Source organism: Pelagibacterium limicola (assembly GCF_015694405.1).
Taxonomy (GTDB): domain Bacteria; phylum Pseudomonadota; class Alphaproteobacteria; order Rhizobiales; family Devosiaceae; genus Pelagibacterium; species Pelagibacterium limicola.
In genome coordinates, this window is sequence record NZ_JADQDB010000002.1 from 170132 (window position 1) to 285474 (window position 115343).

At 60.2% G+C, this 115343-nt stretch carries 104 protein-coding genes, 3 tRNA genes and 1 pseudogene (2 of these 108 running past the window's edge); 47 read left to right on the forward strand and 61 right to left on the reverse strand.

What is annotated here, in order from left to right:
• Positions 1–1866, reverse strand: the 5' portion of a protein-coding gene (gene gyrA, locus I2G20_RS03805) for a DNA gyrase subunit A (protein WP_343070301.1). 876 nt of this gene lie to the left of the window's left edge; 1866 of the gene's 2742 nt are visible here — the first part of the coding sequence; its start codon is at positions 1864–1866; the stop codon falls past the left edge of the window.
• A 208-nt stretch (positions 1867–2074) separates the two neighbouring features.
• Here gyrA and I2G20_RS03810 point away from each other — a divergent pair, with 208 nt between their 5' ends.
• From I2G20_RS03810 to I2G20_RS03835, 6 genes are all read left to right on the forward strand, one after another.
• Entirely contained in the window at positions 2075–3265 is a 1191-nt protein-coding gene (locus tag I2G20_RS03810) for an MFS transporter (protein WP_196258366.1), read from the forward strand.
• Positions 3266–3330: 65 nt separating this feature from the next.
• Positions 3331–3786 (forward strand): host attachment family protein, encoded by a 456-nt coding sequence (locus tag I2G20_RS03815; RefSeq protein ID WP_196258367.1) that lies wholly within the window; start codon positions 3331–3333, stop codon positions 3784–3786.
• A gap of 2 nt (positions 3787–3788) precedes the next feature.
• On the forward strand, positions 3789–4733 hold the full coding sequence (locus I2G20_RS03820; protein ID WP_281389581.1) for a YihY/virulence factor BrkB family protein: 945 nt from the start codon (positions 3789–3791) through the stop codon (positions 4731–4733).
• 83 nt (positions 4734–4816) lie between these two features.
• Entirely contained in the window at positions 4817–7075 is a 2259-nt protein-coding gene (locus I2G20_RS03825; protein WP_196258369.1) for an MMPL family transporter, read from the forward strand.
• Entirely contained in the window at positions 7059–7574 is a 516-nt protein-coding gene (locus I2G20_RS03830) for a hypothetical protein (RefSeq protein WP_196258370.1), read from the forward strand. The genes I2G20_RS03825 and I2G20_RS03830 overlap by 17 nt, the downstream gene beginning before the upstream one ends.
• A gap of 81 nt (positions 7575–7655) precedes the next feature.
• The gene (locus I2G20_RS03835) at positions 7656–7979 is read left to right on the forward strand and encodes a DUF4342 domain-containing protein (protein WP_196258371.1); all 324 of its coding nucleotides are present in this window, start codon (positions 7656–7658) and stop codon (positions 7977–7979) included.
• A 48-nt stretch (positions 7980–8027) separates the two neighbouring features.
• Here I2G20_RS03835 and ssb read toward each other — a convergent pair whose 3' ends face one another.
• Positions 8028–8504 (reverse strand): single-stranded DNA-binding protein, encoded by a 477-nt coding sequence (gene ssb / locus I2G20_RS03840; protein ID WP_196258372.1) that lies wholly within the window; start codon positions 8502–8504, stop codon positions 8028–8030.
• Positions 8505–8838: 334 nt separating this feature from the next.
• On the opposite strand from ssb, the gene uvrA reads away from it, so the two are divergent.
• From uvrA to trmFO, 4 genes are all read left to right on the forward strand, one after another.
• Positions 8839–11733: an excinuclease ABC subunit UvrA gene (gene uvrA / locus I2G20_RS03845; protein ID WP_196258373.1), complete on the forward strand. Its 2895-nt coding sequence runs from the start codon at positions 8839–8841 to the stop codon at positions 11731–11733.
• Between the two features lie 409 nt (positions 11734–12142).
• Positions 12143–12292 carry a DUF1127 domain-containing protein gene (locus I2G20_RS03850; RefSeq protein ID WP_196258374.1) on the forward strand — a complete coding sequence of 50 codons (150 nt, stop codon included), beginning with the start codon at positions 12143–12145 and terminating at the stop codon, positions 12290–12292.
• A 222-nt stretch (positions 12293–12514) separates the two neighbouring features.
• Positions 12515–12664: a DUF1127 domain-containing protein gene (locus I2G20_RS03855; RefSeq protein ID WP_196258375.1), complete on the forward strand. Its 150-nt coding sequence runs from the start codon at positions 12515–12517 to the stop codon at positions 12662–12664.
• Positions 12665–12798: 134 nt separating this feature from the next.
• Positions 12799–14178 (forward strand): methylenetetrahydrofolate--tRNA-(uracil(54)-C(5))-methyltransferase (FADH(2)-oxidizing) TrmFO, encoded by a 1380-nt coding sequence (gene trmFO, locus I2G20_RS03860; RefSeq protein ID WP_196258376.1) that lies wholly within the window; start codon positions 12799–12801, stop codon positions 14176–14178.
• Here the strand turns inward: trmFO and I2G20_RS03865 are convergent.
• From I2G20_RS03865 to yajC, 4 genes are all read right to left on the reverse strand, one after another.
• The gene (locus I2G20_RS03865; protein WP_196258377.1) at positions 14175–15020 is read right to left on the reverse strand and encodes a squalene/phytoene synthase family protein; all 846 of its coding nucleotides are present in this window, start codon (positions 15018–15020) and stop codon (positions 14175–14177) included. The genes trmFO and I2G20_RS03865 overlap by 4 nt on opposite strands.
• A gap of 2 nt (positions 15021–15022) precedes the next feature.
• Positions 15023–15415, reverse strand: a complete 393-nt coding sequence (locus I2G20_RS03870) for an Mth938-like domain-containing protein (RefSeq protein WP_196258378.1) — start codon at positions 15413–15415, stop codon at positions 15023–15025.
• Positions 15416–15418: 3 nt separating this feature from the next.
• Entirely contained in the window at positions 15419–17962 is a 2544-nt protein-coding gene (gene secD, locus I2G20_RS03875; protein WP_425502622.1) for a protein translocase subunit SecD, read from the reverse strand.
• Positions 17963–18056: 94 nt separating this feature from the next.
• Entirely contained in the window at positions 18057–18392 is a 336-nt protein-coding gene (gene yajC, locus I2G20_RS03880) for a preprotein translocase subunit YajC (protein ID WP_196258380.1), read from the reverse strand.
• Between the two features lie 167 nt (positions 18393–18559).
• Here yajC and I2G20_RS03885 point away from each other — a divergent pair, with 167 nt between their 5' ends.
• Positions 18560–19447 carry a DUF815 domain-containing protein gene (locus tag I2G20_RS03885; RefSeq protein ID WP_196258381.1) on the forward strand — a complete coding sequence of 296 codons (888 nt, stop codon included), beginning with the start codon at positions 18560–18562 and terminating at the stop codon, positions 19445–19447.
• 70 nt (positions 19448–19517) lie between these two features.
• On the opposite strand, the gene I2G20_RS03890 is transcribed toward I2G20_RS03885, so the two are convergent.
• The 12 genes from I2G20_RS03890 to I2G20_RS03945 all read right to left on the reverse strand — a co-directional run bounded on the left by I2G20_RS03890 (position 19518) and on the right by I2G20_RS03945 (position 32009).
• Positions 19518–20657: a peptidoglycan DD-metalloendopeptidase family protein gene (locus tag I2G20_RS03890; protein WP_196258382.1), complete on the reverse strand. Its 1140-nt coding sequence runs from the start codon at positions 20655–20657 to the stop codon at positions 19518–19520.
• Between the two features lie 121 nt (positions 20658–20778).
• Positions 20779–21441, reverse strand: a complete 663-nt coding sequence (locus I2G20_RS03895) for a protein-L-isoaspartate(D-aspartate) O-methyltransferase (RefSeq protein ID WP_196258383.1) — start codon at positions 21439–21441, stop codon at positions 20779–20781.
• 5 nt (positions 21442–21446) lie between these two features.
• Positions 21447–22217 carry a 5'/3'-nucleotidase SurE gene (gene surE / locus I2G20_RS03900; protein ID WP_196258384.1) on the reverse strand — a complete coding sequence of 257 codons (771 nt, stop codon included), beginning with the start codon at positions 22215–22217 and terminating at the stop codon, positions 21447–21449.
• Between the two features lie 9 nt (positions 22218–22226).
• The gene (serS, locus tag I2G20_RS03905; RefSeq protein ID WP_196258385.1) at positions 22227–23531 is read right to left on the reverse strand and encodes a serine--tRNA ligase; all 1305 of its coding nucleotides are present in this window, start codon (positions 23529–23531) and stop codon (positions 22227–22229) included.
• A 72-nt stretch (positions 23532–23603) separates the two neighbouring features.
• On the reverse strand, positions 23604–24422 hold the full coding sequence (gene tatC / locus I2G20_RS03910) for a twin-arginine translocase subunit TatC (protein ID WP_196258386.1): 819 nt from the start codon (positions 24420–24422) through the stop codon (positions 23604–23606).
• Between the two features lie 3 nt (positions 24423–24425).
• Positions 24426–24983 (reverse strand): Sec-independent protein translocase protein TatB, encoded by a 558-nt coding sequence (gene tatB / locus I2G20_RS03915; protein WP_196258387.1) that lies wholly within the window; start codon positions 24981–24983, stop codon positions 24426–24428.
• A 36-nt stretch (positions 24984–25019) separates the two neighbouring features.
• Positions 25020–25247, reverse strand: a complete 228-nt coding sequence (tatA, locus tag I2G20_RS03920) for a twin-arginine translocase TatA/TatE family subunit (protein ID WP_196258388.1) — start codon at positions 25245–25247, stop codon at positions 25020–25022.
• A 156-nt stretch (positions 25248–25403) separates the two neighbouring features.
• Complete coding sequence (gene scpB, locus I2G20_RS03925) at positions 25404–26090, reverse strand: SMC-Scp complex subunit ScpB (protein ID WP_196258389.1); 687 nt, start codon at positions 26088–26090, stop codon at positions 25404–25406.
• On the reverse strand, positions 26087–26860 hold the full coding sequence (locus I2G20_RS03930; RefSeq protein ID WP_196258390.1) for a segregation and condensation protein A: 774 nt from the start codon (positions 26858–26860) through the stop codon (positions 26087–26089). Before I2G20_RS03930 ends, scpB begins: the two co-directional genes overlap by 4 nt.
• A gap of 111 nt (positions 26861–26971) precedes the next feature.
• The gene (locus I2G20_RS03935; protein WP_196258391.1) at positions 26972–28912 is read right to left on the reverse strand and encodes an SPOR domain-containing protein; all 1941 of its coding nucleotides are present in this window, start codon (positions 28910–28912) and stop codon (positions 26972–26974) included.
• Between the two features lie 83 nt (positions 28913–28995).
• A complete protein-coding gene (gene argS, locus I2G20_RS03940) occupies positions 28996–30747 on the reverse strand; it encodes an arginine--tRNA ligase (protein WP_196258392.1) in 1752 nt (583 codons plus the stop codon).
• A 41-nt stretch (positions 30748–30788) separates the two neighbouring features.
• A complete protein-coding gene (locus tag I2G20_RS03945) occupies positions 30789–32009 on the reverse strand; it encodes a deoxyguanosinetriphosphate triphosphohydrolase (RefSeq protein ID WP_196258393.1) in 1221 nt (406 codons plus the stop codon).
• 53 nt (positions 32010–32062) lie between these two features.
• Between I2G20_RS03945 and erpA the strand changes: the two genes are divergently transcribed.
• From erpA to xth, 3 genes are all read left to right on the forward strand, one after another.
• The gene (gene erpA / locus I2G20_RS03950) at positions 32063–32413 is read left to right on the forward strand and encodes an iron-sulfur cluster insertion protein ErpA (protein WP_196258394.1); all 351 of its coding nucleotides are present in this window, start codon (positions 32063–32065) and stop codon (positions 32411–32413) included.
• A gap of 77 nt (positions 32414–32490) precedes the next feature.
• Entirely contained in the window at positions 32491–33102 is a 612-nt protein-coding gene (locus I2G20_RS03955; protein ID WP_196258395.1) for a LysE family translocator, read from the forward strand.
• Between the two features lie 11 nt (positions 33103–33113).
• The gene (gene xth / locus I2G20_RS03960; protein WP_196258396.1) at positions 33114–33920 is read left to right on the forward strand and encodes an exodeoxyribonuclease III; all 807 of its coding nucleotides are present in this window, start codon (positions 33114–33116) and stop codon (positions 33918–33920) included.
• A gap of 2 nt (positions 33921–33922) precedes the next feature.
• Here the strand turns inward: xth and I2G20_RS03965 are convergent, their stop codons facing one another.
• The 9 genes from I2G20_RS03965 to I2G20_RS04005 form a co-directional block, all read right to left on the reverse strand.
• Positions 33923–34729, reverse strand: coding sequence for a tetratricopeptide repeat protein (locus tag I2G20_RS03965; protein ID WP_196258397.1), 807 nt, complete (start codon positions 34727–34729; stop codon positions 33923–33925).
• Positions 34730–35316: 587 nt separating this feature from the next.
• Positions 35317–38133, reverse strand: a complete 2817-nt coding sequence (locus I2G20_RS03970) for a valine--tRNA ligase (protein WP_196258792.1) — start codon at positions 38131–38133, stop codon at positions 35317–35319.
• 136 nt (positions 38134–38269) lie between these two features.
• Complete coding sequence (locus tag I2G20_RS03975) at positions 38270–38941, reverse strand: DUF2497 domain-containing protein (RefSeq protein ID WP_196258398.1); 672 nt, start codon at positions 38939–38941, stop codon at positions 38270–38272.
• 173 nt (positions 38942–39114) lie between these two features.
• Positions 39115–40473: a TolC family outer membrane protein gene (locus tag I2G20_RS03980; RefSeq protein WP_196258399.1), complete on the reverse strand. Its 1359-nt coding sequence runs from the start codon at positions 40471–40473 to the stop codon at positions 39115–39117.
• Between the two features lie 121 nt (positions 40474–40594).
• Positions 40595–41248 carry a protein-L-isoaspartate O-methyltransferase family protein gene (locus I2G20_RS03985; RefSeq protein WP_196258400.1) on the reverse strand — a complete coding sequence of 218 codons (654 nt, stop codon included), beginning with the start codon at positions 41246–41248 and terminating at the stop codon, positions 40595–40597.
• Between the two features lie 78 nt (positions 41249–41326).
• Positions 41327–42937, reverse strand: coding sequence for an ABC transporter ATP-binding protein (locus I2G20_RS03990; protein ID WP_196258401.1), 1611 nt, complete (start codon positions 42935–42937; stop codon positions 41327–41329).
• Positions 42934–43755, reverse strand: a complete 822-nt coding sequence (locus I2G20_RS03995) for an ABC transporter permease (protein WP_196258402.1) — start codon at positions 43753–43755, stop codon at positions 42934–42936. Before I2G20_RS03995 ends, I2G20_RS03990 begins: the two co-directional genes overlap by 4 nt.
• The gene (locus tag I2G20_RS04000) at positions 43752–44699 is read right to left on the reverse strand and encodes an ABC transporter permease (RefSeq protein ID WP_196258403.1); all 948 of its coding nucleotides are present in this window, start codon (positions 44697–44699) and stop codon (positions 43752–43754) included. Before I2G20_RS04000 ends, I2G20_RS03995 begins: the two co-directional genes overlap by 4 nt.
• A gap of 9 nt (positions 44700–44708) precedes the next feature.
• The gene (locus I2G20_RS04005; RefSeq protein WP_196258404.1) at positions 44709–46184 is read right to left on the reverse strand and encodes an ABC transporter substrate-binding protein; all 1476 of its coding nucleotides are present in this window, start codon (positions 46182–46184) and stop codon (positions 44709–44711) included.
• A 253-nt stretch (positions 46185–46437) separates the two neighbouring features.
• Between I2G20_RS04005 and I2G20_RS04010 the strand changes: the two genes are divergently transcribed.
• A complete protein-coding gene (locus tag I2G20_RS04010) occupies positions 46438–46641 on the forward strand; it encodes a hypothetical protein (protein ID WP_196258405.1) in 204 nt (67 codons plus the stop codon).
• A 345-nt stretch (positions 46642–46986) separates the two neighbouring features.
• Here I2G20_RS04010 and I2G20_RS04015 read toward each other — a convergent pair.
• A tRNA-Asp gene (locus I2G20_RS04015) sits at positions 46987–47063 on the reverse strand.
• A gap of 236 nt (positions 47064–47299) precedes the next feature.
• Here I2G20_RS04015 and I2G20_RS04020 point away from each other — a divergent pair.
• From I2G20_RS04020 to arfB, 3 genes are read left to right on the forward strand one after another with little or no spacing between them, the layout of a single operon-like run.
• Positions 47300–47509 carry a hypothetical protein gene (locus I2G20_RS04020; protein ID WP_196258406.1) on the forward strand — a complete coding sequence of 70 codons (210 nt, stop codon included), beginning with the start codon at positions 47300–47302 and terminating at the stop codon, positions 47507–47509.
• A gap of 20 nt (positions 47510–47529) precedes the next feature.
• On the forward strand, positions 47530–47844 hold the full coding sequence (locus I2G20_RS04025; protein WP_196258407.1) for a YbjQ family protein: 315 nt from the start codon (positions 47530–47532) through the stop codon (positions 47842–47844).
• Positions 47845–47859: 15 nt separating this feature from the next.
• Positions 47860–48291 (forward strand): alternative ribosome rescue aminoacyl-tRNA hydrolase ArfB, encoded by a 432-nt coding sequence (arfB, locus tag I2G20_RS04030; protein ID WP_343070302.1) that lies wholly within the window; start codon positions 47860–47862, stop codon positions 48289–48291.
• Between the two features lie 3 nt (positions 48292–48294).
• Here the strand turns inward: arfB and I2G20_RS04035 are convergent, their stop codons facing one another.
• From I2G20_RS04035 to I2G20_RS04070, 8 genes are all read right to left on the reverse strand, one after another.
• The gene (locus tag I2G20_RS04035) at positions 48295–48597 is read right to left on the reverse strand and encodes a hypothetical protein (RefSeq protein ID WP_196258408.1); all 303 of its coding nucleotides are present in this window, start codon (positions 48595–48597) and stop codon (positions 48295–48297) included.
• A gap of 140 nt (positions 48598–48737) precedes the next feature.
• Positions 48738–48813: transfer RNA gene (locus I2G20_RS04040), tRNA-Val, on the reverse strand.
• 165 nt (positions 48814–48978) lie between these two features.
• Positions 48979–49251 carry an HU family DNA-binding protein gene (locus tag I2G20_RS04045; protein ID WP_196258409.1) on the reverse strand — a complete coding sequence of 91 codons (273 nt, stop codon included), beginning with the start codon at positions 49249–49251 and terminating at the stop codon, positions 48979–48981.
• A gap of 272 nt (positions 49252–49523) precedes the next feature.
• The gene (lon, locus tag I2G20_RS04050) at positions 49524–51950 is read right to left on the reverse strand and encodes an endopeptidase La (protein WP_196258410.1); all 2427 of its coding nucleotides are present in this window, start codon (positions 51948–51950) and stop codon (positions 49524–49526) included.
• A 205-nt stretch (positions 51951–52155) separates the two neighbouring features.
• The gene (locus tag I2G20_RS04055; protein WP_196258411.1) at positions 52156–52551 is read right to left on the reverse strand and encodes a hypothetical protein; all 396 of its coding nucleotides are present in this window, start codon (positions 52549–52551) and stop codon (positions 52156–52158) included.
• 140 nt (positions 52552–52691) lie between these two features.
• Positions 52692–53969 carry an ATP-dependent Clp protease ATP-binding subunit ClpX gene (gene clpX / locus I2G20_RS04060; protein ID WP_196258412.1) on the reverse strand — a complete coding sequence of 426 codons (1278 nt, stop codon included), beginning with the start codon at positions 53967–53969 and terminating at the stop codon, positions 52692–52694.
• A gap of 175 nt (positions 53970–54144) precedes the next feature.
• Entirely contained in the window at positions 54145–54774 is a 630-nt protein-coding gene (locus I2G20_RS04065; protein ID WP_196258413.1) for an ATP-dependent Clp protease proteolytic subunit, read from the reverse strand.
• 28 nt (positions 54775–54802) lie between these two features.
• Entirely contained in the window at positions 54803–55003 is a 201-nt protein-coding gene (locus tag I2G20_RS04070; protein WP_196258414.1) for a hypothetical protein, read from the reverse strand.
• Here I2G20_RS04070 and I2G20_RS04075 point away from each other — a divergent pair.
• Entirely contained in the window at positions 55002–56246 is a 1245-nt protein-coding gene (locus I2G20_RS04075; protein ID WP_196258415.1) for a cytochrome P450, read from the forward strand. The genes I2G20_RS04070 and I2G20_RS04075 overlap by 2 nt on opposite strands.
• Before the next feature lie 4 nt (positions 56247–56250).
• Here the strand turns inward: I2G20_RS04075 and I2G20_RS04080 are convergent, their stop codons facing one another.
• The 3 genes from I2G20_RS04080 to I2G20_RS04090 all read right to left on the reverse strand — a co-directional run bounded on the left by I2G20_RS04080 (position 56251) and on the right by I2G20_RS04090 (position 59398).
• Positions 56251–57720 (reverse strand): NAD(P)H-hydrate dehydratase, encoded by a 1470-nt coding sequence (locus I2G20_RS04080; protein ID WP_207747530.1) that lies wholly within the window; start codon positions 57718–57720, stop codon positions 56251–56253.
• Positions 57721–57875: 155 nt separating this feature from the next.
• Positions 57876–59264, reverse strand: a complete 1389-nt coding sequence (gene tig, locus I2G20_RS04085) for a trigger factor (protein WP_196258416.1) — start codon at positions 59262–59264, stop codon at positions 57876–57878.
• Positions 59265–59313: 49 nt separating this feature from the next.
• Positions 59314–59398 (reverse strand) — tRNA-Leu (locus I2G20_RS04090).
• A gap of 296 nt (positions 59399–59694) precedes the next feature.
• On the opposite strand from I2G20_RS04090, the gene I2G20_RS04095 reads away from it, so the two are divergent.
• Both I2G20_RS04095 and glnA read left to right on the forward strand, forming a co-directional pair.
• Complete coding sequence (locus I2G20_RS04095) at positions 59695–60033, forward strand: P-II family nitrogen regulator (RefSeq protein WP_196258417.1); 339 nt, start codon at positions 59695–59697, stop codon at positions 60031–60033.
• Between the two features lie 92 nt (positions 60034–60125).
• A complete protein-coding gene (glnA, locus tag I2G20_RS04100) occupies positions 60126–61535 on the forward strand; it encodes a type I glutamate--ammonia ligase (RefSeq protein WP_196258418.1) in 1410 nt (469 codons plus the stop codon).
• Positions 61536–61608: 73 nt separating this feature from the next.
• Here glnA and I2G20_RS04105 read toward each other — a convergent pair whose 3' ends face one another.
• Positions 61609–61926: an ArsR/SmtB family transcription factor gene (locus I2G20_RS04105; protein ID WP_196258419.1), complete on the reverse strand. Its 318-nt coding sequence runs from the start codon at positions 61924–61926 to the stop codon at positions 61609–61611.
• 89 nt (positions 61927–62015) lie between these two features.
• Between I2G20_RS04105 and trxC the strand changes: the two genes are divergently transcribed.
• Genes trxC through I2G20_RS04125 form a run of 4 tightly spaced genes read left to right on the forward strand, consistent with a single transcriptional unit; the run spans position 62016 to position 64577 of the window.
• Positions 62016–62465: a thioredoxin TrxC gene (gene trxC / locus I2G20_RS04110; protein WP_196258420.1), complete on the forward strand. Its 450-nt coding sequence runs from the start codon at positions 62016–62018 to the stop codon at positions 62463–62465.
• Positions 62466–62488: 23 nt separating this feature from the next.
• Positions 62489–63781 carry an NAD(P)/FAD-dependent oxidoreductase gene (locus tag I2G20_RS04115; protein WP_196258421.1) on the forward strand — a complete coding sequence of 431 codons (1293 nt, stop codon included), beginning with the start codon at positions 62489–62491 and terminating at the stop codon, positions 63779–63781.
• 11 nt (positions 63782–63792) lie between these two features.
• Positions 63793–64188: a DUF5368 family protein gene (locus I2G20_RS04120; protein WP_196258422.1), complete on the forward strand. Its 396-nt coding sequence runs from the start codon at positions 63793–63795 to the stop codon at positions 64186–64188.
• A 2-nt stretch (positions 64189–64190) separates the two neighbouring features.
• A complete protein-coding gene (locus I2G20_RS04125) occupies positions 64191–64577 on the forward strand; it encodes a DUF302 domain-containing protein (protein ID WP_196258423.1) in 387 nt (128 codons plus the stop codon).
• On the opposite strand, the gene I2G20_RS04130 is transcribed toward I2G20_RS04125, so the two are convergent.
• Complete coding sequence (locus I2G20_RS04130; RefSeq protein WP_196258424.1) at positions 64574–65464, reverse strand: sulfotransferase domain-containing protein; 891 nt, start codon at positions 65462–65464, stop codon at positions 64574–64576. The genes I2G20_RS04125 and I2G20_RS04130 overlap by 4 nt on opposite strands.
• 501 nt (positions 65465–65965) lie before the next feature.
• Between I2G20_RS04130 and parE the strand changes: the two genes are divergently transcribed.
• From parE to I2G20_RS17445, 3 genes are all read left to right on the forward strand, one after another.
• On the forward strand, positions 65966–67984 hold the full coding sequence (gene parE / locus I2G20_RS04135; protein ID WP_196258425.1) for a DNA topoisomerase IV subunit B: 2019 nt from the start codon (positions 65966–65968) through the stop codon (positions 67982–67984).
• Between the two features lie 248 nt (positions 67985–68232).
• Positions 68233–69573 carry a DEAD/DEAH box helicase gene (locus tag I2G20_RS04140; protein WP_207747531.1) on the forward strand — a complete coding sequence of 447 codons (1341 nt, stop codon included), beginning with the start codon at positions 68233–68235 and terminating at the stop codon, positions 69571–69573.
• A 201-nt stretch (positions 69574–69774) separates the two neighbouring features.
• The gene (locus I2G20_RS17445; RefSeq protein WP_196258426.1) at positions 69775–70836 is read left to right on the forward strand and encodes a diguanylate cyclase; all 1062 of its coding nucleotides are present in this window, start codon (positions 69775–69777) and stop codon (positions 70834–70836) included.
• 36 nt (positions 70837–70872) lie between these two features.
• Here the strand turns inward: I2G20_RS17445 and sufA are convergent, their stop codons facing one another.
• Genes sufA through I2G20_RS04185 form a run of 8 tightly spaced genes read right to left on the reverse strand, consistent with a single transcriptional unit; the run spans position 70873 to position 77771 of the window.
• The gene (gene sufA / locus I2G20_RS04150; RefSeq protein ID WP_196258427.1) at positions 70873–71259 is read right to left on the reverse strand and encodes a Fe-S cluster assembly scaffold SufA; all 387 of its coding nucleotides are present in this window, start codon (positions 71257–71259) and stop codon (positions 70873–70875) included.
• A gap of 2 nt (positions 71260–71261) precedes the next feature.
• Positions 71262–71651, reverse strand: coding sequence for an SUF system Fe-S cluster assembly protein (locus I2G20_RS04155; RefSeq protein ID WP_196258796.1), 390 nt, complete (start codon positions 71649–71651; stop codon positions 71262–71264).
• Positions 71652–71660: 9 nt separating this feature from the next.
• Positions 71661–72878: a cysteine desulfurase gene (locus I2G20_RS04160; RefSeq protein ID WP_196258428.1), complete on the reverse strand. Its 1218-nt coding sequence runs from the start codon at positions 72876–72878 to the stop codon at positions 71661–71663.
• Positions 72878–74089 (reverse strand): Fe-S cluster assembly protein SufD, encoded by a 1212-nt coding sequence (sufD, locus tag I2G20_RS17215; protein WP_196258429.1) that lies wholly within the window; start codon positions 74087–74089, stop codon positions 72878–72880. The genes I2G20_RS04160 and sufD overlap by 1 nt, the downstream gene beginning before the upstream one ends.
• A gap of 10 nt (positions 74090–74099) precedes the next feature.
• Positions 74100–74852 carry a Fe-S cluster assembly ATPase SufC gene (gene sufC, locus I2G20_RS04170; protein WP_196258797.1) on the reverse strand — a complete coding sequence of 251 codons (753 nt, stop codon included), beginning with the start codon at positions 74850–74852 and terminating at the stop codon, positions 74100–74102.
• Positions 74853–74905: 53 nt separating this feature from the next.
• Positions 74906–75076 carry a hypothetical protein gene (locus tag I2G20_RS04175; protein WP_196258430.1) on the reverse strand — a complete coding sequence of 57 codons (171 nt, stop codon included), beginning with the start codon at positions 75074–75076 and terminating at the stop codon, positions 74906–74908.
• Positions 75073–76602 carry a Fe-S cluster assembly protein SufB gene (gene sufB, locus I2G20_RS04180; RefSeq protein ID WP_196258431.1) on the reverse strand — a complete coding sequence of 510 codons (1530 nt, stop codon included), beginning with the start codon at positions 76600–76602 and terminating at the stop codon, positions 75073–75075. Before sufB ends, I2G20_RS04175 begins: the two co-directional genes overlap by 4 nt.
• A gap of 26 nt (positions 76603–76628) precedes the next feature.
• Entirely contained in the window at positions 76629–77771 is a 1143-nt protein-coding gene (locus I2G20_RS04185) for a cysteine desulfurase family protein (RefSeq protein ID WP_246472830.1), read from the reverse strand.
• A 291-nt stretch (positions 77772–78062) separates the two neighbouring features.
• On the opposite strand from I2G20_RS04185, the gene I2G20_RS04190 reads away from it, so the two are divergent.
• Positions 78063–78725, forward strand: coding sequence for an alpha/beta hydrolase (locus I2G20_RS04190; RefSeq protein WP_196258433.1), 663 nt, complete (start codon positions 78063–78065; stop codon positions 78723–78725).
• 43 nt (positions 78726–78768) lie between these two features.
• On the forward strand, positions 78769–80022 hold the full coding sequence (gene tyrS, locus I2G20_RS04195; RefSeq protein WP_196258434.1) for a tyrosine--tRNA ligase: 1254 nt from the start codon (positions 78769–78771) through the stop codon (positions 80020–80022).
• A 45-nt stretch (positions 80023–80067) separates the two neighbouring features.
• Here tyrS and I2G20_RS04200 read toward each other — a convergent pair whose 3' ends face one another.
• The gene (locus I2G20_RS04200; protein ID WP_196258435.1) at positions 80068–83535 is read right to left on the reverse strand and encodes a hypothetical protein; all 3468 of its coding nucleotides are present in this window, start codon (positions 83533–83535) and stop codon (positions 80068–80070) included.
• A 144-nt stretch (positions 83536–83679) separates the two neighbouring features.
• On the opposite strand from I2G20_RS04200, the gene I2G20_RS04205 reads away from it, so the two are divergent.
• Positions 83680–84141 carry a peroxiredoxin gene (locus I2G20_RS04205; RefSeq protein WP_196258436.1) on the forward strand — a complete coding sequence of 154 codons (462 nt, stop codon included), beginning with the start codon at positions 83680–83682 and terminating at the stop codon, positions 84139–84141.
• Between the two features lie 78 nt (positions 84142–84219).
• Positions 84220–85368 carry a peptidoglycan DD-metalloendopeptidase family protein gene (locus I2G20_RS17450; RefSeq protein ID WP_196258437.1) on the forward strand — a complete coding sequence of 383 codons (1149 nt, stop codon included), beginning with the start codon at positions 84220–84222 and terminating at the stop codon, positions 85366–85368.
• On the opposite strand, the gene I2G20_RS04215 is transcribed toward I2G20_RS17450, so the two are convergent.
• Positions 85365–86525 (reverse strand): winged helix-turn-helix domain-containing protein, encoded by a 1161-nt coding sequence (locus tag I2G20_RS04215; RefSeq protein WP_207747533.1) that lies wholly within the window; start codon positions 86523–86525, stop codon positions 85365–85367. The two genes, I2G20_RS17450 and I2G20_RS04215, sit on opposite strands and share 4 nt — an antisense overlap.
• A 186-nt stretch (positions 86526–86711) precedes the next feature.
• Between I2G20_RS04215 and I2G20_RS04220 the strand changes: the two genes are divergently transcribed.
• Positions 86712–87191 carry a VOC family protein gene (locus I2G20_RS04220; RefSeq protein WP_196258439.1) on the forward strand — a complete coding sequence of 160 codons (480 nt, stop codon included), beginning with the start codon at positions 86712–86714 and terminating at the stop codon, positions 87189–87191.
• Here the strand turns inward: I2G20_RS04220 and prfB are convergent.
• The 3 genes from prfB to I2G20_RS04235 form a co-directional block, all read right to left on the reverse strand.
• A protein-coding gene (prfB, locus tag I2G20_RS04225) for a peptide chain release factor 2 (RefSeq protein WP_196258440.1) occupies positions 87188–88307 on the reverse strand; the annotation gives its coding sequence in 2 pieces (ribosomal slippage) (positions 87188–88237 and positions 88239–88307; 1119 coding nt in all). The two genes, I2G20_RS04220 and prfB, sit on opposite strands and share 4 nt — an antisense overlap.
• A gap of 67 nt (positions 88308–88374) precedes the next feature.
• On the reverse strand, positions 88375–90786 hold the full coding sequence (locus tag I2G20_RS04230) for a penicillin-binding protein 1A (RefSeq protein ID WP_196258441.1): 2412 nt from the start codon (positions 90784–90786) through the stop codon (positions 88375–88377).
• A 110-nt stretch (positions 90787–90896) separates the two neighbouring features.
• Complete coding sequence (locus tag I2G20_RS04235) at positions 90897–92129, reverse strand: N-acetylmuramoyl-L-alanine amidase (protein WP_196258442.1); 1233 nt, start codon at positions 92127–92129, stop codon at positions 90897–90899.
• A gap of 600 nt (positions 92130–92729) precedes the next feature.
• Between I2G20_RS04235 and I2G20_RS04240 the strand changes: the two genes are divergently transcribed.
• A complete protein-coding gene (locus I2G20_RS04240; RefSeq protein WP_196258443.1) occupies positions 92730–95264 on the forward strand; it encodes an Rne/Rng family ribonuclease in 2535 nt (844 codons plus the stop codon).
• A 249-nt stretch (positions 95265–95513) separates the two neighbouring features.
• On the opposite strand, the gene I2G20_RS04245 is transcribed toward I2G20_RS04240, so the two are convergent.
• The gene (locus I2G20_RS04245) at positions 95514–96020 is read right to left on the reverse strand and encodes a GNAT family N-acetyltransferase (RefSeq protein ID WP_196258444.1); all 507 of its coding nucleotides are present in this window, start codon (positions 96018–96020) and stop codon (positions 95514–95516) included.
• Entirely contained in the window at positions 96017–97162 is a 1146-nt protein-coding gene (locus I2G20_RS04250; protein ID WP_196258445.1) for a pyridoxal phosphate-dependent aminotransferase, read from the reverse strand. The genes I2G20_RS04245 and I2G20_RS04250 overlap by 4 nt, the downstream gene beginning before the upstream one ends.
• 181 nt (positions 97163–97343) lie before the next feature.
• Here I2G20_RS04250 and I2G20_RS04255 point away from each other — a divergent pair, with 181 nt between their 5' ends.
• The 7 genes and pseudogenes from I2G20_RS04255 to aat all read left to right on the forward strand — a co-directional run bounded on the left by I2G20_RS04255 (position 97344) and on the right by aat (position 103116).
• Positions 97344–98690: a M48 family metalloprotease gene (locus tag I2G20_RS04255; RefSeq protein WP_196258446.1), complete on the forward strand. Its 1347-nt coding sequence runs from the start codon at positions 97344–97346 to the stop codon at positions 98688–98690.
• A gap of 35 nt (positions 98691–98725) precedes the next feature.
• Entirely contained in the window at positions 98726–99592 is an 867-nt protein-coding gene (locus I2G20_RS04260; protein ID WP_196258447.1) for a DsbA family protein, read from the forward strand.
• Positions 99585–99926, forward strand: a complete 342-nt coding sequence (locus tag I2G20_RS04265; protein ID WP_196258448.1) for a DUF2087 domain-containing protein — start codon at positions 99585–99587, stop codon at positions 99924–99926. The genes I2G20_RS04260 and I2G20_RS04265 overlap by 8 nt, the downstream gene beginning before the upstream one ends.
• Positions 99927–100020: 94 nt before the next feature.
• A pseudogene (aroQ, locus tag I2G20_RS04270) lies at positions 100021–100489 on the forward strand (type II 3-dehydroquinate dehydratase); the annotation flags it as partial.
• Between the two features lie 9 nt (positions 100490–100498).
• Complete coding sequence (gene accB / locus I2G20_RS04275; protein ID WP_196258450.1) at positions 100499–100990, forward strand: acetyl-CoA carboxylase biotin carboxyl carrier protein; 492 nt, start codon at positions 100499–100501, stop codon at positions 100988–100990.
• 12 nt (positions 100991–101002) lie between these two features.
• Positions 101003–102349 (forward strand): acetyl-CoA carboxylase biotin carboxylase subunit, encoded by a 1347-nt coding sequence (gene accC, locus I2G20_RS04280; RefSeq protein ID WP_196258451.1) that lies wholly within the window; start codon positions 101003–101005, stop codon positions 102347–102349.
• A 134-nt stretch (positions 102350–102483) separates the two neighbouring features.
• The gene (aat, locus tag I2G20_RS04285) at positions 102484–103116 is read left to right on the forward strand and encodes a leucyl/phenylalanyl-tRNA--protein transferase (protein ID WP_196258452.1); all 633 of its coding nucleotides are present in this window, start codon (positions 102484–102486) and stop codon (positions 103114–103116) included.
• Position 103117: 1 nt separating this feature from the next.
• Here the strand turns inward: aat and I2G20_RS04290 are convergent, their stop codons facing one another.
• The gene (locus I2G20_RS04290) at positions 103118–103495 is read right to left on the reverse strand and encodes a DUF2155 domain-containing protein (protein ID WP_343070303.1); all 378 of its coding nucleotides are present in this window, start codon (positions 103493–103495) and stop codon (positions 103118–103120) included.
• Positions 103496–103550: 55 nt separating this feature from the next.
• Positions 103551–103949 carry an NADH:ubiquinone oxidoreductase subunit NDUFA12 gene (locus I2G20_RS04295; RefSeq protein WP_425502612.1) on the reverse strand — a complete coding sequence of 133 codons (399 nt, stop codon included), beginning with the start codon at positions 103947–103949 and terminating at the stop codon, positions 103551–103553.
• A gap of 584 nt (positions 103950–104533) precedes the next feature.
• Between I2G20_RS04295 and I2G20_RS04300 the strand changes: the two genes are divergently transcribed.
• Both I2G20_RS04300 and I2G20_RS04305 read left to right on the forward strand, forming a co-directional pair.
• Complete coding sequence (locus tag I2G20_RS04300) at positions 104534–108226, forward strand: vitamin B12-dependent ribonucleotide reductase (RefSeq protein WP_196258454.1); 3693 nt, start codon at positions 104534–104536, stop codon at positions 108224–108226.
• Positions 108227–108330: 104 nt separating this feature from the next.
• A complete protein-coding gene (locus tag I2G20_RS04305; RefSeq protein WP_196258455.1) occupies positions 108331–109500 on the forward strand; it encodes an abortive infection family protein in 1170 nt (389 codons plus the stop codon).
• 662 nt (positions 109501–110162) lie between these two features.
• Here the strand turns inward: I2G20_RS04305 and I2G20_RS04310 are convergent.
• A complete protein-coding gene (locus I2G20_RS04310) occupies positions 110163–110396 on the reverse strand; it encodes a hypothetical protein (RefSeq protein ID WP_196258456.1) in 234 nt (77 codons plus the stop codon).
• Positions 110397–110454: 58 nt separating this feature from the next.
• Entirely contained in the window at positions 110455–110913 is a 459-nt protein-coding gene (locus I2G20_RS04315) for a YbaK/EbsC family protein (RefSeq protein WP_196258457.1), read from the reverse strand.
• 131 nt (positions 110914–111044) lie between these two features.
• Between I2G20_RS04315 and I2G20_RS04320 the strand changes: the two genes are divergently transcribed.
• On the forward strand, positions 111045–111437 hold the full coding sequence (locus I2G20_RS04320) for a GFA family protein (RefSeq protein WP_196258458.1): 393 nt from the start codon (positions 111045–111047) through the stop codon (positions 111435–111437).
• Here I2G20_RS04320 and I2G20_RS04325 read toward each other — a convergent pair.
• Positions 111434–112648, reverse strand: a complete 1215-nt coding sequence (locus I2G20_RS04325) for a TIGR03862 family flavoprotein (RefSeq protein ID WP_196258459.1) — start codon at positions 112646–112648, stop codon at positions 111434–111436. The genes I2G20_RS04320 and I2G20_RS04325 overlap by 4 nt on opposite strands.
• Before the next feature lie 95 nt (positions 112649–112743).
• On the opposite strand from I2G20_RS04325, the gene I2G20_RS04330 reads away from it, so the two are divergent.
• The 3 genes from I2G20_RS04330 to I2G20_RS04340 form a co-directional block, all read left to right on the forward strand.
• Positions 112744–113997, forward strand: a complete 1254-nt coding sequence (locus tag I2G20_RS04330; protein WP_196258460.1) for an aminopeptidase — start codon at positions 112744–112746, stop codon at positions 113995–113997.
• Positions 113998–114160: 163 nt separating this feature from the next.
• Positions 114161–114742: a DUF1176 domain-containing protein gene (locus I2G20_RS04335; RefSeq protein ID WP_196258461.1), complete on the forward strand. Its 582-nt coding sequence runs from the start codon at positions 114161–114163 to the stop codon at positions 114740–114742.
• Between the two features lie 352 nt (positions 114743–115094).
• Positions 115095–115343, forward strand: the start of a protein-coding gene (locus I2G20_RS04340) for an AMP nucleosidase (RefSeq protein WP_196258462.1). It continues 1230 nt past the right edge of the window; the window shows 249 of its 1479 coding nt (coding positions 1–249); it begins with the start codon at positions 115095–115097; the stop codon falls past the right edge of the window.

Here is a 115343-nt window from a genome sequence, read left to right on the forward strand (position 1 = left end):
CATGTTGATGAGCGCCTTGCCGCGCGCATTCGGAGCCGCGACCGGCAACCGCCAAACCTTGAGCTTGTAGACGATGCCGCGTGAAGAAAAGAACAGGACGGGTGTATGCGTGTTGGCCACGAACAGCCGTGCGACGAAGTCCTCGTCGCGCGTCGCCATGCCCGAGCGCCCCTTCCCGCCTCTGCGCTGCGCGCGATAGGTCGAAAGCGGCACGCGCTTGATGTAGCCGGCGTGGGAAACGGTGACCACCATGTCCTCGCGCGCGATGAGATCCTCATCATCGAGATCGCCGGCAAATTCATCGATCTGCGTTTTCCGCGGCGTCGCGTATTGCGTTTTGATCTCTTGAAGTTCCTCGCGAATGATATCGAGGACGCGTTGGCGCGAACGCAGGATATCGAGATAGTCCTCAATCTGGCCGCCCAGGCCGTTGAGTTCGTCCCCGATTTCATTGCGGCCTAGTGCTGTAAGGCGAGACAGCGTCAGCGCGAGGATAGCACGCGCCTGTTCATCGGACAGGCGGAACGTGCCGTCCTCGTTAACCCGGTGGCGTGGGTCGTCAATCAGCTTGATGAGATGGGCCACGTCCGCCGCCGGCCAATCCCGATCGAGCAGCTTTTCACGCGCTGTTGCAGGGTCGGGCGACGAGCGGATCAGGCGAATTACCTCATCGACATTGTTGACCGCAACCAGGAGCCCGACCAGCACATGGGCGCGGTCGCGCGCCTTGTTGAGCAGGAAACGGGCCCGCCGCGTCACAACTTCCTCGCGGAAGCGCAGGAAGGCTTCGAGGATAGCCTTAAGCGACATCAACTCCGGCTTGCCGCCGTTAAGCGCCACGAAGTTACAGCCGAATGATGTCTGGAGCATCGAGAAGCGGTAGAGCTGGTTCAGCACGACGTCCGCGACCGCATCCCGCTTGAGTTCAATCACGACCCGCATGCCCTGTCGGTCAGATTCGTCGCGAATGTCGGAAATGCCTTCGATACGCTTGTCACGCACCATCTCGGCGATCTTCTCGATCATCGTCGCCTTGTTCACCTGATAGGGAATCTCGTGAATGACCAGCGCTTCGCGCTCTTTTCGCACCTCCTCAGTGGTGACGCGGCCGCGCATCAGGACAGAGCCGCGCCCCGTCTCGTAGGCCGAGCGAATGCCGGACTTGCCGATAATGATACCGGCCGTCGGGAAATCGGGACCAGGCATGATTTCCATGAGTTCCTCGACCGTGATGTCCGCGTTGTCCATCACGGCCAGAGTGGCGTCGATCACCTCGCCCAGATTATGGCTCGGGATATTGGTCGCCATGCCCACGGCAATGCCACCACCACCATTGACCAGAAGGTTGGGAAACCTAGCGGGTAGAACCGACGGCTCGTGCTCGGAATTGTCGTAGTTGTCGCGGAAATCGACGGTGTCCTTGTCCAGGTCTTCCAGCAAAGTGCCGGTGACCTTTTCCATGCGCACTTCGGTGTACCGCATCGCGGCCGGCATATCGCCGTCGACCGAACCGAAATTGCCCTGCCCGTCGATAAGCGTGACGCGCATGGAAAAATCCTGCGCCATGCGGACGAGGGACATATAGACCGCAGAGTCCCCATGCGGGTGATATTTACCGATCACGTCACCCACGACGCGCGCCGATTTACGGTAGGGCTTGTTGTGTTCGTAGCCCTGTTCATGCATCGAATAAAGAATGCGGCGGTGCACGGGCTTGAGCCCATCCCGCACGTCCGGCAGCGCGCGGGAAACGATCACGCTCATGGCGTAATCGAGATAGGATTTCCGCATTTCGTCGGTGATGGAGATCGGGTTGATATCGGTCGGGCCGATCCCGCCGGCGTCGTTTTCAGGCGTATCTGTCACGATGCTCGTTCTGCACTATTTCTGCTGGGCGCTGGTGTATGCGATTCCGCCCGGGGATACCAGTTATTGCGGGCTCTGTGACGCACTCAAGGCACAGCGTCCACCGAAAATTTAAGCTCGCTCCTATATAGGAACGAACGCCCTTGCTCAAAACGTTTTGGTGGGTTTTATCTTTGCTTCCGTTTCTCTCCATTCGAGTCCCCGAACCATGACCGGCATAGCCGAATCGTCCCCGCTCGTCCGTCTGCCCTTCGGCCTGCGCACAGACCGAATTGCCGTTTCGGTACTGTTCCTTGTCAACGGCTTTCTTATCGGCAGTTGGGCGCCCAAGATTCCGCTGCTGATGCACCGGCTCGAGATCGGCGAAACCATCATGGGCCTGCTGATCCTCGCTTTCGGCGTCGGCTCGGTCACCATGATGCCGGTGATCGGTGCGATGACGGCCAAGTACGGATCAGCGCCGGTACTGCGTGTGGTCTCAGTCGTCGTACTGCCGCTGCTCCTTGTCATCACACTGCTGCCGGAGCTTTGGATGGTGGCGATCATCATCGTTCTGTTCGGCGGTTTTATCGGCGGCATGGACGTCGCCATGAACGCCAACGCCGTCGCCGTGGAAAAGCGTATGGCCAAGCCTATCATGTCTTCATGTCACGGCTTCTGGAGCCTCGGAGGACTGATCGGTGCCGGCTCGGGGGGGCTGCTTATCGGAACCTTCGGAGAGATCGGGCACGCCATAATCTTCACCATCGCCGCGACCCTCGCGATCGTACTGATACTGCCATGGATCGCGCGCGACCATACGACCGCAGCGACGCGGGAGGCCACGCCCCTGCGATTTCCACGCTCGCCACTCCCCTATCTCGTGGGACTTATGGCGCTGTTTTCCATGCTGCCGGAGGGCACGATCCTCGACTGGTCTGCCCACTTCCTGCAAAAAGAACTTGATGCCAGCATCGAAAAGGCGGCCCTTGGCTTTGCCGCCTTTTCCGGCACGATGGCGGTCATGCGTTTCCTGGGCGACGCCATTCGCGAAAGGCTGGGCGCGATACTGACGCTACGCATTTGCACCGGAATAGCTATGATCGGCATGGTGATCGGCTCCCTCGCGCCTACCGCCGACCTGGCAATCGCGGGCTTTGCCTTTGCCGGCCTCGGTATTGCCAACATGGTCCCGATTGCATTTTCGGCAGCCGGCAACCTGCCCGGCGTACCTGCCGGCATCGGATTGTCCATCGTGACCGTCATGGGATATTCGGGCATTCTGGTTGCGCCCTCGGTCATTGGGTTTCTCGCCGAACGCGTGGGTTTTTCGCCCGTCCTTTTGGGGGTTACATCACTGCTGCTCGTTCCGCTTCTCCTGTCGCGCCTTGGGAAGTACGCAGACTTCACCTCGGGTTGAATCAATCCCGGAACACCATGCCCGGCACGCGAGTTTCCCAAGCAAAGCAACAATGGAGCCGCCAAATGCAGGAAATGGATTTCCAGGTCGACAACAAGGTTTGGGTTCTGGTCGCCGACGGGGAAAAAGCCCTGTTCTTCGAGAATGCCGGTACTCGCAAACAACCCGACTTCAAGGTCGTTCGGGAAATGGAACAGGAAAATCCGGCGACCCGCGATCAAGGTACCGACGCGCCCGGCAGGATGTACGACTCAGGACCAAGCCAGAGGAGCGCGATGGAACAAACCGACTGGCATCGGTTGGCCGAGGAGCGTTTCGCTCGCGATGCCGCCGACCTGCTCTATCGGTTCGCAACCCAAAACCGCTTCAAGCAAATCGTCCTGTGTGCAGCCCCGCGCATCCTGGGAGAGTTGCGCAAGGAACTCCATTCCATGGTATCTGACCGTGTGATCGGAGAAGTCCCCAAAACGCTTACCAACCATCCGGTTGATCAGATCGAACGCATACTGAGCGCGGGCTGATTATGAGCTCGGCCGAGGGTCAAAAGGCGAGATCGCCGACCCGGATCGGCTGGCGGGGCTGGACAGCCACCGTTTGGCGGGTGACGCGCGCCATGTCGGACAAAGACACCTCGCTCCGCTGCGCAGGTGTAGCGTTTTTCGGCTTTCTCTCCATCTTTCCCGCCATCGCCATCATGGTGCTTTTGGTCGGAATCTTCGGTGACCACGCCGTGCTGAGATCCGAGATCGAGCGCCTTGGCGCTCTCATGCCGGACATATCGTTTGCGGTGATTGTCAACCAGCTCGATTCGGTGATGCGCCAGCCGCCGGCGGGGTTGGGCATCGGTTTGGCGGTTTCGATCGTCGTGGCCTTATGGAGCGGATCCCGCGGTGTCGACGCTCTGATGTACGCCAGTTCGGTCGCTTATCATGAAAAGGACGAGAGGAGCTTTATGCGCTCCGTCCTGATTTCCTTCGCCGTGACCGTATGCGGCGCTCTGTTCATGATCGTTGCGCTTGCGCTGGTTGCCGCTATCCCGATCATCACCTCCCTCTCCCCTATCCCCGGAACCGGCGAGCGCCTCGCTCTGCTTTTGCGCTGGCCTGCGCTGCTGGCGCTATCTATCGTGGCCTTTTCACTCCTCTACCGCTTTACCGCCAGTCGCAAGGCAGCAAAGTTTCGCTGGATTTGGCCCGGAGCGACGCTGGCATCAGTCCTCTGGCTGGGCGCGTGCCTCTTGTTTTCGTTGTATGTCGAATACTTCGGGGAATTCGAAGCCACATTCGGCTCGCTCGCCGCTGCGGTGGTATTGCTGTTCTGGCTCTATATCTCTGCGCTTATATTCGTCCTCGGCGCAGTCCTGAACGCAGAACTCGAATTGCAGACCTCCGTCGACACAACCGTGGGCCCCGAGAAACCCCTCGGGGATCGCGGGGCTTACGTCGCCGATCATTTTGTTGACCGTTAGGCTCTCAACCGTTCTGGACGGCGGGTTTGCAACTGGTTACCAGTTCTCGACAGGTCGGCTGAGAATCGCGGAGGGGGAGTTTCGTGTCCATCGGCTTTGGTCTGGAGCGTCTGGGGCTGGTCACGTTGCGCTATCCGCGCCTCGTCGCCCTGCTCGTCTTCGTCTTCACCGCGCTGTGCGGTTACCAAGCCAGCAGATTTTCGATCGATGGCGACCTGCTGCGGCTCTATCGCGGATCCGGGGCCGAGTTCGACCGATATATGGAATTGGGCGAAACGTTCGGGACGTTCGAGAACGACGTCTATCTCCTCGTTTCATCCCCCGACCTGACCGATCCCGCCGTGCTCGAGGACCTGCGCTTTCTCGCTTTCGAGCTGGAGCTCGAACCGTTTGCTGCCGGTACGCTTTCGCCCTTCTCGCTGCGCAAGCCCGTGGAACAAGGCGTCACCCTTCCGGCCGTACCCGAGGACCTGGATACTGCCGACGAGGTTGACACCGCACTATCAGTGCTTCGCCAAACCGATCCCTTGATGCGCAATCTCATCATGGAGGGCAACTCCGGGCTCGTAATGATCATGTTCCCTGACCCCGAAATGGTTCGGGCCCACGGCGATACAGCGATGATCGCTTCGCTGCGCGCGTTGGTCTCGACCTACCAGGCGCCCAACATTCGGATCGAGTTGACCGGCCCGCCTGTCTGGAAGGGCGAACTGCTACGCGCCGCTCTCAACGATCAGCTTATGTTCATGGGGATCGGGGTATTGCTAGGGTTCCTAACAGCACTCCTCGCCTTCCGCACCTTCTGGGGCGCGCTTCTGGCGACGCTTGCCCCGGCAATCACGGCACTCTGGGTAACCGGCTGCATTATCCTCATTTTCGGCGCCTTCACGTTCCTCACCAATATAATCTCTGCTCTGGTCCTGGTTATCGCCTTCGCCGAGAGCATGTACTTCTGCTTTTACTGGTTGCGGCTGTGGCAGGCTGGCGCCGATCCGAAAGAAGCGCTTTCGGAAACGGTGAAAAAGGTCAGCCCGGCTTGCGCGCTTACCGCGATCACCACAATTGTCGCCTTCTTGACGCTGGCACTGGCGCCAGGACAGGGTTTGCAGGAATTTGCCATCTCCGGCGCGATCGGCATGGCCATCGCGTTCGTCGCCCTCGTTACCTTCCTGCCGTTGTCTCTTCTGGTGGCACTCTGGTTTGGCTACAGCACGCGCCGGGCGCCTTCGGTAGCGCTTACCGCACCAATTCCCTTGGTTCGTCGCCTTGTCCGCGCGGCGCCGCGGCGCATAGCCATCCTGTCGCTGATTGCGGCAGCCATGCTCCTCGTTCCCCACGTCCTGCTCGAGCCGCGGTTCTCGTTTCAGGATTACCTGCCCCGCGGCAGCGACTCCCTGCAGACCAGCCAGCGGATCGATACCGGCGTCGGCGGTGTCGCCCCCGTCTACATCAGAATCCCCCTTTCAGGCGGAATCGAGGAAATGTCCGATGACGATTTCGCTTTGGTAGAGCTTGTCCACGGGCTTGCCGAGGAGCACTTCGGCAGGGGAAAGGTAATTTCGGCCGCGAGCTTCAGGCACTATTCGGAGTCCGGCTTCTCCCGCCAGCAAATCCTCGGGTCGGTCAGCCCCTTCCTCCAGCGGCGCTTCCTGAGTGAAGACGGTACTGAGGCGATGATAACCGCGTTCTCGCCCACATCCCAGGATGCCAGCCAGACGCAAAGCGTTATCGAGGCCGTTCGCGCCGATCTTGCCCGGGCCGGCTTGACCGATGTCGAAATATCCGGCTTCAGGGTGCTGACGGCCTACGCCACCATCTCCATGATCTCGACACTCCAGCTCAGTCTCGGGCTAGCAGTGCTGGCATCGGTCCTTTTGATCGGCATTGCGTTCCGCTCTTGGAAGATCGCGCTGGTCTCGCTTATTCCAAACGCCCTGCCCATCCTCATCACGGAAGCCATCCTTTATTCATCAGGCATTCAGTTGCAGTTGACCACTGTCATTTCGCTGACGGTCGCTTTCGGTATTGCTGTGGACGACACCATTCATTTTCTCGCCCATTACGTCCGCGCTCGCGAGCGCGGCGCCTCTGTTGCGGATGCTGTCGATTCGACGCTCGATCGCGTGGGACCTGCGCTGATCGCCACCACGCTGATCCTTATTGCGGGCTGCGCGGTATTGATGATATCGGCGCTGCCGCAGGTGGCATTGTTTGGGATGCTGACGGTGATTTCTCTGCTCGCAGCGCTGATCGGAGACCTTGTGGTCCTGCCGGCACTGCTGATTGGCGGGGGACGCCTCTATAAACGCTGGAGCGATAGAACAAATGAAGCGACTGCTTAGCCTTGCCTTGATGGTCCTTGCGGCCCTGCCGATTGCGCTGCCAGCCGGCGCGGCGCAGGCAGACGTAGAACTCTTGAAAAGCTACGTCGGTGAATGGCGCGGCCGTGGAACCGCAATGTTTGCCGCAACTGGCCAGAACGAAACGGTCGTCTGCCGCATGTCGGTGTCCGATTCCGATCTAACTAAGGTTGCCATCGAAGGTCGCTGCACACTGGCCGGCCGCACCCTGGCAATCGCCGGCACGGTTGCCTTCGTCGAGACGGCCAACCGCTACGAAGCCATAATGTCCTCCGTGGCGAGCTTCCAAGGTGTCGCCATCGGCCAACGCCGCGGTAGCGACATCGCTTTCAATCTCGTTGATCGCAACCATGAGCGTGGCGAACACCGTATTGATGCCGATCTGTCCTTACGCGGGAGCGAAATCCATCTCGATTTCAAGATTACCCACGTCGCGTCGGGTGCCAGCACGACCGCACGGATTCCGTTCGTGGCGCAATAGCCGCCTTCCATCTTGATTTGCGTCAACGCGCACATCACTTCAAGGGCAATAGATGCCCTTGCCGCCAGATGGAGTGCGAAGATGGAAGACGATGACAAGAAGTCCCGGACCTTTACCGAAGAAATCGAGATTGCCGGTCACCAGTTGATTGAGCGTCTCAAGGAATTGATCGCAGAAGGTAACGTACGCACGGTGCGCTTGAAAACCGAGAGCGGCGACAGCTTTCTCGAAATTCCGCTGACCGCCGGCGCAATTGCTGGTGGCGTGGTGGTTCTTGCGGCACCCTGGCTTGCTGCGATTGGGGCCATCGCCGCACTGGCTACCCGCGTCAAAATCGAGGTTGTCCGCAATCGTGACGATCTCGATGACGAACCGCCGAGCACCGGGCCGTCAGAAGAACAATAGGCTCTGAACAAAAAAAAGGCGGCACCGAGGCCGCCTTTTCCGTTTCGATTAGAACGGAATGTCGTCGTCCATCCCGCCCGACTCGAACGCCGGGGCGCTTTGCGGCCGGCCGCGGTTCTCCACGGGCCGCCCCCCGCCCTGGTTGTAGCCCCCGCTTGCACCTTCCCCCTCCCCGCGTCCGTCGAGCATGGTGAGCGTGGCGTTGAATCCCTGCAGAACGATTTCAGTCGTATAGCGGTCCTGCCCACCCTGATCCTGCCATTTACGGGTCTGCAGTTGCCCCTCGATGTAAACCTTGGCGCCTTTGCGCAGAAACTGCTCGGCGACACGCACCAGCCCTTCCGAAAAGATCACCACCCGGTGCCATTCGGTGCGCTCGCGCTGTTCCCCGCTGTTGCGGTCCTTCCAACGCTCGGAAGTCGCTATCGAGAGCTGAGCAACCTTGCCGCCATTGGTCAGGCTACGGATTTCAGGATCTGCTCCCAGATTTCCCACCAGAATGACCTTGTTGACGCTACCAGACATCGTAAACCTCTAATGTTTTTCCGATCGGCATTATATGGCCTAACCCTGCTCCAATCCGCCTACCGTTCTGCTTTTACACAGATGATCGGATTGGTGCAAATACACATGTTCCTATTATGTTCGATTTTCAGCGCTTTTAACGGCACGGATCGGGCACCATAAACACCATTGACGGAATCAAATCGTTCTCTTTATGTTCTAGCCGTGTAAATTCAATTCGCCGCATCGCCTTGCGGTGTCTGGTGGTTGTGCTTATGTGAGCCGGGCGCGCCCGTGGCGTCCCGTATCATCTCCCGAATTTATTTCGCTGCTGCTTTTGCCTGGACCGCATATAATGACGGACTTATCCAATCCCAATCGTGACATCGTCATCCGCGGTGCCAAGGAACACAACCTCAAGAATATCGACGTGCGGCTACCGCGCGACAAACTCATCGTGATGACGGGCCTGTCGGGTTCAGGCAAGTCCTCTCTCGCCTTCGACACCATCTACGCGGAGGGGCAGCGCCGCTACGTGGAAAGCCTTTCGGCCTACGCCCGCCAGTTCCTCGAAATGATGCAAAAGCCTGATGTCGAACAGATCGACGGTCTGTCGCCAGCCATCTCGATCGAACAGAAGACGACGTCGCGAAACCCTCGCTCCACGGTGGGTACTGTCACGGAAATTTATGACTATCTGCGCCTGCTCTTCGCGCGGGTGGGTATCCCCTATTCCCCGGCGACAGGCCTGCCCATCGAAAGCCAGACGGTTTCGCAGATGGTCGACAAGGTGCTGGCGCTTGAAGAAGGCACGCGGCTCTACCTCCTTGCCCCCATTGTCCGTGGGCGCAAGGGCGAATATCGCAAGGAACTTGCAGACCTTCTCAAGAAGGGCTTCCAGCGCGTCAAGATCGATGGACAATTCTATGAGATCGAGGAAGCCCCGGCCCTCGACAAGAAACTCAAACACGATATCGAGGTCGTCGTCGATCGCATCGTCGTCAATCCCGATATTTCCAGCCGTCTGGCCGAAAGCTTCGAGACTGCGCTGCGGCTGGCCGATGGCATCTCCATCGCCGAATTCGCCGATCGGACCGTCGAGGATGGTGCCCCTGAACGCCTGACCTTTTCGGAAAAATTCGCCTGCCCGGTTTCCGGCTTCACCATTGCAGAAATCGAGCCGAGGCTTTTCTCTTTCAACAACCCCTTCGGCGCCTGCCCCGTCTGCTCGGGATTGGGCACAGAAGCCAAGATCGATCCCGACCTTGTCGTGCCCGATCCTTCGCTTTCGCTGCGCGATGGCGCGGTCGCGCCGTGGTCGAAAACGTCTTCGCCCTATTATCTGCAGACTCTGCAGGCCGTGACCCGGCACTTCAAGGCTTCGACAGGCACCGCTTGGCAGGATCTTCCCTTTGAAGTGCAGCACGCGGTCCTCTTTGGCACCGACAAGACGTCGATCGAGTTCGTCTATGACGACGGTCTGCGCAAATACACGACCAAAAAGCCCTTCGAAGGCGTGGTGGGCAATCTCGAACGCCGCTATCGCGAGACCGAATCCTCTGCTGCACGCGAGGAAATCGAGCGCTATATGTCCGCCGCTCCCTGCCCTGCTTGCAACGGCTACCGCCTCAAGCCGGAAGCGCTCGCGGTCAAGATCGCCGGACATCATGTCGGTGAGGTCGCCAACCTCTCGATCCGTGCTGCAGCCGACTGGTTCGAGGCCTTGCCCGGCAAGCTCAATGAGACCCAGCGCGCCATTGGCGAGCGGGTCTTGAAGGAGATACGCGAGCGCCTGACGTTTCTGAACGATGTCGGCCTCGAATATCTGACGCTTTCGCGTAATTCCGGCTCGCTCTCGGGCGGTGAAAGCCAGCGTATCCGCCTTGCCAGCCAGATCGGCTCAGGACTGACGGGCGTGCTCTATGTGCTGGATGAACCCTCGATCGGCCTGCATCAGCGCGACAATGCACGCCTCCTCGACACCTTGCGCCGGCTGCGTGACCTCGGCAACACCGTGATCGTCGTCGAGCACGATGAGGACGCCATTCTCACAGCCGACCATGTGCTCGACATCGGCCCGGGCGCCGGCGTTCATGGAGGACAGATCGTTGCGCAGGGCACGCCGGAAGACATTCTCGAGCATCCTGACAGCATCACCGGACAGTATCTCTCCGGCCGCATGGGCATTTCCGTCCCCGCAGACCGCCGCAAGCCCAAGAAGGGTCGGAAGATCAGCCTTGTCGGCGCCGCTGGCAACAACCTCAAGAACGTCTCGGTCGATATCCCGTTGGGGCTTTTCGTGGCTGTTACCGGCGTTTCGGGCGGCGGCAAGTCTACGCTGACCATCGATACACTCTATCAGGCTGTCGCGCGGCGGCTCAACGGCGCGCGCGTTCATCCCGCGCCTCATGAAAGTCTCACCGGCCTCGAATTTCTCGACAAGGTCATCGATATCGACCAGAGCCCTATCGGGCGCACCCCGCGCTCGAACCCAGCAACCTATACCGGCGCCTTCACCCATATTCGCGAGTGGTTCGCCAATATGCCTGAGTCCAAGGCGCGCGGTTATGGCCCGGGGCGGTTCTCGTTCAACGTCAAAGGTGGGCGCTGCGAAGCCTGCCAGGGCGATGGCGTCATCAAGATCGAGATGCACTTCCTCCCCGATGTTTATGTCACCTGTGACGTATGCAAGGGTCACCGATACAACCGGGAGACGCTCGAGGTCCACTTCAAGGGCAAGTCTATCTCGGACGTGCTGGACATGACCGTGGATGAAGGCGCTGAATTCTTCTCGGCTGTTCCCGTCATCCGCGACAAGCTCGTGACGCTCCAGCGCGTCGGGCTCGGCTACGTCAAGATTGGCCAGCAGGCGACGACTCTATCGGGCGGCGAGGCGCAGCGGGTCAAGCTCGCCAAGGAACTTTCCAAGCGCGCCACGGGGCGCACGCTCTACGTGCTCGATGAGCCAACGACTGGCCTGCACTTCCACGACGTAGCAAAGCTGCTCGAAGTGCTGCAGGAACTCGTCGAGACGGGCAACACCGTGATCGTCATCGAGCACAACCTGGAAGTAATAAAGACAGCCGATTGGATCATCGACCTCGGCCCGGAAGGGGGCGATGGCGGCGGCGAGATCGTCGCCGTCGGCACACCCGAGGAAGTTGCAGAGAACCCCCGCTCGCATACCGGCCGGTTTCTCAAGGAAGTCATGAGCCGCAGGCCGCTGCGGATGGGAACGGCCGCGCAATAAGCCGGCCGTCTTCGGCAATATGGCGGAAGCGTAAGGGTTGCATGCGTGCCCCGCATAGGCGCCTTGCGCTGCCTCCGATTCTCATGTCCGCGATTCTCGCCTATCTTTCGATTCTCGAGCCAGCCCCTAAAGGAGGACTCGATGTTCGTAAGAATCGTTTGGAGCGACCGACCTGGCCCCAAGCGGGTCCCACACCATTGGGGCCGCATCCGTCACGTACCGCGAACGGACACCGATGACCTTGGCGTTCCTGCTACCGATTTCCCGCGTATGACCAAGGGCCTATTCGACCGGCCCGAATAGCCCTCCTTTCGGTATGCGGGTGATGCATATCGGCCTTGTCAAAAGACGACTAGATAAGTCGGCTATTGCAGCCTATATCCCGCTCAACAACGAAAGGAGACAAGTAATGGGTATCCGCAAGACGCTTCAGAAGTGGGCCGCCTACAACCAGACCGTGCGTGAACTGAACGCCCTGGGCAACCGCGAACTCACCGACCTCGGCATTTCCCGTGGCGACATCGAACGTATCGCCCGCGACCATGCCAACCGCATCTGACTTCGGTTTAACGACCTCCAATTCCAAAAACTGAAAAAGGCATCCACCCGGATGCCTTTTTTGTTTGTGGCTAGGCCACAGCGCCGCCGCATATATTAACAGAATATGACGCAAACTATTGCCAGACCTGCAGAAATTGCAAACCTGCTCTGAGGAATCTCCCTCTGCTCAATTTCGCTGAAGCGTTCTATCTAGAGGGTGTAAATCGAAAGGAGAAAACCGATGGACATCCGCAAGACCTTCAAGAAGTGGTCGGCCTACAGCCAGACCGTTCGTGAACTCAATGCACTGGGCAACCGTGAACTCAACGATCTCGGTATCAATCGCGCCGACATTCAGCGTATTGCCCGTGAACATGCCAGCTCCCTTTAAGTCGGCACCGTTTGCAAACCAAAGCATCTGAAAGGCACCCTCCAACGGGTGCCTTTCTCGCGTTTGGGCATGGTTGCCCTCGACAGGACGACGGCTTATAGGCAGGGCCTAAGCCAATCAGTCCGGAACCACCAATGAATAAAGTGCATGTCGTCGGCGGAGGCCTCGCCGGATCGGAAGCCGCATGGCAGATCGCCCAAGCCGGCGTCGATGTGGTGCTGCACGAAATGCGCCCCATCCGCTCGACCGATGCGCATCATACCGACGATTTCGCTGAACTCGTCTGCTCGAACAGCTTCCGTTCCGACGACCACGAGCACAATGCCGTGGGCCTGCTGCATGAGGAAATGCGGCGGGCAGGCTCGCTCATCATGCGCTGTGCCGATGCCCATGCGCTCCCGGCGGGTGGAGCGCTGGCCGTCGATCGCGATGGCTTTTCGCGCAGCGTGACCGATGCTCTTTCTTCCCATCCTCAAATCACCATCGAACGCGAGGAAGTGGCGGGGCTACCGCCTGCCGAATGGGACAACGTCATTATCGCCACCGGCCCGCTGACCTCGCCAGCCCTGGCCGACGCCGTCGGCAAACTGACCGGCGAAGACTCCTTGGCATTTTTCGACGCGATTGCCCCCATCGTCCATTATGACAGCATCAATATGGATATCGTTTGGGCGCAATCGCGCTACGACAAGCCAGGTCCGGCGGGCACGGGGGCGGACTACCTCAACTGCCCGATGACGGAAAAGCAGTACAACGCTTTCGTCGATGCGCTGCTCTCGGCACCCCTGCACGAATTCAAGGAATGGGAAAAAGTGCCCTATTTCGACGGCTGCCTGCCCATAGAGGTTATGGCCGAGCGCGGCCGTGAAACTCTCCGACACGGCCCTATGAAGCCTGTCGGTCTCACCAATCCGCGCGATCCCAACAACAAGCCCCATGCGATCGTCCAGCTCCGACAGGACAACGCTCTGGGCACGCTCTGGAACATGGTCGGCTTTCAAACCAAGATGCGGTACGGCGTACAAACGGATATTTTCCGCATGATTCCGGGCCTCGAAAACGCGCAGTTCGCTCGTCTTGGAGGCCTGCACCGCAACACGTTTCTCAATTCTCCGAAGGTGCTAAGGCCCGACCTCAAACTCAAGGCAGATCCGCGGCTACGCTTTGCAGGACAGATTACAGGCGTAGAGGGCTATGTCGAAAGCGCGGCGATGGGCCTTGTTGCAGGCCGCTTCGCCGCTGCCGAAGCAAAAGGCGAACAGATATCCCTGCCACCCGTAACGACCGCGTTCGGTGCGCTGGTCCAGCACATCACGGGCGGACACGTCGAAGCGGAAGCCTATTCCGGTGCGCGCTCTTTCCAGCCCATGAACGTCAATTTCGGTCTCTTCCCTCCTGTGACCATCTCAAAGCCGGACGGACACAAGGGCCGCTGGCGCGGACCAGACAAGGCGATGGCCAAGAAACGAGCATTCACGTCGCGGGCGCTTAATGACCTTGCCGGCTGGCTCTAGCCATTCCGCAGGGCCCACCACATCAGCCTGGTCAACCGTAAGAACGGAACCGGTGCAGCCATGGGTACAAACGGCGCCTCGTGGCGTGCCAGCCGAGCCAGATCGTCCTCCACCAATGCCAGGGACGCAAAAGCGGGCCTTGAGGCCTTTGGCGCTACACCCATGGCCGAACGGACTTTTTGCGCGTGATGATGGGCAAGCTCGCGGAATTGCGTGATAGCATTCCTGAGTTCGGGACTGTCCGTTCCAGCATAAATATCGGCCTCCCTCACGCCGTTGGCCGTGAATACGGAAAGCGGCAGGAAAAGCTGACCGCGCGCGGCATTGTAACCGAACGCGCGCAGATGTCCGGCCAGCGCAACAGCAACGCCAAGATGCCCGGCAGCCTCCGCGGCACTCGTCGCTTCGTCGCCTGACAGGATCATCGCAGCGTATTGGAATAGCACTGAAACCGTTTCGCCTGCATAGCCTTCGAACTGCCCGGCATCGGGCATCGGATCGTTGTAAAGGTCGAACCGCCGCGCCGCGAGAAGCCGCACCAGCGGCCCGACCGGCAGCGCACACCGCTTGATGGTCTTGAGCAGAGCGTCGGCGACCGGGTTGCGCACCACATCGCCATGCCCCTCACCTTCGAGGGCATCGACCCACCATTGGAGCCGGATTTCTCCCGGCGTGGGTTCGGAAACACGCTCGCGAACGGTCGCAACTTCGGCGGCGAACGCAAACAGCGCCTGCACGTCGGCGCGCTTCTCAGCCGGGATGACAAGGCTTGACAGATAACGGTCGGGATCGAGTTCGCGCAGTTGCGCCGCAGCAAGGGCGTGGCTTTCCCCGCCTTCCACTGCTAGCGCGCCTTTTCGACGGCGATGAGCGCTGCGCCGACAGAGCGTTTTTCGGCAAGGAGCACGTTATAGGTCCGCACCGCGCTACCCGTCGACACCGCCTCGACAATGACGCCCTTTTCCTTGAACGCTGCCCGGATCTCCGGCGCGAGAGCAGCGATATCGGGCCCAAGCCCGATCAGCAGCACATCGATCTCGTCTGCCACGGCCAATGCTCGCTGGAGTGCATCAAGCGACACATCGGCGGCCGATTGGGCCGCCCAGGCGTACATCCCACCGGGAAGACAGATTAGCGAGCCTTTGTGCGACATGTCGGCGAACCGGAATCCGCCGTCGCCATAGGCGTCGATCGTCGCCTGGTAGGGATAATGCCCCTGCCCCGCTTCCCATGTCATCGGCTATACCGAAGCGCCGTCCGCACGCCGCTCGGGTTTGGACTTGTCGGCAACGGCATCACCGCGGGTCTTGACCCCGAGATAGAGAAGGATCGGCGCCGACACGAACAGCGAGGAATAGGTGCCTACGAGTACGCCCCAGGCCATCGGGATGGTGAAGTTCCGCACAACCTCACCGCCGAAGACGATCAGCGCCATCATGGCGAGGAACGTCGTAACGCCGGTCAGGACTGTACGCGACAGCGTCTGATTGAGCGATATATCGATCATCTCCGAGAGGCTCAAACTCTTGTATTTGAGCATGTTCTCCCGAATCCGGTCGTAAATCACCACCGTGTCGTTGAGCGAGTAGCCGATCACCGTCAACACCGCCGCAATACTGGCGAGATTGAACTCGAGTTGCAGCAGAGTGAACAGGCCGACGGTCAGGATGACGTCGTGGATCAGCGCGAGCATCGTCCCGACACCGAACTGCCATTCAAACCGAAGCCAGACGTAGATGGTAATGCCGATCATCGCAAAGATGACACCCAACGTCCCGGCAAATGCCAATTCACTCGAAACCGTGCCGCTGACGCTTTCGGTTCTTCGTACTTCGTACTCGTCGCTGACCGCTGCGATTACCTGGTTGACCGCCTGTTGCTGTTCAGCATCCGTGCGATCCTGCGTGCCAAGCCGGATCAGGACGTCTTCCGGTGTGCCGAAGGTCTGCACCTGAACCGGGCCAAGGCCTAGATCCCCCAGTTGGGAGCGCAATGCTGCGATATCAGCCTCGCCTTCCCGCGCCTGCACCTCTATCGCGCTGCCCCCGGTAAAATCGATGCCGAAATTGAAGCCGCGTGTAAATTCGAGCCCGAGCGCACCCAGTGCCAGGACGATGGAAAGTGCAAACCCGACTTTGCGCAGCGACATGAAAGGCAAGCGCACGCCGTCCGGGATTAGCGATATGAGACTGATCTTGACCTGCTTGGGACGCCGCCAGGCGAACCATAGACCAATCAGCGCTTGGGTAACGAGATAGGCGCTGAACATCGTGGTCAGCACACCAAGCGCAAGGGTTACGGCGAAGCCCTGAACCGGGCCGGAACCGAGGAAGAACAACACGACGGCGGCGATCAGCGTCGTCACGTTGGCGTCAATGATGGTCACCATCGCCCTTTTAAATCCGGCCTCGACCGCCTGGTATGGTGATCGGCCAGATTGAAGTTCTTCCTTGATGCGCTCAAATATCAAGACGTTCGAATCCACGGCAAAGCCGATGGTCAGAACGATACCGGCTATCCCCGGCAGCGTGAGCGTGGCCCCCAATACCGACAGGGCCGCAAAAATCATACTGATATTGATGACCAGCGCGATGTTGGCAAAAATACCAAACCGGCCATAAGCCAGCAGCATGAAAACAACGACGGCAATCGTGCCAACGATGCCCGCGACGATGCCGCTCTGAACCGAGTCGGCACCAAGGCTCGCCCCAACGGTGCGTTCTTCGACGACGTCGAGGGTAGCCGGGAGCGCCCCGGCCCTTAGTAACACGGCAAGATCGCTGGCGGATTCGGACGTGAAATTGCCCGAGATCTGGCCGGATCCTCCGGTAATCGGCTGTTGGATCACGGGCGCTGTGATGACCTGTCCGTCGAGCACGATGGCAAAGCGACGCCCCACATTGTGGGAAGTGATTTCCCCGAAAGTGATCGCGCCCTGAGTGTTGAACCGGAAGGTCACGACAGGACGGCCATTCTGGTCGAACGCAGGCTGGGCATCCACGAGCTGTTCGCCCCCGAGAGAAATGTCCTCGTAGAGCAATTCCTCGAACCCGTCAGCGCTCGGCACAATCATCGTTCCTGATGGCTGTCCCTGAGCGCGTGCCTGTTCGGCCGTCATGGAAGGATAGACCATATGGAACGTCAGCCGCGCCGTTTGACTGATCAGGTCCTTCAGGCGCCCCGAATCGTCAAACCCAGGCACCTGGACCAGAACGCGATCCTGTCCCTGACGCTGAATGACCGGCTCGGTCGTACCCACTTCGTCGATGCGCTTGCGAATAACCTCGAGCGATTGGGCGACGAGCGCCGACATACGGTCGGCAATGCCTTCTTCGGTCAACGTAATACGGATTACGTCAGTGCCGACCAGTTCGATCGCGGTTTCGGGCGTCGAAGCGCCGGCAAAAACTCCCGTTTCGACCACGGTCTCGAGAGGCGAGAGGAGCTGGCGTGCCTGATCGCGCTGTGCGGGCTCGGTCAACTGGATGTCGAGCACCGGACCGCGTGTCGTAATGAGGTTGCCGATCCCCTGATTTACAAGGATCGAACGCGCTTCGCGGCGTATGTCGCCAATCCGGCCCTCAACGATATCGTTGCGGTTGACCTGCAGCAGCAGGTGGGCGCCACCCTGAAGATCGAGGCCGAGCACAACACGTTGCTGAGGCAGAAAATCGGGCCACCCGGCCAGCGAGTCGTCGTCAAGAAAGTTCGGCACCACCAGCAACATGCTGAGCAATGAGACGAGAATGATAAATGCTGTCCGGATTGGCGAGGTTTTCATGATTTTCTAGGGTCGTCCCTGATGAACTAAAGCGCCAGCGCTGGCCGCGCTGGCGCAGGATTGTCGCGCCGTATTGGCGAAGGAGGCCGTTCAGGTCTCAGGCGTTGTCGTTGACCGGCTCCGACTTGGTCCGGACATCGGCGATCATCGACCGCACCACCTTGACCTTCACACCTTGGGCAACTTCGAGTTCGAGATCCTCGTTCTCGACCACCTTGGTCACCTTGCCGACGATCCCGCCGCTGGTCACCACCGTATCGCCGCGCTTGATGGCCTCCAGCATGGCCTTGTGCTGTTTCATACGCTTCTGCTGCGGGCGGAATATAAGGAACCAAAAAATGGCAATAAGCAGGATGATCGGGATAAAACTCGAAACAAAATCCATACCCGTAGGCGCGGCACCGGTTTGCGCGAAGGCGGGGGTTACGAACATAGACAGACTGCTCCTTGGCTCTGCTTGTCAAAGCATGGCGGATTGCCCCATATAGGGACCGTTTGCGGCTTTGGGAGGTTCAGCCTGCCCAAAAATCGCGCGGACTATACAAGCGCACCCCATGAAAGGCAAAGCCTATCAAGCGCGCCAAAGGAGCCTTTCCACCAGTGGACACGAACGATCAGCTTGCCTCGATTGCCCGGGCCCTCGAGGATATTGCCAAGACGCTCGGCACCGTCGCCGGCACGGCCCGTCCGACGCCTGAGCTCAGCGATGGCATTGATGCCTACCTGTGGGACGGCACCCATGAGATGCTGATCCCCGTATCGGCGGTAAACCGGGTGCCTTTGACCCTGCTGCGTGGCGTCGCGCATCAGCGCGATATCCTTCTGGAAAACACGCTCGCCTTCGCCCGGGGCCATGGCGCCAACAATGCCCTCTTATGGGGCGCGCGCGGCATGGGCAAAAGCTCGATGGTCAAGGCGATTCATGCTCATATTGCCGCAAATCCCGAGCCTGGGATGGGCCGGTTGGTTCTGGTCGAAATCAATCGCGAGGACATAGCCACTCTCCCCGGCTTGCTGCGTTTCATCACTAAACGGGGGGAACGGTTCATCGTCTATTGCGACGATTTGAGTTTTGATCGGGACGAAACGAGCTACAAGGCGCTGAAGTCGGTTCTCGATGGCGGGCTCGAAGGCCGTCCGGCCAACACCCTGTTCTATGCCACCTCAAACCGCCGTCACCTGATGCCGCGCGACATGATCGAAAACGAGCGCTCTACGGCGATCAATCCGAGCGAGGCTGTGGAGGAGAAGGTGTCGCTTTCAGACCGCTTCGGGCTTTGGCTCGGTTTCCATAACTGCGATCAGGATACCTACCTCGAAATGATCCGGGGCTATGTGAGCCATTACGCCATCCCGGTGGAAGAGGCCGAACTCCGCGTCAAGGCAATTGAATGGGCGGCTACGCGAGGCGCTCGTTCGGGCCGCGTCGCCATCCAGTTCGTGCGTCACCTCGCTGGAGCCAAGGGACAAGCGATCCAGGACGTCTGAGAGCACCTAGTAATGAAAAAGCCCGCCGGGCGCTGTGCTCGGCGAGCTTTCGATTTCTATAGATGAGCGCTTATCCAGCCAGCAGCGGTGCCGGGTCCACAGGCGTTGCGCCACGACGTAGCTGGAAATGAAGCTGCGGGCGGCTCACGGAAGCGCCGGTCATGCCCACGGTACCGATGGCGTCGCCGCGATTGACCGTGTCGCCCTTGACCACGCCCATCGTCTTGAGATGCGCATAAGCCGAGACGTAGCCGTTGGCGTGTTTGATGAGGATCAGATTGCCGTAGCCCTCGACAGCGTTCCCGACATAGATGACCTCGCCGGTCTCAGCGGCGCGGACGGTCGTACCTTCCGGCGCTTCGATATTGATGCCTGTGCCGCGCGATGCGGCAAAGTCGGTTATGACGCGTCCGGAGAGCGGCCAGCGGAACTTGTCGGAAGCGGCAGCCGGCGCAGGCTGGGTTGCTGCGGCAGCAGGCTGCTGAGCGGGCACGGCAGCGACTTGCTGAGCGGGCTGCTGGGCTGCGGGCGCAGGCTGGGTTGCTGTGGACGGCGGGGCAAGCGGCTGGGTCGCAGGGGCAGTGGCAACTTGTACCGGCTGCTGGCCACGTTGAGCCAGAAGATCGGCCCGGCCCGGAATGATGAGACGTTGACCTACGCGAATACTGTCAGGCGCCGTGATATTGTTGGCGGCGATGATATCGGTCGCGCTTACGTCATAGCGGCGGGCGATCGTGTAGAGCGATTCGCCTGAAGCGATGGTGTGCGTATAGGTGTCGCCCGAGACCACGCCGAGCTGAGGCGCGCTGGAGCCCGGCGCTGCGGGCAAGGACTGGGTGGGTGCGGATGCAACGGCGGTATGAGCAGGCATGGCTGTGGTACTCGTTACTGATGGCTGCAGAGGCGGAAGATCCTGGGTGGCAACCGCGCCCTGCCCGCCAGCAGGCTGGGCAGTGGTGCGGTCGATGATGACGGGCTGATTGGCCGTTGCGTAGGTGGGCGATCCGCCGCCGATATTGGCAGGCGGAATGAAGTTCGGCATGGGCTGCCCTGAAGCCGCTCCGGCCGTTCGTCCGGAAGACCCCGTCACCGTGGGATCGGTTCCGAACGATCCCATCGAGGAGCACCCCGCAAGAACAAGTGTCGCTGCAACAATTGCTACAGCCGACGCCGACCTGCGAAGATTGGAAAGGGTGTCGCGATTACGCATGGGACTGCTCGTCAACTCATGTACTCGATATAATTAGAGTTAAACTGTTAAGGTAAAGACGAGCTTAAAGGCGCACACTCGGTACGAGCTGTCGCCGCTTTTTTCGAACGGGCAAGACAAATCAGAGATTGCGCGCTCGCCCCGGGATCAATGGCGAAAGTCGTACAAGGCCGTGCTCGCTTTCGAGGAAACTGTCGTCAACCCGCTCTACCCGGACAATCGATTGCCTGTCGGAAGGCGCACCCACCGGCACAACGGCAACGCCGCCATCGGCAAGCTGGGCGATAACATCTTCAGGGATTTCAGGGACCGAGCCGGTCAAGAATATCCTGTCGAACGGCGCCTGCTGGGACAGGCCGCCAAGGCCATCGTCGTTAAGCCCGACGATGTTCGTAAAACCGATCTGTCTCCAACGGATCTGTGCTGCGCTCGCCAGCGCGCGGTGTCTCTCGACGGTGAAAACGCGCCGCGCCATGCGCGACAGAAGGGCTGCCGAATAGCCGGACCCCGTGCCAACTTCGAGCACCTTGCTCGCGCCCTGCGGCGCCAGCACCGCGATCATCGTCGCGAGAATCGTAGGAGCGGTGATCGATTGCCCGCATTCAATCGGCAACGATGATTCGCGATAGGCGTATTCCGCATAGTCGGCGGGAACGAAGACTTCGTGCGGCACGATTTCGAAGGCGCGCAGGATATCGCCGTCGGTGATCCCCAGCTGCCGCAGATGCAGGATCAGGCCGGCCCGCGCTTCCCAGAAATCGGTAACGCCGCCGCCCTCTTCCATCAGGATCAGGTCCTCGCGAGCGGCAATCGCCCGTCGAACTTCGCGATCAGCGCCATATCGGTCTGTTGCAGAAGCAAGGGGGTCACCGTGATTTCGTTGTTCTCATGCAAGATATGGAAATCGGCGCCCGGGTCCAGTGGTTTGGGTGTTTCGAGAATCGCGACGAAGTGCTTGCCCGCATTGTCGCTGGGATAGAGCTCGAACGGGGAATGGGAAAATCGCTGATGCGGCACAAGTCGGATACCCCTGACGTCATCGACCATGCACATCGGAAAATTGACGTTGAAATACGTGTCCTGTCCCCGGGCGATTTCGACAATGGCCTCGATCGTCTCCCTCCCGAAGGCCTTGGCGGGTTCCCAATCGATTCGGCCGTCGCCCTTTGAAAAATCCATCGACTGACTCAGCGCGATGCCGATGGCCCCGTGAAGGGCTCCTTCCCGCGCGCCCGCCACAGTACCCGAGCAGTGCATGATATCGCCCAGGTTTTGGCCGCGATTTATTCCCGACAGCACGAGATCGGGCTTTTTGTCCTTGAGCACGTGGGAGACGCCGGCCACGACGCAATCGGCCGGCGTGCCATCGAGCGCGAATATTCTTTCCCCGCGCTCTTCCAACTCAATCTCATATCCGAAGGTGAACCGGTGCCCCGTGCCGCTCTGGTTAGCGGCGGGAGCGACGACCCAGACATCATCTGAAATCGAGCGTGCGATATCGAGCAGAACCGCCAGTCCCGGCGCCTCCACGCCGTCGTCATTGGTCAGGAGGATGCGCAAGAAAGCCTCCTAACCACCGATTTTCGTGATTCCACCCATATAGGGCTGGAGCGCGGAGGGAATCGAAATCGAACCGTCCGCGTTCTGGTAATTCTCCATCACCGCGATCAGCGCACGCCCGACGGCAACGCCGGACCCGTTGAGCGTATGGACAAATTGCGGCTTGCCGTCCGCATCGCGATAGCGCGCATCCATGCGCCGCGCCTGGAAATCGCCGCACACCGAAACCGAGGAAATCTCGCGATAGGTATTCTGGCCCGGCAGCCAGGCCTCGATGTCATAGGTCTTCTGTGCACCGAACCCCATATCGCCCGTGCACAATGTCATGACGCGATAATGGATACCGAGACGCTTCAGCACTTCCTCGGCACATGTCAGCATTCGCTCATGCTCATCGCCCGAGGTTTCCGGCGTCGTGATGGACACCAGTTCCACCTTGTTGAACTGATGCTGGCGCAGCATCCCCCGCGTATCCCGCCCGGCCGATCCGGCTTCGGACCGGAAACATGGCGTTAGCGCAGTGAAGCGCAGGGGGAGTTCGCCTTCGCTGAGAATGGATTCGCGGACGAGATTTGTGAGCGGAACTTCTGCAGTAGGGATAAGGCCGAGTCGGCTGTCCCCATGTGGCACGAAGAACAAATCTTCCTCGAACTTTGGCAACTGGTTCGTACCGAACAATGCCTCGTCGCGTACCATCAACGGAGGCTGGACTTCCGTATAGCCGTGCTCATTGACATGCAGGTCCAGCATGAACTGACCGATAGCCCGCTCGAGCCGCGCGATTTGCCCCTTGAGGATGACGAAACGGCTACCAGAAAGCTTTGCCGCGCCCTCGAAATCCATCCCGCCCATCCGCTCGCCGAGCTCATAATGCTCCTTGGGCGCAAAGTGCAAATTCGGTTTTGCCGGGCGTGTAGCCTCGGATTCGTTGGGCCGGAAATAGGGCTGGTTGTCATGCTCGTCTACGCCTTCCGGAACCTCCACCAGTGGGATATTCGGTATGCCCGAAAGCGCATTGCGCAGTTCTTCCGTCAGCGCTTTCTCGCTTGCATCAAGTTCGGCCAGCCTGTCCTTGAGACCGGCAACCTCCGCCATCAGCTCGGCCGCCCGCGACTCGTCCTTCTGAGCCTTGGCCTGCCCGATCTGCTTGGATGAGGTATTGCGCTTTTCCTGCACCGAGTTGAGTTCGGTGACAATCGCGCGGCGCTTCTCGTCAAGGGATATCAGCGAGGCCGAAAGCGGAGACTGCCCGCGCTTGGCGAGAGCAGCATCGAAGGCTTCGGGATTAGCGCTGATCCACTTGATATCGAACATGTTCGTAAGTCCGCTCGGGGTTTGAATAAGGCGTTACTGCCTAGCCGAGACGCGCTCCGAAAACAAGAAGACCTAGCTTTCGATGTCCTTTAGGAGTTCCGCTTCGCGCGCAAGCCGGCGCTTTTCGACGATCCGTACCGCGATGATCGAAAGCTCGTAGAGCAAAAGCAACGGCAGCGCGAGGCCAAGCTGGGAAATGGGATCGGGCGGGGTCAGGAATGCCGCAAGCGTAATGACCACCACGATGGCATATTTGCGCCAGCTCTTGAGATTGGCTTCGCCCACAATCCCTATCTGCGCAAGGAGCGTCAGTATGACTGGAAGCTGGAAACATACGCCGAATGCCAGCAGCAGTGTCATGACGAGGCTCAGATATTCGGAAACCCGAGTCACCATCTCGATGGTCACGCCGCCGGTGTCCACCTGCTGCATCCCAAGGAAAAATCCGAGCGCGAGCGGCATCACGCCGTAATAGACGACAGACGCGCCGATGATGAAACAGATCGGGGTGGCGATGAGATAAGGCACGAACGCCATGCGCTCGTTCTTGTAGAGCCCGGGCGCAACGAAAGCGTAAATCTGACTCGCGATGATCGGGAAAGCGAGAAAGATGGCCGAGAACAGCGCGACCGAAAGCTTGGTGAAAAAGAACTCCTGCGGCGCCGTGTAGATCAGTCGCACGGCCTCCGGGCTGCCCGCAGCCGCGATGAACGGGCCAAGCAGGAAATTATAGATGTGATCGGCGACGAAAAAACACGCGACGAACAGCAGCGCGAGCGCGATTACCGAATAGATCAGGCGCTGGCGCAACTCCGCCAGATGCTCGATCAGCGGCGCCTCGCTGGACTTGAGGTCATCGTCCGGTTCGGTGGGCTTGCCAGTTGTGGCCATCGCTTATCCCTCCCCCGCGCCGACATCCGGAGTGGCAGGCTTGGATGTTTTCTTTTTGGGCGATGCCGCTTTCGCCGGTTTGGCTTTCTCGGGTTTGACCGCTGCTTTGGCCGCTGGCTTTACAGCGGGAGGTTTGGGCTTGGCAGCCAACGGTTCCGAGGCGGGCGCGGAAGATGCCTTCGCCGCCTTGACCGTTTTTTCCGGCAAGGTGGGCGCTATGCCTGCCTGGGCGCGGATTTCGTCAACCACGCTTTCTTTGGCGGGATCGCTTGGCTTGATCTTGCCTGACGGCAAAACCTTGCCGTCGCGCATGGTATTGAATTCCCGGGAGATTTCGGCGCTCGTCTTCTTCAGGGGATCGGAAATCGCCTTTTGCGCTTCCTTGAACTCGTCGGCGGCAATCGCCTTGTCGATTTCGCGCCGGAACTCGTTGCTCATACGGCGGACCGAGCCCATCATGCGGCCGACATTGCGCAACAACATGGGCAGGTCCTTGGGACCCACCACAATAAGCGCCACAGCGGCAATCACGAGCATCTCGCTCCAGCCGAGGCCAAGCATCGGGATATATCCTTAAAGGCGAAATAGCACGGACTGTCAGGCGTCCTTGCTGCGGTCGATTTCCTTGGCTTCGTTGAGCGTGGCGTCGCGTGTGGGGGCCTGCTCGATCTCCGCAACAGCCTTGTCGTCGTCCTCGGACATCCCCTTCCGGAATGCCTTAATGCCGCCTGCGACCTCGCCCATCAAATTGGCGATCTTGCCGCGTCCGAACAGCAGCAGCACCACAAGAGCGATGATCAGAATACCCCAAGGTCCGGGATTCATATGGGTAACCTCCTTCGGTGGGCCGGAAACGTGTTGCTCCGGCCTCGGCCATTTCCTTGTGACAGATATTGTCAAACAGCGTCGAAAACAAGGAAGAGTTATACGACAAACGGCATTCTCCGGCCCGAAACGCGTCCAGACCGCCAGCAGGTAGCGCTAGATTTCCCGATCCTCGGTCTCGGTTTCGACGGGTTCGGCGTCTCCCATGTCATCTGGGTCGAGCGGGTCCTCGTCTTCCCGCAGCCCCCCGTCATGGGGTAGCGGCATCTGGAAGCTCGCCGGCAGGCGGCTTGAGAGTAGACCTGCGCCCTTGAGTTCTTCGAGGCCAGGCAGGTCACCGAGCGTTTCGAGCCCGAAGTGATCGAGGAAGCCCTCGGTCGTTCCATAGGTAACGGGTCGGCCCGGGGTCCGGCGCCGCCCCCGCATTCTGATCCAGCCAGCCTCCATCAGAACATCCAGAGTGCCCTTGGACGTCGACACCCCGCGAAGCTCTTCAATCTCGGCCCGCGTTACCGGCTGATGATAGGCGATTACGGCCAGGGTTTCGAGAGCGGCACGCGAGAGCGGACGAGATTCGGTTTCTTCACGCCGCAACAGGAAATTGAGGTCTTCTGCGGTTCGAAAAGCCCATTTTCTGCCCCGCTGTACGAGATTGACCCCGCGTCCGGAATAGCTTGCCTGCAACTCCCTTGCCAACGCCTCGACATCTGCAGTCTCAGAGAGAAAGGGTTTGACGTCGCCAAGTTCCACCGGCTCGGCAGAAGCAAACAACAGAGCCTCGAGCACGCGCAAGTTGCGCGCATGAAGTTCCGGCTGGTCGGAATGCTCCAAGGGATCATTCATGAGGCAATGTCCGACCGCCGCCGTCTCACGAGCAAAGGAGCGAAAGCCGCGTGCTGGCGCAACTCCACCTGTCCCAGTCGCACCAGTTCGAGCGAGGCGGTAAACGTCGAGGCGAGCACCGTGGCACGCTCTTCCGGCTGCCCCAGATAATGAGCAAGATAGCTGTCGAGCGAGACCCACTCGAAATTCTGCCCGATCAGCCTTTCGAGAATCTCTCGCGCTTCCTGCAAGGCCCAGACGGTGCGTTTATGCGGAGAATATTCGGCCGGGATACCGCGCTCGCGCTGCATCGCATAGGCCCGCAACAACTGGTAGAGATCGGCTTCCCATAGGCAGTGTCGCGTGATGGAGACCGGCTCCGGCATGCCGCGGGCAAAGACGTCGCGTCCGAGCCTTGGTCGGTTCATGAGCCGCGCGGCGGCTTCTCGCATCGCCTCGAGCCGCGCCAGCCTGAACTGCAGCAACGCCGCCATTTCCTCACCGGTCGGCTCATCGTCATCGGCCTGCTGGGGCACCATCAGCCGGCTCTTGAGATAAGCGAGCCACGCCGCCATCACGAGATAATCAGCGGCGATCTCGATGCGCTGCTGGCGGATGGTTTCGATAAAGGCGAGGTACTGCTCGGCGAGCGCAAGAACAGAGATCTGCGCAAGATCGACCTTCTGCTTGCGCGCCAAATCGAGCAACAGGTCGAGCGGCCCTTCGTACCCCCCGACGTCCACATGCAGCACGGCATCGATGTCCGACCGGATCTGCGGCGCGTCATTCATCCAATCTGACTGCGTATCGACCATAAAGAATAAAATGCCGCTCGAGAAACGCCAAGGGGAGCAGCATTGCCACTCCCCCTTGTGTCGTCAAGCCGATAAGGCCGGCAAACTCTAGTTGTTCAGGACGAAACAGTCCCCGCCCTGCCCTTTGATCGAATTGCAGACGGTATTCGCATCGGCCATCGTGGGTTGCGGCAACCGGACGCGATAGTAAACGCCGCGCTCCCCGAGATCGACACGGCTCACGTCGAGTGCCGCGCCATTGAACAGCGCGCCATAACGCGATTGCAATTCGGGAATACCTGCCCGCGCCGCCTCTTCGCTGCGTTGGGAAGAAAGCTGCACCCACGCACCGACCCCGGTGGGCGCTGCAGTCGGCTGTTGAGGAGCTGACGCCGGAGCGACGTCTTGCTGCGCCGGGACCGAGGCGAGCTGCGTCGCCGGAGCGGGCTGTTGCGTCGGCGCGCTCGACGATTGCGTACCAAGGCCATTGGGCCGCGGAACCGGACGGGGAATGCTGGCAGGATCGAAAATCGGCGATTCGGCTGCGGCTACCGGCTCCACTACGGCTTCAACCGTCCCGGCGCTCTCCACAATCTCGTTTTGGGGCGCTACCTCTCCGATGGCAGCGACGATCGCCTCGCCAATCGGATCGGCCGTCAACGTACTGTTGGGAACCGCAGGTACATCGGGCCGCTCGACGGGCAGTACGCTGCTGCCGGCGATGCTTCCATCGCTTGAAACGATAGTGCCGTCAGGCCGGACCGTGACAGTGCGCACAGGACGATTCGCCAGCATGGTCTCGCCCTCTTCCGGTGCAATCACGCTTCCGACATTGGCCCCAACCACGCCATTTGTCTGGTCGCGCGACACGAGCGTTTCGTCTTCGGGGGGGACAGTGTTGCCATCGATCTCATTGAAGATGACCGATTCCGACGCAGGAACGGTGGCCGTGTTCTCGACGACTTCCTTGATCTCGCCCGCCTCGGCAGTCAGCACCGGCGCCTCAGAGGGCACGGGGCTCGTCGCAAAGAACATGAAATACCCGCCCGTCAATACGGCCAGGATGGCCGTCCCGGCGACTACGGGCAGTATAATTCCTGCCCGGCGGCGTGCCTGGGGACGCTCGACTTCCGTCGCCCCGACAAACGGATCGTCATATTCGCTGCCCTGCCGGTGCTGTGCTTCGTCAGGGTCAAGGGCATCCGCAATTTCCGGCTCGGGCTCGAGATCGGATTCAGGCGCATGGTAGGGATGGACCTCCGCGATTTGCGCCCCGCTCGCCGCTGCCGCCGCCAATATGGCGGATTCCGCAGCATCGACTGCACGTTCGGCTCGGAAATCTTCATGATCCGCCGTACCGAGGAAACTCGAACGGACCCTGCGTCCGCCATTGGTGCCTAATGCGCTGACGCGCGCGGCCTCGCCGATCAGCGCTTCAATCTCGCTAAGGGGGTCCCGGTCGTCGCGACTGTTCTGCTGCGCATGCGCATCGGATTCCCCGAAAAATGTGTCGACTTCAAACGGCGCCTGCCGTTCGGGTTCCACCAAAGCTCCAGTATCGGGGGAGCTACCGACAAAGAAATCATCAAAATCCCGTTCAGCGCGAGCCGGTTCGTCCTCACCCCGCTGGTCGTCCTGTACAGGATCGTCCTGCACAAAGGCGTCTTGCTCCGCGTCGGCGATCAGATCCGCTATCGGATCGTAAGCCCGATCGGCGTGCTGCGCCTCGGGCTGGGGGTCATCATTCCATTTGTCGAGAAAACCGAAATCGAAAGCAGGCTCGGGCGCTGCGGCGGGAGCATCGTCTGCCACCGGTTCCGACGCCTCTTCATCGCCTCCCCGGTCGTAGCCGTCCTCCGGATAGAGCGGCTCGGGTGTGCTGTACACTTCAGGGGAACGGACGGGTTCGTGTCGGGGTTCTACCCGCGTATACGCCGCGCTGTTGGCCGATTGGCTGCGCGCGTCCTGAGCCACAAGGCGCGCGAGTTCGGCGATCAGATCGTCCGAATCCTGCGCGTCCTGCGCCGGGTTTTGCTTTGGTGTGTCCATAGAACAGCGCCCCGATATGCAATCCTGAACTTGTCCTTTATTTCAAAGGACGGCGGGCACTTGTCCACAGCAATGCGCCTGAATTATGAAAGCTCTCTCGGCGCGGATACCCCGAGGAGCCCAAGACCATTGCTGAGCACCTGACGCACGCCATCAACCAGCGCGAGTCGTGCCAGCGTTAGTGTTGGGGCATCGTCGTTAACAAAGCGTAATCCCGGGTTCTCCTTGCCCTTCGCCCAGAAGGCATGAAATTGCGCTGCCAGTTCATGTAAGTAAAAAGCAAGACGATGCGGCTCATGGGCCCGCGCGGCCGCCGCCACCTGGCGTGGCCACGACCCGACTAGGCGGATGAGGTCCAGTTCCTCAGCCGAAGATAACAATGCAAGGTCGGCGCACCTCAGCGCGTCTGGCGAAACGTCGAGTGTTGGCAAATCGCGACCAGCATTGCGGAAAACCGACCACGTCCGGGCATGGGCATATTGCACATAGAATACCGGATTGTCGCGGGTCTGCTCCTTGACCACGGCAAAGTCGAAATCGAGCGGCGCATCGTTCCGCCGGAACAGAAGCATGAAGCGGGTGGCATCGGCGCCCACCTCATCAACAACATCAGCTACCGTCACCAAGTCACCAGCTCGCTTGGACATTTTAAAAGGTTCGCCGTTCTTTAACAGCCTCACGAGCTGGCAGAACCGCACGTCGACCTGCGCAGAGCCCTCGGAAACCGCGTTGACTGCGGCCGCGATCCGCGCTGCATAGCCGCCATGGTCCGCTCCCAGCACGTCAATAAGCGTCGAAAACCCCCGCATGACCTTATTGCGATGGTAGGCTATGTCGGCCGCGAAATAGGTATAGCTGCCATCGGACTTGATAAGCGCCCGGTCGATGTCGTCTCCAAATTGCGTTGCGCGGAACAGCGTCTGCTCGCGGTCTTCCCAATCCTCCGGCAGCTTGCCTTTCGGAGGGGCGAGCCGGCCCTGGTAGACCAGCCCCTTTTCCCGTAACCATGCGAGCGTCGTTTCGATATCCCCGCCCGGTCCGTGTAGCGTTTTCTCGGAAAAGAACACGTCGTGCTCGATGTTGAGCTTCCGGAGGTCCGCGCGCACCAGCTCCATCATCGCCGCAAGGGCATGTTGCCTGACTGGCGGAAGCCAGGCGCTCTCGGGCATATCGCGCAGGCTGCTGCCGAATTCGGCGACCAGCGATTGGCCGACCGGGATCAGATATTCCCCCGGATAGAACCCGGATGGAATTTCGACATTCTCGCCCAGCGCCTCGCGGTAGCGGAGATAGACCGACCGCGCCAGCGTATCGACCTGCGAGCCGGCGTCGTTGATATAGTATTCCCGCGTGACGTCGTAACCCGTGTAGGCCATGAGCGAGGCCAGCGCATCGCCGTAAACGGCCCCGCGTGTATGCCCCACATGCATCGGGCCTGTCGGATTGGCCGACACGTATTCGACGTTGACCTTTTCACCCTTGCCCACATCGGACCGCCCAAAGTCCGCGCCAAGTTCGGCTACCGATGCCAAAACCTTGTGCCAGACGCCAGGATTGAGCCGTAGGTTAAGAAAGCCGGGCCCGGCCACCTCGGCGGAAGCGACCTCATCGTCCTCGCCCAAACGAGCCGCCAGAACGGTCGCGATCTCCCGCGGGTTCTTTCCCAGCGGTTTGGCCACCACCATCGCGGCATTGGTCGAAAGGTCTCCGTGCGCCGCATCGCGCGGGGGCTCCACGACCACGCGTGCCAGAACTTCCGGCTGCTCTGCAAGTTCGGGAAAGCTGGCGCTCAGCGCATCGGCGACGCGCCCTTCATAGAGGGCAAAGATATCCATCGGAGAACCATATATGGGATAAGGGTAACAAGGCGTGCGGGTTACCGGAAATCGGGCCTTACGTCAAACAGGCGCGCGTGCTCATCGAGCGCGAAGGGGTCGGTCATACCAGCCACGAAATCGCAAACGACCCGCGCCTGCCTGCGTTTGTTCGGCGCATTGCGCCAGGCCTCCGCCCAGCGGCCGGGCATATCGCCGGTGGCGAGATAGGCATCGAACAGTTTCCGCACAACCGATTCCCCTGCCTGGACCGGTGCCATCACTTGAGGATTCCTGTAGACCTTGGCGAAAAGGAACGCCTTGAGCGCCTTTTCGTTCCGCGCCATTGCATCGGGAAATCCGATCAGGATTTGCCCGCACCTCCGCACGGCGTCGGCATCTTGCGGGGCAACTTCGGCTATGCGCCTTGCGCTCTCGGCGATAACCGCCTCGATTGTACGCGTGATCATCCGCCGCTGGACTTCATGAATCTGCCTGTTTCTCGGAGCCTCGGGCCAGAGATCGAGCACCTCCTGTGCAATCGGCCCGACCAGTGGCACATCGACAAGGTCTTCGATCGTCAACAGCCCGGCCCGAGCCGCATCATCGATATCGTGAGCGTTGTAAGCGATGTCATCGGCAATCGCGGCTGCCTGTGCCTCGAGACTCGCATACGTATGGGGCATCAGATCCGCGCTCGCCGCGATCTCGTCCAGACCCGGTGGCAGGCCTTCTTGCTCATAGCGGCCCACCGGCCGGCCATCTGCGTCCACAAGCGGACCATTGTGCTTGAGAATGCCCTCGAGCGTTTCCCAGGTGAGGTTCAAACCGTCATGCGCGGCGTAGCGGTTCTCGAGCCGGGTGACGACCCGGAGGGCCTGCAGGTTATGGTCGAAACCGCCCCATTCCGCCATGCGCTCCGCCACTGCCCGCTCGCCCGCGTGTCCGAACGGCGTGTGGCCAAGATCGTGCGCCAGCGCCACGGCTTCGGCCAGGTCCTCGTTGAGAGACAGGGCCCGCGCGATCGAACGCGCAATCTGGCTCACCTCAAGCGTATGGGTTAGCCGGGTGCGGAAATGCTGCCCCTCATGATGGAGAAACACCTGCGTCTTGTGCTGAAGTCGGCGGAAAGCGGTAGAATGGATGATACGATCCCGGTCGCGCTGAAATTCCGAGCGGGTTGGACTCGCACCCGGTTCATAAAGTCGCCCGCGGGTTGTGCCCGGATCAGCGGCGTAGGCCGCAAGTGCCGTCCTATGCATTTTCTTGGCACCTCTTTTCATCGTCGCTTGCCGATACTATGTTTGTCGTCCGACTGTATATTTGCGAGCGGAACATGGCCGACACCCAACTAACATCGAACGATGTCGTTTTGACAGAGCGCGCGGCCAAGCGCATCAACCGTATCTTGTCCAAAGAGAACCCGGGAACCGTGCTGCGCATCGCAGTCGCGGGCGGAGGCTGCTCGGGCTTTCAGTACGAATTCAATCTCGTCCAGGAAGAGCCCGGTGAAGACGATCTGGTCCTCACTCGCGACGGCGCGACCGTTCTCATCGATTCCATGAGCCTGGATTTCATGGGCGGTGCGGAGATCGATTTCGTGGACGACCTGATCGGCCAATCGTTCCAAATCCGCAACCCCAATGCGGTCGCTTCCTGCGGCTGCGGCACGAGTTTCGCCGTCTAGACGTATTTTCCGGGTGGCCTGAAATACAGTGCCTTCGTCATGGTCCGCGCTTGGGTGTGCGACCGAACGGAGGGATCATGAGCGTTGAATTCGTCATTACGGCATTGGTCGTTTGCCTGCTGCCCGGTACGGGCGTTCTCTATACGCTGGCCATCGGACTAGGACGTGGATTCCGCGCCAGCATTGCCGCGGCATTCGGGTGTACCCTCGGCATCATGCCGGCCGCTTTCGCAAGTATCGTTGGCTTGGCAGCGATCTTCCATACGAGCGCCCTTGCATTCCAACTTCTGAAATATCTTGGCGCCGTTTATCTGCTCTATATGGCTTGGAACGTCCTGCGCGAGAGTGGTGCCCTGAGCCTGTCGGAAGACCGCACGCCGCGATCATTTTGGAGAATCGCGACCGCAGGAGCTTTCCTCAACGTCCTCAATCCGAAACTCTCGCTTTTCTTTCTCGCCCTGCTCCCCCAGTTCGTACCGATCACGGCGCCCGATGCAACAAGCCGCCTTGTCATTCATGCGCTCGTTTTCATGGGCATCACGTTTGTCACGTTCATCGGCTACGGAGCCTGCGCTACGCTGGCCAGGAACTATGTCATTTCTCGTCCCTCTGTCATAAAATGGCTACGGCGCGGATTTGCCGGGGCATTCGGTTTCCTGGGGTTGCGCCTTGCCTTCTCGGACCGGTGAGGGAGACCGCCATGCGAATAGCGACCTGGAACATCAACGGCATCAATGCTCGCCTGCACGCCGTTCTCACCTGGCTTGATGAAGTCAAACCCGATATTGCTGGCCTGCAGGAAATCAAATGCATCGACGAGAATTTTCCACGCGCAGAGTTCGAATCGCGCGGCTACAACGTCGAAACTCACGGCCAAAAAGGTTTTAATGGCGTCGCCCTGCTCTCCCGCCTGCCATTCGACGAGGTTCACCGCGGACTGCCTGGCGATGATGCCGACGTTCAGGCTCGACTGGTCGAAGGGGTGTTCTCCACGGAAAATGGCGGCATCGTCAGGGTGTGTAACATCTATCTGCCTAACGGCAATCCGGTGGAAAGCGAGAAATATCCCTATAAGTTGGGTTGGATGGACCGGCTCCATGCCTTCGTCGAGGCACGGCTGGAACTCGAGGAGCCCTTCATTCTGATGGGCGATTTCAATCTCATCCCCACCGGCCATGATTGCCACGATCCGAAGGTCTGGTGGGGCGATGCCCTCTTCCGCCCCGAGAGCCTCGAAAAGTGGCGACGGCTCGTCAATCTTGGCCTGACCGACGCTGTCCGCGCGACGACGCTAGATCAAGCCTACACCTATTGGGATTTCCAGAACGGAGCCTGGCGCCGCAACTGGGGCATTCGCATCGACCACCTGCTCCTTTCCCCCCAAGCCGCTGATCGCCTCGATGGGGTAAAAATCCACAAGGATGTGCGCGGCTGGGACAAGCCCTCCGACCATGTTCCCGTGGAAGCCGACCTTGCACTGGCCGGCCGCAGTTCCAAGGCAGCTTGAATTTAGTAGGGTCCGAACTGGGGACCGATCGCCTCTGCCGCGCGGATCGCGGCTTCCATTTGCGCGGGCGGTGCGTTGCGTAGCGCTGTTTCGGAAAGCTCGCGTATCCAGAACTCGTCGCTGGTGCCGATCGAGCGGCGTTGGGCGATTGCGAGCCACATCAGACCATCGATGGGCTGGGCTTCGATCCCATCACCACTGAGAAGGAGTTCACCGAGCCGCGCTTGGGCTGCAGGGTGTCCTTTGCGCGCCGCGAGCGAGAGCCAGCGTGCACTTTGGAGTGGGTTGGGGCCGAGCTCGTTCGGATCGAGGTAGAGCACACCCGCGCGATACTGAGCATCGGCATCGCCGAAATAGGCCGCCGCGTGCAGGATCAGCCTGTGAGCGCGGTCATTATCCGCGTCAATTCCGGCGCCCGGTACACCGCTGAGATAGTAGTCCCCCACCTTGAGGAAAGACTGCGCCACGATATCGGCATCGAGCGAACGTGGAGGGGCATCCGCATTCTGATCGGCAATCTGCGAGAAGTACTGGAAGGCCCGTGCCTGATCCTTCTCGACGCCAAGGCCGGATTCATACATCAATCCTAACTGCCAGAGCGCAATAGGCTGCCCGGCTTCGGCGGCACCTCGGAGCGCGGATACGACATTATCGCCACTCATTTCCACGGTGGCGCTGTCGAGCATGTTAGCCAGTTCCTGCGCCGCATCGACCGCAGTTTGGGCCTGTGCTGTCGAAATCGAAGCACCCAATGAAAGACCGGAAAAGACCGCTGCAAACGCCAATGCAGCACCTCTGATAGTCGGCATGACACACCTTCTCATCCCCTGCCCGGATGGCGTCAGCGCCGTTCGCGCGATCACCTGTTGGCTGGGGTACGCATCTATATTGTCTGTGCCGGCAGAAAAACGCTCCACCGCCACCCTGTTGAATTTCTTATTTGTTTGTCCTGGTGCGGCTTCGGAACCAAAAGACCGTCCCTCTGCACGCCCCATCGCCCTTATGTCGTTGCATAGGGCCCGGACGTTTCGATTATCGTAGGTAATTATTGTGTCCGCATTAAAGCAAGCTCCGCCGCCGGGTGCCTTCACCCTGCTCTCGCAACGTATGCCTGCCCAAAATGCGCGCATTCCCTACTCCTCGCTTCCGGCCTTCTGCCGAAAGGAACAACCGACTGCGGAAATGGGCAAACACTTGATCGGCGAGGCTGAACTGCCCCGCGCAACAATGAAACCCGCCCGCCCGCAAACTTGTTCTTGCGTCTTTAGGGAAAGATTGTGGCAACTCCAGTTAGCGAAATGTGACTTGCCCGCAGACTCGCAAGAGTCTACGGGCAGTGTAGTAAAATTGTCACGAAGCCCCGGCCCCAACCTGCCCCATTCCGGGACAGGAGCCGTTATTTCAGTCGCGCCAGCGCTTCGAGGATCTTGTCGCGCCTTAACTGAGCCTCAGTCAGCCGCTCGCGTTGCTCCTCGACGACCCCCTCGGGAGCCTTGGCAAGGAACTGTTCGTTCCCGAGCTTTTTTTCAAGCCCTGTGATTTCGCCTTCGAGCTTTTTGACGTCCTTGCCGAGCCGCTGGCGCTCGGCATCGATATCGATGAGGTCGGCGAGCGGCAGAGCCCATGTTGCCTCGCCCACGACGAACTGCGCCGAACTGGCCGGGACCACAGAGGCCACCGAAATACTCTCGACGCGCGCAAGCCTTTTGATGGCCGCGTCATGGGTGTTGATGCGCGCCTCGGTGCCGGCATTGCCGCCTATGAGGACAAGGGGCACCTTGGCGCCGGCCGGAACGTTCATCTCTGTACGCACCGAACGGATCGAGGAAATGACTTCGATCAGCCAATTGAGTTCAGCTTCGGCCTCCGGGAAGGACAACCCGTCCAGTACCGGCCAGTCAGAGAGCATCAGGAATCCCTCGCGCGCTGGTCCGGCCTTGCCGGTCTCGCCCCAAAGTTCTTCGGTGACGAACGGCATGAAGGGGTGGAGGATTTTGAGGATCTGATCGAGCGCCCAGGCTGCCGTGGCGCGGGTTTCGGCCTTGGCCGTCTCGTCGTCGCCCGAGAAGACGGGCTTCGCCAGTTCCACGAACCAATCGCAGAACGTGCCCCAGACGAAGTCGTACGCGTAGTTGGCCGCTTCGTTGAACTTGTAGTCCTCGATAGACCGCGTGAGGTTGGCCGCAGCCTTGGCTGTCGCCCCGATGATCCAGCGGTTAAGCGAAGTGCTGGCCGCTTCGGGCTCGAACCCGGCAACACGTACGCACTCGTTCATCTCGAGGAATCGCGCCGCGTTCCAAAGCTTTGTCACGAAGTTCCGGTATCCCTCGACGCGGTTCATCGAGAGCTTGATGTCGCGTCCCTGTGCGGCCATCGCGGCCAGCGTGAAGCGCGAGGCGTCCGCCCCGTAGCCATCCACCAGTTCCAGCGGATCGATGACGTTGCCTTTCGACTTCGACATCTTCTGGCCCTTCTCGTCCCGGACCAGTGCGTGAACATAGACCGTCGAGAAAGGCTCGGTTTTCATGAAATGGAGGCCCATCATCATCATCCGGGCAACCCAGAAGAAGATGATGTCGAACCCGGTAACGAGCACGCTGGTGGGGTAGTAACGTCCGACCTCGGGGGTTTCGTCCGGCCAGCCCATGGTGGAGAACGGCCAGAGCGCAGACGAGAACCACGTGTCGAGCACGTCCGGGTCACGTTCGAGCGCAACCTCTCGGCCGTAATAAGTGGCGGCTGCCGCCTGGGCTTCCTCTTTGCTGTCCTCGACGAAAATAGTGCCATCCGGCCCGTACCACGCCGGAATCTGATGACCCCACCAGAGCTGGCGCGATACGCACCAGGGCTGAATGTTTTCAAGCCAGGCGAAATAGGTGTTCTCCCAGCTCTTGGGCACGAAGTTCGTCCGTCCCTCGCGCACGGAAGCGAGCGCCGGTTTCGCCAGTTCGCCGGCGTTGACGAACCACTGGTCCGTTAGGAACGGCTCGATGACGACCTTGGAGCGGTCGCCGAACGGTTGCATGATCTTCTTGTTCTCGATTTCGATAAGCAAGCCTTCGGCATCGATATCGGCGACTACACGCTTGCGCGCCACATAGCGGTCAAGCCCGCGGTATTCGTCGGGGACAATATTGATGCTTGCGATGAAGGCAGCATCGAAGTCCTGCTTGCCCTCGGCAATGCGCTGCGCAATCTCTGCCTGCTCCGCATAAGGCGCGCCATCGGCGCGCATGGAGCCCTTGGTATCCATCAGCGAATACATCGGAATGCCGCCGCGACGCGCCACCTCGTAGTCGTTGAAGTCGTGCGCCCCTGTAATCTTCACCGCGCCCGAGCCGAAATCGGGGTCCGGGTATTCGTCCGTAATGATGGGGATCAGGCGGCGATGGGCTTTGGGCCCAACGGGGATTTCGCAGAGTTTACCGACGATGGGCGCATAACGCTCATCGTCGGGATGAACCGCCACGGCGCCGTCGCCGAGCATGGTCTCGGGGCGAGTGGTCGCAATCGAGATATAGTCCCGCTCTTCCTCGAAGACGATATTGCCGTCCGCGTCCTTTTCCACATACCGGTAGGTTTCTCCGCCCGCGAGCGGATATTTGAAATGCCACATATGGCCGTCGACCTCGAGGTTTTCGACCTCGAGATCCGAAATTGCCGTCTCAAAATGCGGATCCCAGTTCACCAGCCGCTTGTCGCGGTAGATAAGCCCTTCCTTGTAAAGCTGTACGAAAACCTTGAGTACGGCGCGCGACAGCCCTTCGTCCATCGTGAACCGCTCGCGCGACCAATCGCAGGACGCGCCGAGGCGCTTGAGCTGATTGAGGATCGTACCCCCGCTCTCGGCCTTCCATTCCCAGACCTTTTCGAGGAATTTTTCGCGGCCCAGATCGCGGCGCGAGGGTTGCTGGGTTTCCATCAGCATCCGCTCGACGACCATCTGCGTCGCGATACCTGCGTGATCGGTACCCGGCTGCCACAGCACATCCTTGCCGCGCATCCGCTCGAAACGCACCAGCACGTCCTGGATGGTATTGTTGAGCGCATGCCCGATATGGAGGGAACCCGTCACGTTCGGTGGCGGAATGACAATCGAGTAACTCTCCGCACCCGGCTTGCTGCCAGCGCCGGCCGCAAAGCAATTCGCGTCCTGCCAGGCTGAATAGATGCGGTCTTCCACCGAAGCCGGATCGTAGGTCTTTTCGATCATCTCGCCGATACCCGTCACAAGAAGAACCCGCTCAGCGGACGGAGCGGGTCTGAATGTAGATTTTGGCACTGTGTAAAGCCAAGCGCGCGGGCTAAGTCAACTGTCGCTTGATGCTGGAACGCCGGTAAAGGAAATCCTAGCCGCCGCGCGACACGCGTTCGACTTCCTGCGCAACGATCCGCTCGACCATCGAGGGGAGGTTTTCCTCAAGCCATTCCTTGAGCATCGGCCGGAGCATTTCACGAATCATGCCCTCGACGGTCACGCCGCCTGCCGACAACGGTATGTTGGGAGAAAGGCGCGGCGTCTGAAGCTTGGCGAAAGTGGATGCCACGGCGGCACTCGTTGCTGGTTCCAGAAGCTCTTCGGTAAGGTCGGCACTCAGGTCGGGATCGGGCATCGGAGCGGCTTGAGCGAAACTTGCCGTTGGCTTGGGCGCCTTTGGGGCCGGGGGTGGCGGAGCCGGTTCTTCGTCCAAGGCGAAAGCGACGTCATCGGGGACCACCATCTCCGCGGGAGCTTCCTCCTGGAAGGACTCGGGGATTTCCGGTTCCGGCTCCTGCATTTCCTCATCGTCGGAGGCAGCGTCATCCGTTTCGACGATCTGCTCGGGAGACAACGCCAACGTCGGCACCTCGTCCTCGTCGTCATCGCTGAAGGGATCTATGACCGGACTGGGCCGCACTTCGGCTGCTTTGGCTGCGACAGGGACTTTTTGCGCGGCGCTCTCGTCATCGTCGGCAATGATCTGCCGGATCGATGACAGAATCTCATCCATCGTCGGTTCTTTGGAAGCCGGCTGGTTCATGCTCGCCTCATTCCCCGTTCGCCCCCAGGCAGGGGTCATACACTACACGCATCGAACCTAGGACAACAATCGGGCGCCTTGATTCGCTTTACAATACCTTAACGTGACAGCCTGACCTGCGAAACGGGCCAACACAAGCTCCGCTCGGGTATTCCACGGAAATCCTTCTCCGATCAGCGCAAATTGCCCCAGGCATCGACCGGTGCAGTCGGCACTTTCGCCGGTACCGCCACCTGCCCATCCGGGCCCCGCAATTGCACGGGAAGTCGCAAATTGGCCGCAGTCAGCGCACCGGTGGCTGCGATAAGCGAATACGATGCGATAACCCTTTGCGCCTGGGCCGATGCAAGGCCCTCCTCGGCATTAAGCAACGTCGCGCGGGCATTGAGGACGTCGAGCGTCGTCGCCTGCCCGACCTCGTTCTGATCGATAACGGCTTGCAGCGCCAGGCGGCTCGCCGCAACCGCCGCGGTAGCGGATTCGATCTGCGCGGTGGTGGCCTCGATCCCCGACCATCCCTGCCGCACCGCTTCGACGATCTGATCGCGCGTCGCGATCCCCTCCACGTGGGATTGTATCTGCCCGATATTGGCCTGCTCAATCGCCGGATTGCGAGAGGGGACAAAGATCGGGATGGAAAGATTTAGCGAGACCGATGCTTGGCTCGTAACCGCGTTGTTCGTGAACCCGCTGGCGCCGACCTGTCCACGCAGCGAAACCGTCGGGCCGAAACCTGCCACGGTTTCGTCATAACGATGCTGGGCAGCGCGTATTTGTGCCGCTGAAGCAAGTAGCGCGGGATGGTTTGTGGTTGCCGTGGCAATGGCGGAGTCGAGTGAAGCAGGCAGAAGGTTCGTATAGCTGTAGGACGCCGTGAGGTTACGGGGTTCCCGCCCGACCCAACGCACGAAATTGGCTTCGGCCATCCGCAGGTTGTTGATGGCACCCTGATAAGCCGCCTCCGCCTGCGCGAGGCTGGCTTGTGCTTGAGCGACGTCGAGCTGTGTACCTTCGCCGAGTTCGAGCCGGTCGCGTGCAGACTGCAACTGCGCTCGGACGAAACCGATGTTTTCCTGGCGGATATCGACGATCCGGCGGTTGGTAACGAGGTTCACATAGGCCTGTGCAACCGAGAGCAGAACGTTCTGCTCCACATTGCGCGCGCCGTGAATGGCGGCTTGATAATTCGCTTCGGCGGCGAGAATGGCGGCGTCCGTCCTGGAACTGTCGAAGAGCGTCTGCGAATAGCTGAGACCAAGACTGTCAGTGGTACCCGACGAGCTGCCAAGCGGTGTGTCGGTCCACGAATACCCAACGCTCGCTTCCGCCCCAATTGTAGGCAGACGAGCGCCCTCGGCCGACCGGATCGCCTGCTGCGCCGCACGGACGCTGAGAAACGATGAGGCTAGCGAGGGATTGTTGGAATAGGCGTAAGCCATTGCCTCGGTGAGGGTTTCGGCTTGCGTTGTTGCCGGCACAAATCCCATGGCAAGGGCAATCGCCCCAATACGAAAAACCTTAAGTATGAACATAATACCGCCTCCAGCGCGTGGCTAAACTAGGGCGCGAAGGTGGCGGTTTCAATGGATGGGTACGCGGATGTACAAATTTTAATTCCGGTAAGGAGCGCTGCGTGGTTTGGCTGCAACAGTCCTAAAACCGGAACTGCGGGACTTCGACGAAGCTCGTGAGTGGCGGAAGGCTTGCATTGAATGCGGCGCGCGACGAGACCTCCCTGCCGGACTTGACGAAAACATGAGCAGTCGCGGCATTGCCCTGCCCCAGCACCGCAACCAGCCGCCCCCCCTCTGTCAATTGCCCGAGCAGCCCGTCCGATACGCGATCCACCGCGCCCTCGATCAGGATTGCATCGAAGGGTCCCTTGCCGACTGCACCGGCGTCGAGCGGGCCGACTACCGCGATGGCGTTCGAGAGGCCGAGTGCGGCGAGGTTTTCCTGGGCCGTGCCGGCCAGTTCCGGATCGTCATCAAGCCCCGTAACCAACCCTGCGAGCCCCGCAAGCACGGCAGTCGAATATCCCGTCCCGCAACCCACATCGAGCACCGTGTCTCCGGCGCCGACTTCGGCAAGCTGGATCAACCGCGCAAGAATGGCCGGGGCGAGCATCGTCCGGGAGGAGCTCAGCCGCACGTTCTCGTCGATATAGGCGAGTGCCTTTCGCTCTTCGGGCACAAACACCTCCCGCGGTACGCGATTCATGACATCGAGAATCCGCCAGTTGGTGATACCGCTGGTGCGAAGCTGATTGTCCACCATCGTCCGGCGCGCGCGTGCAAAGTCGGTCATTCGTCCTGAAATCCTCGTCAGGAAAGGTTGTGAGGCCGCTTTGGTGAATACCGCCGCGCCCATAAGGACGCAAGCGGTTTACGCATCTCCGAAACGCGACTTCAATGCAGCGTCGAGCCTTGGCGCGGCGGCAATCAGTGTCCGGGTGTAGTCGTGCTCGGGATGCGTGAAAACCTTGGCAGTCGGCCCGCTCTCGACGATTTTTCCCTGCCGCAGCACATAAACCCGGTCAGTCACGGCGCGTACGACGTGCAGATCGTGCGAAATGAAGAGGTAGGATACCCCCAGCCGTTCCGAGAGCGCGGCCAGAAGATCGAGCACCTGAGCCCGGATCGACACGTCGAGCGCGGAGACCGCCTCATCGAGGACAATCAGCGTTGGTTCGACGATAAGCGCACGCGCAATCGCGATCCGCTGCCTTTGGCCGCCCGAGAACTCATGAATGAACCGGTCCGCGTCAGTGGCAGCAAGGCCAACCCGCTCCAGAGCCAGGGACACCAGAGCTTTGCGATCCGCGCCCTTCGGCGCTCCGTTACGCAAAAGATGGAGTGGCTCGGCCACCAGTCGCCCTACGGGGTGCCGTGGATTGAACGAACCGTAGGGATCCTGGAACACCATCTGCGTCTCACGCCGCGTCCCGAATGCGGTTCCGTGGGGCCCTCGAATCGGTAAGCCCTCGAGGTGGACCGCTCCACCCTGCGCGGTTTCGAGACCGAGCACCGTCCGCGCTAAAGTTGATTTCCCGCTTCCGCTTTCCCCGACCAGTCCGACGCTCTCGCCCTTGGCGATATTCAGCGAAACACCATCGAGCGCGAGTTTATATCTTTGTGGTTCCCAGGGCAGGCGTTTTGGAATGGCATAGCGGCGTTCAAGTCGTTGGACGTCGAGCAAGGTGCGCTCGAAAGCCCGGGGGGTCCTCTGCGGCACGTGCGCCGAAGTCGAAAAGAGTTTTCGCGTATAAGGGTGGCGCATCTGACGAAACACCTCACGTACCGGCCCGCTTTCTACCACCCTGCCCGATTGCATGACGGCGACGCGATCCGCCATTTCGGCGATTACCGCCAGATCGTGCGTAATGAGGATGAGCCCCATGCCATCTTCACGCACCAGCCGCTTGAGGATTCCGAGCACCTGGGCCTGATTGGTGACATCGAGCGCTGTTGTCGGCTCATCAGCGATGAGGAGCCGCGGTCGCAGTGCGATCGCCATGGCAATCCCGACCCGCTGCCGTTGGCCGCCGGAAAGCTCGTGCGGATAGCGTATGAGCGGAAACTCCTCCGCTTCAAGCCCTACCCTATCCAGCGCCTCTCGTGCGATGCGAGACGCCTCCCGCCCTCCGGCATGGCCGTGCACCCAAGCCGTCTCGGCGACTTGCGAACCGATGGTCTTGAGGGGATTCAGCGCCGTCATGGGTTCCTGAAAGATCATGCCGATATCATCGCCCCGCACAGCGTTCATGGCTCGGTCGGAAAGCCCCGAAAGTTCGAGACCGCCCAAGGTCACCGATCCCGACAGTTGCGAATGGCGAGGCAGCAGGTTGAGAATCGACAGCGCGGTCATCGATTTGCCTGAACCGGATTCACCGACAATTCCGAGGATTTCCCCCGGGCCGACTTCAAATGAGACGTTCTCCAGAATCTGTACCGCCCGGATCGACAGCGACAAGTCCTGTACGCGCAGCGTGCTCATGGCCGCCTCTCGCGCAGGCGTGGATCGAGATAATCGCGCAAACCGTCCCCGAAGAGGTTAAGACCGAGCACCATCAGGACGATGGTCAAGCCCGGTATGATCGCCACATGCGGTGCCAGGGCGATCATCGTCTGGGCCTCGGCAAGCATTCGCCCCCAACTCGGCTGAGGCGGTTGTGCGCCCAGCCCGACATAAGCCAGGCCGGCCTCAGCCAGAATGCCGAGCGAGAACTGAATTGTCGCCTGCACGATCAACGTGTTGGCGATGTTGGGCAATATGTGTTCGAACGAAATGTGCGCGGAGCCCTTACCCGAGAGCCGCGCCGCCATGATGAACTCTCGTGTCCAAACTGAAAGGGCCGCCCCGCGCGCAACCCGGGCGAAAACCGGGATGTTGAAAATCCCGATGGCAATAATCGCGTTGACTGCCCCCGGGCCGAAGATAGCGGTAATAAGAATTGCGATGACAAGCGCGGGAAATGCGAAGACCAGATCGTTTCCGCGCATCACGATTTCATCGGCCAAGCTCCCGCGCATCGCTGCGGCAAACAGGCCCAGCGGCACGCCGAAAATCACCCCCACGCCGACTGCGATCAAAGCCACGGCAATCGAGGTCCGGGCACCCACCATGATCATCGACAGAATGTCCCGCCCGAAGTGGTCGGTACCCAGCCAGTGGGCTTGCGAAGGGGGCTGGAGCCTGTCTCCCACCACGAGAAGGGTGACGTCGTAAGGTGTCCAAACGAGCGAGACCCCGGCTAGCGCCAGAAAGAAAACCGAGAGGCCAATGCCCGCAATAAGGTTGGCGCCGACCCTCATGAAACAGGCCTCCTCAACCGCGGATCGACCAGCGCATAGGTGAAATCGACAAGGAAGTTGACCGTTACCACGGCAAAGACGAGCAACATCACGACCGAACGCACGACGACGAGATCCCGCGCGCTGATCGCCTGAAATACCAGCCGTCCCAAGCCTGGTAGGAAAAACACGTTTTCAATGATAATCGCCCCGGCGAGCAGGAACGAAAACTGCAACCCCATGATTGTCAGCACCGGGATCAGGGCATTGCGTAGCGCATGGCGGCGCAAGGCCTGCCCCTGGCTCAATCCCTTGGCACGCGCCGTACGCATATATTCCTGGTCCAGCGTATCGAGCAGCGAGGACCGCATTACCCGCGCCAGGATTGCCGCCTGCGGCAGGGCCAGCGCAACTGCTGGCAGCGTCAACGCCCTCATTGCCGCGAACGGATCGTCCCATCCCGGAAATCCTCCCGCCGAAAACCAGCGTAGCCCGACTGAGAAAACCAGGACCAGGAGCATTGCAAACCAGAAATTGGGCAACGCCACGCCAAGTTGCGTCATTCCCATGATCCCCGCATCGAGCGGCGTATTGCGCGCGGAGGCGGCAATTGCGCCAACCGGGATGGCAATCAGGGTGGAAAGCGTCAACGCATAGGCGGCCAGCGGCACCGAGACCTGAACCCGCGCGCCGATAAGATCGGAAACCGGAACACGGTAGGTGTAGGAGATTCCGAAATCGCCAACCGTCATTCCGGCCAGCCAGCCGAAATATCGCTGCGGCAACGGCGCAGTAAGACCAAGCTGCTCGCGCAGCGCGGCCACGGTATCGGGTGCCGCGTTAAGCCCCAGCATGAACGCGGCCGGATCGCCCGGCAGCACCTCAAGCACTAGGAAGATCGCAAGGCTGGCGAACAGAAGGCTCGCCAGAAGCGAGGCAAGGCGCTTGAGGACGAAAACCGCCATTCCTCCGGCTTACCGCCAGTAGACGGCCGTCAGATCGGTCGCTTGCGTGGGCGCATTCGCCCATAGGCCTTCAATATCGACGTGTTGGATCGCCGTCTTGGCCAGTTGGAAAAGGTAGGCATTTACATAGTTTTCTGCGATGTCCCGCTGCGCTGCCTGCAACAATTCCGTACGCCTGTCCGGATCGACGCTAAGGTTCAGTTCCTCCATGATGGCTTGGAACTGCGGAGCGCCGTAGCCGAAATAATAGTCCTCTCGTCCGTATATCTCGATATCCATCGGTTCGGTATGCGAGATGACCGTCAGGTCGAAATCCTTGCCGGAAAACACCTGCTCGAGCCATTGCGACCATTCCATGTTGACGATCCGCGTATCTATGCCGACAGCGCGCAACTGCGCCGCAATAAGTTCACCGCCCCGGCGAGCATAAGTGGGCGGAGGCGGCAGGGCGAGCGCGAGCGTTATCGGCCCCACCCCAGCTTCTTCGAGCAACGCCCGCGAACGATCGGGATCGTATGCTGAAAGTCCCGTCAGATCGACATAGGCAGGATGGTGCGGCGCGAAATGTGTGCCGATCGGTGTCCCGTAACCGAACATCGCCCCCTCGATGAGGGCCTGCCTGTCGATGGCGTGGGTAATCGCCTGGCGCACCAGAATATTGTCCAGTGGGGCACGCCGGTTGTTCATCGCGAGGATGGTTTCACCCTCGGTCGACCCGATGACCGCCACGAATCGTGGATCTGCATCGAGAATGGCGAGCGTCTCGGGAGCTGGATAGATCGGGAAGGTATCCACATCCTCAGCCATCATTGCCGCAAAGGCCGCACTCGGATCGTCGATGAACCTGAATGTCGCGCGCTCAAGCCTGGCCGGCTCACCCCAATAGTCTGGATTGCGTTCGATGACGATACTGTCCCCTTGTGTCCAGCGCACGAAACGGAACGGGCCGGTACCAACGGGACTGGTCGTGTTGGTCTGAGCCGTTTGCGATGACACGATAACCGCATCGCCCCAGGCAAGGTTGAACGGCAGATTTCCATACGGATAATCGAGCGTAACGACTGCCGTCAGGTCGTCCGCCGCTTCAACGGACGCAATCGGCTCGAAAAGCCCCTTTTGTGCGTTGACCGAATCCTCGGCCATAGCTCGCGTGAAGGAAAACGCCACGTCATTGGCGGTAAACGGCGTTCCATCGTGAAAGCTGACGCCTTCATGGAGATGGAATGTGTAGGTAAGTCCATCCTCGGAAATGTCCCAGCTTCGGGCAAGCGCGGGAAGAATCGCGCCATCGGGCCCGAACCGCGTCAATCCTTCGAATATATTGGCATAACCCACTTCATCAATGGCTGCGGCAGCACCCGCCGTAGGGTCCAGATGCGGCGGTTCGAGCACCAGCCCGACAACGATATCCGTTCGCTGCGCCAGCGCAGGAATCGCCCACAACGCCGCCAGCATAAATCCGGCCAACCACCATGTTTTCCGCATTCTCCTGTCGCCCTTCCCACAAACAAGGCACGAGTCGTCCTGGTGTCATGCTTTGGCCCGATAATGCCGGCAAGCAGGTGCAGCCTGCAAGGCCCCGAATGAGGAGAAGCCAGGCGACGCGTATCCGGGGCCTTCACCTCTTCGGGGAACAAAATCGCGAGAATCCGCTTTGTCCTTCAAGACGCCGCAATTATATAGGTAACCATTGTTTAAGGATGATGAGGGGATAGACATGACCCGAAAGGACAGCGGTATGTTTTCTATCCGACGCAGCAAGCGTACCCAGGCGGTAATGACCGCTCCGGAACCCGAATGGCGGGAAAACCTCCGAGACCTGGGGCTGATGCTCTCCGGTATCTATCAGGATCTGCGCGGCGACATCGCGGAAAGCTTTGCCGACTTCGGCAAATGGGTTCAGACCGGCGTACGTCGCGCTTTCTCAGCTCGAACCGACTAAACATAACGTCTCGCCGTCAGGACACCGTCGACCGCAGCAGCCGCTGCGGTCTTTTTGATTCTCGATGCGGACCGCAGCTTATCGCGGCGGTCGCGTATCGGGAAACTGCACGTCCGGCTCCGGAGCCGGGGGCATGGGCGGTATATCGTTGTCGGGCGGCTTTGTCGGCGGGGTGGGTTTGGGCGGCTCGGGCCGCGGATGCGGTTCCGGAGGCGGCGGACTGCCGATCGGCGGCTTTTGCTCATCAGGACTGGGCATCCAGAAGTTCCCTATTGCGTACCGCGACGTCAACGGACGCAATCGCAAGACGTTCCCTGCGCGAAAACTGCTATTTGGGAAAGAAAGTGGCGGGAGTGACGGGGCTCGAACCCGCGACCTCCGGCGTGACAGGCCGGCGCTCTAACCAACTGAGCTACACCCCCTCCGGGGGAACGCATCGCGCCCCGCAAGGTGGGCTTCGTTTAACGGGCGCCCGAGAGCAAGTCAAGCGGTTCGGCGCCGGTTTGAGGGGAAATTGTCATCTTTGTCTGGCAGGCATGCGCGGCGTGCAACAACGTCCCGCAAGACCTTGATAGCGCTTGACTTTCTTCCAAAATCATTTTCGTGCCATCCCAAGCGGATGCTGGTAGGCTGGCCCCGCTATCTGAAGGATTCGCAAATGCGTCTCGATACCATTGCCCTCGTCATCGTGATTGCTTTCGGAGTGCTGTGGCTGGCCACAGCCGTCACCGGCATTCTCGCCGCCCTTCCCTATGGGATTTTGGCGCTTATCCCGATTGCTGTGGTCGTAGGGCTGCTCGCCACGGTTATCGCCCAACGACTGTCCAACAAGGAAGATGATTACTACGACAAGAACGTCGATAAATAGCATTTTGGAGAGATGAAGGAATGATCGTCACCACAGCCGAAACCGTCGCGGGCCGCACCATTACCTCAACCATCGGCATTTGCCGCGGCAATACCATCCGCGCCCGTCATGTCGGCACCGATATCGTTGCGGGCCTCCGCAACCTCGTGGGCGGCGAGGTGGGCGAATACACCAAGCTCATGGCGGAAGCGCGAGAGCAGGCCTATGACCGCATGGTCGCGGACGCCCGCGCCAAGGGTGCGGACGCCATCGTCGCGATGCGGTTTTCGACGTCAGCGGTATCGCAAGGCGCGGCTGAAATCCTTGCTTACGGCACCGCTGTCAAACTCGATTAACGCCGGGGGGCACCGGTGGCGGATCCGATCGCGATTGCAGGTACGATCATTCTCGATCCGGGAGAACTTGAGCTGACATTTGTCCGGAGTTCGGGGCCCGGCGGCCAGAACGTCAACAAGGTGGCGACCGCGGTTCAGCTTCGCTTCGACGTGGGAAACTCCCCGTCCCTCCCCGCCGGTATCAAGCCACGCCTCAAGCGCCTCGCAGGCAGCCGCATGACTACCGACGGCGCCCTCGTTATCTTTGCCGATACGCATCGCTCGCAGAAACGCAACCGCGAGGAGGCTATAGCGCGCCTTGTCGAACTCATCCGCGCTGCCGCAACCCTGCCCAAGCCGCGCCGCGCGACCAAACCAACACTGGCCTCGAAAGTACGCCGGCGGGAAGCCAAGTCCCATCGCAGCACGGTAAAATCCCAGCGCCGCACGCCACCGCCAGCGGATTGACCGTCAGAACAGCGAGCCCAAGGCCCACGATACGGCATCGACGGCAAGTTCCACCCAGATGAGAAACAACGCCCCCAGTATCGCCGCACACGCGAGCGCGCGGTAGATTGGATTGCTCACCCGTCGCCAGGTAAAATCGAGTGCCAGCCAGGTCACGAACAGCAACGCGCCCATGATGAGAAAATCGAAAGGGCTCCAGTCCCAACCCTGTCCATCCGCTCCGCCATCCCGGATAGTGAGAACCAGCGGGATCAGGAGTATGAGGACCGTCCCGATCCCCGCCCGCCCAATACTCTTGGCCGTCATCGGCTTCTCCTCCATAGCAATACAAATGACGCGCTACGGTTGCGGCGGAGATATGGCAGGAAATGGTGGCGATGAATGAAATGAACCAACAGGCTGCGTTCACAGCCTCCGAAGCCAAGAGCCAGTTTCATTCTGGAAAATGGTGGGCGATGACAGACTCGAACTGCCGACATCCTCGGTGTAAACGAGGCGCTCTACCAACTGAGCTAATCGCCCTTGCCGCACGGTAGCGGAAAGCCTGCCGACCCGACGGCCGACGCGGGGCACTGCTTAGGCGCAATAGAACGCCGCGTCAATAGTGCGCCGGAGTCGCCTAACCCCAAAATGGCAAGACCCCGAACGCACGTCCGGGGTCATACCGAAAGCCTTTAAAGAAATGGCTTAGTTGAGGGCGTCCTTGAGGCCCTTGCCGGGCTTGAACTTGGGCTGCACGGAAGCAGGAATGTCGATTTCCGCACCGGTTGCCGGGTTGCGGCCTTTGGTGGCCTTGCGCTTGACCGCGGCAAAGGTGCCGAAGCCGACCAGGCGCACTTCGTCGCCGCCCTTGAGAGCTGCGGTGACGGCCTCGAAGACAGCATCAACTGCTGCGCCGGCTTGGGCCTTGGTGAGATCGGCCTTTTCCGCAACTGCCGCGCTCAGATCGTTCTTGTTCATAGCGTTTCCTCACAATGAATTGCCCACTCCTTATTCAGGGCTGGGCGGAAGCGCACTCACCCTTTTACGATTCCGGGCCAAAAGCAAGGAGAACTGCGGGTCTCCGGCGGTTTTCAGGCGGAAAAACGTTGTTTTCCACTCTCCGTAGCCGCACCGTGGCACGATGTTAGGAATCTGCTCGCGAGGATCGATCGGCAGGCCCTGGAACGCTGGCTCTCAAAAAGCGAACGGCGCCACAAGGGCGCCGCTCCGACTGTCTTTCGTCCGTCGCCTCAGTGCGGCAATACCGCGCTGGCGACCTCGGTCGTTGCGGGGGTTTCCTTCACCTCCGCCTCATCGAAATTCCATTCGATAGGCGTCGGCTTTTCCACCAGTGCGAGCTCCAGTACCTCGCCCATCCGCGAGACCGGAACAATCTCGAGGCCTTCCTTGACGTTCGCTGGGATTTCCTTGAGGTCACGTACGTTCTCTTCGGGGATCAGCACCTTCTTGATCCCGCCTCGCAGCGCCGCAAGGAGCTTCTCCTTGAGCCCGCCGATCGGCAGTACACGACCACGCAATGTGATTTCGCCGGTCATGGCCACATCGTTGCGCACAGGAATGCCGGTCATCACCGAAACGATGGCTGTCGCCATCCCGATGCCCGCAGACGGCCCGTCCTTGGGCGTGGCGCCCTCGGGGACGTGAACGTGGATATCCCGCTTTTCAAAAAGCGGTGGCTTGATGCCATATTCGACGGCGCGCGACTTCACATAGGTCGCGGCAGCTGAAATCGACTCCTTCATCACGTCCTTGAGATTGCCGGTCACGGTCATGCGACCCTTACCGGGGCTCATGAGGCCTTCAATAGTCAAGAGCTCGCCGCCGACGGCAGTCCAGGCCAATCCTGTTACAACGCCCACCTGCGGCTCGGTTTCACTCTCGCCATACCGGAAGCGCGGCGCGCCGAGATATTCCTCGACCACTTCGGGCGACACGACGATCGTCTTTTTGCCCGAGAGCAGGATGTCCTTGACGGCCTTGCGCATGAGATTGGCAATCTCGCGCTTGAGATTACGAACGCCGGCCTCGCGAGTGTAACGGCGAGTCAAAAGCATCAGGCTTTCGTGAGGCAGCTCGAACTCATCGGCACGCAGCCCGTGTTCCTTGAGCGTTTCAGGAATGAGGTGACGGCGGGCGATCTCCCACTTTTCCTCGTCCGTGTAGCCCGAGAGCCGGATGATCTCCATGCGGTCAAGCAAGGGCCCCGGGATATTGAGCGTATTGGCCGTCGTGACGAACATGACATCGGAGAGGTCGAAATCAACCTCCAGATAATGGTCCGAAAACGTCGAATTCTGCTCGGGATCGAGCACTTCGAGCAGCGCCGACGACGGATCGCCACGGAAATCCTGGCCCATCTTGTCGATCTCATCGAGCAGGAACAGCGGGTTCGCCTTTCCAGCCTTCTTGAGCGATTGCACGATCTTGCCGGGCATCGACCCGATATAGGTGCGCCGATGGCCGCGGATCTCTGCTTCGTCCCGGACGCCGCCCAGACTCATGCGCACGTATTCGCGGCCGGTTGCCTTGGCGATCGAACGCGCGAGCGAGGTCTTGCCAACGCCCGGAGGGCCGACGAGGCAGAGGATAGGTCCTTTGAGCTTGCCGGTCCGGCTTTGCACCGCGAGATACTCGACGATGCGCTCCTTGACCTTGTCCAGTCCGTAATGATCGTTATCGAGCACATGTTCGGCGAACTTGAGGTCGCGCTTGATCTTGGACTTCTTGCCCCAAGGGAGGTTGAGCATCCAGTCGAGATAGTTGCGAACGACCGTTGCTTCCGCCGACATTGGCGACATCTGCTTGAGCTTCTTGATCTCGCCGTCCGCTTTGGACCGCGCTTCCTTGGACAGCTTGGTCTTGGCGATACGGTCTTCGAGCTCCTGGAGCTCGGACGCTCCGTCCTCGTTGTCCCCAAGCTCGCGCTGGATCGCCTTCATCTGCTCGTTGAGATAGTACTCGCGCTGGGTCTTCTCCATCTGGCGCTTGACCCGGCTGCGGATACGCTTTTCCACCTGCAGAACGCCGATTTCGCCTTCCATCAGGCCCAGGACGCGTTCAAGCCGTTCGGTCACCGAAGGCGTTGCAAGAATGTCCTGTTTGTCCTGGATTTTCACCGTCAGGTTGGATGCGATCTGATCGGCCAGCGTCGAGTGATCCTCGATTTGGGCAACCGCTGCCACGACCTCGGACGAGATTTTCTTATTGAGCTTGGCGTAGTTCTCGAACTCGGAGACAGCCGAGCGAGCGAGCGCCTCGGCTTCCACCTGATCGTGGGGAACCTCGGCGAGCGCCTCGGCGACGGCCTCGAAATAGTCCTCGGTCTGGACGTATTTCTCGATCTTGGCGCGATAGAGCCCCTCGACCAGCACCTTGACGGTGCCGTCGGGCAACTTGAGCAGCTGTAGCACCGAAGCGATGGTACCGATCTCGTAGATGGCTTCCGGCGCTGGATCATCTTCCTGCGCATTCTTCTGCGTCACGACAAAAATATGCTTGTCCTCGCGCATCACTTCTTCGAGCGCACGCACGGATTTCTCACGGCCCACGAAAAGCGGCACGATCTTGGTGGGAAACACCACAATGTCCCGAAGCGGGAGCACAGGGTAAACCTTGGAACGGTCAAAACCTTCAACCGTCGTGTTGTCTTCCGACATTCTCTATCCTTTCACGACCGGCACAAGGGAGGAGACCGGTCAGTCCAGTCGTCGCTTCAGTATGGTGTGCGACCGGTTAGAGATTCGCAAATCCCTCGAAGCGACTCTTCGACAATAAGATAGGGCATAAACCGCGCGCCACAAGCGCACGGTTCCATATTTATCCCCGTTTCCTGATCCGCGTGTTTTAGAGGGCGGCGGGAGTTCAGCGGAGCTTGAGCTTCTTGTCGAGATAAGTCGTCTCGCAGATTTCGAGTTCCCCGAGATAGCCGTCTTCGTCGGTCTCGGCGAATTCGGCGGCGGCTTCATCAAAGATCGCCCAAATCTCTTCGCTTTCAGCCTGGGGCAATCCGACCTCAGCCATTACGTCGTCGAGGTCTGCCCCTAGCTCGTACGCCATGTCCTCGTAATGAGTGGCCTCGTCGGACCCCTCATCCCAGTAATAGGACTCCTCGAGAAACAGCGCACTGCACCAGATCGCCTTGATCGTGTTGCTGGACAAACCGCCAGTGAGCTTGGTTTGCGGCTGCGCCAATGCAGCGGGCGAGACGACAAGCATGGCCGCAATCGCAACCGGTATAATCCTACCAATGGCCCACATATGTATCCCCCGAAGTGCATAAGCCGCTGCTTGTTTTATCAAGCTATATGCCCGCGCGCAAATACCGACTGCAGTACATTCGCCCGCAAATAAAAAGCCCGGGCGGAACGCCCGGGCTTTCGATTCTAGCGCCGATTTTATTATGCGCCGGACTTCATGTCCTCTTTGGCGCGTTCTGCGTAGATATAGAGCGGGCGGACATCACGGTTCTCCACCACATCCTGGCTGATGACGACTTCCTCGACCCCGTCGAGCGACGGCAGGTCGTACATGGTGTCGAGCAGGATCGCTTCCATGATCGAGCGCAAGCCACGTGCACCGGTCTTGCGGGAGATTGCCTGCCGCGCAATGGCTTTGAGCGCGTCCTCGTGGAAGGTGAGTTCCACATTCTCCATCTCGAACAGGCGCTGGTACTGGCGGACCAGCGCATTCTTGGGCTCGGAAAGGATCTGGACCAGCGCGTCTTCGTCGAGGTCTTCTAGCGTCGCGATGACCGGCAAACGGCCGATAAACTCGGGGATCAGGCCAAAGCGCACCAAATCCTCGGGCTCGACTTCGGAGAGCACATCGCCCACGCGACGGTCCTGAGGGTCTTTGACCTCGGCGGTAAAGCCGATGGACGAACCCACCCCGCGTGCTGAAATGACCTTTTCCAGCCCGGCGAAAGCGCCGCCGCAGATAAAGAGGATGTTTGTCGTATCCACCTGCAGGAATTCCTGCTGGGGGTGCTTGCGGCCGCCCTGCGGCGGAACCGAGGCGACAGTCCCTTCCATGATCTTCAGAAGCGCCTGCTGCACGCCCTCACCCGACACGTCGCGCGTGATCGAGGGATTGTCGGACTTGCGCGAAATCTTGTCGACTTCGTCGATATAGACAATTCCGCGCTGCGCCTTCTCGACATTGTAGTCGGCGGCCTGAAGGAGCTTGAGAATGATGTTCTCGACGTCCTCGCCGACATAACCGGCTTCGGTCAAAGTCGTAGCGTCGGCCATCGTGAACGGCACATCGAGGATACGGGCCAGCGTTTGCGCGAGCAAAGTCTTGCCGCAACCGGTAGGGCCGATCAGCAGGATGTTGGACTTGGAAAGCTCTACATCCTGATTCTTGGACGCATGATGGAGGCGCTTGTAGTGGTTGTGGACGGCCACCGAGAGCACCCGCTTTGCACGGCGCTGACCGATCACATAATCATCGAGCACCTTGCAGATATCGGTTGGTGTAGGCACCCCGTCCGAGGACTTGACCATCGAGGTTTTGGATTCCTCGCGGATGATGTCCATGCACAGTTCCACGCACTCATCGCAGATGAATACGGTGGGGCCGGCGATAAGTTTGCGGACTTCGTGTTGGGATTTCCCGCAGAACGAGCAATAAAGCGTGTTCTTTGAGGAATCTCCGCTCGAATTTTCCTTGGACATCCAGTTACTCCAATAAGCGCGTCCCACGCTTAGGTTTCATACTCCGATTGATCAACCTAGCCTGCGCCAAATGAACAAACGGTAAGTCGGTATGACCATAAAGGCCCGAGCCTTCCTACGCAATCCGGCCAGACGTGGAACGTAAGCCTGTTGGAAAACGCGGTAAACGCCCGTGTCACGCGCCGCCTTCCGGGAGGGCGCGCTTTTCGTGAACGTGGTCGACAAGCCCGAGTTCCTTGGCCTCTTCCGGGCTCAGGAACCGGTCACGCTCCAGGAGATCCTCGATCTCCTGATAGGTGCGCCCAGAATGCTTCACATAGATTTCATTAAGGCGCTTCTTGAGGCTTTCCGCCTCGCGGGCGTGAATGAGGATGTCGGTCACCTGCCCCTGATAGCCGCCGGAAGGCTGGTGCACCATCACCCGGGCATTGGGCAGACACCCGCGCATGCCGGCCTCGCCGGCCGTGAGGAGAAGCGAACCCATCGAGGCCGCCTGCCCCAGGCACAGGGTCTGCACTTTCGGCCGGATGAACTGCATGGTGTCGTAGATCGATAGCCCCGCCGTCACCACGCCGCCAGGCGAGTTGATGTACATGGCGATTTCCTTTTTCGGATTCTCCGACTCAAGGAACAGGAGCTGAGCCACAATCACCGAGGCCATATTGTCCTCGACTACGCCGGTGACGAAAATGATCCGCTCACGCAGCAGGCGCGAATAGATGTCGAACGCGCGTTCGCCGCGGTTGGACTGCTCGACCACCATCGGTACGAGCGTGTTATTCAAAAGTTCGACGGGATCACGCATTGGAAAATCTCTCCCCCAGGGAAACGAATCAGATGACGATGGCCAATTGCAGGCGATGCGGGCTTAACGGCGGGTAAAGCGTCACATAGGCTTTGACGAGAGCCCGTTCAATAGCAATCCCCAGATGGCCCAAATAAGGCAGTATGCTTAACCGGTAAAATGCGGGCTTTACCGCTTCAGGCGGTGCAGCTAGGCTGGATTTGACCATTCGGACAAATTTTGGCCCCATGCCTTCGACTCCCACCTTCACCATCGACCTAGCAGCGCGGGGCGCCTCTTGCGATCCACGCAATCCTGCCTTCTTTCAGGACCCATACGCCTTCTACGACGCGCTGCACGCCAGTACGCCGACATTCCGGTGGGCGGAATACGGCCACTGGTGCTTTGCCGCCTTCGAGGACGTCAACGCCCTCTTCCGGGACAAACGTCTGGGCCGCCAGATCATGCATGTCGCCACGCGTGAGGAACTCGGCTGGCCCGCCCCCCTCGCTCACACCTCGAATTTCGACGCCGCCGATCGCCATTCCCTGCTTTATCTCGAACCGCCCGATCACACCCGCCTGCGCCTGCTCGTCAACCGCGCCTTTGTTTCGCGCCAGATAGAGCGCCTGCGGCCGCAGGTCGAAATTCTCGCGCACGAATTGATCGATAGTTTCCAGGGAAAGGGAGAAGCGGAGATCATCTCTGCCTTTGCAACGCCTATCCCTGTCATCGTCATCGCCGACATGCTCGGCGTTCCCCGCGAAATGGCGGAACAGTTGCTCGACTGGTCACACCGCATGGTCCGGATGTACATGTTCGGCCGCAATGAAGAGATCGAGCGTGACGCTGATGCCGCCGCGAGAGAGTTTTCCGGCTACGTCCGCGAATTGGCCGCCCTCCGTCGCAATGATCTGCGCGACGATCTCATATCGCACCTACTTGCCGCCGAGGCGCAGGGAGACAAACTGACCGAGGATGAACTCGTCTCTACGGTCATTCTGCTCCTTAACGCCGGCCACGAAGCCACGGTTCACCAAACCGGAAACGCAATAAAATCGATTCTTGAAAGCGGACTTGATCCCAGGAGTCTGTTTGCCGATGACGAGGCTTCCGCAGCGACAGTTGAGGAAGCCCTGCGGTTCGACGCGCCGTTGCACATGTTCACCCGTTATGTGCTGCAGGATTTCACATACAAAGATATTGCCTTGAGAAAGGGCGAAACCATCGGTCTCTTGCTTGGCGCCGCCAACCGCGACCCGGTCCGGTTTGTCGACCCGAACAGCTTCGATCCATTGCGCCACAATCAGGCCAATGTCAGCTTCGGTGCCGGTATCCATTTCTGCATCGGTGCACCGCTGGCCCGCCTCGAAATGCAGGTGGCGATGAAGGTGCTGTTCGAGCGCCTGCCCCACCTGCGGTTGGCCGGGAATCCGGAGTTCCGGGACGTCTACCACTTTCACGGCCTCGATCGGCTCGATGTGATCTGGTAGGCGGCTAGACCATCAATTCGGCAAGGACATCCGGCACCAATCCGGGCAAGTCGCTGGCCAGAAGTCCCGGCCTATTGAAGGCCCTGGCCGCCTTGCCGTGGATGTAGGCCCCCGCGCAGGCTGCATCGAACCCGCTCATGCCTTGGGCCAAAAACCCGCCAATAATTCCAGCGAGTACGTCGCCCGCGCCCGCGGTAGCCAGTAGCGGCGTGCCTGTGGCGTTGACAACCGCCTTTCCTCCGGGATGCGCGATTACCGTGTCTGCTCCTTTCAGGAGCACCGTGGCACCCGAGCGGGAAGCGCCTTCGCGAGCCCGCCTCACCTTGCACCCTGAAACGGAACCGAACAGCCGCTCGAATTCACCGTCATGGGGGGTCATGATCACGTCGCCGCTGCGCTTTTCAGCAATGGCGAAAAAAAGCGTGTCGGGTTCGTCGGCAAAGCTCGTCAAGGCGTCAGCGTCCAGGACGATCGATGCATCACTCGCCAAGACTGCCAGCACATTGGCGCGGGTAGCAGCTCCGATACCCGCCGCTGGCCCGATGACCAGCGCATTCTTGCGCTTATCGGCAAGAAAGCCGGCAAACGCATCGGCGGTCGTGATTTCGGCCAGCATGATCGCCGTCAAGTGCGAGGCATGGACAAGCAGCGCCGCCCGATCTCCCGTGACGGTCACCAGCCCCGCGCCTGCCCGCGCCGCGCCCAGCGCAGCGAGCCGCGCCGCCCCTGTGTGCAGTTCGTCGCCGGAAACGACAACGCAATGCCCTGCAGCAAATTTATGCCCGTCCTTCGCCCTTCGCGGTAGTTGCCAAAGTTTTGGTTCGTTTTCGAACAATGAGACGTCGATTTCATCGAGCACGCTATCGGGAATGCCGATGTCCGCCAGCAACAACTCGCCGCAATGCCCGGCGCCAGGATAAAGAAGGTGGCCCGGCTTGCAGCGGAAAAAGGTCACTGTGAGCACCGCGTCGACGGCAATCCCACGAATCTCGCCAGTTGCCCCATCGACACCAGTGGGGATATCGACGGCCACCACGTCGGCGCCATTCGCGTTCATGGCCTCCACCAGAGACCGCGCCTCGCCGTCGATATCCCTCGTCAATCCCGCTCCGAATAGGGCATCGACAATCAGTCCGAAATCGCGGCACATATCGGGATGAGCGGTTTCGACACTGCCCTGCCACTTGCGGGCCATGACCGCCGCGTCACCCTTGAGATCGCCAATTTCCCCGAGCAGTCCGACCCGTACCGGCCAGCCGCGCTCCTCGAGCAGGCGTGCAACGACGAACCCGTCGCCACCGTTGTTGCCAGGCCCGCAAAGCACCAGGACCGGCTGGATCGGAAAACGCTGCGTCACCTCATAGGCGACAGCCTGCCCGGCATTTTCCATCAAAGTGAGAGAGGGAACGCCGGCTTCGACTGCAAGGCTGTCGGCCAGCGCCATTTGAGAAGGAGTAAGTAAATCCTGCACCATGAACTCCGCAGATTAGCGGAATATGGCATGATGCCATAGCGCCGCCCCGTACTGCCCCCAAACGCCAGCCTTTGCGAAACGAAAAAGGCCCGCAACGGTTGCGGGCCTTCCTCCAAAATTTGGACGATTATGCGGCAATGCCGCCGAACGCGACCTTAGTGGTTGTGGTCGTTGTCGATATCGAAGCCGTCCTCGCCCTCGCGAACGAGCTTGAGGAGTTCGTCGCGGCCAACCTTTTTCTCGGTCACCTTGGCGAGTTCAGCGACAAAATCCACGACCTTGTTTTCAAAGATCGGCGCGCGCAGAGCGGCGAGTGCCTGCGGGTTCTTGCGGTAATATTCGTAGACTTGCTGCTCCTGGCCCTGGAAGCGGCGGACCTCATTGATGAGCGCCTGCTGGTGCTCCTCGTCGGACACGGTGATCTCGTTGACATTGCCAATCTCGGCAACCACCAACCCGAGACGCACGCGGCGCTCGGCGATCTTCCTGTAATCCTCGCGGGCCTTTTCCTCGGTCGTGCCTTCGCTCTCGAACGTCTTGCCGTGGTGCTCGACCTCGTGCTTGACGCGGTTCCAGATCGCGTTGAATTCGGCATCGACCAGCTTTTCGGGCACGTCGAACTTGTGACCGTCATCGAGCGCATCGAGCACCAGGCGCTTCATGCGCTGCTGGGAGAGCGAATTGAGCTGCGCCTCCATCTGCTCGCGGATGGCTTTCTTGAGAGCGGCAAGGTCTTCGAGGCCAATCGACTTCGCGAACTCGTCATCGAGCTTCACATCAGCCTTCGGTCCGTCGACATGCAGCATTTTGACGTCGAATTCAGCCTTCTTGCCGGCCAGTTCTTCGTTCTGGTAGTCCTTGGGGAATGTGACCTTGATGGTCTTTTCCCCACCCTTCTTGATCCCTACAAGTCCTTCCTCGAAGCCGGGGATGAATTGGCCGGAACCAATGATCAGGTGGGTGTGGTCTGCGGAACCGCCTTCAAACGGTTCACCGTTGATCTTGCCCACGAACGAAATGCCTACGCGGTCCCCCTCTTCGACAACGGCGTCGTCGCCCTTGTCCTCGTAACCGCGATTGTTCTTGAAGAAAGAGTCTACTTCCTTGTCGACATCAGCATCGGAAACCTCGACGACCGGCTTTTCAATCGCGATCTTCTTGAAATCCATCAGCTTGACAGGCGGCAGCACTTCATAGCTGACCGAGAATGCCAGATCGGCTTCCCCGTCCAGCACGCGATTGATCACGGCCTGGTCTTCGGAGAGGTCGATCTCGGGCTGCGTCGCAGCCTTTTCGGAACGTTCCTCGAGAGTTTTGGCAACGGTGTCGTTGATCGAGTCCTGCAGGACCTCGCTCATCAGCGAACGGCCATAGACCTTCTTGAGATGGGCTGTCGGCACCTTGCCAGGGCGGAAACCCTTGATCTGTACCTTTCCCCGAACCTCGTCGAGCTTCTCGTCGAGTTTCGACGCCAGCGCCGTCGCCGGGATGGTCACATCGAGCTTGCGCCGCAGCCCTTCGTTCAGCGTTTCAGTCACGTTCATATCTGTCTCGATCCCGTCTTTTCGATAACCTTTGAGGAGCCGGATTGTTTGGTGCGGGTGAGAGGAGTCGAACCTCCACGCCTTGCGGCGCTGGAACCTAAATCCAGTGCGTCTGCCAGTTCCGCCACACCCGCGCCTCGAGCGCCCGGCGCCGAGTTGGCACGCGGTCTATACCAGGATGCACGACCAGTCAAAACATGTTTGCACCCTCCCGCTTCCATCGGCCGGAGTTACGCTTGGGTCGAGGCTGCACAAATGTTACGCTCTCTGCATATATTTTCATCATCGCCATAGGCAGCCCGACTGCATGAGTGATGGGTCGCTTGGTCTATCACATTGTAATACCACACTAAAATGCGCATCGATACGCTTGGCACAGCCCGTGCATTCCATGGCGCAACCGGTCCCGAGCAAGAGAGGAGAACTGGGAATGAAAAAAATTGAGGCCATCGTCAAACCGTTCAAGCTCGATGAAGTCAAGGAAGCCCTGCAGGAAGTCGGGCTCCAGGGCATAACGGTGACGGAAGCCAAGGGGTTCGGCCGGCAAAAGGGCCATACCGAGCTTTATCGCGGCGCGGAATATGTCGTGGACTTTCTGCCCAAAGTGAAAGTCGAGGTTGTGGTACCCGATCATTTGGCCGACAAGGCCATTGAGGCCATTCGCAATGCCGCCCAGACCGGGCGCATCGGCGATGGCAAGATTTTCGTCACCACCGTCGAACAGGCCATTCGTATCCGTACCGGCGAAAGCGGCGACGAAGCGCTCTAGCCAGCCATCTTCAAGAACGCAGCACGCATACCATCCTTGGCGCGTCGGATATTCACAAACTCAACCATCATTACACAACTGGGGATCAAATCATGAGCTCAGCAAACGAACTCATCCAGAAAATCAAGGACGAAGGCATTAAATACGTCGACCTTCGCTTCACCGACCTGCGCGGCAAGCTCCAGCATGTCACCATGGACGCCTCGGTCGTCGATGCCGACATGTTCGAAGAAGGCGTGATGTTCGACGGCTCCTCGATTGCAGGCTGGAAGGCCATCAACGAGTCCGACATGGTGCTGATGCCCGATACCGCATCGGCTTATATCGATCCGTTCTTCTCGGCGCCGACGCTTTGCGTCAACTGCGACATTCTCGAGCCGTCCACCTATCAGCCCTATAATCGCGACCCGCGCTCGATCGCCAAGAAGGCCGAAGCCTTCGTCGCTACATCGGGCGTCGGTGACTCCGTCGTGTTCGGCCCCGAGCCGGAATTCTTCCTGTTCGATGACGTGAAGTATTCCACCTCCACATACAAAGTCGGCTTCCAGGTCGATTCCAGCGAGCTCGGTTCCAATTCGGATTCCGATTACGAAGGCGGCAACAACGGCCACCACGTTCAGCTCAAGAAGGGTTACTTCCCGGTTCCCCCGCTTGACAGCGCTCAGGACATTCGCGGCGAAATGCTCGAAGCCCTCGCCTCGATGGGCGTGGTCGTCGAAAAGCACCACCATGAAGTGGCCTCGGCCCAGCACGAACTCGGCATCAAGTTCCGCCCGATGATCACCGCTGCCGATCACGTCCTGCTCTACAAGTACGGCGTGCAGCAGGTTGCCGCCCAGTATGGCAAGACGGCGACCTTCATGCCAAAGCCCGTTTACGGCGACAATGGCTCGGGCATGCATTGCCACCAGTCGATCTGGAAAGACGGCAAGCCGCTCTTTGCTGGTGACGAATATGCTGGCCTCTCGATGGACTGCCTTTACTACATCGGCGGCGTCATCAAGCACGCCAAGGCGATCAACGCCTTCACCAACCCGACCACCAACTCATACAAGCGTCTGGTTCCGGGCTTCGAAGCTCCCGTGTTGCTGGCCTACTCGGCCCGCAACCGCTCGGCGTCCTGCCGTATCCCATTCGGCCAGAGCCCCAAGGCCAAGCGGGTCGAAGTCCGCTTCCCCGATCCGCTTGCCAATCCCTATCTCGCCTTTACGGCCCTTCTCATGGCTGGCCTCGACGGCATCAAGAACAAGATCCATCCGGGCGACCCGATGGACAAGGACCTCTACGAACTGCCCAAGGAAGAACTCAAGGACATCCCGACCGTTTCCGCCTCGCTTCGCGAAGCGCTGGAAAACCTCGACAAGGATCGCGACTTCCTCAAGGCTGGTGGCGTGATGGACGACGACTTCATCGACTCCTACATCGAACTCAAGATGGAAGAAGTCATCAGGTTCGAGCACACCCCGCACCCGGTCGAGTACGAAATGTACTACTCCGCATAAGCTCCGGCTTATCGAATGCAAAGGCCCCGGTTTTCCGGGGCCTTTTTTCTTTGTCCGAGATCAATGCGGGCCGTCAGCCGACGGTGCATAAGGAGTGGTAAAGCACGTTGACCACTCTGAGGACCACGTCGTTTTCGATACGATACCAGATCGTCTGCCCATCCCTGCGGCCGGCAACGATGCCATCCCGACGCAACAGGGAAAGGTGCTGGGACACTGTTGAGTCCCGGATACCCAGGAATTCGGCCAGTTGTCCGACCGACTTCTCCCCGTCCGTCAACTGGCAAAGAATAAGAAGCCTGTGCTGGTTGGACATGGCCTTGAGAAGCTCGCACGCCTCTTCGGCAGCGGCACGCATGGTATCGGCGTTGACTACTTCTTTCTTATTCATACTTGCGTATCTACGATATTACGAATATATAGTCAATCGAAGCGGGCCCGGATTGGGATCTGAGAATCATAGTGGGTGCTCCTGGAGCCATGACGAATAGTCGCCAAATTGTATGCCCTGACTGCGCGGGAATTAATAGGGTGCCGCAAGAGCGTGACTTGGGTGACGCGCGCTGTGGCAAATGCAAGACCCCTCTCCTTTCCGCCAAACCCATCGAAGCCGATGCCCGGATGTTCGAGCGCCAAATCCAGCGCAGCGACTTGCCGGTGCTTGTCGATGTCTGGGCGCCCTGGTGCGGCCCCTGCCGGATGATGGCGCCCCAATTCGAGAGCGCAGCCGCCGAACTTGAACCCAAGTTTCGTCTCATCAAGCTCAATTCGGATGCCCATCCCGACCTCGCGTCGCAACTCGGCATCCGTGGCATTCCGACGCTCCTGCTTTTCGCCGGCGGGAAAGAGATCGCCCGCGCCTCGGGCGCGATGGGCAAGGAGCAGATCAAGGACTGGGCACGAACTCAGCTCGCTCAGGCGCCGAACTAACGCAGTCGACAGGGAGGTTGACCATGAAAAGACGTGAATTCCTGATTGCAGGCAGCGCCGCGGCCCTTGAGGGCCTTTCGGTCAACGCCTCCCAGGCCCAAACCTCAGAGTCACGCGCAAAAATCGTGATTGCAGGTGCAGGGGCGGCCGGGCTATCGCTCGCTTCGCGCCTGCGGCACGGTATGCCCAACGCGACAATCGTCATCGTCGATGCAAAAAAACAGCATCACTTCCAGCCCGGATACACGCTCATTGGCGCAGGGCTCTGGTCGCCCTCCCAAGTGACCTCGAACAATGCCGATTACATGCCGCGCGGCATCGAGTGGATTCAAGAAGCTGTCACCGCGTTCGAACCTGAGACGAACGCCGTCTTTACCACCTCCGGCACGCGCATCGACTACGATTTCCTCTTGGTCGCCACGGGACTCAAACTCGATTACGATGCCATCGAAGGGATGGACACCGCCCTGATCGGCCAGAACGGCATCGCCTCGGTCTATGCCGGCCCGAACGAAGCGCAGGCGTCGGCCGCGGCCATCGACCGATTCATCGAAACCGGTGGCATTGGCCTCTTCGGCCGCCCGACCGGGGAGATGAAATGCGCGGGCGCGCCGCTAAAGATGACCTTCATTGCTGACGACAAGGCGCGCAGGGCTGGCCGGCGCGGTGCCGTGGAACTGATCTATAACGCCCATACGGGCGGTGTTTTCTCTGTGCCGCCGGTCAACGAGCGCGTTACGGAAATGTTCGCTGAGCGCAACATCGCGGTGAATTACACTCATGTTCTCGCAGCCATCGATCCTGGCAGCAAGCGGGCCACTTACCGAACAGCGGACGGCGAAGTCACGCTCGACTACGACTTCATCCACGTCATACCGCCGATGCGCGCGCCCGATGCAGTACTCGACAGCCCTCTGCCCTGGCAGGACGGAAATCTTGCTGCCGATGGCTGGGTCGAGGCGGATAAGGCAACTCTGCGCCATCCCCGATATCCCAACGTCTTCGCCGTGGGCGACATAGCGGGCGTACCACGCGGCAAAACGGCCGCCAGCGTCAAATGGCAAGCACCGATCGTCGTTGCCAATCTCATCGCCGAAACCGCGGGCCGGACCGGTAGCGCCAGCTATAACGGCTATACCTCGTGCCCAATGGTTACCGGCTTCGGCAAGGCCATGCTGATCGAGTTCGACTACGAAGGCAACCTGACCCCGTCCTTCCCCTTCATCGATCCCCTCAAGGAACAATGGGTATCCTGGTTGATCGAGGAAAAGGGCCTGCTGGGCGCCTATCGCGCGATGCTGCGCGGCTATGCATAAGGAGCACAACGATGAGCGATTTCAGCCCTGTTGTCGTATTTTACATCCTGTCCGAAAGTTTGGGCATCTGGCTTTGGATCGTGCTTGCCCTCGCTCTGGCTCTGCTTGTCGGTATCACCTACGCTGCACTGCGCCTGCGAGCCGCAGATCGATCGCCCGCGCGTCCCCTTGTCATGGCCGCGATTGCGGGCGTCCTGACCACCGCCATTTTCACGTTCCTCGTCCCAGGGTGGTCTCACGCGGAGATCAGCGCGCTAAACGGGCCGGTGGACTATGTCTTCGCCATCCTCTTTTCAATGGTACCCGCCGGTATCGTGGCCGCTCTCGTCTTCATCATAGCCGGACTGCGCTGCGCGAGTGGAATGGCGCGCACGTCCAAGAATTTGGTCGGCGCAATCAAGGGGTAGTCATGTCCTACTATTTCAGCCGCACAATCGATTCCAATTTTTCCGAAGCGATACGGAAGATAACCGCTGCGCTGACAGAAAGGGGCTTTGGAATCCTTACAACCATCGATGTCCAGGCAACGATGAAAGCCAAGCTTGGCGAAGATTTTCGGCCCTACACCATCCTCGGCGCCTGCAACCCGGACTTTGCCTGGCATGCGCTGCAGGCCGAAGACAAGATCGGAACCATGCTCCCCTGCAATGTGATCGTAACCGAGGTTTTGCCGGGAAAGGTGGAAATCGCCGCCGTAGATCCGGTGGCCAGCATGTCTGCAATCGACAATCCAAGTCTCGGTGAAATCGCAGGCACGGTGAGGACGGCATTGCAAGAAGCGGTGGCCAGTCTCTAGCTGACCTTTCCGGGAGCGTATTTCGCAGCAACCTTCAGCGCGGCCTCACGATCGATGCCAGCATATTGCAGCACCCGCTCCGTGAGATAGCCGTGCCGATCCATCTCGATGGCGTGCCCCTCGATTATTGCGCGCGCATGGGCGGGTTGAAGTGTTTCCCGATAGTCGGGTCGCTTGTTTTCCCGTCCTTCTTCCTTGCGCGCGGCAACCATCAGGCCAGCGGCCTTATCGATCACCGCATCGCTGGCAGGCAGAGCCATATGCTTTGCCAGCTTGCGGAATTCGCGGGTTGGATTGTCGACCATGTCCTCGAACCGAAGCACGAGAATTTCTTTCTGCCCCGCCGCAGTCCAACTCGCGACATTCTGGGTCCATGAGCCTTGGGGCTCGGTGACGGCAAAGCCCGCCGGGCGCACACGGCGGTCAGAGGTCATCATCAATTCGATGATCTTGAGCGGCGCTGCACCCGTCTCGGCAACGAGCGTGGCGGCCACGTCGAGCGGATTGCGCACCACGTAGGTAGCTCCGCCTGTCACCGCAGGGTTGATCGTCTGGTGTCCGTGAAAGGTGCCGCGGATCGCATGGGTCCGAATAACGGGAATCGCGAAATCTTCCGTGGCCAGGAGCTTGTGTACCTTCGGTCGCGCTGCAGCGACCTCCAGTTCGTCGAGTTGGTCATGCTCCCTGCCCGTCACCGCCTTGTAGAGCAAACCGTGGGCGTCCCAGGGAATGATGTTGTCCAGGTTGCGCAAGTCCACCTGCTTGGGCGGATTCGGCTGGCTGAGCGTGATGAGCAGGTAGATGACCGACCGGACCCACGATCCGCCGGACCGCGGATATGACGCGACGAAATAGAGTGGGCGGATGGGTTTTTCCGGCGCTGGCACAAAGCTCTCCCAGAGGTTGACTGGTCAACCTCTAGCGCCGCCGCTTCCTGCGCGCAACTTCAGACGAGGAAAAATCCAAGGGTAACGGCGCAGAGCACGGCTGGTCTGGGAAGGGTAAGGTGGGCGAGCCGGTACGCAATACCGGACAATCCGGCCCGCAACCACCAATTCGTTCCGCGCAAGTGTCCGGTCGCAAGATACGCAACGCCGCCACCGGATTTCGCACGCATACGGCAACTCCAAACTCATGAACCGTATGGGGAAATTTCTACACAGGCAGACTTAAGAAAGTGCTGATGAACGGCAAACTCTTGGTAAACCCGCGCGCAAAAATGCACACCATCCTGTCCCGCGATGAGACACGGCACCACGGTAAGCTCGAGGGCAGCTGCGATCTGGGGTGTTGAACACGCCCGAATTCTGTGGTGTTTCCGCACGTTTGCCGCACCATATGTTATGGCAAGAGATACCAACGATTCGCGGAATGCCCCCGACAGACACATGACCGAAGACAACGACCTGTTTGGCGGCGCACCACGCCCCGCGCCGCAACCATCCCCTGCCCCCTCCCAGCCCGTGCTCAAACCTGCAACGGGAGGAGAGAGCTATTCGGCGGCCGATATCGAGATCCTCGAAGGCCTCGAGCCGGTGCGGCGCCGTCCTGGCATGTATATCGGCGGCACTGACGTCAACGCGCTGCATCATTTGTTTGCCGAAGTCATCGACAACTCGATGGACGAGGCGATCGCCGGCCATGCCACCCGCATAGAAGTGCATCTGGGTGAGGATGGGTACCTCACCGTCACCGACAATGGGCGCGGCATTCCCGTAGATGCGCATCCCAAGCTCCCGCACCTTTCGGCGCTGGAAGTCATCATGACCACGCTACACGCGGGCGGCAAGTTCGATTCCAAAGCCTATGAGACCTCGGGCGGGCTGCATGGCGTTGGCATTTCGGTGGTCAATGCGCTCTCGGACGACCTCGTTGTCGAAGTCGCCCGCGAACAGACGCTTTACCGGCAGACGTATTCGCGCGGAAAGGCAACCTCCAGGCTTGAGCCGCTTGGCCGGGTCAATAACCGCCGCGGCACCACCACTCGCTTCCATCCCGATCCGGAAATATTCGGGGACAATCTCAAATTCGTCCCCGATCGTATTTTCCGCATGACGCGTGCCAAAGCCTATCTCTTTGGCGGCGTCGAAATCCGCTGGTCCTGCGACGAATCCCTTGCCAGCGATGGCGTGCCCGCCAAGGCGGCGTTTCATTTTCCTGGCGGCCTGCGCGATTTTCTCGAACGGCGGATCGAGGGCAAGACACGCATCCTTGATGACGTATTCTCCGGCAAGGCAGGCAAGCCCGGGTCGCACGGCGCCGTGGAATGGGCCATTGCCTGGTATATCGGCGACAGCTTTACCTCGTCCTATTGTAACACCGTGACGACCCCAGACGGAGGTACCCACGAAGCCGGCCTGCGAACGGCGCTCCTGCGTAGCCTCAAGAACTACGCCGATCTCGTGGGCAACAAGCGGGCTTCGGTGATCACCTCAGAGGATGTCCTCAGTCACTGCGGCGCTATGCTGTCCGTTTTCATCCGCGAGCCCGAATTCGTTGGCCAGACCAAGGACAAGCTTGCCTCCACGGAAGCCACCCGTATCGTCGACAATGCTATTCGCGACGCTTTCGATCACTGGCTGACCGCTTCGCCCAATCAGGCCAACAAACTCCTTGAATGGACCATCGAACGTGCCGAGGAGCGCGTCCGCCGCCGCAAGGAAAAGGAAATCGACCGCAAGACCGCAACCCGCAAGCTGCGCCTCCCTGGCAAGCTCGCCGATTGCAGCCAGTCCGCCGCACAGGGCGCCGAACTGTTCATCGTCGAGGGTGATAGTGCGGGCGGATCGGCCAAGCAGGCGCGCGATCGTGCTTCGCAAGCCGTTCTCCCCTTGCGCGGCAAGGTGCTGAACGTCGCGGGCGCCAGCCGCGACAAGCTTGCGGCCAACCAGCAGATTGCCGATCTCATCCAGGCATTGGGTTGCGGTACACGCGACAAGTACCGTGAAGATGACCTGCGCTACGACAAGATCATCATCATGACCGATGCTGATGTCGACGGCGCGCATATAGCCTCGCTCCTGATGACCTTCTTCTATCAGGAGTTGCCCGGCCTCATCGAAGGTGGCCATCTCTATCTCGCCCTGCCCCCGCTCTATCGCCTGACGCAGGGAGCGAAGACTGCATACGCCATGGATGACGCACACAAGGACCAACTCGTCGAAACCGAGTTCTCCGGGCGGGGCAAGATCGAGATCACCCGCTTCAAGGGTCTGGGCGAAATGCCACACGCGCATTTGAAGGAAACGACGATGAACCCCAGGTCCCGCACCTTATTGCAGGTCAAGGTCGTCGCAGACCGCAAGGACACCGCGCAAACTGTCGACCGTCTGATGGGTAACAAGCCCGAGGCACGGTTCGATTTCATTTCCGAACGGGCAGCCTTCGTGACCGATGTCGACGTCTGAAGGCCGCTAACCTCTGCCAGTTAAGGATTATGGCCAATTCGACATTGACTTGGCAGGTTGTTTCGCTATGGTCCGCCCCGTCAGAGGCCAAATGGGCGCGCCGGTCGGGCAGGAGCCGGAGCTTGGGTACAGCGCAAAGCCGCCTTGGCGGTTCTCGCGGGACGGCGAAGCGTTTGAGACGAGGAACGGGAAACGTCTTTCCGTTTTGGACATTGCTGTTCTGGCATACGTGACAATGGACACCCGATTTGACAGTGCAATTCTCTGAGCTCGGACTGAGCGACAAGGTGACCGATGCCGTCACCGCCGCCGGCTATACCAAACCGACCGACATCCAGGCCCAAGCTATCCCCCATATTCTCGAAAAGAAGGACCTGATCGGGATAGCCCAGACAGGGACCGGCAAGACGGCGTCGTTCGTTCTGCCCATGTTGGCGCTTCTCGAAAAAGGCCGGGCACGCGCGCGCATGCCGCGCACGCTCATACTGGAGCCGACGCGCGAACTCGCCGCTCAGGTCCATGAGAATTTCGAAAGATACGGCAAGAATCACCGTCTGACGGTCGCGCTGCTGATCGGCGGTGTCTCCTTCGAGGACCAGAACAAGAAGCTCGACCGCGGCGCCGATGTACTCATCGCCACCCCTGGTCGCCTGCTTGATCATTTCGAACGCGGCAGGCTGCTCCTGACCGGGGTTGACATCCTCGTCATCGACGAGGCGGATCGAATGCTCGACATGGGTTTCATCCCCGATATCGAACGCATTTGCGGCCTCCTGCCGTCGCGCCGGCAGACGCTGTTCTTTTCGGCCACCATGCCGCCCGAGATTCAGAAGCTAACCCAGCGTTTCCTGCGCGATCCGGTGAAAGTCGAGGTTGCCCGTCAGAACTCGACTGCGGAAACCATCGACCAGAAGCTCCTGAAGGTTGGCAAGACGCCTGCCGAAAAGCGCGCCGCGCTGCGTGATCAAATTCGCGCGGCAAAGGACATGCAGAACGCTATCATCTTCTGCAATCGCAAGCGTGATGTGGCGACCGTCGCCCGTTCGCTCGAACGCCACGGCTTCAATGCCGGCGCCCTGCATGGCGACATGGATCAAAAGAGCCGAATGGAAACGCTCGACCGTTTCCGCGCGGGAGCCTTGCCGATTCTCGTCGCCTCCGACGTCGCAGCCCGGGGCTTGGATATACCGGCGGTGAGCCACGTGTTCAATTTCGATGTCCCGACGCATGCCGAGGACTATGTGCATCGCATCGGCCGAACCGGGCGCGCTGGGCGCTCGGGATCGGCGATCACCCTCGTAAGCCCGTCGGAAGGGAAATATGTCGACGCGATCACGGCGTTGATCCAGCGCAAAATCGATTGGCTCGACGCGAAACCTGTGTCCACCCCTGCCCCCAGGCAAGCGGAAGAACCATCTTCACGCGGCAAGTCCCCCGCCGAAAACCGCAGGTCCGGCACGCAGGAACGCGAGAAGAAGCGGCCGGAAAAGAACCGGCAGCCGGCGGACAACGACTCCAGTCCGGTAAGCTTCCAGTCGGAGGGACACATACCGGCATTCCTGCTTCGTCCCGCCGGACCGCGGACCTGAAAACCCGGAACCGGGATGCCCAACACAGGCTCCTGAAGTCGCGTGCAGAGCGGCGATTTTGTTGTGGACAGGCCAACACGAAATCATTAGCACATGCTACTCTGTGGGGAGGGGGCGGCTGGATGTTGGCTGCATTTATGCCGGATTCCCATTTACTCCCGGATTTGCCGATACAGCATACCGGGCTTGTGGGGACGTGACGTGACGAACCTCGACTTTGAACGTGCATCCGGATTTGCAAACGCAGCGCTGGCATTGCTCAAGCGCTCCCAGATACCGCCGTTTCCGATGTATTTCGAGCTGTTCTACACTTATGCCACCGGTTCCACCCCAGAGCTAAACAAGCGGATCAATGCAGCGCTGGCGGAGACGGGCGCTCTTTCCCTCAGCGAGGCGCCCTTGCTGTGTGAGGAGTTCCTCAAAATCTCGGATATGGACGCCAAGTTGCGGCACATGTCGTCCGTGATGAGCCGTAAGATAACCGACGTCAATCAGGCGATCGAATTTGCCATGGTCTCGGCCAATTCCTATTCCGGGTCGCTGCAGCAGGCTTCCGGTGATCTCGAGAATGGGGGCATCGACGAGGAAGCGCTCAAGCTCCTATCCTCGCGCCTGCTCAAGGAAACTCGCCGGATGCAGGACATGAACCGCAAGCTTGAGGCCGAGCTTGAAAACACCAAGGACGACATCTCGGTGCTCCAGCGCGACCTCGACGAGGTGCGCAAGGAATCCATGCTCGACCCACTGACCAAGATCGCCAATCGCAAGGCGTTCGATGAGCAGCTCATCGAGGAGATGAATGCCTCCTTGCAATCGGGCAAGCCCTTGTCACTCCTGGTTTTCGACATCGACCATTTCAAGGCGTTCAACGACACCTTCGGCCACCTGACGGGAGACCAGGTCCTGCGCCTCGTCGCCCAGGTGCTCAAGGCCAACATTCGCGGCCGGGATCTCCCTGCCCGCTTCGGCGGCGAGGAATTCGTCGCGATCCTTCCCGAGACAGACCTGGCGGGTGGAATGAATGTCGGCGAAACCATCCGCGCTGCCGTGCAGTCCAAGGAACTGCTCAAGCGGTCCACCAACGAAAAACTTGGCCGCATAACGCTTTCTGTTGGTGTCGCGGTATTACGCAGTGACGATACCGTCGCGACCCTTATCGAGCGCGCAGACCGCTGCCTTTATGCAGCCAAAGGTAACGGCCGCAACCGCGTTGTCGCCGAACATCAGCTTTCCGAGGAAAACGGCGTCATCGACGTCGCCTGAACTCACCAGCATCGATGTGCTTGAAAATGCTTGAACTCAGGCGGTGGCCGCTGCGCGCGCCTTGGCGATTTCCGCAAGGTCTGCGGGCTTGAGCTGCACGCTTTCCCCGCAGCCGCACGCGCCTTCCTGATTTGGATTGTTGAAGGTGAACCCGGAGGACATCCTCGTTTCCTCGAAATCCATCACTGTCCCGAGCAGGAACAGCGTCGCCTTGGGTTCGACCCACACATCGACGCCCTTGTCCTGAATATGATCGTCACCCGCGACCGGCTCGGTGACATAATCGAGGGTATAGGCCATGCCCGCGCAGCCGGCGTTCTTGACGCCCACACGCACACCGATCACCGGCCTGTCGCTATCCGCGATGATCTCGCGGATGCGTTCGGCTGCGTTGTCGGTCAGGCTCATGATCGCAAACGGCATGGCTACCACCAGTTCAGCGCGACTTGCGCTTCCTCGCTCATCCGGTCCGGCCCCCATGGGGGATCAAACACCATGTTGACCTCAACATCCTGAATGCCCTCCACGGCGCGGGCGGCATTCTCGACCCAACCGGGCATCTCGCCCGCCACAGGACATCCCGGTGCGGTCAGCGTCATGTCTATCGTGACCTTGCGGTCATCGTCGAGATCGACGCGATATATAAGCCCCAGCTCATAGATGTCGACCGGGATTTCCGGGTCGTAAACGGTCTTGAACGCACCGATCAGATCCGCCGTGATCCGCTCGATTTCCTCGGGCGGGAGGGCGCTCCCGGTCGCGGATACCAGCGAGGGCTTTTCGGCTTCGATCTCTGTCGTCACTGTGTCTGTCATCATGACTCTCTAGAAAAAGGTCCGCGCCTTCTCGATCGCTTCCACCAGCACGTCCACATCGTCCTTGCCATTATATAGGGCAAATGAAGCCCGGCATGTAGAGGTTGCACCAAATCTCTTGAGCAGCGGCATCGCGCAATGGGTCCCTGCCCTCACCGCAACGCCGTAACGGTCGAGTAATGTCGACACGTCATGGGCATGGGCGTTATCGAGCGTGAACGAGAATATCCCGCCCTTCCCTGGCGCATTTCCGATAATGCGTAGCGAATTGATCCGTGTGAGCCGCTCGTGGGCGTAAGCCGCCACCTCATGCTCGTGGGCGACGATCGCATCCCGTCCGACGCTCTCGACATAATCGATCGCGGCGCCGAGCCCGATGGCCTGGACGATGGGGGGCGTGCCCGCTTCGAAGCGGTGCGGCGGATCGTTATAGGTCACAGCCTCGAGGCCAACCTCCTCGATCATTTCGCCGCCGCCCTGATAGGGCTGCATCTCTTCAAGCAGATCGTACCGCCCGTAAAGCACGCCGATCCCGGTCGGTCCGTAAAGCTTGTGGCCGGTGAACACGTAGAAGTCAGCGCCGATATCGCGGACGTCGACCTTCTCATGCACCGCGCCCTGGCTTCCGTCGATCAGCACCGGAATGTTCTTTGCGTGGGCGATCTCGACAATCTGCTTCAAGGGTGTGATCGTGCCGAGGACGTTGGACATATGCGTGATGGCAACCATCCGCGTCCGGGAGGTCAACGCCGTTTCGAACGCATTCAGGTCCAGCCCGCCCTCGTCCGTCACGTCGACCCATTTCAGCACCGCACCCTTGCGCTCCCGGTGGAAGTGCCAGGGAACGATGTTGGAATGGTGCTCCATGATCGAAAGCACGATCTCGTCGCCCTCGCCGACCCTCGGGCCGGCAAACGACGATGCAACGAGATTGATCGCCTCGGTTGCCGACCGCGTGAAAACGATCTCTTCGAGCCGTTCGGCATTGAGAAATGCCCGCGCCTTTTCGCGCGCACCTTCGAAGGCTTCGGTCGCGCGGTTTGCAAGTGTATGAAGCCCGCGATGGACATTGGCATATTCGTGCCGGAAGGCGTGGTCCATCCTGTCGAGCACCTGCACCGGCTTTTGTGCCGAAGCTCCAGAATCAAGATAGATCAGCCTGTTGCCGTGGATCTTCTCCTCGAGAATCGGAAAATCCGCTCGGACCTTTTCAAGATCGATTCCCATCAAACGGCCTTGCCGAGCCAAACCTCGACAATATCGCCCAGAGCTTGGGCCACGTGCTCGGCCTCGACGGCATCGACGATTTCCGCAAGGAAACCGCGGATCAGCATGGTTTCGGCCTCTGCCCGGGGGATGCCGCGGCTCATGAGATAGAACAGCCAGGTGTCATCGAGATCGCCGCACGTGGCGCCGTGTCCACACACTACGTCGTCGGCGAAGATTTCGAGCTCAGGCTTGGCAAGGATTTCCGCTTCATCGGAAAGCAGCAGCCCCTGCATCATCATCTTGGCGTCGGTCTTCTGGGCGTCTCTGGCGACGTTGATCTTGCCTTGGAATACGGCCTTGCCACGCCCGCGTGCGATCTGCTTGTAAAGCTCGGACGAGGTCGTGTGCGGCACGCCATGCGTCACGTCGAGCGTGATGTCCTTGTGCTGCTCGCCATCGACGAGGTTCAGCCCGTAAAAGTCGCCATGCGTGCCCTCGCCGGTGAATTCTGCAAAGATCTGTGCCCGCGCGAGATTGGCGCCGGCATTGACGACCACGGACTTGAACTTGGCATTTGCCGCCAGCCGGTATTCGACCGAGGCAAAATGGGTGGCCTGCCGCGCGGAAAGATCGACAAGAATATGCGTCACCTCGGCGCCCTCGCCCACCGACACATAGCTTCCTGCGTTGCCCATATGTGCGGCATCGCTTCCCGAGACGGTCTCTATGACCGTCGCCTTCGTGCCTGCGGCAAAGGCGATCTTGGCCCCGCTCTGGACGTGAGCTGCATCGCCTTCCATGCGACGGTCGATATGGACGACCGCATCGACATGACCTGTGAGTTCGACACTCACCGACTCCGAAACCAGGGCGGAGTTGAGCCGCATCAGCACGTCGTCACGCGTGGTGAGCGTTGCCCCGGCAACCTTTGATACGATCACGCCGTTAGGCGCCGTGCCTGAGTTCTGCACCTCGCCATTGGCGATGACGATGCGATAGGCACCGGGAATGTCGATCACCGGAGCGCTTGCGCCTTTTGCGGCCCTGGCCAGCGGTGGCACCGCCGAGAGCAACGTCTTGAGATCGGTGTAGTGATAGGATTCGACGCGCCTTGTGGGCAGGCCGATAATGCGGAACCGCTCGGCGGCGGCGGAAGCGCCTGCGCTTTCGAGCTGTCCGACAAAGGCTTCTTCGGCCGCGCTCAGGCGAACTGGTGTCTGGACGTTCACGTCTTTCTCCTTACGCCGCGTTAGGTTCGTCGAAATCGGCATAGCCCTTGGCTTCGAGTTCGAGCGCCAGTTCCTTGCCCCCCGTCTCGACCACCCGTCCGTTCGAGAAGACGTGGACGACGTCCGGGACGATATGATTCAACAGCCGCTGGTAGTGCGTGATGACCAGCATCGCGCGGTCCGCGCTGCGAAGGCGGTTGACGCCCTCCGAAACGACCTTGAGCGCGTCGATATCGAGCCCGGAATCCGTCTCGTCGAGAATGGCCAGCTTGGGCTGGAGCAGCGCCATCTGGAGGATTTCCGCGCGCTTTTTCTCGCCGCCCGAGAACCCGACATTGAGCGGCCGCTTGAGCATGTCCTGCTTGATATCGAGCAGACCGGACGCGTCCCTGACCGCCTTCATGAAGTCGGGCGTTGTAAGCTCGCTCTCCCCCCGCGCCTTGCGCTGCGCGTTCATAGCGGCCTTGAGGAACGTCATCGTGGCGACGCCCGGAATTTCGATCGGGTACTGGAAGGCGAGGAACACGCCGGCTGCGGCGCGCTCATCGGGCTCCATCTCGAGGAGATTTTCACCGTCGAACAGCACTTCGCCTTCGACGACCTCGTAATCTTCTCTACCCGCCAGAACATAGGAGAGCGTTGACTTGCCCGAGCCGTTCCGGCCCATAACCGCGTGCACTTCGCCGCGATTGAGTGTCAGGTTCACGCCTTTGAGGATTTCATTGTCCTCGACTCGAACGTGCAGATTACGGATTTCAAGCAGCGGTGTGCTCATTTCAAGCTCCAGTCATTCTCTGGCGCAACCTGTCGGCGCGCTCAGGTCCAATTCAAAATCAGTGCGTAAAAGAAGGTCGCGGCGGCGCTCAGCATCAGCGCCCGTTTCCACTCGGGATCCTTTCGCCGCAAATAGGCCACCCCAGTGCTCGCCACAAACACGATAATGGCAAATCCGATAAGTACCGGCCAATTGAACGTGAATTCGCTCAACCCACGCTCCCTTCGAGCGAAATACCGATCAGCTTCTGGGTTTCCACCATGAACTCCATTGGAAGCTGCTGCAGCACGTCGCGCACGAAGCCGTTGACGATCAGCGCGACCGCCTCTTCCTCGCTAAGCCCGCGCTGCAGGCAATAGAACATCTGGTCGTCCGAGATTTTCGAGGTCGTCGCCTCGTGCTCGAACACAACCGAAGAATTGCGGCTCTCGATATAGGGCACGGTATGCGCCCCGCACCTGTCGCCGATCAGCAGGCTGTCGCACTGGGTGAAGTTGCGTGCATTGGTCGCCCGGCGGTGCGCCGAAACCTGCCCGCGATAGGTATTGTCCGAGAACCCCGCGGCAATGCCCTTGGAAATAATGCGGCTGGACGTGTTCTTTCCCAGATGGATCATCTTGGTGCCGCTATCGACCTGCTGATGGCCGTTCGAGATGGCGATGGAATAGAACTCCCCGCGCGAACCGTCCCCGCGCAGGATGCAGCTCGGATACTTCCACGTGATCGCCGAACCGGTCTCGACTTGCGTCCAGGAAATCTTGGAGTTCTTGCCCCGGCAATCGCCGCGCTTGGTGACGAAATTGTAGATACCGCCCTTGCCGTTCTTGTCCCCGGGATACCAGTTCTGGACCGTGGAATACTTGATCTCGGCATCGTCGAGCGCCACCAGTTCCACGACCGCGGCATGAAGCTGGTGCTCGTCGCGCATCGGAGCAGTACAGCCTTCGAGATAGCTCACATATGAGCCTTCCTCGGCGATGATCAGCGTACGCTCGAACTGGCCGGTATTCTTCTCGTTGATGCGGAAATAGGTCGAGAGCTCCATCGGGCAACGCACGCCCTTGGGGATGTAGACGAAAGAGCCGTCGGTAAAGACCGCCGAGTTGAGCGTGGCGTAGAAATTGTCGGTCACCGGAACGACCGAACCAAGATACTTCTTTACCAGGTCCGGGTGCTCGCGGACGGCTTCGGAAATCGAGCAGAAGATGATGCCGTGCTTGGCCAGTTCCTCACGGAACGTCGTCACCACCGACACCGAGTCGAACACAGCGTCGACGGCAACGTTGCCGCTGAACGGCGTTGATGCTGTGCCATTGGCGTCCTGCACACCCGCGAGAATTTTCTGCTCGGAGAGTGGAATACCCAGCTTTTCGTAAGTGCGCAAAAGCTCGGGGTCAACCTCATCGAGCGACTTGGGACCCGAAGTGCTCTTGGGAGCCGAGTAGTAATACTGGTCCTGAAAATCGATCTTGGGATAGGAAACGCGCGCCCATGTCGGCTCGTTGAGGGTCAGCCAGCGCCGGAAGGCATCGAGCCGCCATTCGAGCATCCATTCAGGCTCGTTCTTCTTGGCCGAGATGAAGCGCACTATATCCTCATTGAGCCCCTTGGGCGCCTTTTCGGATTCAATGATCGTCTCGAAGCCGTACTTGTATTTGTCGACGTCCAGCGCAAGAACCTGATCGACGGTTTCCCTGTCGATCTCTTCTTTAAGTGTCGGGATGTCGTAGTCGGACATAAGTCTCTCCTGATATTCGCAGCCGCTTATGCCGCTGCGCCGCTCCGGCGATGCCGGTTCAAAACTGGCTCAAACGCCGCAAAGAAGGCGTCGATGTCTTCTCGCTGCGAGTTCCAGCCCAGGCTGACTCGCAGACCGCATTCGCTCAAATTCGCCTCGATACCCATCGCGCTCAGAACGTGGCTCCGCCCGACCTTGCCCGAGGAACAGGCCGAGCCGGACGAGACCGCAACACCGGCGAGATCGAGTGCCATCATCGCAACAGTGTTCCGGATACCAGGTACCGCAAAATTGCACACCGTCCCGATCCGCTCTGCGCCCTGGCCGAAAATGGCGGCATCAGGTGCCATATCGGTCAGGCGGGCCTCGAAATCAACCATCAAGGCCCGAGTGCGATCCAGATTGAAGGCATCGGCATTTGCCCGGCAGGCCGCACCGAACCCGCCAATCAGTGCTGCCGGTTCCGTGCCGCCGCGCCGCCCCTGCTCCTGCCCGCCGCCCGGGATGAGACGCACGGAGTCGCAATGTCCCTTGACCAACAGCGCACCAACACCAGAGGGTCCACCGATCTTGTGCGCGCTGATCGCCATCATGTCTGCGGCGGAAGCCGCAAAATCCAACGCCAGCTTGCCAAAAGCCTGCACGGCGTCGATGACAAGAAAATGTGGTGTTGGGCCAACCATCGCCTCGATCCGCTCGCGCGGCTGGATGACGCCCGTCTCGTTGTTGACCCACGAAAAGGCCACCAGCAGTTTTTCGCCCGCCAGATTCGCCGTTTCAATTATGCGCGCCAAGGCATCGAGATCGATGAGCCCGTCCTCGTCCACCCCGAGGACCCGCACCGAAGCCCCGCTGACCTCGGCCGCCTTCAGCGCCGCTGCATGATCGGTCGCACACACCACAATCCGGTTGATCCCGAACGTCCTGACCCCACCGACGATTGCCTGGGTCAACGCTTCGGTCGCCGAGCCCGTAAAAACGACCTGCTTGGCCTCTGCCCCGGCGAGCGTTGCCACGTCGTCGCGCGCATCGTCGATCAGCTTGCGCAGCACCCGTCCCTGCCCATGCACGGACGAGGGATTGCCGGCGAGCGCGAGTGCCGAAACAATCGCTTCCCGCGCGTACGGAAGAAGCGGCGCCGAGGCGTTATGGTCGAGATAAGTGCTCATCCGATCCATCAACTCGCATAAGGCCATTCCGCCTCTGGGCGCAGGCCTCAAACAATCCTTGAAATTCGAGGTCCACCTTAAGTAAAAGGGGCGCTCAACAACGGCCGGTGAGACGGCTGTACCGGTTTGGAATAATTCTAAACTGGTATTTCAGTCAGTTTTATGGACACCGGAGGCGTTCGTCAAGCCGCGCTGTCGATTCGCATGGTTCCCATGCGTCGGACGCTCTAAAAGGTTTTCACGGATGCCGGCGTAACCGTGCGGCCGATCAAGAATTAAGGGTTTTTGCTCATGCCTGAAGTCATTTTCAACGGTCCCGAGGGCCGCATCGAAGGCCGTTACCAGCCGGGCAAGGAGCCCAACGCCCCAATAGCCATCGTTCTCCATCCGCACCCGCAGTTCGGCGGAACGATGAACAACCAGATCGTCTACAACCTCTTCTATATGTTTGTGGAACGCGGCTTTGCCGTGTTGCGCTTTAATTCGCGCGGCGTTGGCCGCTCCCAGGGCGTTTTCGATCACGGCATCGGGGAGTTGTCCGACGCCGCCGCTGCGCTTGACTGGCTCCAGACCCTCAACCGCGAGAGCCGAGGCTGCTGGATCGCAGGTTTTTCGTTCGGGGCCTGGATCGGAATGCAACTGTTGATGCGCCGGCCGGAGGTGGAGGGCTTCATCTCGGTATCGCCCCCGGAAAATCTCTACGATTTCTCCTTCCTCGCCCCCTGCCCGTCCTCGGGCCTGATCATACATGGCGACAAGGACCGCGTGGCGCCCCCTGAGGCAGTTCAGAAACTTGTGGACAAGCTCAAGACCCAGAAGGGCATCACAATCGAGCAACAGATCATCGAAGGCGCCAATCATTTCTATGAAGGCAAGATCGACGAACTGATCGGAGCCTGTGGCGAGTATCTCGACCGTCGCCGGGCCGAGATCGCAGCCGGCGGCGGACGTTGAGCGACAAGTAACACCCTCAACAAATCGATTGGGGCATTGCCCAATGACGCAGTTCAAGTCTGAATTCCTCCACACGCTGCACGAGCGCGGGTTCATCCATCAGATTTCCGACCCCGAAGGCCTGGACAAGAAGCTTTCCTCGGAAATCGTCACGGCCTATATCGGGTATGACCCGACTGCTGCCTCGCTCCACGTCGGACACCTCATGCAGATCATGATGCTGCACTGGATGCAGCAGACCGGCCATCGCCCCATCGCACTGATGGGCGGCGGCACGGGCATGATCGGCGATCCATCCTTCAAGGATGAAGCGCGCAAGCTTCTTACGGTCGAGGACATTGGCGCCAATATCGAAGGCATCAAGCAGAAGTTCGCCAACTTCCTCGACTTCGACCGCGCTGAAAATCCCGCCATCATGGCCAACAACGCCGACTGGCTCCTCGATCTCGGTTACGTCGAATTCCTGCGCGACGTTGGCCGGCACTTTTCAGTCAACCGGATGCTCTCCTTCGATTCGGTCAAGCTCCGGCTGGACAGAGAGCAATCGCTCTCTTTCCTCGAATTCAACTACATGATCCTGCAAGCCTACGATTTCGTGGAGCTCAACAAGCGCTACGGCTGCATCCTGCAGATGGGCGGATCGGATCAATGGGGTAACATCGTAAATGGACTCGACCTCGGCCATCGGATGCTGGGGACTCAGTTTTACGCCCTCACTTCACCGCTTCTGACGACCGCCTCGGGCCAGAAAATGGGCAAGACCGCCAATGGCGCAGTTTGGCTCAATGAGGACGCCTTGTCGGTCTACGATTTCTGGCAGTATTGGCGAAACACCGAAGACGCCGACGTTGAACGGTTTCTGAAACTTTTCACCACTCTCCCGCTCAGCGAGATCACACGTGTGGTCGGCGGTGTCGCGACTGACATCAACGAGGCAAAGAAGGTGCTGGCCACCGAGGTTACGGCCCTCGTCCACGGTCGCGCCGCCGCAGAGGAAGCCGCTGCGACCGCTATCGCAACCTTCGAGGCCGGTCAGCTCGACCTCTCCCTGCCCACCATCCAGATCGGCTGGTCGGCGCTGCGCGGTGGCCTAGGCATCCTTGCCGCTGCCGTCACCGCAAACCTCGCCGCTTCCAACGGCGAAGCGCGCCGCCATATCCAGGCCGGGGCGTTGAAGGTCAACGACGAGACGGTAGCCGATGAAAAGCTGGCGCTCGGTGAAGCCCATGTCCTGCCCGAGGGCGTCATCAAGCTTTCAATCGGCAAGAAGCGGCACGTCCTGCTCAAGCCGGTTTGAGACCGATCCCACATATCTGGAAAAGGGCCGCTCGACGGCCCTTTTTTATGGCCTGGTCTGTGCCTGCGACCGATATTCGAACAACGTCCTGAACACGCCCGGCGCAAGGATGGACACGGGATTGACCAGGATATCGGGCTGGCTCAGCGGCCCACGCACCGCAAAGGTGACCCCGATCAGCCCTTCGCCCTCCCGTCCACCGAAGATCGGCCCCAGGATCGGCAGTTGCTGGAAGATGTTGTTCAGCCCGAACAAGGGCACATACGTGCCGGCCAGATCGTACTGACCCGCCCGCGTCAGAATGTTCCCGCGCATTGTTCCGCCAACGAGGTCTCCATAAAGCGCTGCCTCGAGAACCTCAATCCTGTCCGGCGTCCGCAAGAATTGCGCGCGACCATAGTCGAACGCCAGGGAATTGCTGCGACCCACGAGTTCGCGCGATTCCCGGTGCTCCCCAACGATCTGGGAAAGTTTTGCTTCATCGGCGATAGCAAACTGACGCAGGATGAATTCGCCCGTATCGGTCTGGGAAGGCGGATCGTAGCGCATGACGAGGCTGCCTTCGCCCCCGACAAGGCGCGGATAAATGCCGATAAACCGCAAGACGGCACCCACGTCGTTGGCCGCATAGGTGATGACCCGCCCCGACGGAAGCGCATTGGTCGTCGCAGACATCGTCCGGTCGCCGCCAAGCTGCGCGGTAAGATTAGCCCGGCGCAGCTCGTCCCCGCGCACCGAAAGATCGAGGTTGAGGTTGTAGATGACTGTCGCATAGTGCCCGAGCGCGCGCGCAAGGTTGACCGTGACGTTGAAGGTCTGGTTTCCAAGATCCCGGCTCGCGCCGGCGCTGCTGTCACCCTCGAGGTTGAAAAAGCGCTTGAGGACAGGCTTGACGTCAAGCTGCTCGCCGCGCACGTCGAGCGCGAAACCACCTTCGATGGGCCGCATCGAAACCCGCGCGTTGTCGCCTGGGCTGATCTGGAATGTGGAGAAATCGGCGGCCTCCAGGGCGCCATCCAGACCTGCGCGCACCTCGCCCATCAACCGCACCGTGCCGAAAGCAAGATCGAGTTCGGTAATCGACACCTCATCGGCGTCTAGTCTTACCACCCCGGCCACGCGTCCGGCATCACCGCGCGGCTTTGAGACGCCGATGTCTTTGAGCCGCAATCCGGCATCGGCAAGATCGGCGAGAACCTGGAAACTGCCGTCGGGCATGGGACGCGTCACAACGCGCACCTGGCCGTCGACGAATTCGGAAAGATCGAGTCCCAAGGACCGCGCATCGGCGACGCCGAACGTGGCCGCCGCCCTGAAATCAGCCTGATCGCTTCCCGACCGCGTGGCCTGCAGATCGACTTGGATATCCCCGAGCTTGCCTTGTCCGACGACGCGAAATCCTGCTTGCGAAGCCGTAAAGGAAAGTTGGGTGTCCGAGAACGAAAACCCTTCGATCGGCTTGACGCTATGGAGGTTGGTCACGGCCCCGTTGAGCGCATAGTCGGTGCTCACCATGCGGCCGGTGTCGTCGGTCGCAATGGTCGAAATCACCGTCGCCGCGACGGTTCCGCCAAGGTCTCCGGCCAGCGCATCGAGGTCGAATCCAAACTGGAACTCCTCGAGCAGGTTGAGCGGCTCGGCATTGGCCATGCGCATGATCGTCGGAACCGTCCCCGCGATATCGCCGGAAATCTCGAAAATCTGCGACGGCGCAGAGGTGTCCTGATTGATAAACGCGGCGTTGCTGATCGTAATGTTGCCCGCCGGATCGAAAATATTGGCCCGTTCGAACGCCATGGTGAACTGGTTGTCGCGCACTGTCACGCGCGCCTCGCCCTCCACTTCGAACCGGGGGATGCCTTCAAACGGCTGGATCTCGAGATTGCTGCCCACCAGTTCGATATTGATAGCGCCATCGGGAACCGGTCCCGTCAATTCGGGTTTGCCGATCGTCCCGACAGGAAACCGGAAGTGCATGTCTGCGGAGTGGACCTGCCCGTCAATGACATATTCGGTGAAGAGCTCGCGCACCTCGGGCGAGAACAGATATGGCCACAGGCGCTTGACATCGTCCGCCGACGCCCCGCGGCCGCTGATCGTCACGTCAAGTCCAATCCCTTCCCGCACCGTGTCGACACGACCCTGCATGACGACCGAGACATTCTCCCGGGCGCCGACCATCCTGTCGATTCCGATGGCGCCGTAGAGTGGCGCGGTCCACCCTTCGAAGGTGAAAAGCTCGAACGGTTCGGGCGGCGCCTCTAGGTCGTCCGGGTGCAGCCATACATCGCTGGCCCGCACGGAAATGCCGACTGTCGGTCCGAATTGCTGGTCGAATCCCAGAACCAGGTCGCCGCTGACATTGCCCGTGCTTTGCCCGATAGCAACTTCGACATCAGTGAAGCTAAACCGCGCCTCATCTGGCGTCCAGGTGACCGGGAAGGGAGCCGTTTGAATGGCGAAAAGATCGTTGTTAAACCGGAGTGCAGTCCCTGAGAGGTCGATCACGAAGTCCGCGCCTTCGACTTTCCCTTCGCCGTCATAAGCCACATGCGCGGATAGCGTGCCCGCACCCCGCAGGGCGGCTATGCCTTCCGCGTCATCAAGGAAAGGGATGACGGTGGAAAAGTCGATGTCCGCCACGTCCGCATCGAGCACCGCACCCTCAACGGTCTCTTGCCGCGCCAGTGTACCCTGCATTGTTCGCCCCGCAATGCGGGCCGAAAAGACCGCCACCGTGCGCCCCTCTTCGCGTCCAGCGCGGACGTCCACCTCTACCGCATCGAAACTCTTGTAAAGGCCGTACACAGTGTCGAGCACGCCGGCCGAGCCGTTCCGCACTTCGATCCTGTTGACCTGGCCCTCCATTGCATGAGTGGCAACCTCGGCCAGCGAGGCGTTGATCGCCTCGACATTGGCAATCAGCCAGTCGTTGTCCGATCGTAGTCCGACCGCCGCCTCCACGCCCTGCCCGATGGATAAACCTTCGCTGCCAATCGTCACGTGGCGCCCGACCTCCCCCCCGTCATGGATGGAAATCACAGCCGGTGTGCCGTCGCCGGGGTCTTCGATGTCGAACCGCGAAAGCCGTGTGCCGAGCAGGTCCTGTACGAGTTGGAAGTGTGGATCGACCAGTACGATTCGCGCCTCGGGGCGTCCGCGTGTCATGCCCAGGGGAGAGATCGTAATGTCGAGCGCCGACATCGTGATCATCGAAGGCTTGGCCTTCTCTGTCAGCGTTACATTCGAAAGCCGGAACGCGGGCGTGAAGGGATCGCTGAGCGACAGTCCGAAGTCGGTCCAGCTCACATCGAAGCTGTCGTCGATGACGCCGGCGATCATGGATTGAGCCCTGTCGGACAGGAAATTCAGTGAAACCGGCCCAAAAAGCAGACGAACATAAAATGCCGCCAGAAGCACAAAAGCGATAAGCAAGAACAGCCGGGCGCCCCCAAGCCGGCGCCGTTTGCGCGCGGGAGGTGGAGCGGCAGAGAGGCTATCGATTTCGCTCACGGTAGAGGGCGCATCCAGATCGAGGCAATTACGCAGGTAAGATAAGAATCGGCTAAAAACCGAAGGATCGTTGCGCGACCATACCGGCTCCAATATGGCGCAAACACCCCGCAGCCTCGAAAATTGCAACAGGACGCCATTTTTATGACCGAGCTGGCCAAGGGCATGACCGCCCCCGACTTTACGCTTCCCACAGACAAAGGGAGCAAGTTCTCGCTGTCGGCCCATCGCGGCAAATCGGTACTACTATATTTCTATCCCCAAGCCGACACCCCCGCCTGCAACAACCAGAATCTCGATTTCACCGCCAATGCTGAAGCCTTCGCGGCCCGTGAAATCCTACTGGTCGGCATTTCCCCAGACACAGTCGAGGTCCTCGCCAAATTCCGCGAGACCTATGACCTCTCCCCGATTCTGGTCTCTGACCCCGATCATGTTGCCATCGATGCGTTTGGGGTCTGGGGAGAAAAACTCAATTATGGGCGAACCTATATGGGCCTCATTCGGTCGACGTTTCTCGTCGGTCCGGACGGGAAATTGCGGGAAATCTGGCGCAACATCCGCGCCAAAGGACATGTGGAACGCGTCCTTAAGGCGCTGGGTTAACCGGCGGTTTGGCAGATTGTTAACCATGTAACGGCATAGTCCCTTTTCATCGTTTGTTGAGTTCTGGGGAAGCGTCGCGTGCCGTCTGGAGATGCGCAGATCGGATTTGGCCGCGGAACGGCCAAGGGTGCGCCGCAAAAACCGCGCCTGTCCAATGCACTTTTTTATCTGATCTTTGCAATTTTGCTCGGCACCAATGCGGTGACCGGAATCGCTCTCTACTACGCCCCCGAAATCAGCAGTCTTCTGCGCGAGGACAACTCGGCCATCCTCACCGCTTATGAGCAGCGTATCGTGCAGCTCCGGCTGGAGGTCGACCGGCTCCATTCGCGCCAGTACGCGCAGATGGGCGACATGAACCTTCAGATGCACGAACTCGTGCAACAACAGGAAATCCTTGCGGAACAGCACGAATATGTTCGCGCTTTGGCCGACATGGCTCGCGAAATGGGCATCGCCTCGCGCAGCGGCGAAGCCACCGTCGGTGCCGATACCTTGACGGGTGCGGCGGGTGACCCAGCACCCGGTGAAGTCGGCAGCACCGCTGCACTAGCTCAGAATCTCATCGCTATGCAGGAAGAAACCCGCCTCACTTTGGCCTCCCTGGCTGATGCCGCGGCTCTCTCGACCCAGGAAATCGTCGGGGAGCTTCAGACACTTGGCATTCGGCCCGCGCTTCCCCAATCTTCGGGAGTGGGCGGGCCATTCATCCCGGCGAGCGGCTCGGGGGAACTTTCGATCGTCGAAGAGGCAAACGCGGTGGCAACGGCTCTGGCCCAATTCCATTCGGCGCGGCAGGCGCTTGGGGTTGCACCGGTGAGGCGTCCAATCACCGGGGGCATGACGATCAGCTCCGGCTTCGGCAACCGCATGGATCCCTTCCTCAAGCGTACCGCCTTCCACGCCGGCATAGATTTCCGGGCGCCGACGGGAACCCCGATCCTTGCCGCTGCCAGCGGTACAGTGATTCATGCCGGCCCCAATGGCGGTTACGGCAAGATGGTCGACATAGACCACGGCAACGGCCTCGTGACGCGCTATGCGCATATGAGTTCCATTGGCGTGCACGAGGGCCAGGTGATTACTGGCGGGGAGCGGATCGGGCTCGCCGGCTCGACTGGACGTTCGACTGGCCCGCACCTTCATTTCGAAGTGCGTCGGAACGACACTGCAATCGACCCGGCGCGTTTTCTCGCCGCCGGCAGGGCGTTAGCCAAGTTCCTCTAGGCGCGCCTGCGTCCAGCCAGACTCTTACGGACCTTGGCAACTGCGCGGTCATCGAGATGTGGGCACATATTGTAGTCGGCAAATCTCTGTAACGCATCGCGAAATGCCGGAAAGAACTGCTCGAGGTCCAGCGGCCCCTCTTCGAGATGGAAGCTCAAGACCTCGAAGCGTTTCTCGGCCCGGTGCGCTTTGCAATCTATGCGGGCGACGAACCTGTCGCCGTAGAGAACCGGCAGGCAGAAATAGCCGAACTGGCGTTTTGGTGCAGGCACATAGCATTCGATACGATAGTCGAAACCGAACAGTGCGCTCAATCGGTCGCGGTGAATGACCAGATTGTCGAAAGGCGAAAGCACCCGCACCCGGCCCTCGATATCCGCCGACCGCTCCAGGGCTTCGACATCCACATAGGCTCCCGCCCCGGCGCCATTGACCGGCTGCACCACGCCAGCCGCGACACGATCCTCGAGAACTTCGCGCATCGCGTCGCGTAGCGGCTTCCCTTTCTTGAGATGCACAAGCTGCTTCCATGTGAAAACGCCGTGCGCCCTGCGCATCGTATCGAACAGATAGGCGGCGTATTCGGGAAGGCTCGGCGCTCGTAAATCGAGACCGTCCGGAAGGCAGCGCTCGGCGAGGTCATAGGTTTTCTCCATGCCATTCCGCGCGCAGATCATCAGGTCGCCCTGCATGAACAGCTTGTCGAGCGCCTTCCGGCCCGGCCCCCAGTTCCACCAGCTGCCCTTGCCGTTTTTATCCGTCTCGACATCGCGCACGCCCAACGGCCCTTCGGCGCGCACGCGGGCCAAGATCTCCTTCATCAGGCGCTTGTCCACATCGGAGAAATAAGGGTGCTCGCCCTTCCGGATCGCCTGCATCTGCGGCAGTGCGAAGCGATAATCGCGCGTCGGAAGATAGGATGCGGCGTGGAACCAGTATTCAAAGATCTGACGCTCCCCGATGAGCGCATTGAGGTGAGTGGACGCATAGCCCGGCACCCGGCACCACAAGACATGGTGATGCGCACGCTCGACAACCGCCAGCGTATCGATCTGCACATAGCCCAGATGCTCGATGGCTCTGCGCGTCCCCTCCAACCCGTCCCCGAACGGCGGTTGCGGAACGAGGCCCTGGCTCGCAATTGCGAGACGTCTCAACTCCGGAATCATTGGAAATCCCTCTGCATACCTTTGTTCTACTTATGTTCTCGCCCGTAAGCAATACCGTCTGCCATCCTGAAAACGGCGGCTGCGATCCCAGCAGGTCGATTGCCGGCAGCTACTGACACGCATTGTCAGCAGCGCTGTGCATTTATCGGTTTGTCAAACAAAGGAGAGTGAAAAGTGAGAGAATACAAGCCGCAAGGTTATACCGACGTGACCCCATGGATCATCAGCCAGGATACTGCGGGGCTCATGGACTTTCTGAACCGCGCGTTCGGCGCAGAAGAACTGTCACGGCTGGCCGATGAGGACGGCGTGATCGGCCACGCCGAGATGCGAATCGGCGACGCGATCGTGATGATGTTCGACATGCCGGATTGGCCAAAAATGCCGGCCTTCCTTAGGCTCTACGTTGAGGACGCAGAGAAAGTATTCAATCGGGCCGTTGCTGCGGGAGCGATGCCAGTCACGCGCGTCACCCATCTTGCGTTCGGCGATCGTGTTGGCCGCGTCAGGGACGCCTACGGCAATATCTACTGGATACAGACCCGCATCGAGGACGTGAGCGAGGAAGAAATGAACCGGCGCTGGACCGATCCGGAATGGGCCGCGCGAATGGCGTATGTGCAAATGTCACTCGAGAACGGTCTGCAGCCCTAAGCCTCCTCGCCCGTTTCCGCTCCGACGCGCTGTGCGAGGGAAGCTTCCATGAACTTGTCGAGATCGCCGTCGAGCACGTCCGAGGGCGCGGTGCTTTCAACCTGCGTGCGCAGGTCCTTGACGAGTTGATAGGGCTGCAAAACGTAGGAGCGAATCTGGTGTCCCCAGCCGATTTCCGTTTTGGAAGCCGCTTCTGCGTTCGCCGCTTCCTCCCGTTTTTGCAGTTCGAGTTCATAGAGGCGGGCGCGCAGCATGTCCCATGCTTGCGCCCGATTCTTGTGCTGGCTGCGCTCGTTCTGGCACTGAACGACGATTCCGGTGGGAATATGCGTGATACGGACAGCAGAATCCGTCGTATTGACATGCTGCCCACCGGCGCCTGAGGCTCGATAGGTATCGATGCGTACATCGGATTCGTTGACTTCGATATCGATCGACTCGTCGATCACGGGATAAACCCATACGCTCGAAAAACTCGTATGACGACGCGCCTGGCTGTCATATGGCGAAATGCGCACGAGGCGATGCACGCCGCTTTCGGTCTTGAGCCAGCCATAGGCGTTGTGGCCCTTGATGAGAATGGTCGCGCCTTTGATGCCCGCTTCTTCGCCCGCTGTGTACTCGTAAGTTTCGACCTTGAACCCGCGCCGCTCAGCCCAGCGCGTGTACATGCGGAAAAGCATCTGCGCCCAATCCTGGCTTTCGGTACCGCCGGCACCTGCATGGACTTCGAGGTAGCAATCGTTGCCATCGGCCTCGCCCGATAGCAGGGTTTCAACCCGCATCCGCGCGGCCGTTTCCCGCAGCGTGGCGAGCGCAGCTTCGGCGTCCGCGACAATCTCGGCGTCGCCCTCGGCCTCGCCGAGTTCGATCAGTTCCACATTGTCCGAGATCCCCGATTCGAGCATCTTGACGCTGTCGATTGCAGCTTCGAGCGACTGGCGCTCGCGCATCACCTGCTGGGCGGCTTCAGGATCGTTCCAGAGGTCGCCCGATTCGGAGCGGGCGTTGAGGGCGTCTAGTCTTCGCTGGGCCGTATCCCAGTCAAAGATGCCTCCTCAGCAGGCTTATGGCCTGCTTGATTTGATCGACTGTCTTCTGCGTTTCCGCGCGCATGAGCTATCCCTTGAAGCGTGAGGGTTTCGGCAGGTGCCTAAAGCAAAAGCCCCCGGCAATCAACAGCCTACCAGAGCCCCCCGGTCCCCGTGAGGAACCCTTGCGTATTGGGATTCTGGATGTTGTCGAAGGCTGCCGAGTTGACCCCGATCACCGAGGTGATGGAATTTGCTCCGGTCCCCGGTTTGAACGCTTCCCGCACGCCGCCGCCCGCGGAGGCGACGCCGGTGGCAGGGTCAATCCATTCGAGACGCATCCCGGCTGGCATGTTGAAAGGGGTGGCCGGTTCGCCGCGCAATGCGGCTTCCACGAAGTCCGCAAAGATCGGTGCCGCCAGTTCGCCACCGGTCGAGGACCGGCCCATCGAGCGCGGGATGTCGTAGCCCACATAAACCCCAACGGCGAGTTCTGGCGTGAAACCCACGAACCAGGCGTCCTTGTAGTCATTGGTTGTGCCGGTCTTACCTGCGACAGGGCGATCGACGCGGCGAACGGCGCTTCCTGTGCCTCGCAGCACAACACCTTCCATCATTGACGTAATCTGGTAGGCGGTCATCGGGTCGAGAACCTGGGCACGATTATCGATGATGTAAGGTTCGCCCTGCCCCACCCACTCGGCTTGCGAACACCCGTCGCAGATGCGCTCGTCATGGCGGTAGACCGTATGCCCGTAGCGGTCCTGTATGCGATCGATGAGAGTCGGTGTGATCTTGCGGCCACCGTTGGCGATCGTCGCATACGCGGCCGTGAGGCGCAGCACCGTCGTCTCCCCCGAGCCCAGGGCCATGGCGAGCACAGGCATCATGTTGTCGTAAATGCCGAACAGGCGCGCATATTCCGCGATCATTGGCATTCCCAGGTCCTTGGCAAGGCGCACTGTCATGACGTTCCGAGAGAGCTCGATGCCCCGACGCAGTGTTTGGGGACCATAGAACCGCTGCGCGTAGTTCTCGGGACGCCAGACCGAACCATCCGCATTGACGATTTCCAGCGGTGCATCGAGCACCACAGACGCCGGCGTATATCCGTTGTCGAGCGCAGCCGCATAAACGAAAGGCTTGAACGAGGACCCCGGCTGCCGCATGGCCTGCGTCGCGCGATTGAACTGGCTCTCGGCGAAAGAAAATCCGCCGACCATCGCAAGAACCCGGCCCGTGCGTGGATCCATCGCAACCAGCCCACCTTCGATTTCGGGAACCTGCCGCAAGGTGTAGATGCCTACCTTGCCTTCAACCGGCTCGACATAGACGACGTCGCCCACATTCAAGACCTGACCCAATGGCCGATTGACCCATCCCACCTCAGCGCCAGGCAGCTGCGCTTCGATGCGGGCCGATTCGACTCGTCCATCGATATCGATGGCCGGTCTTAGGCCGATATGGGCGAGGTTGTTTTCCATGCGCAATACGACCGCAAGCTGCCATTCCGGCACGTCGCGCAGCGGTATGATCTGAGACAGGTGCAGACCCCAGTCGCCTTCTGTCTCGATGGTCGCCACGGCGCTACGGAACCCCCGCGCCTGATCGAAGCGAACGAGCCCGTCCATCAGCGCCTTTCGCGCCAGGGCCTGCAGGCGCGGGTCGAGCGAGGTACGCACCGACATGCCGCCGCCATAGAGCTGGTCCTCACCATAGAACGAGCCCAGTTGGCGCCGCACCTCTTCGGTGAAGTATTCGGCCGAATAAAGCTGCGAGCCGCCGCGACGCGGTATGACGTTGAGATTCTCGGCCTTGTAAGTCGCCGCTTCGGCAAAGCTTATGTAGCCATTCTCCGCCATTCGATCGAGAACCCAGTTCCGCCGCTCGATGGCGGCCCGCGGGTTCCGGAACGGGTGATAAAGCGATGGCCCTTTCGGCAAGGCGGCAAGATAGGCCGCCTCCGAATAGCTCAACTCATAAAGCGCCTTATCGAAATAATTGAGCGCCGCTGCGGCAACACCATAGGAATTGAGGCCCAGGAAAATCTCGTTGAGGTAGAGCTCAAGTATCTTGTCCTTGGAAAAGGTATTCTCGATCCTCAGCGCAAGCAGGGCTTCCTTGATCTTGCGGTCCCATGTCTGCTCGGAGGTAAGGAGAAAGTTCTTGGCGACCTGTTGGGTAATCGTGGATGCCCCCACGAGGTTGCCACCACGCCCGGTCGCGATCTGCTCGATATTGTCGCGCGCCGCGCGGACGACGCCGGGAATGTCGATGCCGAAATGCGAGAAAAAGTCCTTGTCCTCGGCGGAGAGAAACGCCGCGATCACATGAGGCGGTATCGTTTCGATCGGCTGGAACAGCCGCCGTTCACGCGCAAATTCGGCCAACAGCGTACCGTCGGCCGCATGAACCCGAGTGGTGACGGGAGGCTGATAGTCCTTGAGGACCGTATAGTCAGGCAGGTCTTGCGTGGCAATGTAGACATATAGGCCTACGCCTACGAGCCCTGTGAGCCCGAAGAACACGCCAAAACCGAAGAGCCAGCCTAAAAGACGAAACATGTTCCACTATTTTTCCGGGGCACGCGACCGCGCGCCGCCTGCATCGAATCATAACTACCAGACGAGGCCCAAATTGTGGACGGATACGGCGAATTCGTGATGAGCGTGGCCTATCTCTCCTCGAAATAGATCGCCACCCCTCGCGCCAGCGCCGCCGCAACGCGGTCCAACCACGCTTCGGTGGTGAGATTGGCCCTATCGTCTGAATTCGAAAGAAAACCCAACTCGATCAGCACCGATGGCACCTCCGGCGCGTTGAGCACGAAAAAATCCGCCTGACGCAGCGGGAAACGCCGGAGCTGAACCGAAGGCTCGAGTTGTTCGATAAGCGCGCGGGCGGCCAGATAGGATTGGCGACGCGTTTCGCGCCCAAGAAAATCGACGAGCACGTCGACCACGGCCGGATCGTCGGGCGGGTTGAAGCTGGCGACCAGTTCTACCCTGCTCTCGTTTTCCGCGAGTATCCTGTCGAGCGAACTCAGCACGATATCGCCCCGCGTATAGATGCTCGCGCCGCGCACGTCTTCCTGGTCGAACGAATCCGCATGAAGGGAAATAAAGAGATCCGCTTGGTTCGTCCGCGCCAACGCCACCCGGTCGATCAGCGTGAGGAACGTGTCGGTTTCACGCGTCAGTGCCACGTCGAACTTGCCGGTCTCAACGAGAAGGCTCTGCAATTTCAGTGCAAAGGCCAGAACGATGTGCTTTTCCTCGAGCCCGGAGAATGACCGTGCCCCGCCATCGACACCGCCGTGTCCGGGATCGATGACCACCAGAGGTTTGACCGCCGGCTCGGCGGAGGTGGTTTCTCCAGGCGCGGTCTCCTCGCCATCGAGCACCGCCACGGCGGGTTCTTCTACCGCTCCAGGAGTCTCCAGGACGCGGACATTGGCAGCGAAGTTTTCCGGGCTGTCTGGAATGAGGTCGATAACCAGGCGGGCCGGCTGATCCTCGAAGGCCTCCAGGATATAGGACTGCTGCACCCGCGCCGGCTCGGCCAACGCCAGTTCGGCCCTCACGCGCTCGGGCCCGGCAGGGTCGACGCGGTAGTCCGATACGAGCCCCTCGCCTGCCACCTGACCTTCGGTCGATGTCGATTGCGCCCGCAACTCGACCACCAGACGGTTCGGATTCGCCAGCGTATAGACACCAAACTCGGTGGGATTGGTTATATCGAGAACCAGGCGCGCACGCGACGGCGTCGAGGTTACCCGCGAGTCGAGAACGGCGGGCAGCGCCTCGTCGCCGGCAGCCTCTACGGCATCCTGCGCGTGACCGGTCCAGACAGATCCGGCAATGATCGAGAACGCGAGAAACAGGGCCCGCAGCGGCGTAAGATTCATAGAGAACTCCATTTGCCGCGCACCTTATGTGATTCTTGGGCGATTTGAGGGCTGGCTTGCATAACCGGCTTTCAGCACCCATGTGGGCTTGGTCGTCCTGCCGGACATTGGCTATTGCCAATCGGCGGGAACACCCGTAAGGACTGTAATTGGGCGAGAATATCGTTTGCGGCGAAGCCGTTGCCTCAAGTCGGCCACTCCAAGGACGGCGGCAACTTCTCCCAATCGCGCGAGCCGATAGCGCCCTGAAGGATAAAGGCCCTCACGGGCCGAAGGTACATTCGGCATCGGATGTACCGGTTGCGCGGAAGTACACTCGCTTTTCAGGCAGTACCGCGCAGCATGAGTTTGAGCGGTATCGGGCATACTTTGTCCCTTTGCGGCTCTGAGGATGAGGTCGAATGGGCTATTTGCTGGCAACTTGCGACATCGCAGATTTGATGTGCCGTAGCCCGCTGCTCTATGCCCCCTCGACCGAAACCCCAACATCCCCGGACGCGGCAAGCGTCCTCCCTCACCTGACATACGCCTCGCATGGCGCCGGCGCCCATCGTCACGATGGACGCGGCATCGGCGCGCGAGCGCGCGGAGTTTTCATAAATGCCTACAAAAAGAATGCTGGTGGATGCCACCCACCCGGAAGAAACGCGGATTGTCGTCACTAGCGGCAACAAACTTGAGGAATTCGATTTCGAATCCGCCGAACGGCGGCAATTAAGGGGAAATATCTACCTGGCGAAAGTGACGCGGGTGGAGCCCTCATTGCAGGCTGCGTTCGTCGAATACGGCGGTAACCGTCACGGTTTCCTTGCCTTTTCCGAAATCCATCCCGACTACTACCAGATCCCCGTCGCCGACCGCGAAGCCCTCATGAAGGCCGAAGAAGAGGCAGAGGAAGAAGAAGCCGCGCTCGACGAGGTCGACTCCGACACCGAAACTGACGAGGTCGAGGGTACCGACGAGGAGAACGGCGATGCCGGCGACGAACTCGACGCGCCCAAGGGCGAGAAGGTAAAGGTCGAACAGATCGGCGAAGGCGACGCCCTCGAGGATCTTCAGGAACGTCCGCGCCGCAGCCAGCGTAAATACAAGATCCAGGAAGTCATCAAACGCCGCCAGGTGCTTTTGGTGCAGGTCGTCAAGGAAGAGCGTGGCAACAAAGGTGCCGCTCTTACCACTTATCTCTCGCTGGCAGGACGCTATTCGGTCCTTATGCCCAACACCGCGCGCGGCGGTGGCATTTCGCGCAAGATCACCAGCGCGGCGGATCGCAAGCGGTTGAAGGAAATCGCCCACGAACTCGAAGTCCCCAAGGGCATGGGCGTGATCCTGCGCACGGCCGGCGCCTCGCGGACCAAGGCCGAGGTCAAGCGTGACTTCGAATACCTCATGCGCCTGTGGGAAAACGTCCGCACCCTGACGCTCGAATCGACCGCCCCTTGCCTCGTTTACGAGGAAGGCAGCCTGATCAAGCGCACGATCCGCGATCTCTACAACAAGGACATCAACGAAGTTCTCGTCGCTGGCGATGCAGCCTATCGCGAAGCCAAGGATTTCATGCGCATGATCATGCCGTCGCACACCAAGAATGTGCAGGCATATAAGGACGATGCACCGATTTTCTCGCGTTTCAATATAGAAACGCAACTCGACTCCATGTTCCACCCGCAGGTGACCCTCCCCTCCGGCGGCTACATCGTCATCAACCCCACCGAAGCGCTCGTTTCGATCGACGTGAACTCGGGCCGCGCTACCCGCGAGCACAATATCGAGGATACCGCGCTCCAGACGAACCTCGAGGCCGCCGAGGAAATTGCCCGGCAGCTTCGCCTGCGCGACCTGGCAGGGCTGATCGTCATCGATTTCATCGACATGGAAGAGCGCCGCAACAACCGTTCGGTGGAAAAGAAGCTCAAGGATTGCCTCAAGAACGACCGCGCACGCATTCAGGTTGGCCATATCAGCCATTTCGGGCTCATGGAGATGAGCCGCCAGCGGATGCGCTTCGGCGTTCTCGAGAGCTCGACCCACGTCTGTCCGACCTGCGCGGGTACCGGGCTGGTGCGCTCCGTTTCCTCGGTTGCTCTGATGGTCATGCGCGCGATCGAGGATCACGTGCTGCGCAAACCGGGTCAATCGATCAACGTCAACATGCCTGCAGATGTCGCGCTCTACATCCTCAACACCAAGCGCGAAACGCTCTTGGCGCTCGAAGCCAAATACGGGCTTTCGATCACCATTTCGGCTCAGTCCGGGCTTGTCGGCGCCCAGTTCAACATCGAACGCGGCGAGACGCGTGCGCCGGTTTCGGCTGCAGCCGTTCAGCACATCCGCGCCGATTCCGCGACGATCGAGGACTATGACGAGCCCGAGGTCGAAGTCGAGGTCGAAGAATCGGCCGAGGAAAGTGAAGAGGAATTCGAAGAAGCCGCGCAGCCTCAGCGCGATGGCAAGCGCCGTCGTCGGCGGCGGCGCGGGCGCGTTGCGGGTAATGGCGCGATTGGCGCCACTGAAATTGCAGCGCCCGATGCCGAAAGCGGCGACACCGAAGAGGAGCCGGGCCCGCAGGCCGCCGCAGAGGACGATGACGACCAGCCGCGCAAGCGCCGCCGACGCGGCCGCCGTGGTGGGCGTCGCAACAAGCGCGGCCAGGACGGTATGGACATGGCCAACGAGGGTGCGTCAGCGGAAGCCCTCGCGATGGACGCTGTCGAAGGCCGCAGCCAGGAGGAAATCGAGGAGGCGCCTGCCGCCGACGCCGCCCCGGTAACCGAGGCGGAAGAAAAGCCCAAAAAGGCTCGCCGCCCGCGCAAGTCGGCAAAGGCGAAGGAAGAGGCAGCCGAGGCCGTCAGCGAAGCCGTCGCCGAAGAACCGGTCGCCCAAACCGAGGAAAAGCCGGTCAAAAAGACCCGCGCTCCCCGCAAAAAGAAGGCCGAAACTGCGGTCGCCGAGCCCGCAAGCGAGCCGGAATCTGCCTCCCCGGCAGAAGAACCGGCGGAGCAAGCGCCCGTGCGCTCGCGCAAAAAGGCCGTCCCCGCCGACGAGATCGTTGTCTCCTCGACAGCGGAGCCGGAAGGTGAAGCGGAAAAGCCCAAGAGAGCTGGTTGGTGGCAGCGGCGGCTGGGATTAAGTTAGGCAAGTTTCAGGGGCGGCCTTCGGGCCGCCCTTTTTAGTTGTCTCCCACTTCAGCAGGATTTGCCTGTGCGCATCATGCAAGGTTTCGTATGATTTCAACAAGCGGCGCTCACCTATCACTGGAAAAAAGGCTCGGGCTTGAAGCCTTGGTGAGCCGGTGAAGGCAAAGGAAAAGGCAGCAGAGGCTGGGATTGGGCAACTAAGGTCTCAAATGCAAGCGCCCCGGCTGATCCCGGGGGCGTTTTTCGATCAGGACCTGGTATACCGATAAACCAGATCGTCGGGATCCGTGCGCGGTGCCAGTGCATCGATCCACCCTCCGAGCCGTTCGGCCACAGCCGCAGACCGTCTATTGTTGCGGTCCATATAGCTCACCAGTGTTTCGATCCCCGCTTCGGCAAAAGCCCAATCCCGCAACGTCTCTGCCGCTTCGCTCGCATAGCCGGAACCTTCAAAGCCCTCGTACAACAGCCAGCCCAGTTCCTTTTCGGGAAACAGCGGCCCGTGATTGATTCCCACCTGCCCTACACACGTGCCCGTTGCGGCAAGCTCGATCATCAGCGCTCCATGTCCGTAAAGCGGCCACAGTGCAACGTCGTGGCAGAAGAGGCCCCATGCCCCGCGCAGGTCGAATGGACCACCCATCCCACTGGCGCGCGGCGAGGCCATGAGCGCAGCATATGCGGGGAAATCCTCGATCTTGGGCGGACGAAGAACCAGCCGTTCGGTCTGCAGCACCGGAATTTCCCGCCTCATGCTCCCGCTCTCAAATACTGCTCCATGCGCCTAAGCCCTTCCTCGACGCTTCGGCGCGTGCCGGCATAGGAAAATCGTACATAAATGCCGCCTCCGACACGATCGAAATCGGCCCCCGGCGTTGCGGCAACCCCCGCGTCATCGAGCAGGCGGATGCAGAAATCCATCGTGTCGTTAGTGAAGGCCGATGCGTCAACATAAGCGTAAAACGCCCCCTCCGCCGGTTCTGCCGCGCCGAAACCGAGCCGCTTCAACCCCTCGGCCAGAAGCAGGCGGCTCGCCGCATAGTCGTCACGACGCTTGTCGTATTCGACCCGTTCGTCCAACGCGGCAAGCGCCGCGGTCTGCGATACGCTGGAAGCGGAAATGAACAGACTCTGCGCCATCATCTCGGCACGGCGGATGACGTCATCCGGCATCACAAGCCAACCTATCCGCCAGCCGGTCATGCAATAGTATTTTGAGAAGCTGTTGATGACGACGTGGTTCTTGCTCGTTTCGAGCGCGCTGACATCGCGGCCTGAATAGTTGAGGCCATGATAGATCTCGTCAGATATGAACCGCACCCCAAGCCGGTCGCAACACGCGACGATGTCGGCAAGTTCCTCCTCGTTCAGCACGGCTCCCGTGGGGTTGGCCGGGCTGGCAAGCAATAGGCCCTCGAACGGCGCCTGCGCATGGGCGGCCTCGATATCGGCAACGGCAGGCTTCCATCCCCTCGCGGCGCTGAGCGGAATTTCGGTAACACGCATGTTGAGCGCAGCGAGAATGTTGAGATAGGCCGGATATCCCGGCCGCGTAACGGCGATCCGCGCGCCGGGCGCAAAGGCTGAGAGAAAGGTCAGAACAAAGCCGCTCGACGATCCCATCGTCACGACGATATTGGCCGGATCGACCGCGACACCGTGCTGGTCCTCATAATAGCGCGCCAGCCGTTCACGCAACGCCGGGTTGCCCTTTGCGGAGGTATACCCCATCGGTCGCCCGAGACAGGCCCGGACCGCATCGAGCACGCGCGCGGCCGGCGCACCGCCCGGCTCGCCGAGTTCGAGATGACAGATGTCCCTGCCCTCGGCTTCGAGCGCCTGCGCCCGGCCCAGGATCTCCATCGCATAAAACGGCTCTATTGCGGCAAAGGTCATTAAATGGTCCAACTTGTGTCCGACTGCACCAACGGAAGGCAAGGCATGCGGCGGATCAGGGTGATAGCCACCATCGCTTTCCAATATTGGTGTAATAAGTAGCATGAATTGCCATGTCTACATATAATTCTAGAATTTTATTCCATAATATCCAGAATTAGCGAAATCAGTGGGGGACTCGATGGCTTGGCAAATGAGGATCGCTGCGTTTTTGGTCGCGTTCGGTATTGCCGCGAGCAGTGTGGCCCCCGCCTACGCCCAATCCATCCGTATCATTCGCGACGCTGAAATCGAAGCCATGGTCGCCGCATTCGCCACCCCGCTCTTCCGGGCCGCAGGGTTCGCGCGCGATCCGCGTATCGTGATCGTCAACGATCGACGTTTCAATGCCTTTGTGACCGAGGACGGGAATATCTACATCAACCACGGCACAATTCTGGACGTGGAAACGCCTGGCGCGCTCAAGGCCATTCTGGCCCATGAGATCGGCCATCTCGCCGGCGGGCACATCGCGCGCCTGCGCGAACAGATGAACCTGCGCGGTCAGTTGCAGGTGCTCTCGATGATCCTGGGCGTCGGCGCGGTTGCCGCATCCGCAGGCACGAGTGCTGCGGGCGAAGTGTCCCAAATGGCTTCGGCCTTTCTCATGGCCTCGTCCGCTGCGGCCCATAATTCGCTGATGGCCTACCGGCAATCGGAGGAAAGCGCAGCGGACGCCGCCGCCCTGCGGCTGCTCGAGCGCACCGGACAGTCCCCCCGGGGCCTCGTCGACACCTTGCGTCTGCTGCTCGAAAGCCAGGTGCAGCGCGCCGGCGCACAGAACTACATGTCCACGCATCCCCTGGCGCAGGACCGGCTCAACCAGGTCGAATCCCAGGCCCGCCAGAGTGCGCATTGGGGCGCCGCGGACAGCGCCGCCGACGTACGCGCGCTGGCCATGGCCAAGGCCAAGATCATCGGCTTTCTCGAGCCCAATACCGTCACCGCCAATGCATATCCCAACTCCGACCGCTCGCTGGCCGCGCGCTATGCTCGCGCAATCGCTGCGTACCGGGCCGGCGGCGGTGTGAGTGCGGTGCAGATCATGCCCACACTGATCTCCGAACAGCCCTCAAATCCCTTCCTGCACGAACTCTATGGGCAGATGCTGTTCGAGCTGGGCCAACCCGCGCAGGCAATAGCCCCTCTCAAGCGCGCGGTCGATCTCGCGCCGGACCAGCCGCTCATCCGTATTCTTTACGCCCAGGCGCTGGTCGCTGCGGGCGGCGCGGCCAATCTCAACGAAGCGGTGCTGCAACTCAAGCGATCGCAGGCCGCCGAACCGCTCAACGTGCGGTTGTTCACGGTCATGTCGCAGGCCTATAACGGCCTGGGCCAGCCCGGTCATGCCACGCTCGCTGCTGCGGAAGCGGCGATTGCCCGCAGGGAGTTGCCAACCGCACGCGGGCTTGCGCGGCAGGCTCAACAACAATTGACCCAAGGCTCACCCGAATGGTTGCGCGCGGGTGATATCCTCGGCATGCAATGAGCCCGCCTGACGATCGGGACGATTCGGAGTTGTCGATGCAGAACCTCACAAACCTCGCCGTGTCCGCCGCCGTTGCTGCCATTTGCGCCGGCCTCGTCGCCGGTGTGCTGTTGCGGCCCACCCCCGGACCGGGCGAGGATGAAATCCGCGCGCTCGTCGACGCCGCGGTCGCCGAACGTCTTGCAGCACAAGCACCTGCCCAGGCCGTGGCCCTGCCGATGGATACCGCCGATCTCAACGCGGCGATCGAAACCTACCTTCTCGATAACCCGCGCCTGCTCGAGCAGATGTCGACCGCGCTCGAATCGGGCCGAAGGGCCGAGGAGCAGGAACGCGCCCGCGTCGCACTTGCCGCATTGACGGAGGATATTTATTCCGATCCTGCCAATATCGTGCTCGGCAATCCCGAAGGCGACGTCACGCTGGTTGAAATGTTCGATTACAACTGCGGCTACTGCCGCCAGGTCGTTCCCGATCTCATAGCCCTGATCGACGAGGATCCCGACCTGCGCATCATCCTCAAGGAATTCCCCATTCTCTCCCAGGGTTCAGTCGACGCCGCGCGCGTGGGGGTTCTCGTCAACCGGGCCGATATCGACTATGCCGATTTCCACACCGCCCTTTTCTCGTCCCGCGGCGCAATCACCGGCGAGACGGCGCTCACTGCCGCCGAAAGCCTCGGAATGAGCCGGGTAATGCTGGAACTCGACATGAACAATGACGACGTGACCGCGGTGATCCAGCGCAATTATGCCGTCGCGCAAGCCCTGGGCATTTCAGGAACCCCCACTTTCATCATCGGGGACGAAGTCATTCCGGGCGCAGTCAACAAAACTGAGCTTTCCCGTCGCATCGCCAACATGCGCGAGTGCGGTACAACCGAGTGCGGGCTGGATGGTTGACAAGGCGCAGGCCAGGCGCATCGACCGGGTCGCTCGATGCTTCGATAGTGCCGGGCGTCTGCAGCGCTGGCCCTCGCGCCGCGCCGATCAGGAACTGGCGCTCTGGATTATCTGGTCGCAACTGCCTGGTGATGGCCAGCTCGAAGAACTGGAAATCAACGCCATGCTGCGCAATTGGCACGATTTCGAGGACTACGTCCTGATCCGGCGAGAACTGGTTGATTTCGACCTCCTGCGCCGCACGCCCGACGGCCGCATCTATCGCCGGGTGGCCCGCGACATGCCCTCCGATGCCGAGGTGCTGGCTGCTCGCATCGAAAACCGCAACGATTGAAATATCCGCCTCGCCCGATCTCCTTTGCGTTTTCCGTGCATTTCGTATAACCGGGCTTGCACCGAAAATGGCGGTGTTGGAAAACCCTTAGATCATGGCCAAGCGCGTATTGATCCTCAATGGACCGAACCTCAATCTCCTGGGTTCACGGGAGAAGAGTATCTATGGCGGCATGACACTGGCCGAGATCGAGGCGCTGTGCCGCACGGCCTGCGAGAGCTACGAGCTGTCCTGCGATTTCCGCCAGTCCAATCACGAGGGCGAGCTGGTGGACTGGATCCAGTCGGCCCGCAAGACGGCGGACGCGATCATAATCAATCCGGCCGCCTACTCGCACACCTCGGTGGCGATCCACGATGCGTTGCGCGCGGTGGATAAGCCAGTGGTCGAGGTGCACCTTTCCAATATTCACCAGCGCGAGCCCTTCCGTCACCACTCCTACATATCGAGCGTGGCGACAGGCGTGATTTGCGGGCTCGGCCCGACCGGGTATAAACTGGCCGTCGAGGCCGTCGCCGAAATCCTGAAGTGAGAAAGTCCCCGGGCAAGCGGGGCGTGGAGCAACGATAACAATGGCAAAAATCTCTCAGGTCGATCAGGACCTCATTCGTACCATCGCAGAGCTGGTTAATGAGGCAAATCTGGCTGAAATCGAGCTCGAACAGGACGATTTCCGCATCCGCGTAACGCGGACGTTCGCCAAGGAAGTGGTACAGGTCGCAGCCCCCAGTTATGCCGCTCCTGCAATGCCCGCCGCACCGGCCGCCCCTGTCGCGGCGCCTGCCGCCACTCCGGTTCCGGCGGCATCTGCAGAGGACCTCGCCTCCAACCCGGCCACCCTCACCTCCCCGATGGTCGGCACTGCCTATCTCGCAGCAGAACCTGGCGCCAAGCCGTTCATCGAAGTCGGTTCGAAGGTTACGGAAGGCCAGACGGTACTGATCGTTGAAGCCATGAAGACCATGAACCAGATTCCGGCGCATCGCGCGGGCACCGTGACCCGCATCCTCGTCGAGGACGCGTCGCCGGTTGAATACGGTGAGCCCCTCGTCGTGATCGAGTAAGGAGAATTGTCAATGTTCTCCAAAGTCCTCATTGCCAATCGCGGCGAGATCGCCCTGCGCATCCTGCGCGCCTGCAAGGAACTGGGCATCCAGACAGTCGCTATCCATTCTCTGGCCGATGCCAACGCCATGCATGTCCGCCTTGCCGACGAAAGCGTTTGCGTGGGCCCTAACGCGGCCAAGGACTCCTACCTAAACATCCCCTCGATCCTTGCCGCATGCCAGATCACCGGCGCGGACGCAGTGCATCCGGGCTACGGCTTTCTCTCCGAAAACGCGCGATTTGCCCGCATTCTCGAAGAACACAAGATCGCCTTCATCGGCCCGTCCGCCCATCATATCGAAATCATGGGCGACAAGATTCAGGCCAAGAAGACCGCGCTCGAACTCGGCATTCCTTGCGTGCCGGGATCGGCCGGAGCGGTGACCAGCGAAGCACAGGCCAAGGAGACCGCCAGGGAAATCGGCTATCCCGTGCTCATCAAGGCCGCCGCCGGCGGTGGCGGGCGCGGCATGAAGGTCGCCAAAACCGAGGCCGAGCTTTCCGTGGCCTTTTCGACGGCGCGCACCGAAGCCAAGGCGGCATTCGGCGACGATGCGGTTTATATGGAAAAATATCTGGGCAAACCACGCCACATCGAAGTGCAGGTTATTGGCGACGGTCAGGGCAATGCCGTCCATCTCGGCACGCGCGACTGCTCGCTCCAGCGCCGCCACCAGAAGGTGTGGGAAGAAGCCCTCGCGCCAACTGTGCCGATGGACCAGCAGGCCAGCATCGGCGAGATCTGCGCGGCGGCAATGCGCAAGCTCAAATACTCCGGTGCCGGGACGATCGAGTTCCTCTACGAGAACGACGAGTTCTATTTCATCGAGATGAACACGCGTCTGCAGGTGGAGCATCCCGTATCCGAGCGCATCACCAATTTCGACATCGTCTATGAGCAGATTCGCGTCGCCGCTGGCGAAAAGCTCTCACTCAAGCAGGATGATGTAGAATATTTCGGCCATGCCATCGAAGTCCGCATCAATGCCGAGGATCCGCAGACCTTCGCCCCCTCGCCTGGCAAGATCACCTATTACCATCCCGCCGGTGGCGTGGGTGTGCGGGTCGATTCGGCTGTTTATCAGGGCTATAACATCCCCCCCTATTACGACTCGCTCATCGGCAAGCTGATCGTGCATGGCCGGACGCGACCCGAATGTCTTCAGCGTCTACGCCGTGCGCTCGATGAATTCATCGTCGACGGCGTCAAGACCACGCTCCCGCTGTTCCGTCGGCTCATTAACGAGCCCGATATCCAGGCCGGCAATTACGACATTCACTGGCTCGAGAAATATCTCGAGGCCAACAAGCAATAACCTGAAGCGGCCCGACAAGGGCCGTTTCATTATTTGAACCGCTCTCCCGGACGGTAGGACCGCTCCGGAAGGTGAAAACCCGGGCGAGAGCACATTCGAGCATCAACGAAGCGCGGAGAGGCTTGAGACCTGCCATGCGCACGAGCGACGATCCATTTGAGATCGACCTGACGCCCGAGCTGATCCTGCGCGCCTACAGGGCAGGCATCTTTCCCATGTCCGAAAGCGCGGACGATCCCGATATCTTCTGGGTCAGCCCGCAAATGCGCGGAATCCTGCCCCTGGACGGACTCAAGGTTTCAAGAAGTCTAGCCAAGACGTTGAGAACCCATCCCTATTCCATTCACGTGGACCGGGATTTTCCGGCGACGATGAAGGGTTGCGCGACCGCAGGAACGGAGCGGGATTCGACCTGGATCAACGCGACGATCATTGATCTCTACAGACAGTTGTTCGCTATGGGCTATTGCCATACGGTCGAGGTCTACGACGGCGATGAGCTGATCGGCGGTCTTTACGGCCTCGCCATAGGCGGCGCCTTTTTCGGCGAATCGATGTTCCATCGGCGGACGGATGCGTCCAAGATTGCCCTCGCCCACCTCGTGGAGCGGCTGAACGCCGGTGGCTTCGCACTCCTTGATACGCAGTTTCTCACGCCCCACCTGGCCTCACTGGGCGGCATCGAAGTCCCTCGGGCAGAGTATGAAGCGATGCTGTCGGATGCGTTGGCGCTCGATGCCGATTTTTATGCCTTGGGAGAGCGATGATCTATCGCTGGTCGGGTGGCGGGATATCCGAACTCTGTTTGCAATCGACGAGCCAGATGTCGTAGACCGCATCGTCGATGGCATTGAGCGCCGGGCTTTCGGCAAACATCCAGCCCGAAAATATGCGTCGCATGGTGGCGCGGAGCGAAACCTGATCGACCTCGACAAAGGCGGCTACGTTCTGGGCCTCGGTTGTCGGACGCGAATAGCAGACGCGCGGCGTGAGTTGTAGCGAGCCGAACTGCACCGTCTCATCGATATAGACGTCGAAAACCGTTATGCGGCCGGTGATCTTGTCGAGGCCGGTGAAAACCGCAACGGAATTGGAAATCGGCTGTGCGAACGCTGCGCCGGCCCCCAGACATGCGGCGACGGACATGGAGAGCGCGAGCAGGCAAGTCCTCATGCCCCGATTGGCCACCGGGATTGCGGCCTTATTCCGGCGACCAGGCGTCGTAATCCCCGGTCACGCGCGGGCGCGACTCTGGCGTCAGGATCGAGCCATGCGGCCGGTATGCAGCGGCCGTTCCGGTGAGATTGGGCTGATGCGGCGCTTCCCACTCATGCGGGCGATATTCGGTTTCGCTCGGGGGCACATCGGTGCGGTAGTGCATCCAACCATGCCAGCCGGGCGGGATCGCGGAGGCTTCCGCCGGGCCGTTATAGATCACCCAGCGGCGCTTGCGCGCCTTGTCGGTGTAATAGACGTTGCCCGCTTCGTCTTCGCCGACCCTGATCCCGCGCAGGGATGTAAAGAGCCGCGTGGAAAGCGTCTGGCCGTGCCACCAGCCGAAGAGCTCGAAGATGATTTGTCCGATGCCGCCTTTAGCCACGTCCGTTACCTTCATGCACAACGTTGAGTGCCCGGCATGTAACATACCGGCCCGGTTGAGCCTAGACGGTTTGATGCATTTATTGGAAGCCCGCAAATGACCGCCCGCCGGGCGCATTTGTGCGTCCAGCACACATTCTTGTCAGACCGGTTGCCACCTGCTGGATACGCACACACGAAAAAAGTGCATCGAGCCCGAAAAAATCGCCCTTGACAGTCATTCGGCCTTCCTGAGTCCCGGTACGTCGATTTCAAGACTCTTGTGGTGACGGGCACTTAGCCCGCGATCCGCAAACAAGACTTTATTAACCCTTGCCGAAGCCGCCCTTGGCACACCCGCGTTAACCGGGTGATCCGTTGTCCCCATTTTCCTCGCTATCCACAGCCGGATACACTATATTTAGGTTTAGCATACAGAATGAGCACAAGGGATAGTCGATTTCCCTCGATTGACCTTGTGCCAGAATCGCAAAAAAGTCGTCTGCAACAGGCAGTTCGCCTGTCACGCAATCGACACAAGAACGATCGTCCTATCGAAGGCCCGCAGGGCCATCAGGGCGGCAAAGTTTGGGGAACTACACGCCAATGCATATAGAGCGGCGATTTACTTCGGCAGGCAAAGACGCCTATGCCGGAATCGAATTCAAGAGCGCGACGAGCGAAATCCGCAACCCTGATGGGTCTGTGGTGTTCCGGCTCGAGGACATCGCCGTGCCCGCGACCTGGAGCCAGGTTGCGGCCGACATCATCGCCCAGAAATATTTCCGCAAGGCGGGTGTCGCCAGGGTTTTGAAACGCGTCGAAGAGAACGATGTCCCCTCGTGGCTCTGGCGCTCGGTGCCCGACGAAAAAGCCCTCGCCAAACTCCCCGAAGACGAGCGTTACGGCTCGGAAACCGATTCCCGCCAGGTCTTCAATCGCCTCGCCGGCACCTGGACCTATTGGGGTTGGAAGGGCGGCTATTTCTCCTCCGAAGAAGATGCACGCGCTTTCTTTGACGAGCTTTGCTACATGCTCGCCACCCAGCGTTGCGCGCCGAACTCCCCGCAATGGTTCAACACCGGGCTCCATTGGGCTTACGGCATCGACGGCCCCGGCCAGGGCCATTTTTATGTCGATCCCTTCACCCACAAGCTGGTGCAGTCCAAGTCCGCATACGAGCATCCCCAGCCCCATGCGTGCTTCATCCAGTCCGTCGACGATGACCTTGTGAACGAAAACGGCATCATGGACCTCTGGGTCCGTGAGGCGCGCCTCTTCAAATACGGCTCCGGCACCGGCTCCAACTTCTCGGCCCTGCGTGGCTCTGGCGAACGGCTCTCGGGCGGCGGCAAGTCCTCGGGACTGATGAGCTTTTTGAAGATTGGCGACCGCGCCGCGGGCGCCATCAAATCGGGCGGCACCACCCGCCGCGCCGCCAAGATGGTGGTGGTCAATATCGATCACCCCGATATCGAGGAATATATCAACTGGAAGGTCAAGGAAGAGCAGAAGGTCGCCGCGCTGGTAACCGGCTCCAAGGTCGTCTCCAGGCATCTCAAGCTCGTCATGAAGGCGGCGGTCAACTGCGAGGGGCCGGGCGACGATTGCTTCGATCCCAACAAGAACCCGGCTCTGAAACGCGAGATCAAGGCCGCCAAGAAGGCGCTGGTCCCGGAAAACTACATCTTCCGCGTCATCCAGTTCGCCAAGCAGGGCTACACCGATATCGAGTTTCCCGTTTACGACACCGATTGGGACAGCGAAGCCTATCTCACCGTTTCGGGCCAGAACTCGAACAACTCGGTGCGCGTCACCGACGCCTTCCTCGAGGCGGTCGAAAATGACGGCGATTGGGACCTGGTCTCGCGCCAGTCGGGCAAGATCACCAAGACCCTCAAGGCCCGCGACCTTTGGGAATCGGTGGGTTACGCCGCATGGGCCTGCGCCGATCCCGGCATCCAGTACCACACCACGGTCAACGATTGGCACACCTGCCCCGAAGCCGGCCCGATCAACGCATCGAACCCGTGCTCGGAATATATGTTCCTCGATGACACGGCCTGTAACCTCGCCTCGATCAACCTCCTGCCCTTCAGGGCCAGGGACGGCAAGTTCGACATCGCTGGTTATGAGCACACCGTCCGGCTCTGGACCCTTGTCCTCGAAGTCTCGGTGATGATGGCGCAGTTCCCCTCGCGCGCCATTGCCGAACGCTCCTATCTCTACCGTACGCTGGGCCTCGGCTACGCCAACATCGGCGGCCTGCTGATGACCTCGGGCATCCCCTATGACAGCGACGAAGGCCGCGCCATCGCGGGTGCGCTGACCGCGATCCTCTCGGGCATTTCCTATGCCACCTCGGCGGAAATCGCCTCCGAACTCGGCGCCTTCAAGGATTACAAGCGCAACGCAAAACACATGCTGCGCGTCATCCGCAATCATCGCAACGCCGCCTATGGCAATGCGGCCGGCTATGATGGCGTTTCCATCGCTCCCGTCCCGCTCGACCACAGCGCCGCAATCGACGCCGATCTGCTCTCTGCCGCCAAGGCCGCTTGGGACAAGGCGCTCGAACTGGGCGAAAAGCACGGCTACCGCAATGCGCAGGTCTCGGTGATCGCCCCCACGGGCACCATTGGCCTCGTGATGGATTGCGACACCACCGGCATCGAACCCGATTTCGCGCTGGTCAAGTTCAAGAAGCTCGCCGGTGGCGGCTACTTCAAGATCATCAACCGCGCCGTCCCCGAAGCCCTCAGGACGCTCGGCTATTCGGAAGACCAGATCGCAGAGATCGAGGCCTATGCCGTGGGTCATGGCAACATGAACCAGGCCCCAGCCATCAACCCGGCCACGCTTGCCGCCAAGGGCATCCCGCAGGACAAGATCGACGCGCTGAATGCTGGCATGAAATCGGCCTTCGACATCAAGTTCGTCTTCAACCAGTGGACGCTTGGCGCCGATTTCCTCAAATCCCTCGGCGTCACCGACGAGCAGCTTGCAGACCCCACTTTCGAGCTTCTGCCCTTCCTTGGCTTCTCGAAAAAGGACATCGAAGCGGCAAACATCCATGTTTGCGGTGCGATGACGCTGGAAGGCGCGCCCTTCCTCAAGGACGAGCACCTGCCCGTCTTCGATTGCGCCACCCCCTGCGGCAAGATCGGCAAGCGTTATCTCTCGGTCGAGAGCCACATCCGCATGATGGCGGCGGCCCAGCCCTTCATTTCGGGCGCGATCAGCAAGACCATCAACATGCCCAACGATGCGACCGTCGAGGACTGCAAGGAAAGCTACATGCTCTCCTGGAAGCTGGCGCTCAAGGCCAACGCGCTCTACCGCGATGGCAGCAAGCTCTCCCAGCCGCTCAACGCCTCCATCCTTGCCGATGACGACGAGGATGAGGACGACGTGGCCGAACTCGCCGCGCTGCCCGCCGCCGAGCGCGTGCCCGCGGTTGCCGAAAAGATCGTCGAGCGCATCATCGAGAAGGTCGCCGCGCACGAACGCGAAAAGCTCCCCTCGCGCCGCAAGGGTTACACCCAGAAGGCGATTGTCGGCGGACACAAGGTCTATCTGCGCACCGGCGAATACGACGATGGCCGCCTTGGCGAGATCTTCATCGACATGCACAAGGAAGGCGCCGCCTTCCGCGCCATGATGAACAATTTCGCCATCGCCATCTCGCTCGGCCTGCAATATGGCGTGCCGCTCGATGAATATGTGGAGGCCTTCACCTTCACCCGCTTCGAGCCTGCCGGGCTCGTCATGGGCAACGACCAGATCAAGAACGCCACATCGATCCTCGATTACGTGTTCCGCGAGCTGGCCATTTCCTATCTCGATCGCACCGACCTCGCCCATGTGACGCCCGACAGCGGCGCCACCTCGATCGGCAAGGGCGTGGCCGAAGACAACGCCATCAAGGACCGCTCCGCCCCCACCCCGGTCTCTGCCGAACGCTTCGTCTCGCGCGGCATGACGCGCGGACGAGTCAAGGACAAGAACCTGATGCTGGTCTCATCCTCGGACCTCAACCTGCCCAACCCGGTCAAGGCCATGCAGACCACGGCGGTGACGGCCCTCAAACAGGACCGCCAGGAAGCCCCGCAAGTCGAACTGCCGCCTCTCGAGGACATCAAAGCCGCCGCCACCAAAGACGCCAACACCCTCCGCCTCGAAGCCCAGATGAAGGGCTATGTCGGGGAAGCGTGTTCCGAGTGCCAGAACTTCACGCTGGTGCGGAACGGGACGTGTTTGAAATGTGACACGTGCGGATCGACGACTGGGTGTAGTTGAATACTCAAAATGAGTGGACCCGGTGGCCAATGGCTATCGGGTCTAATCTATTTTAGAACAAAATAGAAACAACATGACCGCTTCGGCACGGTAAAAATTCTCAAATGAACGAAAAAGGTCAATTGATTGGGCAACTGCGATCCGCTCTGGCGAGCGCCATTGCTGATTATAAGGCTTACGAAGTACCTGACTTATGTGAACGAGTGGGCTTAAGCGAGGGCGAGCAAAGCGAGGCATTCAATAGCAAATACCGATACGCTTTTCGTCGCCTTCAAGCATTGCGCTCAGACAAAGTTCTCGACGCAGCGCGTCTATTTTTAGAGGAGTCCGATGCATTCAAGGTTGCGGAGTTGGTTGCAAAAATTGAGGATTTCGATCGGAATCATGTTTCTGAACTAACCCGCAGACGTATTATCGCGCTCTTCAATGGAGAAAGCCTAGTTACAGAAATCGATCAGTTTGAATTTGTGCGGAGAGTCTGGCCAATTGCCGACATGCCGTCGCCATTCGTGGGCAGCGGCTATGCAGAAAACAACCTTGAAGACGAGATTTTTCGTCACACCGTTCGTAACGACGATTGGACATCTCAAGAGCTTCTGGAACATCTCGGCATACTTACGTGTTCGCAGCGCCAATTCTTTCGATTTCTTCACGAAGTTACCGACCCCATTGCACAAAATCCCGAGCGTCAGTCAGTCTTGGTTTCACAAATAAATGAATACCTCAGGCACGATGGGTTTGAACTTAAGCTCAAAAGACTGATGTCAGGTAGCCCGGTCTATGAAGTCGCTCAAATGGCTACCGGAGCTCCGTCGGATGCAGATATCGCTGCCGTCCTACTGACATTTAATCCTGACCAAGTGTGGGCACGCTGGGAAGCCGCTCGCAACCGCCGTAGCGGCGATCCTGAGGGAGCAATAACATTGGCACGTACTCTACTTGAGGACGTATGCAAATGGATCATTCACGAAGCCAAAGAAACCTACCAAGACAAAGATGATCTTCCATCTCTCTATCGAAAGTTGGCAAAAATCCTTCGTCTGGCCCCGGATGATCATACCGAGCAGTCATTTAAACAGCTTCTAGGAAGCTGCCAGCAGATTGTTGAACTGTTAGGTTCATTGCGATCTAAACTTGGCGACGCGCACAGCGCCGGGCCGAAACGTGCTCGTCCGGCCGGACGACACGCGGAACTCGCGGTGAATTTGGCGGGAACAATGGCAACATTTCTAGTTGCAACCTGGCGAGCACGCCAAGATGAAGCCAAGAAATAGGCCCCGCATTAAATTGCGGTAGTGCGATCGGCATGAATGGCGTTGCCCTCACGCCCTTCCATTCGGCGCCCGACATCTCCGCCAAACTCTCCCTCGTCGCCCGCGGGTCTTGCCCGCGACACCCGCCTGAACCCGCAGCAATCACCCGGGTCTCGCCCAGCCAGCCCGCACCAAGGCCCCCACTTTATCCCCGCCCCTCCAAACGCCCCCATAATACCCTCACGAACCCGCGCTGATGGACGCAAGCGCTACGAACGTTTGGGCGGGTCCGGTTCGGGTTCCATGCGGGTCGCCGCAGGGAAGGTCCAAAGCGGACAGATGGCCGGATGTGGATAAAACGTGTGGTGTGGGGGCCAGAATAGCGGCCCCTGTGCCTCTCCCACGTCGCACCGGGGAAACCCGGAGGGGCAGCGGTTGATTGGAGGGACTCGGGAGGTTGGCAGAAAAAGTGGCTCCCACTTTTTCGGTTCGACCAACCGACCCACCAAAAAGCCAACAAACCCCAGTCCGAGAAGCCGCCATAAGCCTAAAATCCCGGATGCCTGGGGCGATGATCGCTTCATACAAAACAATATCAGTGCGGAGCGTTCATCGCCCCAAGCCGTCTTGAAATGTCTGGAACCACAGCGGGCGCCGCATGTGGCGTATCGGTGCGCGAGGGCCTAAGCCCCCTCGAACACCACCTTGACCCCGCGCTGGCGGAAATAGGCCTGCATGGTCTTCCGCCCCGTGCGGTTGTTCTGGGCCAGTTTGGCCGGGTCGAACACAGCCTCTTTCGCGCCCTCGCGCGCCAGGGCGCGCTTCAAACTCGCGATATGGGTGTCGAGCTCCGCATTGCCCGCCGCAAGCGACGCGTAAATGGACTCCTGGGCCTCTGCCACACTCGGCTCGCTCATAAATGCAATTCCTCAAATCGTTTCAGCCGCCCGCATAGCACGGATCGAAAGCCCGCCGCTACTCGCCCACATCCACCCATTGCGCTCCGGTGATCTCCGCCAGCCGGCCCGGCGCAATCCGCACCGAGCTGTTCGTGCTCCCCGCCGCCGGAACGACGATATCGAACGCCCGCAAACTCACATCGCAATAAACCGGCAGGGGCTGCGCCAGCCCGAACGGGCACACCCCGCCCACCGGATGCCCGGTGATCGCCTCCACCTCGTCGAGCCCTAGCATCTTGACCTTGCCGCCGAACGCCGCGCGCGCCTTCTTGTTGTCGAGCCGCGCGGTGCCCTTGGTAACGACGAGCAACACCTTGTCCCCCACCCGCAGCGACAGCGTCTTGGCGATCTGGGCAGGCTCGACCCCGAACGCCTCCGCTGCCAGCGCCACAGTAGCGCTGGAGGTTTCGGCCTCCATGATTTCGATTTCCGGGGCGTGTTCGGCAAGGAAGGCGCGGACGGTGGCGAGGCTCATGGTTCAATCGGAAAAAGGACAGGGATTGTTACGGGTTACACAATCGTCCAGCCCTGCTCAAGCCACGCATGTATGGATCGCAATGCAGGCGCGCGTCATTATAGGGCGAGGGAAGGTGGAGTATCTCAAACATGGAAAAATTCACCGGCGGATGCCTCTGCGGCGAAGTGAAGATCGTGGCGGCGGGCCGCCCCTACAGGGTCGGCCTCTGCCATTGCCTCGATTGTCGTAAGCATCATGGCGCGCTGTTTTTCGCCGCCGCGATCTTCCCCGAGGATGCAGTGACCGTCGAGGGCGAAACGCGCGATTATGCCGGACGACACTTCTGCCCCCGCTGCGGCTCGTCCGTTTTCGCGCGCTGGGCTGACGAAATCGAAGTCCATCTCGGCACCCTCGATGAGCCCGGCCAGCTCGTACCCACCTACGAGAACTGGACCATCCGCCGCGAACCCTGGCTCCCGCCATTCCCGCTCAAACACCGCTATGCGCGGGATCGCGAGTCTACGGGGCGATCCGAAGACTAGCCAAGCCATTCCGCAACGCCCCTGCCCGCCCAGCGCCCCGTCGCAAGACACGCGGTGAGCAGATATCCGCCGGTCGGCGCCTCCCAATCGAGCATTTCCCCCGCAACGAATACGCCGGGCAGTGCCGTGAGCATCAGCTTTTCATCGACCGCCTCCCACGCCACCCCGCCCGCACTCGAAATTGCTTCCGCAATCGGCCGGGGACGCACGAGGGGAAGTTCGAGCGCCTTGATGCGGCGAGCCAACGCCTCGGGGTCGGCGCGTCCGGCCTCGGACGAAAACTCACGCACCAGCGCCGCCTTGACGGGATCGAGCCCCGCCTTGCGCAGCCGGTTCGCAAAGCTCGCCTTGCTGCCGGCCTTTCCGAGATCGCGAGCAATCCGAGACGCTTCCCGGCCGGGCATCAGATCGAGCATAAGCGCAGCCTTATTGTCGCGCTCCAGTGCATCGCGCAGCGCGGCGGAATGGGCATAGACGAGGCTCCCCTCGACGCCAGTCCGAGTCACGACAAGTTCGCCCTGCGTCGTGCCCCCGTGCGAGGTCGCCGCCACGGCCTTGACCGGTTGCCCGGCAAACCGGCTGGCGAAAATCTCGGACCATTCGACATCGAACCCGCAATTGGCCGGCCGGAAGGCATGAACGGCAACGCCCTCTGCCTCCAGCCACGGCACCCAGGCCGCATCCGATCCCAGCCGCGGCCAGCTTGCCCCGCCAAGCGCGAGGATCACGGCGTCGAACTGATGGATATGCGGTCCCTCGGGGGTGTCGAACCGAGCGGAGACCCCCGTCCCGCCGTCCGCACCGGCAAACCCCAACCAACGATGCCGCGTCAGCACGCTGCCCCCCTGCGCCTCCAGCCGCGCCAACCACGCGCGAAGGAGCGGCGAGGCTTTCATAGAAACCGGAAAGACCCGACCCGACGTCCCCACGAACGTCTCCTGCCCCAGCCCGGCCGCCCAGTGGCGCATATCTTCGCCGGTAAAGGCATCCAGCACGGGTTTGAGCCGATCCATCGCGGGACCGAACCGGGCAAGCAAATTCCCATGCGGCTCGGCATGCGTGAGGTTCAGCCCCGATTTGCCCGCCATCAGCAATTTGCGCCCTACAGTCGGCATGGCCTCGTAAACAGTCACCCGATGGCCCGCCGCCGAGAGAACCTCCGCTGCCATCAAACCCGCCGGGCCGCCGCCGATAATGCCGATGTTTTTCATGGCTCCCTCATGCCCCGCCACCGATGGACGCGCAAGGGTTGACCCGATAGGCTGCCGCTTCAATCGATGAGTCCACGACAAAAAGAGTTCCCGTCATGACTGCCCTGCCCTCGTTCCCTCAGGTCGATCCCCACAAGCTCGACAAGCTCGCGCAAGTCGCCATTCACACCGGGCTCGGGCTCAAGCCCGGCCAGAGCCTCCTGATGACCGCGCCGATCACTGCGCTGCCGCTCGTTCGCGCCATCACCGAGCACGCTTACAAGGCCGGCGCGCATCTTGTGACGACCATCTATTCCGATGAGGCAACCACGCTCGCCCGCTTCCGCAACGCCCCCGACGGTGCGTTCGACACCGCCGCCGACTGGCTGTTCGAGGGCATGGCCAAGGCCTTCGACAACAACACCGCGCGCCTCGCCATCGCGGGCGACAACCCGCTGATGCTGGCCAACGAAGACCCCGAAAAGGTCTCCCGCGCCAACAAGGCGACCTCGATCGCCTACAAACCCGCCATCCAGCGCATCACGAGCTTTGCCACCAACTGGAACATCGTCTCCTATCCCAACACCAAATGGGCACAGCTCGTTTTCCCCGGACTCCCGGAAGACGAGGCGATTGGCAAGCTCGCCGATGCGATCTTTGCAGCGTCCCGCGTCGACCGCGAAGATCCTGTGGCCGAATGGGCGAAGCACAATGCTGAAATCCACGCCCGTCGCGACTGGCTCAATGCGCAGAACTTCGCAGACCTGCATTTCACGGCCCCCGGCACCGATCTGGTGGTGGGATTGGCCGATGGCCACGCCTGGAAGGGCGGCGCGTCCAAGGCCAAGAACGGCATTACCTGCAACCCCAACATCCCGACCGAGGAGGTGTTCACCACCCCCCACACCCGCCGCGTCAATGGCAAGGTACGCGCCACCAAGCCGCTGTCCCACCAGGGTACGCTGATCGAGAATATCGAGATGACCTTCAAGGATGGCGTTGCCGTCGAAGTCACCGCAACCAAGGGCGGCGAGGTCTGGAACAAGGTGCTCGATACCGACGAGGGTGGACGGCGCCTCGGCGAAGTGGCGCTGGTACCCCACTCATCGCCGATCAGCCAGTCAGGGCTGCTCTTCTACAATACCCTGTTCGATGAAAATGCCGCCTGCCATATCGCCATGGGCCAGTGCTACTCGGAATGCTTTGTCGATGGCGACAAGCTCTCCGAGGACGAAATCAAGGCGCGCGGCGGCAATTCGAGCCTCATCCACATCGACTGGATGATCGGGTCCGGCGACATGGATATCGACGGCATCAAGCCCGACGGCACCCGCGTCCCCGTGTTCCGCAAGGGTGAATGGGCACAATGATGCAAAGAGGCCGGGGTTGTCCCCCGGCCCTTCCTGTCCACAATTACTCTCCCGCTTGGCCCGTCCCGAAGCGTTTTTCACCCCGGATTTCCCAATTTCCAGCTTCCCGGAACGTCGTGTCTGCGGCAATGTGCCGGTCGATATTTCACGAGGGACATTCCAGATGGCCAAAACCATTTTCGCCAGTGTTGCAGGCATTCTCGCGCTCACTGCCCCCGCCTTGGCGCAGGATGCACAAGCCGCGTTCCAGGCAGCCTTTTCCGAAGCCTGCATGCTTGAAGACCGGCAGGCCGCCGCCGAGTACTATCCCGACGAAAACTGGACACTGACTTGGGAGGACGAATACACGTATATGGAACGTTCGATCGAACTCCATCAGTTCTTCTGTTCGTCCGGTGCATATAACGTAAACCTCGTTTTCTACGTCATTGACCCCGTTGACGGGCCTATGCCGGTCAGCTTTGCGGTGCCGGACTTCGACGTTCGATACGTGGACGATGATTTGGATGGTGCCGTCGAATCGATCGACCTGCAGGGCTTCAGAACCCAATCGATGCTCACCAATCCGACGTTCGACCCCGAGACGCAAACGATCACGGACCATGTATTATGGCGCGGGATCGGGGATGCATCCTCCTCGGGTTCCTGGGTCTGGAGCAGAGGGGGCTTCGTGCTGAAAAGCTACGAGGTCGACGCCTCATACGATGGCGAGATCAACCCCAAGCGGATTGTCAATTATCCCTGAGCGCAAAGAAAAGGCCGCAGCGCCGGGCGGACGACTGCGGCCTTCATTTATATCGCACCTCCGCCGCGCTGTTGAGGGCTTGGGGGACTTCGGCGAAAGCGCGCATCAGCCGATTCGACATAAGCGAAAGTGGGGGCACTTTTCGCTGCCGAAGCCGCGACAAATCCGTAACGTCCTGCATGGGGCACGTTTGCCGCTTCGACCGATGACTAATAATATCGCCTGCCAGTACCACAATTAAAGGCCCGATCACCGAACTGTGATGCCGGCGTGCATTAATTGCCCCCGATTGCAAGGCGGCACGGATGCTGGCATGGCTAGTCAGGCAAGAATAACAAGAACAGGAAATTCGATGAAGCTCGTTACCCCCGATCCGATGCCGCTCAAATCCTTTACCGATCCGGAAAAGGCATGGGACCATATCTGCGCGATCTATGACCGGAATACGGGCTTTATCCGCGAGCATCTGGTCAATCTGACCAAGGGGATTGTACCGCCGGGCAAGGTGCGCGCACACTATCCCCGGGTGCAGGTGCTATCGACCAGCTTCCAGCAAAACGCAAACTCGCGGCTTGCCTACGGATTTCTACACAGTCCCGGT

Excerpts from the sequence above, each read along its gene's own strand:
- I2G20_RS03810 (WP_196258366.1), top strand. The coding sequence starts at position 2,075 with ATGACCGGCATAGCCGAATCGTCCCCGCTCGTCCGTCTGCCCTTCGGC.
- I2G20_RS03815 (WP_196258367.1), top strand. The coding sequence starts at position 3,331 with ATGCAGGAAATGGATTTCCAGGTCGACAACAAGGTTTGGGTTCTGGTC.
- I2G20_RS03820 (WP_281389581.1), top strand. The coding sequence starts at position 3,789 with ATGAGCTCGGCCGAGGGTCAAAAGGCGAGATCGCCGACCCGGATCGGC.
- I2G20_RS03830 (WP_196258370.1), top strand. The coding sequence starts at position 7,059 with ATGAAGCGACTGCTTAGCCTTGCCTTGATGGTCCTTGCGGCCCTGCCG.
- I2G20_RS03835 (WP_196258371.1), top strand. The coding sequence starts at position 7,656 with ATGGAAGACGATGACAAGAAGTCCCGGACCTTTACCGAAGAAATCGAG.
- ssb (WP_196258372.1), bottom strand. The coding sequence starts at position 8,504 with ATGTCTGGTAGCGTCAACAAGGTCATTCTGGTGGGAAATCTGGGAGCA.
- uvrA (WP_196258373.1), top strand. The coding sequence starts at position 8,839 with ATGACGGACTTATCCAATCCCAATCGTGACATCGTCATCCGCGGTGCC.
- I2G20_RS03850 (WP_196258374.1), top strand. The coding sequence starts at position 12,143 with ATGGGTATCCGCAAGACGCTTCAGAAGTGGGCCGCCTACAACCAGACC.
- I2G20_RS03855 (WP_196258375.1), top strand. The coding sequence starts at position 12,515 with ATGGACATCCGCAAGACCTTCAAGAAGTGGTCGGCCTACAGCCAGACC.
- trmFO (WP_196258376.1), top strand. The coding sequence starts at position 12,799 with ATGAATAAAGTGCATGTCGTCGGCGGAGGCCTCGCCGGATCGGAAGCC.
- I2G20_RS03870 (WP_196258378.1), bottom strand. The coding sequence starts at position 15,415 with ATGACATGGGAAGCGGGGCAGGGGCATTATCCCTACCAGGCGACGATC.
- yajC (WP_196258380.1), bottom strand. The coding sequence starts at position 18,392 with ATGTTCGTAACCCCCGCCTTCGCGCAAACCGGTGCCGCGCCTACGGGT.
- I2G20_RS03890 (WP_196258382.1), bottom strand. The coding sequence starts at position 20,657 with ATGCGTAATCGCGACACCCTTTCCAATCTTCGCAGGTCGGCGTCGGCT.
- I2G20_RS03895 (WP_196258383.1), bottom strand. The coding sequence starts at position 21,441 with ATGGAAGAGGGCGGCGGCGTTACCGATTTCTGGGAAGCGCGGGCCGGC.
- serS (WP_196258385.1), bottom strand. The coding sequence starts at position 23,531 with ATGTTCGATATCAAGTGGATCAGCGCTAATCCCGAAGCCTTCGATGCT.
- tatC (WP_196258386.1), bottom strand. The coding sequence starts at position 24,422 with ATGGCCACAACTGGCAAGCCCACCGAACCGGACGATGACCTCAAGTCC.
- tatB (WP_196258387.1), bottom strand. The coding sequence starts at position 24,983 with ATGCTTGGCCTCGGCTGGAGCGAGATGCTCGTGATTGCCGCTGTGGCG.
- tatA (WP_196258388.1), bottom strand. The coding sequence starts at position 25,247 with ATGAATCCCGGACCTTGGGGTATTCTGATCATCGCTCTTGTGGTGCTG.
- scpB (WP_196258389.1), bottom strand. The coding sequence starts at position 26,090 with ATGAATGATCCCTTGGAGCATTCCGACCAGCCGGAACTTCATGCGCGC.
- I2G20_RS03930 (WP_196258390.1), bottom strand. The coding sequence starts at position 26,860 with ATGAATGACGCGCCGCAGATCCGGTCGGACATCGATGCCGTGCTGCAT.
- I2G20_RS03935 (WP_196258391.1), bottom strand. The coding sequence starts at position 28,912 with ATGGACACACCAAAGCAAAACCCGGCGCAGGACGCGCAGGATTCGGAC.
- argS (WP_196258392.1), bottom strand. The coding sequence starts at position 30,747 with ATGGATATCTTTGCCCTCTATGAAGGGCGCGTCGCCGATGCGCTGAGC.
- I2G20_RS03945 (WP_196258393.1), bottom strand. The coding sequence starts at position 32,009 with ATGAAAAGAGGTGCCAAGAAAATGCATAGGACGGCACTTGCGGCCTAC.
- erpA (WP_196258394.1), top strand. The coding sequence starts at position 32,063 with ATGGCCGACACCCAACTAACATCGAACGATGTCGTTTTGACAGAGCGC.
- I2G20_RS03955 (WP_196258395.1), top strand. The coding sequence starts at position 32,491 with ATGAGCGTTGAATTCGTCATTACGGCATTGGTCGTTTGCCTGCTGCCC.
- xth (WP_196258396.1), top strand. The coding sequence starts at position 33,114 with ATGCGAATAGCGACCTGGAACATCAACGGCATCAATGCTCGCCTGCAC.
- I2G20_RS03965 (WP_196258397.1), bottom strand. The coding sequence starts at position 34,729 with ATGCCGACTATCAGAGGTGCTGCATTGGCGTTTGCAGCGGTCTTTTCC.
- I2G20_RS03970 (WP_196258792.1), bottom strand. The coding sequence starts at position 38,133 with ATGATCGAAAAGACCTACGATCCGGCTTCGGTGGAAGACCGCATCTAT.
- I2G20_RS03975 (WP_196258398.1), bottom strand. The coding sequence starts at position 38,941 with ATGAACCAGCCGGCTTCCAAAGAACCGACGATGGATGAGATTCTGTCA.
- I2G20_RS03980 (WP_196258399.1), bottom strand. The coding sequence starts at position 40,473 with ATGTTCATACTTAAGGTTTTTCGTATTGGGGCGATTGCCCTTGCCATG.
- I2G20_RS03985 (WP_196258400.1), bottom strand. The coding sequence starts at position 41,248 with ATGACCGACTTTGCACGCGCGCGCCGGACGATGGTGGACAATCAGCTT.
- I2G20_RS03990 (WP_196258401.1), bottom strand. The coding sequence starts at position 42,937 with ATGAGCACGCTGCGCGTACAGGACTTGTCGCTGTCGATCCGGGCGGTA.
- I2G20_RS03995 (WP_196258402.1), bottom strand. The coding sequence starts at position 43,755 with ATGAGGGTCGGCGCCAACCTTATTGCGGGCATTGGCCTCTCGGTTTTC.
- I2G20_RS04000 (WP_196258403.1), bottom strand. The coding sequence starts at position 44,699 with ATGGCGGTTTTCGTCCTCAAGCGCCTTGCCTCGCTTCTGGCGAGCCTT.
- I2G20_RS04005 (WP_196258404.1), bottom strand. The coding sequence starts at position 46,184 with ATGCGGAAAACATGGTGGTTGGCCGGATTTATGCTGGCGGCGTTGTGG.
- I2G20_RS04010 (WP_196258405.1), top strand. The coding sequence starts at position 46,438 with ATGTTTTCTATCCGACGCAGCAAGCGTACCCAGGCGGTAATGACCGCT.
- I2G20_RS04020 (WP_196258406.1), top strand. The coding sequence starts at position 47,300 with ATGCGTCTCGATACCATTGCCCTCGTCATCGTGATTGCTTTCGGAGTG.
- I2G20_RS04025 (WP_196258407.1), top strand. The coding sequence starts at position 47,530 with ATGATCGTCACCACAGCCGAAACCGTCGCGGGCCGCACCATTACCTCA.
- I2G20_RS04035 (WP_196258408.1), bottom strand. The coding sequence starts at position 48,597 with ATGACGGCCAAGAGTATTGGGCGGGCGGGGATCGGGACGGTCCTCATA.
- I2G20_RS04045 (WP_196258409.1), bottom strand. The coding sequence starts at position 49,251 with ATGAACAAGAACGATCTGAGCGCGGCAGTTGCGGAAAAGGCCGATCTC.
- lon (WP_196258410.1), bottom strand. The coding sequence starts at position 51,950 with ATGTCGGAAGACAACACGACGGTTGAAGGTTTTGACCGTTCCAAGGTT.
- I2G20_RS04055 (WP_196258411.1), bottom strand. The coding sequence starts at position 52,551 with ATGTGGGCCATTGGTAGGATTATACCGGTTGCGATTGCGGCCATGCTT.
- clpX (WP_196258412.1), bottom strand. The coding sequence starts at position 53,969 with ATGTCCAAGGAAAATTCGAGCGGAGATTCCTCAAAGAACACGCTTTAT.
- I2G20_RS04065 (WP_196258413.1), bottom strand. The coding sequence starts at position 54,774 with ATGCGTGATCCCGTCGAACTTTTGAATAACACGCTCGTACCGATGGTG.
- I2G20_RS04075 (WP_196258415.1), top strand. The coding sequence starts at position 55,002 with ATGCCTTCGACTCCCACCTTCACCATCGACCTAGCAGCGCGGGGCGCC.
- I2G20_RS04070 (WP_196258414.1), bottom strand. The coding sequence starts at position 55,003 with ATGGGGCCAAAATTTGTCCGAATGGTCAAATCCAGCCTAGCTGCACCG.
- I2G20_RS04080 (WP_207747530.1), bottom strand. The coding sequence starts at position 57,720 with ATGGTGCAGGATTTACTTACTCCTTCTCAAATGGCGCTGGCCGACAGC.
- tig (WP_196258416.1), bottom strand. The coding sequence starts at position 59,264 with ATGAACGTGACTGAAACGCTGAACGAAGGGCTGCGGCGCAAGCTCGAT.
- I2G20_RS04095 (WP_196258417.1), top strand. The coding sequence starts at position 59,695 with ATGAAAAAAATTGAGGCCATCGTCAAACCGTTCAAGCTCGATGAAGTC.
- glnA (WP_196258418.1), top strand. The coding sequence starts at position 60,126 with ATGAGCTCAGCAAACGAACTCATCCAGAAAATCAAGGACGAAGGCATT.
- I2G20_RS04105 (WP_196258419.1), bottom strand. The coding sequence starts at position 61,926 with ATGAATAAGAAAGAAGTAGTCAACGCCGATACCATGCGTGCCGCTGCC.
- trxC (WP_196258420.1), top strand. The coding sequence starts at position 62,016 with ATGACGAATAGTCGCCAAATTGTATGCCCTGACTGCGCGGGAATTAAT.
- I2G20_RS04115 (WP_196258421.1), top strand. The coding sequence starts at position 62,489 with ATGAAAAGACGTGAATTCCTGATTGCAGGCAGCGCCGCGGCCCTTGAG.
- I2G20_RS04120 (WP_196258422.1), top strand. The coding sequence starts at position 63,793 with ATGAGCGATTTCAGCCCTGTTGTCGTATTTTACATCCTGTCCGAAAGT.
- I2G20_RS04125 (WP_196258423.1), top strand. The coding sequence starts at position 64,191 with ATGTCCTACTATTTCAGCCGCACAATCGATTCCAATTTTTCCGAAGCG.
- parE (WP_196258425.1), top strand. The coding sequence starts at position 65,966 with ATGACCGAAGACAACGACCTGTTTGGCGGCGCACCACGCCCCGCGCCG.
- sufA (WP_196258427.1), bottom strand. The coding sequence starts at position 71,259 with ATGCCGTTTGCGATCATGAGCCTGACCGACAACGCAGCCGAACGCATC.
- I2G20_RS04155 (WP_196258796.1), bottom strand. The coding sequence starts at position 71,651 with ATGACAGACACAGTGACGACAGAGATCGAAGCCGAAAAGCCCTCGCTG.
- I2G20_RS04160 (WP_196258428.1), bottom strand. The coding sequence starts at position 72,878 with ATGGGAATCGATCTTGAAAAGGTCCGAGCGGATTTTCCGATTCTCGAG.
- sufB (WP_196258431.1), bottom strand. The coding sequence starts at position 76,602 with ATGTCCGACTACGACATCCCGACACTTAAAGAAGAGATCGACAGGGAA.
- I2G20_RS04185 (WP_246472830.1), bottom strand. The coding sequence starts at position 77,771 with ATGAGCACTTATCTCGACCATAACGCCTCGGCGCCGCTTCTTCCGTAC.
- I2G20_RS04190 (WP_196258433.1), top strand. The coding sequence starts at position 78,063 with ATGCCTGAAGTCATTTTCAACGGTCCCGAGGGCCGCATCGAAGGCCGT.
- tyrS (WP_196258434.1), top strand. The coding sequence starts at position 78,769 with ATGACGCAGTTCAAGTCTGAATTCCTCCACACGCTGCACGAGCGCGGG.
- I2G20_RS04205 (WP_196258436.1), top strand. The coding sequence starts at position 83,680 with ATGACCGAGCTGGCCAAGGGCATGACCGCCCCCGACTTTACGCTTCCC.
- I2G20_RS04230 (WP_196258441.1), bottom strand. The coding sequence starts at position 90,786 with ATGTTTCGTCTTTTAGGCTGGCTCTTCGGTTTTGGCGTGTTCTTCGGG.
- I2G20_RS04235 (WP_196258442.1), bottom strand. The coding sequence starts at position 92,129 with ATGAATCTTACGCCGCTGCGGGCCCTGTTTCTCGCGTTCTCGATCATT.
- I2G20_RS04240 (WP_196258443.1), top strand. The coding sequence starts at position 92,730 with ATGCCTACAAAAAGAATGCTGGTGGATGCCACCCACCCGGAAGAAACG.
- I2G20_RS04245 (WP_196258444.1), bottom strand. The coding sequence starts at position 96,020 with ATGAGGCGGGAAATTCCGGTGCTGCAGACCGAACGGCTGGTTCTTCGT.
- I2G20_RS04250 (WP_196258445.1), bottom strand. The coding sequence starts at position 97,162 with ATGACCTTTGCCGCAATAGAGCCGTTTTATGCGATGGAGATCCTGGGC.
- I2G20_RS04255 (WP_196258446.1), top strand. The coding sequence starts at position 97,344 with ATGGCTTGGCAAATGAGGATCGCTGCGTTTTTGGTCGCGTTCGGTATT.
- I2G20_RS04260 (WP_196258447.1), top strand. The coding sequence starts at position 98,726 with ATGCAGAACCTCACAAACCTCGCCGTGTCCGCCGCCGTTGCTGCCATT.
- I2G20_RS04265 (WP_196258448.1), top strand. The coding sequence starts at position 99,585 with ATGGTTGACAAGGCGCAGGCCAGGCGCATCGACCGGGTCGCTCGATGC.
- accB (WP_196258450.1), top strand. The coding sequence starts at position 100,499 with ATGGCAAAAATCTCTCAGGTCGATCAGGACCTCATTCGTACCATCGCA.
- accC (WP_196258451.1), top strand. The coding sequence starts at position 101,003 with ATGTTCTCCAAAGTCCTCATTGCCAATCGCGGCGAGATCGCCCTGCGC.
- aat (WP_196258452.1), top strand. The coding sequence starts at position 102,484 with ATGCGCACGAGCGACGATCCATTTGAGATCGACCTGACGCCCGAGCTG.
- I2G20_RS04290 (WP_343070303.1), bottom strand. The coding sequence starts at position 103,495 with ATGTCCGTCGCCGCATGTCTGGGGGCCGGCGCAGCGTTCGCACAGCCG.
- I2G20_RS04300 (WP_196258454.1), top strand. The coding sequence starts at position 104,534 with ATGCATATAGAGCGGCGATTTACTTCGGCAGGCAAAGACGCCTATGCC.
- I2G20_RS04305 (WP_196258455.1), top strand. The coding sequence starts at position 108,331 with ATGAACGAAAAAGGTCAATTGATTGGGCAACTGCGATCCGCTCTGGCG.
- I2G20_RS04310 (WP_196258456.1), bottom strand. The coding sequence starts at position 110,396 with ATGAGCGAGCCGAGTGTGGCAGAGGCCCAGGAGTCCATTTACGCGTCG.
- I2G20_RS04315 (WP_196258457.1), bottom strand. The coding sequence starts at position 110,913 with ATGAGCCTCGCCACCGTCCGCGCCTTCCTTGCCGAACACGCCCCGGAA.
- I2G20_RS04320 (WP_196258458.1), top strand. The coding sequence starts at position 111,045 with ATGGAAAAATTCACCGGCGGATGCCTCTGCGGCGAAGTGAAGATCGTG.
- I2G20_RS04325 (WP_196258459.1), bottom strand. The coding sequence starts at position 112,648 with ATGAAAAACATCGGCATTATCGGCGGCGGCCCGGCGGGTTTGATGGCA.
- I2G20_RS04330 (WP_196258460.1), top strand. The coding sequence starts at position 112,744 with ATGACTGCCCTGCCCTCGTTCCCTCAGGTCGATCCCCACAAGCTCGAC.
- I2G20_RS04335 (WP_196258461.1), top strand. The coding sequence starts at position 114,161 with ATGGCCAAAACCATTTTCGCCAGTGTTGCAGGCATTCTCGCGCTCACT.